Below are 115,343 nucleotides of genomic sequence, written 5' to 3'. Positions count from 1 at the left end.
CCAAGTACTCCATGTTCACGAACTCGCCGCGTTTGCCTTGGCAAAGCTCCATGATGGCGCCTACATAGTCGTTAGGCACGATGACCGAAGCCTTCACATAAGGCTCCTCTACAAATTCCAGCTTGCCCGCTTCCGGATAGTTGGACGGATTATCAATCTCCATGACCGTACCGTTCGTCAGCGTAACGCGGTAAATAACGCTTGGCGCTGTTGTAATAAGCGGAATATTGAACTCGCGTTCTATACGTTCCTGGATGATCTCCATGTGCAGGAGGCCAAGGAAGCCGCAGCGGAAGCCAAAGCCAAGCGCTGTCGAGGTTTCCGGCTCGTAACGAAGCGACGCATCGTTAAGCTCAAGCTTCTCGAGAGCTTCGCGCAGATCGTTGTAGTCCTGCGTCTCGATTGGATACAGACCGCAATATACCATCGGGTTGATCTTGCGGTAACCTGGCAAAGCTTCCGGAGCCGGACGCTTGGCTTCCGTAACCGTATCGCCGACACGCGTATCTTTTACGTTCTTGATGCCGGCAACGACAAAACCTACGTCACCAACCGCAAGCTCGTCCACAATGCCCATCCGAGGCTTAAATGCGCCAACCTCGATAACTTCAAACTCGGCGCCAGTCGCCATAAAGCGAATTTTCTTGCCGGCCTGAATGCTGCCGTCGATAACGCGCACATATACGATAACGCCTTTGTACGGGTCGTAGTGCGAGTCGAAAATAAGCGCTTTAAGCGGTTCATCCGGATTACCGGTTGGAGCCGGGACCTTCTGTACCACTTGCTCCAAAATTTCTTTAATGCCGATCCCTGCTTTTGCCGAAGCCAGAACCGCGTCGCTTGCATCAAGACCGATAACATCCTCGATCTCTTGCTTCACGCGCTCGGGCTCGGCGCTTGGCAGGTCGATTTTATTAATAACCGGGAGAATCTCCAGGTTGTTGTCGAGTGCCAAATATACGTTGGCGAGCGTCTGCGCTTCAATGCCTTGTGCCGCGTCGACAACAAGCAAAGCGCCTTCGCAAGCAGCCATGCTGCGGGATACTTCATACGTGAAATCGACATGCCCCGGCGTATCGATCAAGTTAAGTAAATATTCTTCGCCATCGTCAGCCTTATAGGTAAGGCGGACAGCCTGCAGCTTAATGGTAATGCCGCGTTCCCGCTCCAGATCCATCTGGTCGAGAACCTGCTCCTGCATTTCGCGCGAAGATAACGCTCCGGTAAATTCCAGAATACGGTCAGCGAGCGTCGACTTCCCGTGGTCAATATGTGCAATAATCGAGAAATTCCTAATTTTCTTTTGCCGGTCACGAACGTCAGTCATGCCTAACCCCCACACAATCCAATATAGCTAATCATTCTTTCCATTATATCAGCTATATGGTATACCAGCAATGCGGTTACGGCAAGATGCGCTGCCGCCTATCCGGTAACCGAGCCAAACAAAGAAGCAATAAAGCGAATCCCGCTATTGGAGACGGACTGCAGAAGGCCGGCTGTTCCGTCCGCTACCTTGTTCACCGTTGGTTCCCCCGAGTCCGAAGATATACCGGGAAGCCGCTCATGGCGTCCGTTTTGCTCCGCGATTTTCCGCACTTCCTTCAGCTCCTTCTCGAGCTCGGCGATTTTCCGGTCGGCTTCCGTGGACAATCCGCTGCTCTTCACGGTTGTTGTTTCTTCATCGGAGGCAGCCAGATTATACCGGTTGTCCTCCGAAATAACCGATGAAGAATTGTTTTTCTCGATCGGCCCGTATATACGTTCAATGCCCGAGGAAGACATTTCGATACCGTACAAAACAATAAATACAAGCACTCCTCCAAGCAATATCCATTTGAATGCACCTTTCATCTCTCTTCAGCCCCTTCTTAGTCAGGCGAGGCTGCCGCAGCAGCACTCACCCGTAGCTTGATTATTTCGAAGCAGATACTTTCTCTGCATCCCAGTAAATATCCGCAATAACTTTTGCCAATACATCCGCTGTCCGGTAGCTTTCGGCCAAGGTGTTGTCCACGCCGCCAATCTCGATCAATACGCTGTCCTCGGCAAGCGACTGGTTGTACTCGCCATTGCCTGTTGCGGTGGTCTTGCCCAAGATCCCTCTGGAAAGACCGGGATATTGCTTCTCCAGAACGTCATGAATTTGGGTTGCAAATTCGGCGTTCTTTTTCCAGTCCGGGTTCTTGTGTCCGATTATAAAATAGACCTGCGCGTAGCTTTTGCCCTTAATATCTACGGTTGTTGTTTTGCGTCTTCCCGAATCGCGGTGGATGTCGAAGAAGAATTTCAGCTTTTTATTGCTTGCAATAGCTTCCTGTACGGTTTTTTTCGAGTATTTGTATGAATAGTTCCAATCATAGCCCGGCACCGTTGTCGGGTAATCCTCATCCGAATGCGTGGTGCCAACGCCCAGATCCTCAAGCTTCTCGGCTAGACGTTCGCCTACCAGCGTTATATTTTTGGAAGCCGAGTTGGCATCACCGTTCTTGTCCGCAATCTCCGGATACCAGGATTCCCGGCTATGCGAATGATAGATAAATACCACTTTGTCTTTTCCCGTTGTATGCGTTCCTGCATCATCCGGAGTTGGCGTGGACGTCGGTTTCTCCGTAGGAGTTGGTGTCGAGGCCGGCGGTTCCGGAGTATCTGCTGGTTCGTTGCCCCCGCCTGTATTGTCCGGGCCATGGTCATCGCCATTTGTTGCGCCCGTATCATCGCCGGGTATAGGAATGTTGTCTTCCGGCCACACATTGGGCTGCGTCCCTACCCCTCCGCGTATCAGAAAAGAAGAATCAGCCCCCATGCCCGGAATCTCTCCGGCAATCAAGCTTCTTGGATCTCCCGGATTAACATTTGTCATCAACCGGATGATAAAGCTGCTGATCTGTGTACCAGACAACTCCTCGCCCGATTTCGTGCTCTTAAATTGAGGCATTTCCATCTCTAGCATATCCCCAAAAAAACCGCTTGAAACAGAAGCCGCGAAACCGGACATGGAAGACACCGGTGCGGCGAGCGAATGCTGCTGGGCCATTCCCGCAATACCTATCGCAACAAAAAACAGCATGGAGCTTATCGACAACACCGCGAAGGTTCTTCCCGTTACAAGAAGCCTGCGAATACGTTTGCTTCCGCGTGTCAGATCAAACAACATGATGGTTCTTTTCATTTCGAGTTCTACCTCCCGCTTCTTCGTTGCTCATCTGTTACTAATCTATGAGACAAGAAGGTTTGATAGAACCGAATCGAAATAATAGATTCGGGGAGATTTGATAGATTAAGAGATTCAAGAAAAAAGCCCCCGAGGCTGTTGCAGCCGCAAGGACTCTAGAGAAAACTTTAATGCGTATAGGCAGCAACGTTATCGGAATCAACGGCCTCATGGAGTGAAGCATTTAAGCCGCTTGCGATAATGTTGGCGATATCTTCAATAAACTCGTCAATTTCTTTTGGCGTCACAAGCAGATCATGGCCAACCGGATTAAGCACCTCTTTGACAAGCTGAAGACGTTCCGCTTCGCCCATCTGGTTCATTAGACCAAATATCTGATCATTATTGGCGTTGTTGGCGGCCATATGGCCCCTCATCAGCTCAATCGTATGGTTCACGATCGTGGAGGCATATACAACCGTCGGCACGCCGATTGCTATAACCGGGATACCCAGAATCTCCTTCGTAAGGCCTTTGCGTTTATTGCCGATGCCCGATCCCGGATGAATGCCGATGTCCGCAATCTGAATCGTTGTATTAACGCGGTCCAGTGATTTGGAAGCCAAAGCATCAATCGCAATAATAACGTCGGGATGCGTTTTTTCCGTGATACCCTGCACAATCTCACTGGACTCGATCCCGGTTATCCCGAGTACACCCGGAGCTACTGCGCTAACCGCACGATACCCCGGCGCAACCTGATCCGGCATTAGCTCGAAGAAGTGGCGCGTAACCATTACATTCTCTACGACGAGCGGTCCCAGCGCATCCGGCGTCACATTCCAGTTGCCTAGCCCAACAATAAGCACCTTCGCAGTCTTGCCTATGCCAATCCGCTCCAGGAACGTCTCGAAATGCCTCGCGAAATGCGTAGCTACACGGTCCTGCAGCTCCGTATCCTGCTTGCGAAGGCCGGGAACCTCAATCGTGACGTAGCGGCCCAACACTTTGCCGATTGCACGGGAGCCTTGCTCATTCTGAACGTGCAGATGAGTAATTGTGATACCATCATCTTCGGTTGTTTCCGAATGTATGCCCGGGATCGGGCCTCCCCCTCCACGCTGCTCCGCGATTTCTTTTGCCTCTAGCGCCAGGTCGGTGCGGATGTTATATTGCTGCAAATCAAGTTCGGTCATCTAACCATTCTCCCTTCAAAGCCATACCATTCTCTCCAGCTTATTGTTCGCAAGGGAGACAATTTCATACTTTTTCCCTCATGAGCAAAAATGGCAGGACAGGCTCGCTATTGCTTTTCATGAGAGTGCATGGTAATATATTTTAAGTTGTGTTACCTAGACTTACCGCGTACGCTTTTTGTTTGCTTACGCAAACTTTGTAGGAGGTGAAACTCGATGCCAAACATTAAATCCGCAATTAAACGCGTTAAAACGAGCGAAAAACGCCGCGCTTTGAACGCTTCCCAAAAATCCGCGCTTCGTACGGCTGTTAAATCTGCTGACCAAGCTATCGCTGGCACTGATGTAGAAGTAGCTAAAGCTGCTCTGGTCGCTGCAACGAAAAAATTGGACAAAGCGGTTACTAAAGGCCTGATTCATAAAAATGCGGCTTCCCGCAAAAAATCTCGTCTTGCTAAAAAGCTGAACGCTCTGTCGGCTCAAGCTTAATAAACCGCAAACAAACGAACGGCTTCGCTTATGCGAAGCCGTTTTTGATTTATCATCATTCATTTATCTAGCGCCTTGCCCTTGACCTTGTTGAACCCCAAGCGACAGAAGGAATAACTCTAACCCCAATGTTTTATCGATAGCGCCTGTTTTCATTTTATAATCCAGATCCGCTATATCGCTAAGCAGCGCGCCAAGCCGTGCCACTTTAAACTTCTGGCTTTTCTCGGCGGCAAGCTTAACCGCATACGGATGAAGTCCGATCTGACCCGCCATTTGCTGCGGAGAATACCGGTTCTGCTCGAGTTCCTTGATCTGAAGCATGATTCTTAGCTGCCTTGCGATTAACGCGGCAATCTTGATTGGCTCTTCCCTTCTGACGAGCAAGGCCCGGTACAGCTTCAGCGAACGGTCAACCTGCAGGCTCGCTATGGCATCCACCAGCGCAAATACATCCTCCTCAACGGTAGAGGCCGTCAGCAGCTCCGTCTCCTTGACGCCAATGACCCCGCCTTCACCTGCATGCAGGCATAGCTTGTCCACTTCAATTGCCAGCTGCTGCATATTCGCCCCGGTGCGTACGAGCAGAAGATCCGCCGCTTCGGCCGTCATCGTCCGTTTCTGTTCCTCCGCGCGTTTAACTACCCAGCGTCTAAGCTCGGCTGCATCCAGCTCCTGAAAAGCGATAAGCGCATCGCGGTCCTTCAGTATCTTCACCAGCTTGCGCCGCTCGTCCAGCTTTTCCGCATTAATAATGAACAGCATAACCGTTGTCTCCGACGGGATGTCCAAATAATGCTGCAGCCGGTCCGTCTTATGGTCCAGCTTGCCGCCTTCTTTGCCCCCGGCGGCAAACACAACCGAATCACGGACAATAACCAGCTTGCGCTCCACAAAGAAAGGCAGCGTCTCCGCTTCAAGCGCTGCTTCTTCGATCAGAGTCTCCGACGTATCGAACTTGACTACGCCAAGCTCACGCTCGTCCGGCGAAAACATCGCTTCCGTTAAAGTCTCCGTAAATTGGCCGATCCGGTAGCGGTCTTTGCCGTATATCACATAAGCAGGACGGAACTTCCCTGCTTTAATTTCCTTCAGCGCCTCTTTCGCTTCCATGCTTCACCTCTCCCGTCTCTCCTGCATAATACGGCATTCGCTGAACAGCAACAAAGGGATGGGCTTCTTAGGCCTCATCCCTTTGTCCCTGAACATCTATATAAACATCTGCAGGCAGGTCCATGGTACCGCCCTGTAGATGGTCATACTTTTGGTCAAGGCTCACGTTGACTTTTCATTTGTATATCATACGCAAATGAATGATAAAGTGTGCGAATATCAGCGGTAAAAATGTCTTGAATTAATGAGCCGCCTTCGTCTCGGTTTTTGCTACTAAATCAATGACGTAACGCTCCATGCCGCCCGACTCTAATTGAATCTCATAGGTCAGTTGCTTGCTGTCATCGGACCATGCAAGCGTGGCAATCTGGCCGTTTCTGCGCTTAGAATCGTACACAGCCGTGCCGTTCTCTTCACCCGACTTGTAAACATGAATCTGATACCCAACAGCTTTGGCGATCATGCTGCCATCCGGAGAGGCAGCATCAAGTGGCGCAGGCGCAAATCCGTTAATTCCCTGATCCGGCTCGCTGCCTTGGTTAGGAGCGTTAACGGATGGAACTTCGGCGGTCGAGGACCCTTTGTTGCCGGATGCAGGCTCGTTGCTGCCGCCGGAGCTGTTCCCTTGATTAGCCGTGGTTCCGCCGGCATCCGCATCGGATCCGGAAATCCCCAGGTCTTCTTCCGTCGTCACATGGTAATCATTTGTCGACGAGTCTGCCGCAGATGCAGATGTAGATTGATCCGGATCAATCGATTCCGTGTTAACATGCGCTTTTCCAGTGTCGTTGGCGTAAGGCTGTACCTCTTTAAACTGTCTTTGCACGTCGAGCGAACTAGAAGACGTATCGGCAGCCGCCGTCTCAACCTTATCCGAGTCAAAGCTATGCGAAGACGACGGGAATAAACCCGCATTATAAGACACGAGGAATAATCCGGCTGCTACGCTCGCCGCAATAATTCCCGTTATCGCCCGGAAGCGCAGCTGATGCCGTTCTTTGACGCGGCGCGTCGTTTGCTGCGTTACCGAAGGAACGGCCATCGGAGCAATCTCCACCGCAGCCGCCTCCGGCTGACGGAATGGAACAATCTCTTCAAGCTGAGGCAAAATAGCGTCTACCAGACTGTACTTCGGCATGACATGAGGTAAATTCCCAAGCTCATCGGACAGTTGCTTCAGCCGCTCAAACATTGCTGCACAGTCCGGACAATGTCTCGTATGATTCATCAAGATCTCATATTCATGTTCATCCAAATCGCCGTCTAGCTGACGGTTCATGTATTCGATCACCTCTTGACAAGTCATCCCCGGACACCACCTTTCTGATAATCATGTAGTAAAGTTTGAAGCTGCTGCCTAGCTCGGAATAAGTAGGATTTGACCGTATTTAATGGCAGATCAAGCGAGTCAGCGATTTCGTTATATGAGAAATCCTGCAAATACCGCAGTACAACTACTGCCCGGTGATGCTCCGGCAATTTATCGATTGCCTTGCGGATGTCTTGAACGGCGTAAGCCGACATAACCTCGTCCTCGACATTTTGTTTCTCCCGGAATACCATCTCATGCTCGTCTATCGATACGGTTGGCTTGCTTCTTCTAAACTTATCTATACAAATATTCGTTACAATACGTTGAATCCACGTTTTGAACTGGGCCTTCTCTTCGTAGGAGCCGATTTTCGTATATATGCGGATTAACGCTTCCTGCGCCGCATCCATCGCATCCTGTTCATTATTCAATATATAATAGGCTGTCCGGTAAACATGGGTTTCAATCTCTCGCAACAGAGTTATTAAAGCATCCCGATCTCCTGACTGAGCGGCTCTAATAAGGCCAGGCTCTACCACGAAGGATCCCCCTCTCTTGCAACCTCTCTGACGAGTGGGTTGCATAAATTGTTGCACATCTAAAATGAAAATACTTTAATTTTTTAATTGAAAAAGTAGAAAACTCCAACCTAAAGGATAACAAAAAAATGGAACCCCGTATATAGGTAGTTCCTAGTGAGTTAGGTTGAAAGAAGCATTTTAGCAGGATACCAGATTAGGAATATAGGCACTTTCGTTCAGTCTTTCCTAATTCTTCCTGATCGTTTGTTCATATATTCCAGATAAACCCACTTTATAGCGGATTTCGCCATTCTGATCTGTCCGAAACGCCGTGACGCTTTGCTGCTGCAAGCGCTTCAGCACATCCGGATGAGGATGTCCGTAAGTGTTGGTTGCCCCGACGGATATAGCAGCCTGAAGCGGATTCCAAAAGCGCAGCCATTCTTCCGAGGTTGAATACTTGCTGCCGTGATGCGCAATTTTCAGAACATCGATCTGGCCTAGCGTGGATGCGGATGATGATAAAATAGCCTTTTGATCCCGTATAAGCGATATTATAGCAGATTCGGCAGTGCTGCTAATATCTCCCGACAGCAAAAAGGTAGATTGATAGATTCTCATCCATAACACAACGCTGTCGTCGTTCTGATCCTCTATGACGGGAATTTCTTCCCCCGCAGCCGGAGGCCACAAGACAGTTAATTCCGTATTGGCATCTATCTTCCATTGATTTCCGATTTCTGCACGGTAAAGCGGAATCCCCTTACGCACGGCTGTCCGCAGAATCCCTTCGGCGTCTTCGGCCGGCTTCAGGCTTCCGTTCCAGACGATGGCCCGAACAGGAATGGCATCGAGTACCGCCTGCAAACCTCGGATATGGTCGCTGTCCAGATGAGAAACGACAAGAAGATCAAGAGAATGAACCCCCCGCTTCATTAATAAAGGAACAACGACCTTGCTGCCCACCTCAAACGGATCGCTACGCTGCTTCCATTCCTGGCCGGCTTTCCGGAAGCTTAACGTGCCCCCGCCATCGATCAGAATCCTCTTGCCCTGAGGCGTGCGGACATAAATCGAATCGCCCTGTCCGACATCTAGGACATCAACATCGGCCGTGCGTTTCAACAAGTCCGGAAAATAGGCGTAGAACAATAACGCCGCACCAACTAATAAGGCGAGAGTTAATCCGGCTGGCCGCCTCCTCCAGACCGGCAGCTTCCGTTCCTCCAGCAGCTCCCATATAGGCGCAGCATCCTTTTCCATACCTGCCGCTGTTTCTTGCAGGGGCATTGTCTCATCATTATCTGCCGGAACAGCCGCCGGCGCCGATGGGAGCAATCTGCACAGAAGAGCAAGAGCCAAATACCAAGCGGCAATCCACCATAACGGAGGTGTTGCCCAGATCGTACGGACCGCATCCATTTCCCCAAGCCAGCTGACCAGAAGAAACGTCCAATCGTTTGCGTATACGCTGACAGCTGCCAGCATTTGACCGCCAAGCGGCCACAGCAGGCCAAAGATCAGCGCAACGGCCCCTATCGGCATCACAATAAAACTAATGAACGGTACCAAAATCAGATTGGCCGGAATCGACAGCAAGTGGAACTGATTAAAGTAAAAGACCGTCAGCGGAAAAGATACCGCTTGCGCGACAACCGTCACGACAAGCAGATCAAGCAGCGCCTTCCCTTTGCGCCAATCCGGCATCGCCCGCCTTACCGGCGGAACAAACAGAATAAGCCCTGCGGTAACGGCGAAGGACAATTGGAAGCCTACATCCTGAATAAAGGAAGGATTCCAGATCAGCATCGCTACCGCTGCGGCAGCAAGCAGATGCAGGCCGTCCTTCAGCTTGTCCATCCGGGCGGCAAGCAATGCCAGCATGGTCATCAGCCCTGCCCTTACGACCGAAGGGGACGAACCGGAGAGGAGCACATAAAACGGAACGGCAACAATCAAGGTAACCAGCAGCCGTTCCCGCGTCATACGCAGCAGCCGCAAAACGGCCCCAAGGGCATATACAAATACGGCCACGTGTAGACCCGATATGGCCAATATATGAGTCAGTCCCAGCCGGGAAAACTGCTGGAATTGCTCCGGGTCCAGGTCCTCGCGTATGCCGAGGACCAGCCCCTTCATGTACCCGGACTGATCGGCCGGGTACAATTGATCCATCCGCGCGCCAAGCCAGTCGCGCGCGGCATCCACGCGGCCGAGCACGGCGGCCGCGGTCCAGCCCGGGCCCGGCGCCGCCTGGACGGCGCCGACGCCCTTGACCTTGAGCAGCCAGTGGATATGCTGGCTGCTGTCCAGATAGCGGCGGTAATCAAAGCCGCCGCTATTGGATGCGCCAGCCGGCCGCGCAAGCTCGCCGGCGAGGCGCACGTTGTCGCCGCGGTGCCACGCGGCGGCAACCTGCTGGTGCGGCTGCTCGGCAAGCCGCACCTGAACAAGCAGGCGCTCGCGAATCTTGCGCGGAGCCGCTTCGCCACCCACGCGGACGGCATCGGCCGTCACGCGGAACATCGCGCGGTCGCCGTCGACCTCTACCGCGGACACAATCGTGCCGGTCACTTCCGCTTCATAGGAATCGCCCGGCAAATCCAGCGCGCTCACGTTACGGGCATCGGCCCACATTCGCTCCCCACCCGCAAGCATGCAGCCGATTAGGCAGACAACGGCAAGCCGCCTTGTCGATTGTCCAAGCAGCACTAGCGCAAACAACAGAACCCCGGCTGAGCATATCGCCAAGGCTGCTCCCCCAATGCTAAGATGAGCGGCTATGCTGCTTCCCGCGATCCAGAACACGGCAAACCATACTAAAGGCCGTCTATTCACGTCATTCCCTCCTTTACGCAAAAAAAAGAACCTCCGGACGCATCAAAGCAGATGCATACAGAGGTTCTTCCCCATTCGCTTATTTAGTTAGGATGTGACTTTCATGCTCGCCTGCGGCGGCGGCTCGTAATCCGTCAACGTACGGAATACAATCCCTTTCTGGCTCATGAGCAGGCTTACCTTATCACTGTCCTTCGGATAACCGCGATGGAACACAATTTCCTTCACGCCGCTGTTCGCCAGCATATTGGCGCAGGTCCAGCATGGCTGATCCGTTACGTATACCGTTGATCCTTCCCGGTCGGCACGGTCTGTAAAGAGAAGCAGATTCTGCTCCGCGTGAATCGTGCGGATGCAGCGCTGTTTCTTGACCATATGCTCCTGACCGTTATCGCCAATTCTGGTCTCCCACTCTTCCGTAATCATGCAGCCCGCTTCCGAGCAGTCCTGCACGCCCATCGGAGCTCCGTTATAGGCGGTTCCCAGCAGCTTCTTGCCCTGCACGAGCACCGATCCGACATGACGGCGGGAACAACGCGAGCGTGTCGACACCATGTAGGCAATGTCCATAAAATACGTATCCCAGTCTTTGCGTGAAGCATCCTGTGCTTCTGACATGTCTTCCACTCCTTTTCCTTTTGCCGGACAGCTTCCGTCAGACCCCTCAAGGAGGGTATCCGACGGATCCGCCTCTGTCTAGATGTATTATAGATAGCTTATTTATTAGTTCGATTGACTTGCGCGCAAGGCTTGATCCAGATCGGCCAAAATGTCTTTAATGCCCTCCGTGCCGATCGACAGACGGATCAGCCCGGCAGTTACGCCTGCCGCTTCCTGCTCCGCAGCAGACAGCTGCTGGTGAGTTGTGCTTGCGGGGTGGATGATAAGCGACTTCGAATCGCCGACGTTCGCCAAATGCGAGAACAGCTTCACGGAATTGATAACCTTCTTGCCTGCATCCACGCCGCCTTTAATGCCAAAGGTCAAAATGGCGCCTTGACCATCCGGCAAATATTTCTTAGCCAGCTCATAAGAAGGATGGCTCTCGAGACCCGGATAGCTTACCCATTCCACCGCTTCATGCGACTCCAGGAACTCAGCCACCTTCAGGGCATTCGAGCTATGGCGCTCCATCCGCAGATGCAGGGTTTCGAGACCTTGCAGCAGCAGGAACGAGTTAAACGGCGACAGAGCAGCGCCCATATCACGCAATAATTGTACTCTAGCTTTAATGATATAAGCAATTGGACCAACAGCTTCCGTATAAACAACGCCATGATAGCTAGGATCCGGAGTTGTCAGACCCGGGAATTTGCCGCTTGCTTTCCAGTCGAAATTTCCGCCGTCAACAATAACGCCGCCGATCGACGTACCGTGACCGCCAATGAATTTCGTTGCGGAATGAACCACGATATCCGCGCCATGCTCAATCGGACGAAGCAAATAAGGGCTTGGGAACGTATTATCCACGATAAGCGGAATACCGTTCTCGTGAGCGATAGCCGCTACCGCCTCGATATCAAGGATATCGCCCTTCGGGTTGCCTACCGTTTCCGCATACAGAGCTTTTGTGCGTTCCGTAATGGCTGCCCGGAAATTCTCGGGATTCGACGGGTCTACGAACTTGACTTGAATGCCAAGCTTAGGAAGAGTTGTCGAGAACAGATTGTAAGTACCGCCATACAGGCTGGTTGCGGATACAATCTCGTCTCCCGCTTCCGCGATATTCATTATCGAATACGTAATTGCAGCTTGTCCGGACGCTACTGCCAGTGCAGCAGGGGCTCCTTCCAGCTCGGCGACACGTTTCTCGAATACATCCGTTGTCGGGTTCATCAAGCGGGTATAAATGTTGCCGAATTCCTGAAGAGAGAACAGGTTGGCGGCATGATCCGTATCACGGAAGCCATAAGAGGTCGTCTGGTAAATCGGGACCGCCCGGGAAAAAGTAGTCGGGTCAATCTCCTGGCCGCCATGGACAGCCACGGTGTCGAGCGAACGCTTGTTTTGTTCTTGATTCGTCATGTGCAACAACTCCTTGATATATGGGATGGACATGCTTCAACCACTTCAAAGCAAACGGCTCGGTTTTGGTTGTCCAATGGAATCGAACTTACTGCCCGAATATGGTTATATAGACCTGGGAAAACCTCCCTGCGTCTTGTCCCATTCTCTCATAATCAGGGCATTGCGACAATGCTATCTTTTATTCCGGCAAGCAGCTTGCTGCCTATCCCCTTCACTCTGAGAAGATCGTCGGCGGATGAAAAAAGACCGTTTCGTTCCCGGTCGGCGATAATGGCCTGCGCTTTAGCAGGACCAATCCCTTTCAGCGTATCCAGCTGCTCGGCTGTTGCCCGGTTAATATCAAGCTTGCCTGACGGGATTTCTTCCTTCCCTCCAGCCTCTCCGGCTTTAGCCTCCGCATGAATGCCCCCCGTCTGGGTATTTGGCAACTCCGCTTCGCCGTCCTTCGTTTTTTCGGGCAGATCCGCCTTTTGCCCCCCTACAGTCGGTTCTCCTTCCATTTGCAAAGCCGCGCCGACCTCCCGGTTCAATTGCAACCATTCATCGGGTGCTTTCTCCTTCGGTTGCGCAAAAGCTGCCGCTAACAAGACAACTGCCGCTGCGACAAGAAATAAAGGGATCATAACTCTGTTTCTATTCGAATGCGTTCGACGTCCTTGCAGGAGACGGGCCACTTGCAACACTCCTTCCATCCAAAAAAAGGGGATTTTTAGCATTTTCATGTCATATAAGGCAAGTCTTTAGGAATAGGTTAAAAGAGCAAATCTGTTGGGAGGGCTGAGCATGAATGTCGGATTCATAGGGACGGGCGCGATGGGAAGCCTGCTGATCGAAGCCTTCGTCGCATCTGGAGCACTCGACCCGTGTCAGATCGTAATCAGCAACCGCACCTACGCCAAAGCCCAGGCGCTTGCTGAACGATATCCCGGAATGAGAGCCGAGCGTTCGAATGCAAGCACCGCAAGCGTTAGCGACATTTTGTTTATATGCGTCAAACCGCTTGAATATAAGAAAGTGATTGATGAGCTTCTGCCGGTCCTGCGGCCGGAGCAGCTTCTTATATCCATAACAAGCCCGGTTCTGATCGGGCATCTGGAAGAGCTTTTGCCTTGTAAAATCGCAAAGGTTATTCCAAGCGTCACCAACCTCGTCTGGAGCGGAGCTACCTTATGCATCTACGGCTCCCGTATTACGGAAGAAGACCAGACTCTAATCGAAGATATGCTTGCTTTCATCAGCGAGCCTCTTCCGATCGAAGAGCCTTACACCCGGATCGTATCCGACCTCTCCAGCTGCGGACCTGCCTTTTTCGCTTATCTCGTCGAGCAGTTCATTGATGCGGCCGTATGCGAAACGGGAATCAGCCGCGAAGACGCGGTCAGCGTTGCAAGCAACATGCTGCTTGGTACGGGACTTCTGCTAACGGAAGGCGGGCTATCCCCGGAAGATATCCAGAAGAGAGTAGCCGTTCCGGGAGGAATTACGGCCCAGGCCCTGCAGCTGCTTAATCGTGAGCTTGACGGCACCTTTAACCGGTTGATCCGGACAACGCATAAAAAATTCGACGAAGACGTCGCCAAAATAAATACCGCTTTCTACGGCGAAGAGGTGAACGGACAGTAGCACATTTTGCGCTGCTGGGCCGCTCACCTCTTCTTTTTTTCCTGCTATTTAGTTCGCTACGATGTTAACGAGCTTGCCCTTAACAACGACCACTTTGCGGATCGTTTTGCCTTCTATCAGTTCTTTCACTTTATCCATGTCTTTGGCGAGGCTTTCCATCTCTGCTTCCGCAGTATCAGCGGCAATGGATACGCGCTCGATAATTTTGCCGTTCACTTGAACGACGATTTCAACTTCATCATCCACTGTCAATGCTTCTTCGTACGAAGGCCATTGCTCGTAAGTGATGGAGCCTGTTCCGCCCAGCTTCTCCCACAGCTCTTCCGTGATATGCGGAGCCAGCGGAGACAGCATTTGCAGGAAGTTCTTCATTGCTTCAACCGGCAAAACATCCGTTTTGTAGGCTTCGTTAACGAAAATCATCAACTGGCTGATCGCGGTGTTAAAGCGCAGGTTCTCGAAATCATCAGTCACCTTTTTGATGGAACGGTGCCATGTTTGCTTGAACGCCTTTGTTGTTTCGCCGTCGTTTGTGATTTTCGCGTTTACGCTACCGTCTTCGCCGACGAACAAGCGCCATACGCGGCTCAAGAAGCGGTATGTGCCTTCTACGCCGTTGGTGTTCCATGGCTTTGTCGCTTCCAGAGGTCCCATGAACATTTCGTACATGCGGAGCGTATCCGCGCCGAATTCGTTCACGATATCATCCGGGTTAATGACGTTGCCGCGCGATTTGGACATTTTCTCGTTGTTCGTGCCGAGAATCATACCTTGGTTAACCAGCTTGTGGAAAGGCTCTTTCGTATCCACGACGCCGAGATCGTACAGCACTTTGTGCCAGAAGCGGGCATAAAGCAAGTGAAGCACCGCATGCTCAGCGCCGCCGATGTACAGATCAACCGGCAACCATTCCTTTTGCTTCTCCGGCGAGCAGATTTCGTTCTCGTTCTTCGGATCGATGAAGCGCAGGTAGTACCAGCAGCTTCCCGCCCATTGCGGCATCGTGTTTGTCTCGCGGCGTGCTTTCATGCCTGTTTCCGGATCAATCGTGTTTACCCACTCCGTAACGTTCGCAAGCGGGGATTCGCCCGTACCGGATGGCTTGATCGCATCCACGTCCGGCAATACGAGCGGCAGCTGATCTACGGGAACCGGCTTCATCGTGCCGTCTTCCAGGTGCAGAATCGGAATCGGTTCACCCCAGTAGCGCTGGCGGCTGAACAGCCAGTCGCGCAGACGGTAAGTGACCTTGCCGTGGCCTTTGCCCGAACCTTCCAGATGCTCGATCATCGTTTTGATCGCATCTTCGTTGTTCAGACCGTTCAGGAAATCGGAATTGGCGTGAGGGCCGTCGCCTGCATAAGCCTCTTTCGTTGCGTCGCCGCCTTGAACAACTTCAAGGATTGGCAGATCGAACTGCTTCGCAAACTCCCAGTCGCGGGTATCATGGCCTGGTACCGCCATAATTGCGCCTGTTCCGTAACCGGCAAGCACGTAGTCGGCAATCCAGATTGGCGTCTTCGCGCCATTAACCGGATTGATTGCGTAAGCGCCTGTAAATACGCCTGTTTTATCCTTCGCAAGGTCGGTACGCTCCAGGTCGCTCTTGCGAGCGGCTGCTTCTTTGTACGCATCAACCGCTTGGGCTTGGTCAGCCGTCGTGATAGTTGCAACCAGCTCATGCTCGGGGGCCAGTACGCAGTAAGTTGCGCCAAACAGCGTATCCGGACGCGTTGTGAATACAACAAGCGATGCATCATGGCCGTCAATGTCGAAAGTGACTTCCGCGCCAGTCGATTTGCCGATCCAGTTGCGCTGCATATCTTTAATGCTTTCCGACCAGTCGAGCTCTTCCAGATCCTCGAGCAGGCGCTCAGCATATTCGGTAATTTTCAGCATCCATTGGCGCATCGGCTTGCGGATAACCGGGTGGCCGCCGCGTTCGCTGAGGCCGTCGATCACTTCTTCGTTCGCCAGTACGGTACCCAGCGCGGGACACCAGTTAACCGGTACTTCCGCTACATAAGCAAGGCCTTTATTATACAATTGGATAAAAATCCATTGCGTCCATTTATAGTAATCCGGATCCGTCGTGCTGAATTCGCGGTCCCAGTCATACGAGAACCCGAGCGATTTGATCTGGCGGCGGAAGTTGTTGATGTTCTCCACCGTGATTTCGCGCGGATGGCGCCCCGTTTGCAGAGCGTATTGTTCCGCCGGCAGACCAAACGCGTCCCAGCCCATCGGATGAAGGACGTTGTAGCCGCGCATCCGTTTGTAACGGGATACGATGTCCGTAGCCGTGTAGCCTTCCGGATGACCTACGTGCAGGCCCGCGCCGGATGGATAAGGGAACATATCAAGGGCATAGAATTTTTTCTTGCCCGAATCTTCCGTTGTTGCGAATGTCTTGTTCTCATCCCAATACTTCTGCCATTTCGGCTCTACCGCGAGCGGATTGTAGCCTTGAAATTCCTGACTCATAATCATTTCCTCCTAAAAAGTGTGCGCGAGCGCATCACAAACATAAAAAAACTCCCGTCCCTAGCGTATTATCGCTAGGGACGGGAGATTATTCCCGTGGTACCACCCTAGTTAACGTCCGGCATGCTTTGCCTTCCGTTCACTCATTGCCTTTAACGCAGGCTAATCGTTGCGTAATAACGCAAAGCTCCAAGGCGAGATTCATATCGCTGCAGGTCCGGCTTACACCAACCGCCGGCTCTCTTAGCCTTGCTCCGCGACATTACTGCTCCTCTTCAACGCCATTAAGTATAGAAAAACATGGTTAAACCCGATTATACCGCCAGGGACGCCACATGTCAAGATATGTGGGTATTTGCCAATCTACCCGAGCAAATCGGGATTATAAGTAAGGCATCCGGCAATAATCATGCCAACGCTGCACGAAATAAGCAGAATAAGAATACCTACCGCGATGTTATTTTGCTCAATGGCTTTGAAGATGGTCACATTCACTTTAAGCCCTTTGCCAAGCAGATAAGTAAACAGTTCCGTCAAGTAGTAGAGGATAACTAGCGCTACGATCCCGATCACGCCCCAGAGCAGCATATCGGAAAGCGATACCGAGTTTTCCGCAGCCGCTCGTATTACGATTGCAAGACCGGCCAGTCTGCCCCCAAGCGACAAAGCAGCCGAAGCATTCCCTTTAAAAATAAGGGCAAATTCCTTGTTCTTGGTTGTCAATTCAAACAAGAGCAGCCCTGCTATCATAATCGCAAAACCCGTCAATGAATAAAACAGAAAATCCACATATAAATTAGTGTCCATTCCTAATTAGCTCCTTACTCTGATTTAGTGATGCCAACCGGCAAGAAATAAGATAAATTATCCGTAATCGGGCTGCCGATCCGAATGCCTAATGCGCCCGCTTTTCCTCCGATTAGAAAGCTGCCATACATGTACGAGCCTTCACGCTCTCCCTTTTCCGTCCGGAATTTGGCGGTTGGCAGCTCTACGTATTCCTGATAGACCGGAAGGTAATGAGCGTAGGAGTTATGACTATCCTCTGCCGCTACCTTACCGTCGCCATCGAAAATTTTCACCGTATCCCCTTCGCGTCCAAACGCAGGCTTCATCACGTATTTCGTCCGGCCTTCAAGAAAGCGGTCCGGCTCCAGGTAGGTGGGGAGAAAATGCTCTCCGATCCATTGGTGCTCTTCTTCGGTAAAGAAAGGACTCCCCTCTTCGTACAGTCCCCAAATAATGGCCTGCACGGCCTTCGACTGGAGGAGGAAGGCTGACGGCGGATTAATGACCGCGACCTTTTTCTGCTCGATAAGCTCCAACAGCCATAATCCGATCGGGTTCCCTTCGTCATCTTCATCCTCAATGAGATTCTCTACCGGGAAGGTTTGGCGGTACAGAACATGAATGGGATTGCCCTCTCCGTCATACAACCCTGCATGCCTGATAATTTGCAGCTGATCGAGCGGAACAAAGCTCGACGGGAATGGCAGGAAGCTCCTCAAGTAAGCAGCCGTGTTAGCGTCTTCCACGTTATCTCCATGAGCCGTAAACACGATATAAGGAGCTGTCAGACCGTCTCCGAGGTATTCCAGACTCTCGACAACCGCTTTCTCAATCGCAAGCGCAAGCTGCCTCTCATAGCCCTTATTCGGATTATGGCGGTCAAAGGCTTCGCAGACCAGACCATTCACATGGTGGAGCTCCTTGATGAATGTAGGGGTATCCGAATTGATCTCCATGCATTTGTAGGTCTCCCCGGCACCAACCAAATCCAGTCTTGCGATTATGCTCTCGACCGATAAGCTTCTGATTCGTATGTATGCCAACGTTTCGCGCGGAAAACCAAGCATCAGCAATGTCTCGTCATCCACGGTTCGAAGCAATTGCGCGGTTTTGTAAAAAATATGACCAATCCGGTTCGTCGATTCGCGAATCTTATGAACCTCTTCTTTCGTCATATCGTATAGGTCATAGAGAGAATACTCTTCACCGTACAAATCTGCCCAATAATTTTCAATTCCGGAATAAAAGGCGTTTCTCGCCTTGGCGAATGGGTCCACGGTCAGCCTCCGCTAATGGAGCTGCCTTTGCCAAAGCCGGAGCTCGTTTTGCTTGAAACGCTGGATTTATAAGCAGAATAGGAGCTGCTTTTTTGCAGGGCGGATCGGGATGAATAATAGCTGTTGCCATAATAATAACTCCGGTAGTAAGAGGAACTGGAGTCGTCGCAGCGGTATACGCCGTCTTTGCTTTCCCATTCCCAGTCCCTGCATTGGCTGTCCGTTGGCTGAGCCGTCCGCGGATAAGTCGTCGATTGCCCGCAGCCTGCCAGGGCGGTAGCCATCGCAACGGCAGAGACGCCAAGCATTGCTTTTTGTGTTAAATTCATAGACTGATATCCTCCAAGCTTCATAGTTCCTATAAAGTTATATCATATTTTGATAGAGGCGCAGCAAGAAAAGTTAAAGTTTCCATAAAATGATGGTATGATAATGAAATCATTTTGATTCGGAGTGAAAGCGATGAATAAATTAACTTATTTTGTCGACAACGGTTTTAATCAATATGAGCCGTTGATGGAATATCCTTCCGCTACTGTCGGGATCGATGAAATGTATGCCCGTCAATTATGCACCTACCTGATCGCAAACGGAGTTCAATACGAATTAACCTCAAACGAAATGCAGGAAAACGAAGAAATGCTGATCGTCAAACGAATCGGGCCTAACGAGAATTACGGTGACGAATCGAACTACCGGGGACGCGGCATTTATATCGAATTCAGGAAGCCTAACGAACGGGGACGCAAGCTGGCCGAGATCCGCAGCGCCAACCATTATGAGGTCATCCGTTACCTGCTGAAGGATATCGTAGACATTCCGGATTATGGTCTCATGTTTACGACATCAACCGAAATTGACGAAGACCGGGGCTGCTACGTGATTTATGTCCGCGGCATGAATGAGCCGGAGGATTAAAAAAAGCTGCCTTAATGGCAGCTTTCATCTACAAATTGTTTAATTCGGTCATGAATAGCATCCCTCACGGTACGGAACTGCTCCATGATTTCCGACTCGGTTCCGGTAGCTTTTGCCGGATCGTCAAATCCCCAATGCCACTTGATAACATTTTCATTCGAAATAACCGGACAATGCTCGTCTGCATGCCCGCATAAGGTAATGACGTAATTGGCCTGATTTAATAATTCGACATTAATCACATCGGAGGTATTCGCCGAAATATCCACCCCTGCCTCCTTCATCGCTTGTACTGCTCTCGGATTAAGTCCATGCGCTTCCAAGCCGGCACTGTATACCTCAAATTTGTCCCCGCCCAGTAACTTCATGAACCCGTCAGCCATCTGGCTTCTGCACGAATTGCCCGTACATAGGAAATATACAATAGGTTTTGCTGTCATCCATATCCTCCTGTCACGGCTATGCCATTTGTTTTTTTGCTTCTTGTTTTTTACCGGATTTCAACCTGAAGAAAAAGGCGAAGGCAACACCCGCTGCCAATAGGAAACCCGCAATTGCAAAGCCAACGTACACACTAAACGAATGAATAAGCTCAAGCCAGATATACAGCCCGGCCAACGTAATAAACAAGGTCGGCACGGTTAATACAAAGCCTGCTTTCATATAGGAGCCCCATGAAATCTTCACGTCCTTTTTCGCGAGAACATGAAGCCAAAGCAGGGTCGCCAGCGATCCGATAGGCGTCAGCTTTGGACCAAGATTGCATCCAATCACATTCGCATAGACCAGCGCTTCCCGGATCACGCCTGCCGTAGCTGTCCCTTTAATCGCCAAAGCGTCAATCATAACCGTTGGCATGTTGTTCATTACCGAGGATAAAATCGCTGACAAGAAGCCCATCCCCATCGTAGCGGCAAATAGTCCATGGTCAGAAATAGCTTGTATAACGTCCCCAAGCGCATCCGTAAGGCCCGCGTTTCGCAGCCCATAGACCACGACATACATTCCGATTGAAAAAACAACAACGGTCCAAGGAGCTTCCTTCATCACCTGCTTCGTCTTAATCGCTGGACTGCGGCGGGCGAATAGCAAAAAGACAATAGATACAGCCCCCGTAATAATGGATACCGGCACTTGAATAAATTCGCTGGCCAGATAGGCAACAAGCAGAATCGCCAACAGAATCCAGGACAAGCGGAACAGCTTATGATCTTTAATCGCTTCCCTCGGTTCCTTCACCTCGCGGACATCGTAGTCCGCAGGAATGCTTTTCCGGTAAAATAGATACAGTACGAGAAGGCTTGCTCCAAGCGAGAAGAAGTTCGGAATGATCATCCGGCTGGCGTATTCCACAAAACCCGCTCCGAAATAATCGGCCGAAACGATATTTACCAGATTGCTTATAATTAGAGGCAGTGACGTCGTGTCCGATATAAAACCGCCGGCCATAATAAAAGGCAGAATCATTTTGCTGTCGAACTTAAGCGCCCTAACCATGGCGAGAACAATTGGCGTAAGGATAAGCGCTGCACCGTCATTGGCGAAAAAGGCCGATACTGCCGCGCCAAGCAAAATGACGTAAATAAACATCCTTCTACCGTTTCCTTTGGCAAGACGGGCCATATGCAGGGCCGCCCACTCAAAGAAACCAATCGCGTCAAGAATCAGAGAGTTCAGGATAATCGCGATAAAAGCAATGGTTGCATTCCATACAATGCCTGTTACGGTTCCTACATCCGCAAAGCTGACGACGCCAAAAAGCAACGCCAATACAGCACCGCCTGCGGCTGACCAGCCAATACCAAGTCCTTTCGGCTGCCAGATAACAAACGTTAACGTAATCAAAAAAAGAATAATTGCTATAATTGCCACTTGTCGTTCCCCGCTTTAGTTCATATCGAAGGTTAATAATTGCAAATTGCAACTATTATCCAAAAATAAACTCCTCTATAGAGGAGGCAAACAGCAATGAGGACTTTGACCCATCGCATCATTTAATATTTGAAGGCTTTCTAGCACCTGTCTTTTTTTGTCTTCTGGCACAAACTGAAAAATGCTTAAGATGTAATCCTCCATCGTTTCCGCAACGGCCTTCTGCTGCTCAAGCCCCTTAGCCGTCAAGGTCAAGGTTACGTATCGACGGTCCTTCGGATCCGGTTCACGGCTCAGCAATTCAAGTTCAACCAATTGCTGCACCTGTCTGCTTAACGTACTTGCTTCCACGCATAGCACATCAGCCAGCTCATTTAAAGATAGATTCGGACGCTTATGAAGCTCATACAGAATATGACTTTGGATAACGGAAATTCCGGATCCCTGCGCTCCACCCTTCTGCTGCAGGCCAAATCTTCTAACGACGCTTTGCAATATTTCGCGCACATCCACATACTGCGGCAATTGTTCCATTCCTACATCACCCGCAATAGTTATAACACACAATAGTTGCACTCAGCAATTACTTTTTTGTTTTCTTATCCGTACCTCCGTCCTGTTCATTAACGAAGTGGACAATATCCGCATAAAACAATGCTTTGTCTTCACCTTTCAGCGCATGGTCTGATCGAGCGTATTCTTTCACGCAGACAGCTTCGCTCATCCGCATGTACTTGGCAAGATCCTCTTCCGTAATTAAAGAGCCTTCCAGTTGTCCTCTTGCCACCATAATCGGCAATTTCAATGGCTGGTCCAGCGAGATTTGAACCGACTCCCGTTGTATGCCCCATACTGCGTCTGTCCGTATGTTGGATGTCCGGTTATACGGAATCAGATAATTATGTATATAGTCCTCTGCCCAGCCGTCAGGCATCGACCGGTGTTCAGGCGGATAGTCTCCAACGATAAAGGAGCATACATCGCTTGGGTAGGCAAGGGCATATTGCAGCGCGTAAGATACCCCTCTCGAATAAGCAAACAGATGGAACCTCTTCACCCCGGAACCTCTCGCGACGGATTCCAGATCGGACAGATGGTCTTTCAGATCGTAGCCGGTCTCCGGGGTATCGCTTTTCCCTCTTCCGCGGAACGATAACGAAATACATCTTCTTGGTGCCGCTGCCTCAATAAAATCCAGATATTCTTCCGCGGTTTCCGATAATCCCGGGCAAATTACAATAGGAACTAGTCTTTCATCCGCTTCGTCTCTTGAATCGTAATAATGAATGCTGATCTCGCCATTACGTGCATAATGCTCGCTTACCGCCATACGTCACACCGCCCTCGCCCAATTTAAAATGGCTTCATTATATCACTCAAGTATAAAGGAGATATATACTTTGTTGGATCATATTGCTTTTTGTCGAATTAGCAAGTATGGTAAAAGATGACAGAAATTTCAACTGTAGGTGACGGCAATGAGATCAACCATTCTACTGATTACAGGCATAATTGTGCTGGTTATATGCTCGGTTTATCAGATTCAACACGTCTCTTCTATAAAAGAGCCCAAACAAAATTATTCCGTCATTAAGGATTGGGACTATCAGTGGCTGTACAAGCCTGATGAGTCCTATCAAGCGGCATGGATCGAGGAGGGAGACCCGAATAAATGGCAGCATGCTGAGACAGATCAGCCTATGCAGAATCGCGCCGCCGGTGCCGATGCCCTTCTACTTCGCATCACACTTCCGTCCCTGGATTGGAATACGCCGGGAATATGGATGAAACGGGTTTACGGAACTGCTGTGAGCGTAGCTTATGAACATCAGGACGGCCTCCTCTACAACATGGAAAGATCGTATCCTTATGATGTAAACTATACGCTCCTCCCTCTGACAGATGCGACAAAAGGCAATAACTTGCTGATCCTGCTTCATTTATCCGACGAGAGACAATCGCTGGAGCCTGAATTGGTCATTGGCGATTACAATGAGATGATGCCCGATTATGAGCGTTACGGATTAATTGAGTTGGTCTACGGCGGTTCCTTTATGTTTATCGCCTTGATTATGATGACTTGTCTGTTCTTTCTTAAACGCGAGCAGATTGTGCTGTGGATGTCTTTATGCTTGATCATCCTTTGCCTGGGAGAGATTATACTTGCCTACTCTCCCGCTTTGTACCACCATTATTACGCTTACGGAAGACCTTTTCTGGATTTGTTTGATTTAGCCTTATTCTTGCTTACTCCTGCTCTGGCGGTCTTTTTCGAGCAGACTCTTGGTCCGGGAATTTATGGCATTATAAAAAAATTCAGAATCGTCCTCATTCCGGTTACGGTCATGGTTATTGTGTTATGGGCGCTTGGCAAAACCATTGTTCCTGGCATAAGCCTCAGCCTGCTGCAAGTTGTGCCGCTTACCGTTATTGCAGCTATTCAATTCCTCATTCTGACCGTACATGCGATTGGTTACGCCTGGAGAGGTAACCGGGACGCGATTATGATATCCGTCGGGTACTCCGTCTTCTGCAGCGTATTTATCTCGGAGATTATTATCTATTTCAGGGACGAGACCTATCATCTGATTTATTGGAAGTGGGGACTGCTAGTCTTCCTGCTGTCGCTTATTGCCGTTATGGGCAGGCAATTCTCTCGCAACCATGACCAGCTGGTCAAATATTCTAAGGAGCTTGAGATGTTTAACCGGGAAATTCAGCGCGGGGAGAAAATGGAGCTGATCAGCCATCTTGCAGCATCTATCGCGCATGAGGTACGCAATCCGCTGCAAGTGACGCGTGGATTCATTCAGCTGGTGGGTGAAAAAGCCGTAAACAAGGACAAGCAGTTCCTGCAGCTGGCCGTACAGGAGCTGGACCGCGCGTCCAGCATCATTACCGAGTTCCTGACGTTCGCCAAGCCTCATCTGGAAGACATCAAAACCTTAAATATTTCGGAAGAGCTGAATCAGATTCAGGATATAATCTCACCTCTGGCCGCGATGCAAAGCACTAAGCTTGAAGTGGTCGCGGAGCCTAACCTTTATGTACTTGGCAGCGCCGAGAAATTCAAACAAGCCATTATTAATATGATCAAGAACAGTCTGGAGGCGATATCCAGCTTTGACGGCACCGTATCCATTCAGGCGAACAGAGAAGAAAATGAGGTTATTGTCCGGGTTATCGATAATGGCGAAGGGATTGATCCAGAGAAGCTGGACAAGCTTGGTGAGCCCTATTTCTCTAACAAATCCAAAGGAACTGGCCTTGGTCTGATGGTCACCTTCCGGATCATCGAGGCTATGGGGGGCACGATCCGTTTCAGCAGTACCAAAGGCGTTGGAACAGAAGCCGTCATCCGCCTTCCCGCTGTTTCGAAGGATCCTGCAGAAAATCCTTAAATCCGAGAGCTAGCAGCAAACATTGCCCCGTTTTTCATAAACGGGGCAATTCTGATTTAATCCAGCCAATGGATCATTCCGGCAATAGCCAAGAAGATCAAAGCCAGCACAAAGGACCATGTTGCAACCTTGTTTCTCATTCTTCTGTCCGATGGCTGCTCCGAATTAAAATTCCTTCTCTGCTGCTCGGGCGTTGTCCAGGCTCCCAAAGCCACCCCGGATATCAATATAAATCCACAGCCGATATAAATGAATAGCTGAAACATAAGTCACCTCTTTCTTGCTGTTGATTTCGTTAAGTATTGTATACGGTCCATTTTCAAAAAAGTTTTTCTCAAGCTTCAAAAAAAAGACAGTCCCGCTCAGGACTGTCTTCTCGAACCTTCTATCTGTATATGATCTCCTATCCCCTGCACATCGTCTATATCGAATAACACGGCTCCTGCCGGAATGGCATCTTTCTGCAATTTATATCCCGGCCAGACCGCTACTGCCGTAATGCCTTTCAATTCTCCCAGCAGCCGTTCATCTTCCGCCCGCCTAACGATTACAAGCTTCGGAAATCGCTCCGTCTTAAACCCTTCAACAAGGATAAAAGCCTCTGCCGGCGCTTCTCCGATCAGCTCAAGCAATGCGGAAGGCTTCTCTTTCACAATAGCCGTCCGGTCTGCGGAGGTAATAGCCGACCAGACCGCACCGGAGGAACGGTGCTTGGCGGTATCCGTATGTGCCGGTTCTGTTTCAAAGCTGTGTCCGTCATGCTTTACCGTTGCGACCATAAGCCCTTGGGACACCAAATAATCGATCAGCCGGCACATGAGCGTTGTTTTGCCCGCATTCTTGAAGCCTGTAATCTGATATACGGCTGCTGCCAAAGCTACACCCCCTTTCGTATTTTCGCTTCCTCGTATTGCCCCGGTGTATTGATATTATCAACAAAGCTAAGCTCAATGCCTGCAGTCTGAAACTTCTCCTCCGAAACCCGGACATAGTTAATCCGCTTCAGAAATCCCTTCATGCTATAGTCGCCTTCCTGCAGACAGAGCTCCACCTGTTTCAGGCACTCGGCGCGATAGACGGCATGCAGCGGATGAAGCTGTCCATTAACTTCAGGCACGGCGGCCAAACTTCCGCTTTCCTCCATCTGATGCTGCAAAAAAGCGGCAGCCTTATCCGATACAAAAGGCATATCGCAAGCGGTTACCCATAGCGCGGAATAACAATTGTATTCGAAAGCGGTATGCAGAGCCGCAAGCGGACCTTGACCGGGCGCCGTATCGATCAGGCACGGAAGCTTTAAGCCGGAGAGGAGCTTGGCCTGCTCCTCCGACGCGACCACAGCCGTCACGCTGCCGCATAGCGGCAGCATGTTGTTACGGACATGCTCAATCATAAACTTGCCGCCAATCGGCAGAAGCGCCTTCATTAATCCGCCCATCCGCCTGCCTTGGCCACCGGCTAATATGATGCCGCCTATCATTCCTTCATCAGCCCCTTCTCCCGCTCCTCCCGCAAATACTCGGCAAGCGGCTGAACTTTTACCGCGCTTGTCTTGAAATCCGGCATCTTGCAATTCGGATCCAGCAGAGCGTTGGTTGCCCGGTTCACGTTCTGGGCGTCTCCCCAATGCATCGGGATAAATAACGTATCCTCTCGAATATCAGAAGTAATCTTCGTTCGGACGATAACCGTCCCCCTGCTGGATTGCACGCTAGCCAGCACGCCATCCTCAAGCCGGTATTTCCGCGCTGTCGACGGATGAATCTCCAGTATATTTTCCACCTCGCGGGCTGCCAGGGCGGGGCTTCTTCGCGTTTGCACCCCTGTCAGGTAATGAGACAACACACGGCCGTTTGTCATGTACAACGGATATTCTTCGGTTGGCTGTTCCGCCGGAGATTGACTATCTACGGTCTGGAATACGGCAAGCCCGTCCTGATGGGCAAAGCGCTCTCCGAATAACCGCGGCGTACCCGGATGATCGAGGGAAGGACAAGGCCAATAGATCCCCTCTTCCTTACGGAGCCTCTCGTACGTAATGCCGTAATAATCCGCAATGCCGCCGCGGCTTGCAATCCGGAGCTCATTAAAAATATCCTCCGACTGACGGAAGGTGAAATACTTCTCCTTGCCAAGCCAATAAGCCAGATCGCATAGGATCTTCCAGTCATGACGCGCTTCTCCCGGAGCCGGACGGCCTGCCAAGCGCAGCAGAACCCGTCCCTCCAGGTTCGTCATCGTCCCTTCATTCTCGAGATACGCGGAGACAGGCAGCACGATATCGGCAAGCTTTGCGGTCTCCGAGAGGAACATATCCGCAACAACGAGGAATTCCAACCGTTCCAGCGCTTCTTCCACGAGGATGGCGTTTGGATTCGATACAATCGGATTAGAGCCCATCACGAACAGCCCTTTTATATCCCGGCTATGAACAAGCTCCATCATCTCGTACGCGGATACTCCTTTGCCGGGAAGGTCTTCCGGTTCAATCCCCCATACACCCGCTATATAAGCTCGGTCCTCCGGATTTTCAATCAATCGGTAACCAGGCAGCTGATCCGCCTTCTGCCCATGCTCGCGTCCGCCCTGTCCGTTCCCTTGTCCGGTCACCGCGCCATAGCCGCAGCCTTCCTTGCCGATTTTGCCCGTGGCAAGAACCATGTTAAGAAAATTTCTTACAGCCATATGGCCATCCGCATGCTGTTCTACGCCGCGGGCTGTAAAGACCATTCCCGTACGCGCCTTGCCAAAGCTGATTGCCGCTTTGCGGATCATATCTATGCTTACGCCTGTAATGTCCGCTATTTCTTGGAGATCAAGAGAATCCACATGCTCCTTCACCTCTGCAAAGCCTTTTGTCCTGCTCTTAATAAAGCCCTCGTCAATCAGCTTCTCGTCAAAAATAACCTTCAGCATGCCATTCACCAGCGCCGCATCCATACCGGGCTTCACCTGCAGATGGACATCGGCGATAGAAGCGGTGGCCGATACTCTGGGATCAATGACAATAATGATTGCCCCGTTATCCTTCGCTCTCGTAAAGTAGGGCATCAGCGTCGGTTGGCATTCCGCGATATTGGTTCCCGCCAAAATAATACATTCGGCTAACGGAATGTCCGACAGCTTGTTCGTCAGGCCGCGGTCGATGCCAAAGGTTTTTACGCCCGCCGACGCCGCAGCCGACATGCAAAACCTGCCGTTATAATCGATATATTTGGTCTGCAGGGCAACCCGCGCGAACTTGCCCAGCAAATAGGCAGATTCGTTCGTTAGCGATCCGCCGCCGTACAGACCAACGGTATGAGCGCCATGCTCCGCTTGCAGCCTGATGAACTTGTTGCTGACCGCCTCGAGCGCTTCCTCCCACGTCACCTGCGTCAGCTTGCCGTTTTTGCGCATCATCGGATGAAGAAGCCTTTCTCTGCTGACCGCATGCTGATACGCGTTCATCCCCTTGACGCATAACCGGCCTTCGGAGGCTTTATTCGGGATCGCGGTTACCTGGTAGGTTGGCCGCCGTCCCGAACGGTCCTCCGCAACCTCCATCTTGCATTGCACGCTGCAGAAGGGACATTGCGTGGCCATCACTTGCTTGGCCTGCTCCACCGAAAATGTCATTGTTTCCACATGCCGCTCCATACCATCTCCGCCCTTTCCGCCGCCTGCCACCGGCTGAGTAAATCTTCCTGCTCTCCGCGATCCAGCAGCTTCTCCCTAAGCGGCTGGAGGCCGATTCGCTCAAGCCATTTCCAAGGGCGCTCCCCGTAATAAGCGGATTCCCGGTACCACTGAACGCAAGCTGCTGCCAGCTGCATGGCCAAATCTTCCTCCGCTTCTACCGCAAGCAGCTGCGCTTGCTTGACCGGATGCTCCGAATGGCCTCCGACGTAAACCTCCCAGCCGGCAGGTACGGCAGCAAGCCCAAAATCCCGGACCAGAACGTCCGAAGGCTTCAAATAATGAGCAGACCGCTCGGTTTGCACCGGATAAGGCAGTTGAAGCTCCTGCGTATCCCATGAAAACTCCTTGAGCTCATTGTCTAACAACGGGCTTACTGTCTTTTTGGATTCCTGGACCAATCCCATATAATAAGGAATGGCACCGCGGCAAACGACACAGCCGTCAGCCTTATTCCATCCGAGTTTTTCTCTTGCCTGCGCTGCGTTTGCATACTCCCGCTTCGCAATTTCGGACTTGACTTCCTCATGTCCCAGATCGGTACAGCTGCAGATTGGCACCACCTTTTTGGTTCCGCCTCCCGTACCGGCCAGCACGCTTGCGAGCACCGCACCAACCAGCTGCTTGCAGCCGCCGCACGATCCGGATGCTTTCGTCTTATCGCGGATCTGCTCGACCGTCTGCAAATGATCTTCTTGAATGGCGCATACGATAGCTCCCTTGCTGACACCGTTGCACGAGCAGACGGTCTGGTGATCGGCCATGGCAATAACAGCCTCATCGTTACCGCCGGACGCCCCCTCCGCCTTCTCGAGGAGCACCTCCGCTTCCGTTTTCTTTTTCAAGTAATCAAGCAGCTTCATGCCCTCGGAACTGTCCCCGTACAATACGGCGCCGGCTATTTTTCCGTTTCTGACGGTTACTTTCTTATAGGTGCCCTGAAGACCGTTATATTGCTGCAGCGCCACCTCAACATCGCCTTGAATATCACCGGCCGAGAACACGTCTACCCCGGACACCTTCAGCATGGAATAAGGAATGGAGCCTTTGTAAGGGACGGTATCCGCATCTGTCAGTACCTTGGCCAGCACTTTCCCCTGCTCGTACAGCGGTGCGACCAATCCGTATACCGTCCCGTTATGCTCCGCGCATTCTCCAACCGCATAGATATGAGGCACGTTGGTCCGCATGTAATCATCAACAAGAATAGCCCGGTTCGTAGCAATCCCGCTGTTATTGGCTATCGCGATGTTGGGACTGATCCCGACGGCCAAGACAATAAGATCCGCCGCAAGCTTGGTGCCGTCGCTAAACAATAGACCTTCGGCCCGTTTGCGGCCGATAATTTTCTCCGTCCGTTTCTCCATCCAGAACCGCATGCCTTGCTGCGTAAGCTCCCGCTTCAGCAAATCGGCCGACATCGTGTCCAGCTGCCTGTTCATCAGATAGGAGGCATTATGAACGACATGCACCTCCATGCCCAGGTTAAGCAAACCGCGCGCAGCTTCCAGCCCAAGCAGTCCCCCTCCGATAACCGCCGCTCTCCGGTAAGATTCCGAAGCCTCGATCATCGTCTCGCAATCATTTATATTACGAAAGGCTGTTACCCCGGATTTATGAATACCCGGGATCGAGGGGACAAAAGCCGAAGATCCCGTTGCCAATATAAGTTCATCGTAAGGGACCGTTTTGCCCGATTCCAGATAAACGCTTTTTCCAACCGCATCAACCCGCACTGCCTTCTCGCCCAGCAGCAGCCGGATCCCCCGCTCCTTATACCAAGCAAAATCATTGATTGTAATGTCCGAAATGGAGGTATCTCCCTGAAGCACTTTCGACAGCATAATCCGATTGTAGTTTGGATGCGGCTCATCCCCGATAATCGTGATTTCGAAGGCTCCGGGCGATAACCGGTCTATCTCCTCTACGCATCTTACGCCTGCCATTCCATTGCCGATTACCGCTAGTTTCCTTGTCGTCACAACGTTAATCCTCCGTTTGCCATATGCGTTAGTAATAGAAAAGAAACGATCTCCCCTTTCGCCGCACCTCTTCCGCCCGCCGGAATCACGGCAATGGCGTTTGCTTCCGCGAATGCCGCGATATTGCCCGATTTATCGTTGGGCAGCGGTGAAATCCGCCATACTCCAAGCTCCGTTGTCGCTATGGAGCGTATATATCTTGGATAAGGGCAAGGTTTGCCGACCGAATCCTCCAGCTTCCCTTTGAGCCATTGATTGCGGAAATTTTTCATTCCCTTTAACCATTGAACGGCCGGCTTCACTAACAGCTCAAGACCGGAATAACAAGCGGACGGATTTCCCGATAACCCAAACAGCAAACAGTCCCCTTTCTTAAAAGCAGAAGTTGGCGTTCCCGGTCTCATCAGCACCTTCGTAAATAACGGTTCAAAGCCGGCGCTGGCAGCGGACCGCTCAACATAATCATGGTCTCCGACCGATATCCCGCCTGTCGTAATAACCACATCCGCCTGCTCCGCGGCAAGCCTGATTTCATTAGCCAGTATGGCAGGATGATCAGGAACGGGCTTCCGGCGGGTGACATGAGCGCCAAGCTGCTTCAGAAAGGCATAAACAACAAGACCGTTAGCGTCATAAATCCGGTTTGCGGAAAGCACCGTACCCGGTTCCTGAAGCTCATCGCCAACTGGCAGAACAGCGATCCGAGGCTTTGCATGCACAACCGCTTCAGCCTGCCCGTAAGAAGCCAGCACCGCCATTTCTTTCGCCCCGATCATGGTTCCTTTCACAAGGATCAGCTTGCCAGGCGCAAGATCCTCTCCGGCTTCCGCGATATGTCGGCCAGCCGGATGCGGACGGTTTATCCCAATCCACAGGGGCTTCCCGTCTTCCCCGTTAATGGGGGTAACCACTTCCTGCATAACTACGGTATCGTAACGATGCGGCACTGGCGCACCCGTAAAGATCCTCACTGCATCCCTATCATTAACGGGCCGGTCTCCGGTACGCTCCTGAGCCCATTCCTTGGATGTGCCCGCCTTAACCTCCGCGATCACTCTGAGCATGACTTCACTGCCCGGACCGGCGTCAAGCAAGGTTTGCGAGCGTACGGCATAACCGTCCATAGCAGCCCGACGGAATGGAGGCATCGGAAACGGTGTAAAGAAATCTTCCGCTAGCACTCTGCCCACGCAATCCTCCAAAGGCAGCTTTTCCGTTCGAACGGAGGACACTCCCTCACATAAATGACGAATCGCTTCTTCTACGGATACAACAAGCTGCTGCTTCTGCAAGGTAGTCATTCAGGCTTTCCCTCCCCACCGTACAAAATGAACATAAAAAGCCCGTTCCCTATATAAATAAGGAAGCGGGCTCCGTTGCCAAAGTCGACAGCACATCGTTGTGCTGATCATTTGTTTTGAGCATAATGGAAGTTTAGTGACATGTCAATATAGGTCACACAAAAATATCGATATCTGCTTTATTTTATGGATATTTCAAAATTTGGTGTTAAGTTTATTGACATGCATTTGACAATTCACCTATAATTCGAATTGGGTTCACAATGATGTGACCGTACGATCCGGTGGGTACAATGCTGTACCGCCTTCGGCAAAGAGGCCGCTTCTGTCCACAAGGGCAGTTTGCGGCCTTTTTTTATTTTTGAAATGAATGAATCAGACTCTCGCCCCGGGAACGCGCGTCTGCAAACGGAAAAACAGAAATAAATACATTGGAGGGAATTGGTTATGAGTAACCCTACGTCGTTCTGGAAAAGCGGTCACAAGCCTTCGTTATTTAGCGCATTTATGTATTTCGATATCAGCTTTATGATTTGGGTACTGATTGGACCGCTTAGCGTCGTTATTATTGGAGATTATGATATGACACCGGTTCAAAAAGCTAACCTTGTTGCACTGCCTGTGCTTGGCGGCTCTATTCTCCGCCTGGTATTTGGATTCCTTACCGACTATATCGGACCAAAGAGAACCGGACAGCTTGGCATGCTGCTTACAATGATCCCTCTTGTATGGGGCTGGAAATTTGTTGGCTCCCTGTCGGATCTGCATATCGTTGCTCTCATGCTTGGTGTCGCAGGCGCATCGTTTGCCGCGGCGCTTCCGCTTGCAAGCCGCTGGTATCCTCCGCAATATCAAGGTCTCGCCATGGGAATCGCCGGCGCAGGCAACAGCGGAACGGTCTTCTCCACCTTGTTCGCGAACCGTATCGCCCAGCATTTCGGCAGCTGGGAAGTGGTTTTTGGACTGGCGCTTATTCCAATCGCAATTGCCTTCATCGTCTTTACGATCTTCGCGAAAGACAGCCCGAACCAGCCTGCTCCAAAAAAGACTGTCCCAATACGCAAAAATATTGAAGCAGCGCGACACCTGGCTCTTCTGCATCATGTACAGCGTTACGTTTGGCGGCTTTGTTGGGCTCTCCAACTACTTGACGATCTTCTTCAATACCCAATACGGCTTGTCTGCCGTCAAAGCAGCCGATTTCACTACGCTATGCGTCATTGCGGGCAGCTTCTTCCGTCCGATTGGCGGGTATTTGTCCGATAAGCTTGGCGGCATTAAGGTTCTGATGATTTTGTACACGGGTGCGGCTGTCATGCTCGCTTCTATTTCGAGTCTTCCTCCCCTCTATCTCGTGATTGGTATGTTATTCGTAGGCATGATGTGTCTCGGCGCCGGCAACGGCTCCGTATTCCAGCTTGTACCGCAGCGGTTTGGCGACGAGATTGGACTTGTCACCGGGATCGTTGGCGCAGCGGGCGGCCTTGGCGGATATGCGCTTCCTCTTATTCTGGGCAACCTGTATCAATCTACGGGCTCCTACACGCCAGGCTTCCTCATTTTGTGCGGCATCGCCTTGCTAAGCGTCATTATGCTGGCGATTGCTCAGATGGACTGGAAGAAAACCTGGATCGGGGAAGGCGGCAAAGCACGCAGCGTGTGAGAAACGGCATCCGAATATTTTGTCCGATCCCGCATGAAAAATCTTTCCGTGAGGGTTATAATGGGGGCAGGACTGAATATCGAAGAGGAGAATTACGCATGCGGTTTATCGACAATCACAATATCACGGACCCGACGCTGAATCTGGCGCTCGAGGAATATATTTTACGTTCGCTGCCGGAAGACGAATATTTGCTGTTCTACATTAACGAGCCGTCTATCATTATCGGTAAAAACCAGAATACGGTCGAAGAGATTAACGCCGAATACGTAAATGAAAATGGCATCCATGTGGTGCGCAGGCTGTCGGGAGGCGGCGCGGTCTATCATGATCTCGGGAACCTCAGCTTCAGCTTCATCATGAAGGATGACGGCAAGTCGTTCCACAACTTTAAGAAGTTCACGGAGCCCGTTGTTCGCGCATTGCGCAAGCTTGGCGTAAACGCGGAGCTGTCGGGACGCAACGACCTTCAGGTTGGAGAGCGCAAAATTTCGGGCAATGCCCAATTTGCCACCAAAGGGAAAATGTTCAGCCACGGCACTCTCTTATTTGATTCTGAAATTGAGAATGTCGTCTCCGCGCTAAAGGTTAATGCGGAGAAATACGTCTCGAAAGCAACCAAATCCATTCGGAGCCGCGTCGCCAACATCTCGGAATTTCTAAAAGAACCGATGACCATTCAGGAATTGAGACAGTATTTGCTGGAGTCTATTTTCGAAGGCGAACCGGAAATTCCGGTCTACGAGTTGACCGAAGAGGACTGGGCGAATGTCCGGAAGCTGGCTGATGAGCGTTACCGCAGCTGGGATTGGAATTACGGCCGTTCCCCTGCCTTTAACGTCCGTCAGACAAAGCGCATCGAAGGCGCGGGCACTTACGACATACGCCTGCAGGTGGAAGAAGGCAAAATCGCGGATGCCGCCGTATTTGGCGACTTCTTCGGCAGAGGCGAGACAAGCGAAGTGACTTCGAAGCTGATCGGCACGCGTTACGATGCGGAATCGCTCGGCAAGCTGCTGGATGAGATCGACGTGAACTTCTACTTCGGTCCCATTACGAAGGAGCAGCTGCTGTCGCTCATGCTGTAAACGGCATTAAACCAATAAAAGCTGTCTCAAGAGTCATTACCTGACTTTGGGACAGCTTTTATATTGGAACGATATAGTACCTCTTCCCTCTATGTCCAACAAAGTAGAGTTACATTGGATTCCGTACAGGATAACGGGGGCATGTTGACCAGAAACTCGATCTACGTTGGAGTAGCTACAGTGTAATCATCTCATTTGGACAATAGCGGCTTATTCTGGACCATTATGCTGGAGTGAATCCAACACAGCTTCCGGAAGCTACCCGTTTAAATTGATTTCACCGGAGGAAATCCAACGTACGGCGATGAAGCCACCGGCCCCAAGTTAGACTTGAGGCCGGCGGCTTCGTCACGCTATATTTAGAAACTATTTATTGGGGCTATTTGTCTAACGTTCTATAGATCTTTTTGACTCTCTTTAACTGAGCGTCCGTGAGATGCTGCTCTCTTGCCCGCAGAACCTTCAGGAACTCCTCTTTATTAGAAGCCTTAACGGCAAGAAGCGAGCTTTCCGAATGCTGGGGAACTTCTTTGGACCTGCAGCTCTCGAGATGGCGGAGCAGGAAAGGAAAGATAGCCTTATTATTTGCGTCGCTTACTGCCGCTAATCTCGAAAGCGCAAGAACGGCCTTATCCACGGTTATAACCGAACCTGTTGCCATCGCATCGACGATTTGATCAACATGCTCCATAAGCGGTTCTGATGCAGTGTCTGCAATGACGGACAATGCCGTCATCCCACCCCAAACCAGCCGATTATCCCGGCTAGTCAGCAGTTCGATGAACCGTAATGCGTATTGGCTTATCAGCTCCGGCCTAAGCTCGCCAACCTCATACGCAACCTTGATGCAATCATGCCGGATCTTTTTATCCTTGCTGGACAGATTCCCGATGATTTCTTGAATGCCTGCAAGATTTTCTTCGCTTGCCAGCCTTTGCGCAAGTTCAATATTAGGCTCCTCGTCATTACGGCCTAGCTGGGAAGCCAACGAATTCACAACGGACATGATATCCCTCTTTTGCACAATAGATAACCTACTCGCCTAGCACAAACTGCAGCCCCGACCAGAATACGCGGATCGCAAAATAAATAAAGAGAAGAGCCGAGAAAAGCGAAATGATCCTCACGAACTTTGCGCCTAGCGCTTTGCCTGCCCGCCCGCTGAAGTAAGCCATGCCAAGCGACCATAATAAGCCGGCAGTGAAAAAACCTGCGATAAACACGGCAATGGTATAACGGCTGTCGCCATGAACCTCTGCCACAATCGGCCCCGCCGAAGCAACAAACCACAGCATAACCGTAGGCGACGACAAGGCCGCTCCCAGTCCGAACAGAAAATCCGCGAGCCTCCGCTTGGGCTGTTGCCTTCCGTCCCCTTCCCTCGCCTTCCAATCAATCATTCTTGGACGGAGCGATTCTTTCGCCATTTTATAAGCGAGAAGAAGGAGCACTGCTGTTCCCGCAATCCATAATATCCAGCGGACGACGGTAATCTCGAGTATAAAGCTGAACCCGATCAGCGCGAGCGCAAGATAGGTCAAGTCTCCGAAGCATGAACCAAAACCGATCATAAAAGACGGCTTAAAGCCGCGTTCGACCCCGGTTTTAATAATGGCAACGTTCACCATGCCTAAATCCAAACATAAAGATAAAGAAAATAAAAAGCCTTGTATAAATGCTAACCCTAAGACCATCTAAACGTTCACTCATCCTGCTTCAAAGATTTAACCCTGTACCAATATTCGTATTGCGTCTCAAAACCAAATTTGTCATATAGCCGGTTGGCCGGTTGGTTCGCCTGAACGACTAATAAATAGGCTTTTTCTGCCCCGCTCTCTTTCCCCCAACGGAAAATGCGCAGCAAAAGCTGATAGCCGAGTCCTCTATTGCGGAACCTCTCGGATGTGACAATATCGTACAAGCCGATATAGCCATGCTCGATTACGCCAATTCCGCATGCCGCCGGAACACCATCCGCATACAATGTTACAAAGCATTGGCGGAGCGGCGAGCCGGTCAGCATCTTGACCGCCGCTTTCCGCTGTTTGTCCGTGAGCGGCATCAGCTGCGAAAATTCATCCAACCAATGTTCACTCAGCCGTTCGTCAATCCGGCATGCGAAGTCTGCCGGCTGCGGAAGGTCCTTCAGTTCCGCCGTCTTTACATAAACGGGCTCTACCACCCGGTAGCCCCGCTCCTCCAATAGGGAATCCAGCTGGCTTGGTCTTGCAAACGGCGTAATTTTAAAAACCGTATCCAAACCGCGCTCCGCATACAGCTTCTCGCAGTGAAGGATTTTTCCCATCACTTGGCCATTACTCTCATACAGCGGCATCACGCAATTCGAACGCTTCGTATAACCGTCCGCGAACCGGAGCAGCCAACCGTCATAAACGACCGTCTGCAGAGACGGCCATGCGTTAAGACTTAACTCCTCTATCGTCTGATGCAGCGAGTTAATCTGCATGTCCCGCATCCTCCTTTTTATAGAAGATGAAACCGTTCCAGCTGCGCATGTTGATTTTCCCGCAAGAGAATCTCTCTTTGCTTTGGTCCAAGCAGGTCAAAATGCGGATATTTATCCCGTCTATGTATATATCTCGGATTGAGACCGTTATCCCTGCACCAACGCGCAAGCTTGTCCAGATCGGAGCAGCCTACCTTGGTTACGGTCTTCATGCCCGGAAAACGCGAATCCACCCAATAATGCGTCAGGTAGGCAATTTCCCCGCGGGAAACCGCTTCCTTCCACGCCGTCATCTCAGACCTGGAAATCCCGAATGCCATCGCGTTCTAAGCTCCTTTACTCACGAGTAAATATGCTTCACTCTTCCAACCTGACCGTCTGCCAGACGCACCTTGATGCCATGCGGGTGAGTGGGCGAATTCGTAAGCAGATCCTTTACAATGCCGCGGGTCAGTTTCCCCGTCCGCTGATCCTGTTTCAGAACAATATCTACCTCAAGCCCCGGCTTCACCGAAGCACGCTCTGTACCGTTATTCATTGTTGATCATTCCTTTGTTTGCATGTATGCTTAATAGCTTATGACGCCCAGCATAGCATATGTAGATGAAAGATGCACTTCCAAGGCACAACTGTTATACTAAACGATAAATGAGTTCGATGAAATGAGGAAAATATACAAAATGTCAACTGAATTTATTTCCATGGGTATTATCCCGGAGCTTACCGATGTCCTGCAATCAAACGGGATTACGAGCCCTACTCCGGTGCAAAAGAAAGCAATCCCCGTCCTCCTGTCCGGACAAGACGTCATCGCTCAGGCTCAAACGGGTACGGGTAAAACAATCGCCTTCACCCTGCCGATTCTGCAGCGCATAGATATCGATAAAGAGCAGGTTCAAGCGCTGATTCTGACCCCGACGCGCGAGCTGGCTATTCAGATTACCAGCGAGCTGAAAAAGCTTGCGGCGGCGGTTGGCGCCAAAGTACTTGCCGCATACGGCGGACAAGACGTAGACGCGCAAATCCGCAAGCTTAACAACTCGCCTCATATTGTTGTGGCTACGCCCGGCCGCTTGATCGACCATATGAGACGCGAAACGATCAACCTCGGCAAGCTGAAGATGCTTGTACTGGACGAAGCGGATCAAATGCTTCACATGGGCTTCCTGCCCGAAGTGCAAAATATCGTTGACCAGACGCCTCGCGCCCGTCAAACGATGCTCTTCTCGGCTACCATGCCGGATCAGATCAAACGTCTCGCCGAGAATTATATGAAGACTCCGGTCGACATTAAAATCCAAAGCGCAAATGTCACTTTGGACAATATCAAGCAGCTCGTTATTGAGACGACTGACCGCGGACGCCAGAAAGCGTTAATTTCCATGATCGAAACCCAGCGCCCTTACCTGGCCGTTATTTTCTGCCGGACGAAGGTTCGCGCAAAAAAACTAAACAAGGATCTTCAAGATCTCGGCTTTGAATCGGACGAGCTGCATGGCGATCTTACGCAAGCCAAACGCGAGCAGGTCATGAAACGTTTCCGCGATGCGAAGCTTCAAATTCTTGTCGCAACGGATGTTGCCGCGCGCGGCCTTGACGTTGAAGGCGTTACACATGTCTTTAACTTCGATGTTCCAACGGATTCCGAGATTTACATTCACCGGATCGGACGTACCGGCCGTGCCGGACAACGCGGCACGGCAATTACAATTGCATCGCCTTATGACCGCGCGGCGGTTGCCCATATCGAGCGCAGCATCAATGCTATACTTGAGCGCCGTACTATTGAAGCAGATGGAACAATCGTGAAGAATACCGCGCCTCGTTCCAGCAGCGAAGGCAAGAGCTATGACAAAAAACCGGATCGCGGTGGCCGCGGTCGCGGCGGTCGCGACTCCAAACCGGCGCAAGGCGGACGCGGAGGCAGAGGCGAACGCAATGAGCGCGGCGCAGGTGCAGGCCGTTCACAAGCTGGTGGACGCGGCAAGCCGGAACGTGCTGCTGTCAGCAGCAACGCCGAAGGCAATCCGTGGGAAGTTACGGGTACTGAACGCGGCGGCAGAGGCGGCGAGCGCGAATCCGGACGCGGCGGCAGAGATGCTCGCGGCGGCAACCGTAACGGCAGAGGCGAACGGACTCAAGGCGGTTCAGCACGCGGCAATACGCGCGGCGCAGCAACCGGCGGAGGCAGAGGCGAACGGTCCCAAGACGGAGCAGCACGCGGCAATACGCGCGGCGCAGCAACCGGCGGCGGAAGATGGGAAGGCCGTCCAAGCAGCGGCAAAGATTCCCGCAGCTCAGGCGGCAGCGCGCCACGCGGCGGCAGAGATTCGCGAGGCGGCGGCAACAGCGGTAACAGAGGCGGCTCGCGAGGCGGTTCATCCCGCGGTCCTGGCTCGGGCGGCCGTAACAGATAAGTATAAAGGAGTTGCAGTACATTGAAGAACGTGCAGCTGCCGGAGGCTTATATCCGGCAAATGCAGGCTCTTCTCGGAAGGGAAGAAGCCGAGCGGTTTCTTGATAGCTATAGCGAAGCCCGTGCGTACGGGCTCCGGTTTAATCCATTGAAATGTCGACAACCAATCGGGGACAATGCGGCTGCTGCTCTCAAGCAGCCGTTTCATTTGGAGCCCGTACCTTGGTGTAACACCGGCTACTACTATGAAGAAGCGGCAAGACCCGGCAAGCATCCTTATCATACAGCCGGTCTTTATTATATCCAGGAGCCTTCCGCTATGTCTGCGGCTGAGCTGCTAGGCGCAGAGCCCGGCGAGACGATTCTTGATTTCGCAGCCGCTCCGGGCGGCAAAACCACGCAAATCGCCGGCAGCATGAATGGCGAAGGCCTGCTGATCGCCAATGAGATCCATCCTGCCAGAGCGAAAATTTTAAGCGAAAACGTTGAACGTCTCGGCATCCGCAACGCGGTCGTTACAAATGCTGCGCCGCATGAGCTGTCGAGGCGCTTTCCAGCCTTTTTCGACCGGATCATGCTGGATTCTCCTTGCTCGGGAGAGGGCATGTTCCGCAAGGATGAAGATGCGGTAGCGGAATGGTCGGAAGCTCATGTCACCTATTGTGCCGAGCGCTCCTCCGAGATTCTGGAGCATGCCGCGATTATGCTGAAGCCGGGCGGCGTACTCGTCTATTCGACTTGCACGTTTAACCGTGCCGAGAATGAGGATACCATCGAGCGGTTTGTTGCCGGGCATCCCTCCTTCCAGGTTGAACAAATCGAGCGCTTATGGCCGCATCAGGTCCGCGGCGAAGGACATTTTGTCGCCCGGCTGCGTAAGGCTTCCGAAAGCGAGCAGCTTGCGGCGGAAGATGATTTGCCGAAAAGCAAAAACAAGCGGCGCGACAAACGCACTGCGGGACGGTCCAAACCGCTGACAGCCGAGATGGACTTGTTCCACAGCTTTGCCGAACAAGCCTTGCCCGGCTTTGCGCTTGGCCCGGGCGAGCCGCTCCGCTTCGGCGACGCCCTCTACTGGCTGCCTCATCAAACAAGCGGCAGCTTTGGCTCCGCTGATCTTGACGGACTTAAGGTCGCGCGGCCCGGCCTGCATCTCGGCGATATCCGCAAGAACCGGCTGGAGCCGGCGCATGCGCTTGCTCTCGCCGTTCAAGCGGAGGACGCATCGTGGGCGCAAAGCTATCCGCCGGATGCGCCCGAGCTTGCCGCTTACCTTCGCGGCGAGACGCTGCCAGCGGAAGGCGATATCAGCGGCTGGGGCCTTGTTGCCGTTGACGGCCTTCCGCTTGGCTGGGCCAAATCAAGCGGCGGCCAGTTAAAGAACCATCTGCCGAAGGGACTTCGGCGTTTCAATTAATGCCGAGGCGAATGTAGGGGATGCTGCAAGAACCCGCTGCCAGCAAGCTTTTTCCTTCTGGGTGACTACCCAAATCCGGATGTATCGTGACAGTAGTCCATTCCAATCAGGGCCTTTCACAATACTATACTGTATACCGAACAGAGGGCGAATGTACTCGAGTGACAGCAGCCTTCCAGCGGAGTACAATCACAAGGAGGAATTAGCATGTCTGGCGTATATGGAGGCGGCGTCAATACGGTAGGTTTCATCCTTGTCCTTTTCATACTTCTGGTAATCATCATAAGAACAGTTTGCCACTAAGGACTTGGTACTAAACCCATTTAAAGAAGGGGCAGCACCCGAGGTCTTCATGACCAAGGGGCTGCCCCTTTTTAATGTTCAATCTTTCCGCCTCAGCTCCAGGCGAATTCCCGCAGGGCATATGCTACGCCATCTTCGGCGTTGGAACGTCCTACGACATCCGCTGCGTCTTTTACCCCGTCAGGGGAGTTGCCCATCGCAATTCCGCAGCCGGCAAATTCAAGCATGGAAATGTCGTTATAATAATTGCCGATCGCGAGAATCCGGCTCCGGTCAATGCCGCGGCTGCTCGCAAATTGCCGCAGTGCTCTGCCTTTGCTTGCTTCCGGATGATGCACGTCGATAAAGAAATCGCCGCTGCGAATGGTATGCAGGGAAGGCGGCCATTTCTCCCACTCCTCCTGCACCCGGTCCATCACTTCCTTGCTGCCGAATACCGTGAACTTGACAAGTCCCTCCGGCAGGCTAGCTCCTTGACCCAGAACGGAAGGCGACGCATGGAACTTGCTATACATATCGGATACCTCTGGCGTTAACGATTCGACCATCATTTCAAAAGCTGTATTAACATCGTAATGCACCTGATTCTTCCGGCAATAATCTACGAATGGCTCCAACTGCTGCGGCGCGATCCCGTATTCATGGATGATTCTTCTCGTATCCGAGTCAATCGTCGCTCCGCCGTTATGCGTGATAATCGTACCGGTCAAGCCTAACTCCTCCAGCACTGGAAAGACGCTGAAAGGCGCGCGTCCCGTGCAAAGCACAATGCTCGCTCCCCGGTCCGCCGCTTCCCGCACGGCTTCACGAGTCTTGCTTGTCAGTTGATGATCATCCGTCAATAATGTGCCATCTACATCAAGCGCAATCAAATCATACTGTAATGCCATACGCTTCTCCCCATCCTGTTCTCTATTTTTTATTCTGTAGCCCGGTGAGCGCGCAGAAGCGCAAGTTCCTCATCGGTTAATTCGCGGTAAGTTCCTTCCTCCAGATCGGCATCCAGCTCAAGCGGCCCCATCGATATCCTCTTCAGGAATACAACCTTTTTCCCTACCGCTTCGAACATCCGCTTCACCTGATGGAACTTCCCTTCCATTATCGTAAGCGATATGACCGAAGTTACGCCACCCTCGCCGCTGTCTTTTTTCAATATCTTTAAATCCGAAGGCATCGTGACATATCCGTCATCCAGCGTAACTCCCGCCTTGAATTGCTCCTGATCCTCTTCGCCGACATCGCCTTGCACAACCGCTTCGTAGGTCTTGGGAACATGCTTGCGCGGCGACAACAGCTCATGCGCAAGCTGTCCGTCATTGGTCAGCAGAAGAAGACCCACCGTATCTTTGTCCAATCTTCCGACAGGAAACGGATCCATTAATTGATCCTCCTGCTCAAGCAAATCGATAACCGTCCGTTCGCGGCGGTCTTCGGTAGCGGAGATGACGCCAGGAGGCTTGTTCATCATCAAGTAGATAACCTCCCGGTACAGCACCAGCTCCCCGTCAAACGCAACCTCATCCAGTTCCGGATCTACGAGCTGCCCGCTGTCTTTAACGACCTTCCCGGCTACCGTTACTTTTCCCTGCTTCACAAGTTTCTTGATCTCGCTGCGGGTACCATACCCGGTATGAGACAGCAGCTTGTCTATCCGCATCTTTTTGCCCATTTTTACATCCACCTCCAGCCAGCCGGCAGCTCGTTCTTGAGCATGCCGTCTCCCGTATATTTTCCCCACCCGACCGGATATCCGTCCGTGCATACAAGCACGTATCCCTTCAGCGGCTGGGCAGGTGCTCCTTCTATCTTTATATGGTCAGCCTCAACAAACAGCGTCTCGCCTTTTAAATAACGGATAATGTCCGGATCATCCGATGCAAAATCGAGCGATCGTACGGCATCCGATTGCCGAAGCCCCATAGCAAGCGCTTGTGAAGGCTCGAATCGATTACGTCCCGCTTCGCCGACGTACCAGCCCGCGCGCACGACATGCAAACCGTCTAATGAAGGCATTCCTTCCGGTTGAAGATAGACACGCGAGCCAAAGCTATGAACAGACCCCGTACCGGCAAATCCGCCAGACAGCTCTTTCTCCGCAAAAGAAAGCCATGACGCCGCTGCGTCAACAACCCCCGATTGGCCTTTGCCGGAATGCCGTGCCGAACCGCCAGCACGCTCAAGCTTGACGTTGTCCTTTGCTTCGCGGACGCCTTTCTTCTCGGCTGCTCGCAAAGCGGCACCCGCATTGCCTTTCACTTTCTTCCTTTTTCCGTTATCTTCTTCCACCAGAACCGCAGGTTCGTCAAACTGACGTTTCTCTGCGGGAGCCGGACCTTTGCGGGTCAGCACCGCAGCATAATGTCCCTCGCCTTCAATATGGTGAGGCCACAGCCGGACCGTTCCCGCCAGCGACTCCGATTGCCCGGGCGCAAGCCCCTCGCCTGCTTCCCCTGCCCATTCCGGATGCCCCGGCTTCCAGCCGTATCGATGTCGAACCGGCCTAACCTCAAACTCCGGATATTCGGCAAGCAGCTCGGCGATTTGAGCTTCATTTTCTTCCGGAGAGAATGTACAGGTCGAATAGACCAGTACCCCTCCCGGCGCTAGCATAGCTGCCGCATCGCGCAAAATATGCCTCTGCATCACCGAGCAGCGTTCAATGGAATGCTTCTCCCATTCCGCAATCATCGATTCATCCTTACGGAACATGCCTTCTCCCGAGCATGGCGCATCGACCAGAATCCGGTCGAACCATCCTCGGAACACCGGTGCAAGAGCCGACGGCTCTTCGTTCAGCACGACAGCGTTGCGGACGCCGGCCAGCTCGATGTTTTTGGCAAGCGCCTTAGTTCGTTCCCTGGCATTATCATTGCTTACCAGAACGCCGCTGCCTTGCAGCTTGGCCGCAATCTGAGTCGATTTGCCGCCCGGCGCCGCGCATAGATCAAGCACGCGATGTCCGGGGTGGACATCGAGCAGCTCAACCGGAGCCATCGCGCTTGGCTCCTGAATATAGTAAAGACCGGCATGATAATGCGGATGCTTGCCTGGTCTTGCCCCTTCTTCATAATAGAAGCCCTCTGGCGCCCACGGGATCGGACGAACCGCTTCCCCCATCGGGGAAATCGATTTCCACTCCCCGGCGTCAAGCTTCAAACGGTTAATCCGGATGCCGTAAACACGCGGATCTTCGTAGGAAGACATAAACCGGTCAAACTCTTCTCCAAGCAGTGATTTCATCTTTGTTGTAAAAGCAATCGGCAAATAGCCGGACATCTGGTCATCCCCTTGCAAGCAGCTAAAATACGTTAGAAATATAACATCGAGTATACTCTAATGCACCTATAATTAGAAGAGCTGAGCATTTGTGATCAATATGTGAAATTAATCACAACCCCTTGTCAATTTGATAAAAGTGGCATATGATAAGACCAACAAGAGATTGTGAATTAATTCACACAAGATGAAACGGCTTCGCTATTATCCAACCGCAAGCTCTCATCACCAACTACATTAAGTCCAGAAGGAAGCCGGCAGAAGGCAGCAGCATGCATGCATAAGTAACATGCTCCCCAGTAAGGTCCGCTTCCTTTATTCGCACAAAAGTATGTGAATAATTTCACAGGAAAATTTGAGGAGGAATTTTATATGAAAATCGCTGTTATTGGATGCACGCATGCAGGTACCGCCGCTGTTACGCAAATGGCTAAGCTTTATCCGGAAGCGCAAATTACGGTTTATGAGCGCAATGACAACGTATCGTTCCTCTCGTGCGGCATTGCCCTTCATGTCGGCGGAGTTGTTCAGGATGTGAAGAAGCTGTTCTACGCATCGCCGCAGCAGCTTACGGACATGGGTGTTCAGATGAAGATGCGCCATGATGTGCTGGAAGTCCACACGGAAGCCAATACGATCCTGGCTCGCAATCTCGAGACCAATGAAGAGAAGCTCGAAAGCTACGACAAGCTGGTTGTAACAACCGGTTCGTGGCCGATTATTCCTAAGCTGAAAGGGATGGAGCTTGAGAACATCGTCTTGTGTAAAAACTACAATCACGCTCAAGCGATCATCGAAAAGGCGAAGCATGCCAATCGCATTACCGTAATTGGCGCAGGCTATATCGGAATCGAGCTTGTTGAAGCTTTCGAGCAGCTTGGCAAGCAAGTCACGCTTATCGATAATATGGACCGAATCCTGTACAAATATTTGGACCGCGAGTTTACGGATGCCATTGAACAAGAGCTTGGTAACCGAGGTATCGAACTTAAGCTCGCACAGACCGTAACCGGCTTCCGCGGCGAAAAAGGCAAGGTGAACACAGTCGTAACAACTGCGGGTGAATACGACACGGACCTCGTTGTCCTCTGTATCGGCTTCCGCCCGAATACGGATCTGCTGAAAGGCCAGATCGACATGCTGCCGAACGGTGCCATTGTCGTGGATGAGTATATGCGCACCAGCAATCCGGATGTGATGGCCGCGGGCGACAGCTGCGCCGTCTTTTATAACCCGACCCACAAGCATGCGTACATCCCTCTCGCAACCAACGCCGTCCGGATGGGAACGCTGGTTGCCCGCAACCTTGTCGCTCCAACGGTCCGTTATATGGGGACGCAAGGCACATCGGGGATTAAGATCTACGAGCAAAATATCGCTTCGACCGGCTTAACCGAACTGGCGGCCCTTGATGCGGGGATGGATGTAAAAACCGTCACCTTGGAAGACAATGACCGTCCTGAATTTATGCCGACGTACGAGAAAGTACTGCTCAAGGTCGTCTACGAAGCAGATACCGGCCGGATTGTAGGCGCCCAGGTCATGTCGAAGGATGATCTGACGCAAGCGATCAATACCATGTCGGTCTGCATCCAGAACGGCATGACAATGAATGAGCTCACCTTCGTCGACTTCTTCTTCCAGCCTCATTACAACAAGCCTTGGAATCTGCTCAATCAGGCCGGCTTGCAGGCGATGTAATTAAAAAAGCGGAAGCTCTCCGAACAGAGCTTCCGCTTTTTACATTATTCCTCTACGAACTGAATGCCGTCAGGCGACAAGACAGCCACACGCGCCAACGAATCTACCCGGTAGCCCGCTTCCTTCAGCTTGTCCGCTCCGCTTTGGAAAGACTTCTCTATTACAATGCCGATACCCGCTACGCTTGCACCGGCCGCTTCTACGATTCTTGCCATACCAAAGGCTGCTTCTCCGTAAGCAAGGAAGTCGTCAATGATAAGCACCCGCTCCTCCTGCGACAAAAACTTGCGGGAGATCGCTACCTCGCTCTTCACCTGCTTCGTGAAGGAATATACCTCCTCGACGTAGAGATCGTCGCGAAGCGTAAGCGACTTTTGCTTGCGCGCGAAAACAAGGGGCACCTTTAGCGCCAGTGCGGTCATAACTGCAGGGGCAATCCCCGAGGATTCCAGCGTCAACACCTTGGTAATGCCTTCACCTTCATACGCCGCGGCAAAAAACTGTCCGATTTCAAACATCAATTGCGGATCTACTTGATGATTAAGAAAGGAATCCACCTTCAGTACGGTCTCGCTTAGAACAATGCCTTCGTTGCGAATCTTATCCTGCAATGCTTTCATTTCTCTTGTAATCCTCCTGCACGGTTTCTTCTCTTTTATATTGAGACTAACCGGAAACGGGCAATCGCGCAAGTTTTTCTAGTGTGCGGCTGCCGGCGCAACTGGTGCTTCTTTGGTAGAACGAAGCAGATACGCCGCAAGCATAATAACCGCGAACCCCATAAGAAAGGCAAGCAGAATGCCCGTATTGCTCCAATACATATCCCAGTTGCTTGTCGAGATGACGCTCTTCATGCCGCGAAGCACATACGTCATCGGCAGGCATTGCCCAACGGACTGAATCCACTGCGGAGCAAGCTCCATCGGGAACGTGCCGCCGCTGCTCGCCAGCTGTGTAACGACAAGCGCAATGCCAACCAGCTTGCCCAGCGTTCCGAAGATCGCTACAAGCATCAGAATCAGGGTCGTGAACATGCAAGCCGTTACGAGCGTAAACAGGAAGAACTTCGGCACGCTTTGCACGTCAAGTCCAATCGCATACAGCACGATAAGGTCAAGCACGATGGTCTGCATCAGGGCTACCAGATAAAAGACGCCGATTCTGCCCCAGAACTTTTGCCATCCGGAACGAACCTGCCCCTCTTGGAAATGGATAATGTTAGAGGCCATTAAAGAACCAACCAGGAGGCCTAATGCCAGAAAATAAGGGGCAGAGCCCGTTGCGTACGTCTTAACCGTGTTCAGCTCTTTTTGTTCGAGCTGTACCGGCTGAGCGTACATATTAAGCTCCTCATCGCTCGCTTTAATGCCTGCTGTTGACTGTGCGGCATCCGACAGCTTGTCCGTCAGCTGCTGCGAGCCATCCACAAGGCGGATAACCCCGCCAAGCAGCTCCTGCGAACCGTTGTTCAATTGCTGTGCGCCTCCGGCAAGCTGATTAATCCCACTCTGCAATTTGCCGAAACCTTTGCTATAGGTATCCAGCCCGTCCTTCAGCTGGGCGCTGCCCGTAACAAGCTTGCCGCTGCCCTCATAAGCCTGGGCAAGGCCGTCAGCCAATGCCGACTGTCCTGCAGCCAGCTTAACACCGGATTGCCGGGCTGCTTCCGCCGGCTGCTTTAACCCTTCAACCGATTTGCTGGCGCCGTCGGCAGCTTGAGCAAGCTTCTCGCTTCCGCTTGCAATCGCCGCGAAGGAAGCGTCATCCTTCAGTTCGGGATGCTGCTCAACATAAGCCTTGATCTGTGACTGAAGGCTTTCGGCCGAACCGTCCACTGCGGAAGCAGCCTTAGATGCGGACTCCGCAGCCTCATTCCATGCTGCCGTATTTTTCTGCAGCGCATTTGCCCCGTCAGCAAGCTGGTCGCCGGAAGACTTCAGCTTAGCAAGGTTATCGGTTAGAGAAGCTGTCCCTGCGGACAGGCCGGCAGCTCCGCTAGTTAATTCCCCAATCCCTTGCTCAAGCGGCTTCGTGCCGTTGCTCAGCTTGCCTGCACCGCTAGCCAATGACGCTATAGCGTCATTCAGCTTGCTTACGCCATATTTATTTGTATGATACAAGTAATAACCATTGTATTATACAAGTTTATTTCCGGAATGCAAATACTTATTTCGGTGACATACATTACTTACCATGGACTTGCTTGCATTATGCAAACTCGAAAGGTAAGCTAACATTAAGAAACTAAGACAGGAATGGGAAGCAACAATATGGACAGGAACGATAAGTCGCCATTCAGTATGATCGAAAGCCAAATCTCCATCTTCATCCGCCGTGCCGAGGCAGCCCGGCTCTCCAGCATTATGGGCAAAGAGATGGACCGCTCTTCTTACCTGATTCTGCAGCATTTGGAAAAAGCGGGACCAACCGGAATCAAGACGCTTTCCACCACCTTCCAGCTGGATATCTCTACGGTAAGCCGGCAGATTGCCGCCTTGGAAGCCAAAGGACTGATCTCGAGGTTAACCGATCCGAATGACGCTCGGATCAGCCTGCTTCAGCTGACCGAGGACGCACCTTCCTTGCTCGCGGAGGTTCGCGAGTCGAGAGAGGCATTTTTCAAGGATCTTCTTAACGATTGGAGCGAGGAAGAAATCCGGACCTTCGGCAATCTTCTGCTTAAGTTTAACGAGACGGCCGAGCACCGAATCCGGTCAAGGGCATAATGAAAGAGGAGGCTGTCCCGTAAATGGACAACCTCCTCTTTTTCCCCTTTATAGACCAAGCATGAACTGAATCGTCCGGTCCGACACTTCCGGAATATGCTCGTGACCGTAGTCCGGATAAATATCGGCCGACTTCGGCGCGGTAATGTTGTTGTACGCCGCGAATTGCGTGGAAGGAGGGCAAATCGTATCCGCTAGCCCTACGGTCATCAGCACTTCCCCTTTGATCCGGTTGGCTAAATGCTGCAGGTCGATGTAGCCAAGCTTCTCGAAAATTTGCTCTTCCCGCTCATGCCGCGGGTCAAAATGACGGAAGAAGGTTCTGAGCTCGGCATACGCGTCCTTCGCCAAATCCATCTCCCACACCCGTTTATAATCGCACAGGAACGGATAGACGGGCGCAAGCCTGGAAATACGCGGTTCCAGCGATGCGCAGGCTATCGTTAACGCGCCGCCTTGCGATCCTCCTATTGCCCCTACCCGGTCGCGATCAACCTCCGGTCGATCCATGGCAATCCCCGCAAGCTGCGCGGTATCCAGGAAAATATGGCGCATCAGCAGATGGTCAGGGTGGTCGTTCAGACCCCGGATTATATGTCCGTTATGGGTAGTGCCCTTCACTCCGCCCGTATCCTCCGACAGCCCGCCTTGTCCGCGGCAATCCATCGAGAAAACGGAATAGCCCAGTGCCGCATACGTAAGCTTGTCGGACCAGTCTCCTGCATTCCCGGTATACCCATGAAATTGAATAATGGCGGGATGCGGCTCCGGGACATTTTTCGGACGGACGTATTTAGCATGGATTCTCGCGCCGCGCACACCCGTGAAATACAGGTCGAAGCAGTCTGCAAACGGTACCTGAAAGCTGCTCGGCACAAGCTCGATTTGCGGATCAACCGCACGCATTTCGTCCAGCGCACGCTCCCAATAAGCGTCGAAGTCTTCCGGACGAGGATTGCGTCCTTTATAGCTGTACAGCTGTTCAAGCGGCATATCAATTAGCGGCATAGATCATATCCCTTTCTTTTAGCCCTGACTGCTTCAGGACTTCATTCGTTAAGAAAGCTGAAGTCGGGACGCTCCATGAGCTTCAGATTGTTGGCGATCAACTCGCTGCGCTGCTGCACGCAAGCATAGGAACGAAGCGGATCTGCAGGCGTATGCACAACGTAATCGATGAGCTTCTGAACGGTAGTAACCGCTACATGACAGCGCGTATCCGAGGAAGCATAATAAATGTACACCTCGCCGTTGTCTCTTGCGATTAGCCCGTTCGTAAAGACGACATTCGAAACATCTCCAACCCGCTCTTCCCCATCCGGTGCAATCAAGTGGCCTCCAGGCGCATAAATCACCTTGCTAGGATCATTCAAATCCGTCATAAACGCGTAGATCACATAACGCAGTCCTGCTGCCGTATTCCGAACCCCATGGGCAATATGCAGCCACCCTATATCTGTCTTGATCGGGGCCGCACCTTGTCCGTTCTTCACTTCCTTGATGGTATGGTATTTTTTCTCATCCACTATCGTTTCCAACTCAATAGTCGCATGCTCGATGCTAGTTGACAAGCCCCAACCGATACCTCCGCCGGATCCGGCGTCAATAAACCCATCTTGCGGCCTTGTGTAGAAAGCATACTTGCCACTCACGAATTCGGGATGAAGCACAACGTTGCGCTGTTGGGGAGAAGGGGTCCGAAGATCATCCAGCCGTTCCCATACCTTCAGATCCCTCGTTCTTGCAATGCCCGCGCTTGCGACGGCACTGGAAGTGTCTCCTTGCTTCGCTTCGGGATCCTTCCGTTCCGTGCAGAATACGCCGTAGATCCATCCGTCCTCATGCTTAGTCAGCCGCATGTCGTATACGTTCACATCCGGAATATCCGTCTCCGGCATCACAATCGGATAATCCCAGAACCGGAATCCGTCAATTCCGTTAGCGCTCTCCGCAACCGCAAAGAATGATTTGCGGTCATGCCCTTCAACCCGGACAACCAAATAAAACATTCCGTTTAGTTCAATTGCCCCGGGATTCAATGCTGCATTCACGCCAATCCTCTCCATGAGATGGGGATTTGACTCCGGATTAAGATCATACCTCCAATAAACCGGCGCATGAGCTGCCGTAACAACCGGGTATGTATATCGGTCGTAAATTCCGTTGCCGCCATCAGCAGGTGTGTTTGGCCGATTTAGAAGCTCCCGGTGCTCCGCATGCAGCCGTTTTAATTTTTCTAAAAAAATTGTTTTATTCATCTTGTATAAGCCCCTTTCCCCTAATTTGATCGTACGGTCAGCTTCTCCAGTCTCTCCAGCACTTCCAGGCCCATCCGGCCATTATGATACGGGCATTTCCACGGATCGATCTTCATCTCCGCAATGCCAGGCTCTCCCGCCCTGTTTACTTTCCAGAACCATTCTCCGTTTGTTTTGTCTACAATGTATCGATCTATAAAATTCCATGTGCGGTAAGCAGCCTGCAGAAAATGCTTCTTGCCCGTATGCTGATAGGCATTCAGAAATCCTACGACCGCCTCCGCCTGCGGCCACCAGATTTTATCGGTGTCCGTCCAGCCCTGCGGATCCGCCTCGTTAACTACCGCGCCGTCCTCATCCACTCCTTCTTCATAGACGGCTTGTGCCATAGCAATCGCTATCGTCTCTGTACGGCTGATCACTTCCTCATCGGCCAGCACCTCTGCCGCCTCCATAAGCAGCCAGCTGCCCTCAATGTCATGTCCGTAAGAGATTTCATCCGACTTGGAATTCCACCGTTCATCAAAGAACAGCTTGAAATGACCGGACTGCAAATCCACGATATGATCCAGCATCGTGCCAATAAGCTCCTTCTGCTTTTCCTTAAGCTGCTCAGACGGCCATACCCGGTACAAATTCGTATAAGCTTCAAGCACATGCAGATGCGTATTCATGGACTTTTTTTCATTCAAATCCGTATTGCTGAGGCTCAGATCCTCGGTAGCCTCCCAATTGCTGCCAAGCGCTTCAATGTATCCTTTGTGCTTGGAATCATAGCTATATCGTTCGATCAGCCCGAATAGCCGAACCGCTTCTTGCAGCACCTTCTCATCGGGACATGCACGCACGAATTCCGATAGCGCATAAATAACGAAAGCTTGCCCATAGATCTGTTTTTTCGTTTGGATCTGCTCTCCCTTATCATTCAGCAGCCAATAGTATCCTCCGTTAACCCTGTCTTGGAAGTTCGAAATTAGATAATGATAGGCTCGTTCGGCCATCCTCAAGTAGCCGGGTTCCCTGTACTTCCGGTAAGCAGAGGCATAGGTCCATAAAAGCCTGGCATTCAGGACAAGCGACTTGTCTGCCGTCTCATTGACTTGAAGATCGTTAGTCATCTGGCCAACAAAGCCGCCATCCCGCTCATCTAGCGAATGCTTCATCCAAAAGGAAAGAATGTTATCCTTCAACTCGCTCTCCATTTCCATCTGCCAGCGTCTTAAATCAAGCTGTTCCAATATAGTCAACTCTCCCTTTTCCTAAAGATAAATCCCATTAACTAAAATTAAGTTATCGATTAGGTTACAGAAAATATTGTATAAGGGAACTTCATCTCCGTCAATAAAAAAACATGAAGCGAGTTTCCCCACTTCATGTTTCGAGTTTATTAGATATATGGAATTAAATTGGTCTTACTGACTCCCGGTATATCATCTTCCCTCTAATAAGCATTCTGCCGTTGCCGGATGAATTAGTCTTGATTTTACTTAACAGCTTGTACACCGCTGCTTTAGCCATTTCTTTCCGGTCCACTTCCACCGTCGTCAGCGCCGGTTCCGCAAGCGAAGCATATATATCGTTGTCAAAGCCAACGACCGAGCAGTCTTCCGGCACCCGAATCCCCCGTTTGCGCAGCGTAGTGATCAGCATATAAGCTACCTGGTCGCAATTGCAGACAAAAGCGGTTGGTATCGTCTCCGGAATTTCGACTTCCAATAAATTGCCCCTCTCATCCCGGTCATTAAGGATATATTCCTGCCGCAGCGGTATACGGTGCTCAAGCAGAGATTTGTAATAGCCTAGAAAACGGTCTTGTATACTACTGGTGGCATGCACATTGCCGACAAACGCAAAATCACGGTGGCCGCTTGCGATCAAATAATTGGTCATCTCGTACATGCCGTAGAAATTATCCGTAATGACGTAATCCAGTTCCGTCCGGTCCGTATAAAAATCCAGAAACACGAGAGGGATCCCGGTTTCGTTAAACGCCGAAATGTAAGCATTATTGATCTGGCCTAATATAATAAAACCGTCTGCCTTCCGGTCGTGATAAATCCTTGGCAGAACTAACTGCTCCTCATCTTCCTCGCTCAACATATGAAGGATGCCGGAATAATGCTCTTCTTCCAGTGCACCAGACAGAAACTGATAAAATTGAAGGTAAAAAGACTGCGTTACGCTGGCATACCGCTCCGCGATTACCACGCCAATATTGTACGACAAGCCTTCCTTCATCGCCTTTGCCGCCGTATTGAGCCGGTAGCCCATTTCCTGGGCAATCTCCTTGATCTTCTGCTTGAGCTCGTCGCTAACCCCTTCTTTGTCGCTTAACGCTTTTGAGACGGTTACGCTGCTGACGCCCAACCTGTTAGCGATATCCCTCATGGTTACATGATTTTGCTGCATGTTATGCCCTCCGGCCGTTAACTCTTTTGTTTATCGTTAACCTTACAACGTTAAGATAGGATGTATGCAAGGTTTTGTCAAATCGCAGCGCAGAAAAAATCCCGCGTCCTGCCTATATAAGCAGTTCGCGGGATTAACGATTGTGATCCTTAGCTAGTATGGTTGCCTTTCTTCGCACGAAGGATCGCCGCTTCAATATCAACCGACAGCTGCTTGAGACCATACAAATCCTCCTGCTCAAACAGCTCGTTGAATTTCATCTGGAACTGCGCCGCTTCTCTTACACGGTGATAGAAATACAAATCCTGAATGGAGCTAAGCACGGTGGAGACAACGTTGGAGCGCTCCTCGAAATCGCGCTGCGCATCCAGAATTTCATGGCGGATGCTCGACATCTCCGTATCCAGCAGAAAAGCCGCTTCGGCTGCTTTCTTCAACCGCTCGCGAACCTCATCCGGCAAGCTTTCCTTATATTTATAATTCAGCGAATGCTCAATCGTAGCCCAGAAATTCATCGCAAGCGTGCGAATCTGAATCTCGGCGAGCACGAATTTTTGGCCAAGCGCTGTTTGTACCGGATATTCCACAATCATATGGTAGCTGCGGTAGCCGCTGTCTTTGTAATTCGTAATGTAGTCCTTCTCGTAGACAAGCTTCAAATCCTTCCGGGTGCGGATAAATCCGGCAACACGGTGAATATCGTCTACGAACTGGCACATGATCCGGATACCCGCGATATCCTCGATGCCTTTTTCCAGCTGATCGGCGGGCACGCTGAGCCGTCTTGCTTTCTCCAGTATGCTTGATACTTTTTTAACACGACCGGTAACGAACTCGATCGGAGCATACGCCTCACGCATCTTAAGCTCGACCCGCATCGTCTTTAACTTCACTTTCAATTCTTCAACTGCTTGCTCATAAGGCTGTAAAAAAAGATTCCAATCTCTTCCATCCATCCGGCCGCCTCCTGTTCCTATCGATGATCTGCGCCCACTGCCTCCGATACGTTACGGTAGCCGTCTTTACGCAATCGTTCTTTTAAGCCGTTCGTCAGTTCGCGGAGTACTCCTGGACCTTTATAGATCAAAGCGGTGTAGATTTCGACGAGCGAGGCTCCGGCGCGGATTTTATCGTATGCGTCATCCGCCGTAAAAATTCCGCCCGATCCGATTATCGGAAGCTTGCCTTCCGTCAGCCGGTATACTGACCTAATAACCTCGGTCGAGCGCTCGCGCAGCGGCGCTCCGCTAAGTCCACCCGTTTCCTTGGCATTAGGATGCTTTAGCCCTTCCCTTGTAATCGTCGTATTTGATGCAATTATGCCCGCTACACCGCTGTCTTTAATCGTCGAGACGGTAAGCTCAAGCTGCTCGTCCGTCATATCAGGAGCAATCTTCACCAGAACCGGCTTTGCTTTACTACCTAATTTCGACGCCTGAAGCCCGATCTCCTCCAACACTTCGCCAAGAAGCGTGCGCAGCTCATCGCCATGCTGCAGCGCGCGCAGATCCGGCGTGTTCGGGGAACTGATGTTGACGACAAAGAAATCGCCATACGGATATAACACTTGTATGCAGGAACGGTAATCTTCGTGAGCCCGTTCATTAGGTGTTGCTTTATTTTTACCGACGTTAACGGCAATCGGGATCCGGTTAATCTTGCGCTGCGACAACTCACGGGCCATCGCCTCCGCGCCTTCGTTATTAAAGCCCATCCGGTTAATAAGAGCTTCGTCGGAAGGTAGACGGAAGAGCCTCGGCAGTTCGTTTCCCGGCTGTCCTTTTGGCGTTACCGTTCCTACTTCCGCAAATCCGAAGCCAATGCTGGAGAAGCCGTCTGCGGCTACGCCGTTCTTGTCCAGCCCTGCAGCAAGTCCAACCGGATGAGGGAAATGAATGCCGAATAGATCTACCGCAAGCTCAGGCGAATCGGCCACTCCGTACATGGCATGCAGCATGTTATTCATGCCCGGAACGCGTCCGGCTGTATGCAGGCCGTCAATGACGAGATGATGAGCCTTTTCGGGATCCATTTGGAAAAATACCGGTTTAAGAATAGAAGAATAAAGCAAGATTACACACTCCGTTTCAAGTTTCTGTCCTACCTGACAGTTTATCTTTTTTATAAGAAAAAGAAAAGGGCGGCGCTCGCCGGCAAGTCCTTCCGGATATTGCAGCAGAACAAGAAACCGTTTACAATGTGGGTATATAGTATTCATTTTTCCACGGAAAGGTTGATTGACGATGAGCACAGCCAAACGGAAAGCTCCCGCTATGAAACAGAAGCCAAAAGAAGAGGTAAACATCAAGGCGCTTGCCTGGATCGGTTCGATCGTGGTTGTTATTATCGCCGCCGTTGCCGTCCTCCTCATCCTCAATCAATAGCAATACGTATTCGCGCAAAAAAACTCCATGCTCTCAGCGGAAGCTGAAGTAGCATGGAGTTTTATTATGACAGCTTACATATTAAACGGATCGTCGGCAATCTTGATCGAATCTGTAGGGCAGCCGTCGCAAGCATCTTGCAGATCGTCGTACAGATCTTCAGGAATTTCTGTATTACCATGGTTGCCGTCGTTTCCGAAGATGACTTCAGCAATACCCTCGTCGTCGTAATCATAAATATCTGGTGCCGTAGCGCCGCAAGCTCCACATGCGATACAGGTGTCTTTCTCTACCCATGTAAATTTAGCCATTGGTATTCCCTCCCACAAAAAAATAGACATAAAAATGCTTCTGCAAACGTCGTGATGTATCTACCGCTCGCTATAATTATTGTGAACCTTCACTCATCAATATATAACAAACCGTCCACCTTGGCAACAAGCTATGCCTATGCAATTGTTACAATTCATCCTTTTGGAGAGAAGTTCCGCGCAATCGCTTATTGCGGATTAGCACGGACGGATCATCCCCCAGCATACCCGCCGTAAGCACGGCATTCTCGCCAAATTTGTCCCTCAGCACATCCATGGTTTTAGTCAAAGCTTCCTTGCGCGGCTGCTCTTTATAATCGAACAAATCAAGCTGAACGGCAGTCTCTTCCTCCGCCGTCAGATTTTGCAGAGTAACCCCCAGGAGGCGGGCTGGCTCGCTTCCTTTCCAATGCTCATCAAACAGCCTGCAGGCTTCATGATAGATCATATCCGTGGAATGCGTCGGGGCGCGAAGCGTGCTGGAACGCGTTATGGTAGCCATATCCGGCTTCCGGATCGTAATCTGGACCGTTGATGCCATCAGCTTCTGCCGCCGCAGCCTGCGGGCCGTCTGGTCGGCCAGATTCAGCAGTATCCGGTGGGCATCTTCCCTGTCCGTCACATCATAAGGCAGCGTGGTGGTGTGCCCGATCGATTTGCTTTGTTCGCGGTCCGCGCGCACCTCGGAATGATCAATGCCGTGAGCGGCAGACTTCATCCACGAGCCGTATATTCCGAACTGGCGAATAAGCAGTTCCTCGTCTGCAGCCGCGAGCTGACCGATTGTTCGGATACGCAGCCGTTCCAGCTTATCCGCCGTTTTCTTCCCGAGACCGTGCAGCACATCGCATGGTTTATCCCACAATATAGTCGGAACATCCCGCAGCCGCAATACGGTCAATCCGTTAGGCTTCTTCATATCGGAAGCCATCTTGGCCAGCAGTTTATTAGGCGCGACGCCTATGGAACAAGGCAGCGTCCACTCTTCCGCGATCCGCTTTTGCAGCGCTTCAGCGATTTCAAGAGGCGAACCGAAAATTTTGGAACCTGTGATATCCATATAACATTCGTCGATCGAGATCGGCTCCACTAGCGGCGTATACTCTCTTGCGATCTTCATAAACCCGCGCGAATATTTGCGGTACAGTTCAAAATCGGGCTGAATAATGATTAGATTGGGACACATCCGCATCGCCTGCCTAACGGTCATGCCCGTCTTTATTCCTTTGCTTCGAGCGGCATAAGAGCAGGTGACGATTATCCCTTTGCGGAGCTCTACGCTTCCGGCAACGGCCGTCGGCTTTCCTTTATATTTCTCTGGTTCCTCCGCTTCGTGAACGGAGCAGTAGAATGCATTCATATCCAAATGAAGAATGACGCGCCCTTTGGCCGGATAGTCCTTGTGTACGTCAGCCATAGCCTGTATTCACCTTCCTACTCCTCCCAGCATACCGCCCAGCAGGAAGGTGCGTCAAATCATATGGAAGCGTTAAAAAAATTCCGTGCTCCTCTCTACATTCTAATCAACAAGTGTTATAATAGTTAATTATATTTTGTGTAGGCGATCAGTTCAGTGAAGAAGGAGGCGTCCCGGCTATGACAACATCGATAACAATATTTGATACTACGCTGCGCGACGGTACGCAAGGCGAAGGGATCAGCCTGTCAGCGGATGATAAGCTCAAAATTGCTCAAAAACTTGACGCTCTCGGCGTGCATTATATTGAAGGCGGGAATCCTGGAAGCAACGGCAAGGATATCGAGTTTTTCCAACGGGTTAAGAGTTTGAGGCTGCAATCGAAAATTACGGCATTCGGAAGCACTCGCCGTAAATTCAGCCAGGCTGATCAAGATGCTTCCCTCGTGCGCATTGCGGAGTCCGGTGTACCGGCGGCTACGCTCGTAGGCAAATCGTGGGATTTCCACGTGCATACGGCTTTGCAGACTACGCTGGAAGAGAATTTATCCATGGTTTACGATTCCATCGCTTTCTTGAAGCAAAGAGGCATGGAGGCATTGTTTGATTCCGAGCATTTCTTCGACGGCTACAAAAACAATCCGGAGTACGCTGTAGCGGTATTGCGCAAAGCCCAGGAAGCCGGTGCGGACTGGCTGGTGCTCTGCGATACGAACGGCGGCACTTTGCCGGGTGAAATTCACGAAATCGTCAGCCGCATCCGTCAGGAACTGACGGCGCCAATCGGCATACATACCCACAATGACTGCGAGCTGGCCGTGGCTAACTCCCTGGCAGCCATTCAGGCCGGTGCGCGTCAGGTGCAAGGTACAATTAACGGTTACGGCGAACGCTGCGGCAACGCAAATCTTTGCTCGATCATTCCGAATCTTCAGCTCAAGATGGGTTACGACGTTCTCCCTGAAGAGAAGCTTCGGACACTAACAGGCACTGCCCGTTACGTGAGCGAGATTGCGAACGTAAATATGCCGGTCGGACAAGCTTATGTCGGCAATGCCGCATTTGCCCACAAAGGCGGCATTCACGTGTCGGCTATCATGAAGGACTCCAAAACGTACGAGCATATCCAGCCTGAGCTTGTAGGCAACAAGCAGCGCATTCTGGTATCCGAGCTTGCCGGCCAATCGAATATCATTTCGAAGGCGCAGTCGCTTGGACTGGATGTGAATGCCAACAACGAGCAGACCAAAGCGATCATGGATCATATCAAGGAGCTTGAACACCAAGGCTATCAATACGAAGCCGCAGACGCTTCCCTTGAGCTTCTTCTCCGCCAAGCCTTTGGCGAAACGGTTGAAGTCTTCAAGGTTGAGTCGTTCAAGATTCTGGTTGAGAGCGGCGCGAAAGGTCAAATGAACTCGGAAGCCATCGTCAAGCTGAACGTAGACGGTCAACAGGTTTACACGGCAGCGGAAGGCAACGGTCCGGTTAACGCGCTAGACAATGCCCTGCGCAAAGCTTTGGTGCAGTTCTATCCGAAGATCGAAGAAATTCATCTCTCCGACTATAAAGTTCGTGTATTTGACGAAAAGGATGCAACAGCCGCTAAGGTTCGCGTTCTCATCGAATCCTCGAATGTGGACAGCACATGGAGCACCGTAGGCGTATCCAGCAACGTTATCGAAGCAAGCTGGGAAGCGCTTGTCGACAGTATCCGTTATGCTCTGCTTAACATGGAGAAGTCAACAACGGCAAGCTTTGAGAATAGCGAACGCATTGGTGTAATAAACCACTAAAAAATAGGAAACGCCCGGCAGCTGGTCTGCCGGGCGTTTTTAAATTTAATTTCAGCTGTACTGCTCAATCAGCCTTTCCCATTCGTCAATCGTGATGACGCCGTTAATCCTCTCGCGGATGACGCCCGAGGAATCGATCAGGAACGTTGTGGGGAACGTATCTACCTTGTACGTATTGGTGACATCCCCTTTCCGGTCCATCAGAACCGGAAACGTAAACTCGTGATCGTCCACAAACTGCCTTGCCGCTCTTTCCTTATCAAACTTTGTGGCATTTACGCCATAAAAAGCGATTTTATCCCCGTATTTCTCATACAGCTTCTGCAGATCCGGGGCTTCCAGCTCGCATGGACCACACCAGGAGGCCCAAAAATTCACAAAGGTCAGCTTGTCCTGCTTGCCGCCGATCGCGTAATTCTTCTCATCTAGCCCCGGCAGTTCAAAGGTTACCGCCTCGGACCCGGCTTTTGGTTTGAAATCGGATGCCGCTGCCGTAACGCTTGATTCATCCTTGGATACATATTGATACACCGCTAAACCAGCTAATACAAATGCGGCGATAAACAGCATCGTAGCGCGCTTCATGGTGTCCCTTCTTTCTTCGTCATTTCTATATTATGCCTATCGTAACACGGCGAGGAATGGAAGCTCAAGCCGGGGGGCACATTAGCCATAAAATCGTCAATGTCACCTAGATCGGAGGACTCTTTTTCATGGCCGAACACAAATGGCTGCAGTATCTCGCTTTTGCTTCCGTCCCACTCGTTCTGGTGCTCGGCAACTCCATGCTTGTCCCGATTTTGCCTGACCTTGCCAAACAAATGAAGCTTTCCGAGCTTCAGTCCAGCCTTGTTATCACTTTATTCTCGGTAAGCGCCGCCGTTTTCATACCAGCGATTGGCTATTTGTCAGACCGTTACCGTCGTAAAGCAATCATCATTCCTGCATTAGCGGTATATGGGGCTGCAGGTATACTAGCGGGCTTTGCCGCGATTTGGGGCTCTTATTGGCTCTTGATCAGCTCGCGGGCTTTACAGGGCCTTGCAGCGGCTGGAACCGCGCCGATTGCAATGGCGCTGGTTGGCGATATGTACAAGGATGGTCAGGAAAGCGAAGCGTTAGGCATAGTTGAAGCCTCCAACGGCGCTGGCAAAGTGGTTAGTCCCATTCTTGGCTCACTGCTGGCACTAATTATCTGGTACGCGCCGTTTTTTGCTTTTCCCGTATTTTGCGCGGCATCGCTGCTTGCCGTTTGGTTTTTTATCAAAGAACCGGATTCCAAATCCGAGCCCTTGAAGCTCAAGCAATATTTAGCCGACATGAAAAAAATATTCCGCGAAAAAGGCCGCTGGCTGATCACTGCTTACTGCACAGGAGCATTAGGTCTATTCCTGTTATTTGGGGTCTTGTTTTATTTGTCCGATCTGCTGGAGAAGCCTCCCTACTCCATCGACGGCGTTCTGAAAGGCTGCATTTTAGCTATACCGCTGCTTGGTCTTGTCATTACGGCCTATTTGACTGGTCATTCCATCAAGAAGGACGGCAAAAAAATGCGCCGATGCATTCTCATCGGACTATCCCTTATGAGTGCGGCCCTGGTCGGCTGTTTGTTCAGCTACTGGCTCATTTACGTATTTATTGGATTTATTACAATAAGCAGCGTAGGCACGGGATTGCTTCTTCCTTGTCTAAACACATGGATTACAGGCTCTGTCGACAGTTCTCACCGAGGGATTGTAACTTCCTTTTATAATAGCTTAAGGTTTTTGGGTGTTGCCGCGGGTCCCCCGCTGTTCAGTTGGCTTGCCGACCGGTCGGTTACCGCTCTTTTTATCCTTTTGGCGGTATTGGCTATTGTTGCCTTACTATTCGCAATCCGGCTTCTGCATCCGGAGAAAACGGCAAATCCGGCTAGCTAAACCATTCCTGAGCCTTGTATAATGAGCTGTACCCTTCAGGAAAGGAACATAGGCCAACATGATATCCATTTCGATTACTCATCAAGCATACGGACAGCTGCTAAGCATCTGCCGGGAAGAGATGCCCAGAGAAGCTTGCGGGATTCTTGCAGGAACGACTGGTACGCCAGACTGTCCCGCGGTGGTTACTCAGGCTTATGCTATAACAAATGTACACGAGGATCCTGTTCATTCATTCCGTTTCCACCCTGATGAATGGGTATCCGCGTATTACGACATACAAAAAAACCGACAGTCGCTTGTCGGTTTTTTCCACTCCCATCCAACTTCATCGGCTGTCCCTTCCAAACGCGATTGGCTTGGCTTGCCGGTCTCCGATGATCTAATCTCTTATTGGATTGTCTCTATGCCGGGCAGCCCCGCTGAGATTGTCCAGCCTTTCCGTTTGGATGAACAATCCTTCCGCCCGCTTGCTCTAATGCTTACTTAAATAAGCGTACAAATCCCCTAAAGTCGTAATGTTCCGATCCAAAATCCGAACAAGAAACTGCTGCCACAGCTTTGCCGTCATCAAGGAATCCTGCAGGGCATGGTGACGCTCGGTAATCGGAATGCCACAGTCCTCCAGAAGATCGTCAAGCGCATAGGATGCCCGCTTCGGCTCCAGCCATTTGGCTACCAGCATGGTATCCAATACCCGGTGATTCAAGCTGACCTTCGATGTCCGCCATAACGCTGCGTTCAAAAACTGCTTGTCATGTCCAGCGGCATGCGCAATCAGCAGCCTTCTCCCGATAAACTCCATAAAGTCATGAAGAACCTGCATCAGATCAGGCGCATCTTGAACCATTTCGTTTGTTATTCCGGTCAACTCTATGATCTGCCTTGGAATTCGGCGTTTCGGATTAACCAGACTGTAGAACTGCCTGGATTCGTCAAGCTCAAGACCCTTCATATGGACTGCGCCAAATGATATAATCTCATCGCCATTAGAAGGATAAAAGCCGGTTGTCTCCAAATCAAAAACAACAATGTCGAGCTCCTTCAAAGGCGTATCCAGCATGGACTGTTTGCGCTGCTCCTTGTTGATGGAACGGATAAACGCCATCTGCTGAGCATTTTGAGAGCCCAGCATCGAGGCAAGGGCAGGCGTAAAGCCTCCCATTTTGTATAGGTTCCACATCCGCCCGACGCCTTTTGGTTCCTTCATTCCTTTCATCACCGCCTTACATGAGCCTTCCCGTTGTCCGTTTAAACACCTTGCGTTGGAGCTTCTTACCGGCTCTCAGCGCGGTCTTCAGCTCTTCGGTCATTTCTCTCGACAAGCTGCGGCTGGAGAGCTTTCCATTATTAGCGTATAGTCCATCCTCATTCTGTTCCGTCGTCATTAACCGAAGCCGGAGAAAGAGAAGGAATGCCTGTTCGTATGCCGCAGCCTCCTCCGATGGCAATTGATCGTGAAGGGTAAGCGTTCGGATTCGCGACAGCGTTGACGTGTCTCGGATACCCGCTTGAACAGCCATTAGCCGAATCGCGTTTACAAGGGGAATATAGGCCCCGTACTTGATGTCCAGACTGCCTGCATCCGTTCCGTATTGTTCCTTGAGCAAATGACCGAATAATCCGAGCAGCACTTTATGGCGCATCGTATTATCAAGCATTCGCCTCGTAATATTCGGATGCTCTGTTACATTATTGAAATAATGATCTCTCAGTTCAAAGGCAAGACGATGATCGCCATAGACCGATCGTCCGTCTGCCAATATTAACAAGTACCGAACGGCTTCCCAGGCCGGTTCCTCAAACCAGCCATTCAGCTTGACCTTCCATTCGGTTAACGACATGCACCACTCCGGATTGTTGCTTAACACATTGCCTTCGCATAACGGATAACCGGACTGATGCAATATCGAGACGATGATTGAGGTTAATTGCTGAAAATAAGCCCTGGTGTCCTCCGAATCGCCCGCAGGATCCTCAAACACAATACCGCTGTCCTGATCACTCGACAGCGTCTGTTCCTGACGTCCTCCGCTGCCGAACAATAGATATGCGTAAGGCACGGGGGGAGAACCGCTCCCGAGCCGTGCCATTTCCGCTTCCGCTAGTATGATTGAGCGGCTTATGAGTGTATCATGCAGCTCATTTAATTGTTCGTTGAATTGTTCGACCGGACTCATCTGGAGGATACCTTTCATATGCTCGTGTACTTGATCCCGCAAACTGCGCAGTACATTCACGTTATCGGCCTTGCCGATTTGCTTCAGAAGCTGCACACGTACCGGATCGCCCATCCGCCGCCTCTCCCCTCAGGTCAGTCCAACAAACCTTGCCTTAACCTTGGATGCCTTGACCTTTTTTAAATTGCTCAGGATAACCATAAGCGCCATGCTCACTCAGGTCAAGACCGATAATTTCTTGCTCTTCCGTAACGCGGAAGCCGATTGTTACTTTAATGAGGAAAAGAACCAGGAATGATGCACCCAAGACAAACGCGCCGCATACCAGAACCGACAGCGCTTGAACGCCCAATTGGTGCCAGCTGCCTGTGTCGATCAGGCCGCCTTGGCCAACGCCAACTTTTTTCGCCAATTCGTCTGTTGCGAAGATACCGTTAGCCAATGTACCCCAGATACCTGCAGCGCCGTGCACGGACATGGCATAGATCGGGTCGTCCACCTTGATTTTCTCGAAGAATTTCGCACTGTAGAATACGAGTACGCCTGCAACCAGACCGATAACAACAGCAGCCCAAGGCTCTACGAATGCGCAAGAAGCTGTAATCGCAACAAGACCAGCAAGAGTACCGTTCAGCATCGTTGTAATGTCGCCTTTGCCGTTAACAGCCCACGAAATCAGCATGGCCGCAACTGCGCCGGCGCCTGCACCAAGCATGGTAGTAAAGCCTACATAACCAAAGAAGCCGTCACCGATTGCAAGAGTAGAACCAGCGTTGAAGCCGAACCAGCCAACCCACAGCAGCAATACAGACAATGCCGTAAATACTTGGTTGTGACCGAAAATTTCGTTAGCAGAGCCGTCTTTGTTGTATTTGCCGATACGCGGTTTCAGCAGGATAGTTGCCGCGAGTGCCGCAAGAGCGCCGGACAAGTGAACAACAGTCGAACCCGCGAAGTCTTGCGCGCCGTCTTTTGCAAGCCAGCCGCCGCCCCAGATCCAGTGAGCCACGATAGGATAGATAACACCGGTAAAGACAATGGTAAAGATAAAGTACGAAGACAATTTAGCGCGTTCTGCGAAGCCGCCCCAAGCGATGGACAGCGATACAATCGCGAAAGCCAGTTGGAACAGGAAGAACAATGTAGTAGGAAGACCATTTTCTACACTAATAATAGAAGGATCAAACAGAAAATCGCCGAATCCGATAAATCCGCTAACCGAGCTTTCACTAGCTCCAAATGCGAAGCCATAACCAACTGCCCAGTAAATCAATGCCGCAAGACCTGCCGTGAAAATCGTTTTACCGGCTACGTGGCCTGCGTTTTTCATTCGTGTGGAGCCTGTTTCCAAGAGGATAAAACCGCCTTGCATGAGCAATACGAGCACGAAAGCAACCATTACCCACAGGGAGTTAATTCCCATGTTAAGCGTTCCTGCCGTTGGGTCATCGGCAAACGCCATTGCCGGGAACACCAAACATAATGCAGCTAAAGTTAACACCATTTTCTTAATCAATACGACCACTCCCTTAATGTGATGTTTACTAACATGTTAGGAAAGACTTAATGTCATTATAGTCAGGAACACCTAATTTGACAATATATATTCTTCTAAATTAGAAAAAAAATCTAACGTTCGTGTCTCAAAACGAACGGAATGTTAAGTTTTTTCACAAATCAGCTAGGGAATTGGTTCTAGAGCCTATACATTCTTCGCATTTTGAATCTACGACTTTGGAATCAGAATCTACGAATCTTCATTAAAGTGGCGAAATTTGTACATTCATGTAACACGTTTGACTGTACGGTTAGTTTCCGATTATGATTAGAGGACAGTATTATAGAAAGAAGGTGGAGAGATTGGGGATACGAAGCTTTATCGTATAGGCGAACTCTCGAAATTAGCGGGTGTCAGCCCTCGGACAATTGATTATTACACCTCAATGGGCCTATTAGAACCATCGGAACGTTCCGCCAAAAATTATCGCTTGTATCATGATGAAACTTTAGTCCGTCTTAAACGTATCGAACAAATGAAGAACGAAAAATATACGCTAGACGAAATCAAGGAAGCTTTGGACGGCTGGAGCAAGGTTACGCCCGAGGAGCAAGTGTCTCAGAAGCTGACAGATCTTCAGTATCACTTATCCCAGCTGGAGCGCGAAGTAAAAGAGCTGGAGCCGGTGATCAAGCAGCTTAAGCCGAGACAAGCAAACCGGCTGTACACCCGCTTAATGCCGCAAACCGCGGCTTGCATCGAGGCGTTAATGCTTCTTATTAACAAAGGGCCATTTATGTAAGGATATGTCCCATCGATGTAATCCTTGACCACTCTGATGGAGGTATGATCACATGTTTTTTCACCCTATGGACTTCCTTATCCTGATTGCCTTCGGTTTATCCATTTGGGCACAGTTTCGGGTAAAAGGAACGTTCAACCGCTGGGCCGGCGTACAAACAACGTACGGATTGACCGGTTACCAGGCTGCAAGACGAATGCTGGATGCTAACGGCTTGCATGACGTACCTATTGAACCCGTACGCGGCACCTTGTCGGACCACTACGATCCGATTCACCGCGTAGTCAGATTATCCGAGCCGGTCTATTATGAAAGCTCGATTTCCGCTGTTGCGGTTGCCTGCCACGAGGTTGGCCATGCAATCCAACACAAAGTACATTACCCAATGCTGGTGCTTCGCCACCGGATTTTCCCGGTCGTTAATATTGCATCCGGTATTGCACCGTTCCTGCTTATCGCAGGTTTCCTGTTCCACGCAATGAACCTTGTAGGACTAGGCATCATCTTCTTCTCCGTAGCCGTTGCCTTTCAGGTTATCACGTTGCCGGTCGAGTTCAACGCAAGTAACCGGGCGCGCGATTTGATGGTTGCGGAAGGCTTCATTACAAATGAAGAAGAACGCGGCGTAGCCAAAGTACTTAATGCAGCTGCACTCACTTACGTGGCAGCAGCGCTGATCTCCTTGCTGGAGCTGGTTAAGTACATTATGATCTTCACATCATCGAACAATGATGATTAACCAAGACGACTAACCAACATAATGACAATAAAAGGGCTGTCCCATCGTCACTATGACGATGGGACAGCCCTTTTTCTGCCGCTTACTTCTCTTTGTTTCCCTGCTTGCCTTCAAGCTCATTAAAGTATCTCAACAGGAAACCATGAAATACTTTCGCCACTAGCGGCATCTTCTCGTTCGAGCGGTGAATAATGCCGATATTCCTCGTTACATTAGGAGTTCTCACTCGAACCTTGGCCGATTGCAGCACTCCCGCATGATACAAGGCCATCTCCGGCAGCAGACTTACCCCCATACCGGCTGCAACCAACCCCCGGATGGTCTCGGTCTCTTCCCCCTCAAAGCCGATTTTCGGGGTGAAGCCGGCCTCCTGACAGGCTTCCCATACAATCGGCCTCAGCGAGTACCCTTCACTGAACATAACAAACGTATCTTCCTTCAGCTGGATAAGGTCGATCTCCTGCTCCCCGGCAAGCGGATGGCTAGGAGGCAGGATGGCAAATAACTCTTCAGTAAGCAGAACTTCGCCGCAAACCTGCTCATGCTCATCCGGAAAAGGCGAGATAAAAGCAAGATCAATCTCGCCTTTTACCATATCGCGAATCAAGGAAGGGTACATGCCCTGACGGAATCGAAATTTGACATTAGGATGAAGCTTGCGAAATGCCGCTACAACCTGCGGAACAACCGAAACACCAAGACTATGTGGGAAACCAAGACGGATTTCCCCTTTCTCCGGGTCCATGAACTCGTGAATTTCCACCACTGCTCTCTCCAGATCGTCAAGGATCACTTCCGCGCGTTTAAGAAACAGCTGCCCTACAGGCGTCAGCTGTAGGTTGCGCCCTTTCTGCAGAAACAGCTTCACGCCAAGCTCCTCTTCAAGCTGATGGATTTGACGGCTGACCGCAGATTGCGCAACATGCAGCTCTTCAGCCGCTTGCGTCACATGTTCTTTTTTGGCAACCTTCACGAAATAATAAAGCTGTCGTAGTTCCATAATGTCTCCAATCTCTCCCGTACATCCTGATTCTAATACACGCGCCGTCTCTTCGTCATTGCGCGGTCCAATAAGCCGTAAAGCAAAAATCCTGCAACTCCGCCCCCAACATGCCCAAGCAGGCTCACGCTAGGCACAATAACCGAGAAGACTAGACCAAAGCCAAGAATCGTGTAAACCGTTTTTCTTGAGCCCTGGTCCAGCCATGCCTTGCGGAAGATGGCAATATAGAGAAATGCTCCAAAAACCCCGTATATCGCTCCTGAAGCCCCGGTGGACAAATAAATAGTCCGGTCATCCCCAAACAGACCATGTACCACGCCGGTTAACAAATTCGCGATAATTCCGCAGAGCAGATAAAACACGGCATATTTGACTGGCTTCAATAACCGCTCCAGCGGCGGAGCAAATACAAGGATCGAAAACATATTAAAGAAAATATGCTGAAAGCTTGAATGCATAAACATCGAGGTAATAATCCGCCATGGCTCCTTGAGACCATACGGATTGTCCGGCATATAACTGACAAACCCGCCTGACTGCACTAAATGATAATTGTCATTAATATCCCCTGTCACGGCGATTACAATAAAATAAATGAGATTAAGCGCTATGATCACGGAAGTTACCGGAAAGGCGCGCAAATAACCTCGAAAGCTTTCGTATCTTAAAAAAATCATTACGTATCACTCCTTCCAACCATTGGACAACGCCGATTCATAAAGCTTATAATATAACCTGTTACAAACCCTAAACGTGAGAAGGAGGACATATCCATTATGTCACAAGAACGTGCTAACGTTGCCGCATTTAAAGGCAATCCTATTACATTAATCGGACCGGAAGTAAAAGTTGGAGATCAAGCTCCGGATTTCACAATCAACAAATCGCTTGTTGACTCCGTATCCTTAAAAGATTTCGCAGGTAAAGTAAAATTGATCAGCGTTGTACCTTCGATCGATACAGGCGTGTGCGATGCGCAAACCCGCCGTTTCAACGAAGAAGCAGCTTCGCTCGGCGACAACGTAATCGTACTGACAGTAAGCGTTGATACTCCTTTCGCGCAATCCCGCTGGTGCGGCGCGGCAGGCGTAGACAAAGTCGTGATGCTGTCGGACTTCAAATCGCATGACTTCGGTCAAGCTTACGGCGTATACATAAAAGAATTCGGACTTGATATGCGCTCCATCTTCGTTATCGACGCAAACGATAAAGTACAATACGTCGAATATCTGTCCGAAATGACAGAACATCCTAACTACGAGCAAGCGATCAACGCGGTTAAAGCGCTCGTATAATTTACGCGTAAATAAAGCGAGTGAAGGCTTACCTTCCTCGCTTTTTTATTTATTATGTGGTTCTTTCTTATGCCTTAAATGCAGCGAGCTTCTTGTCCAGCGTCCGGTAAATATCAAGAATAACCCGGTAATTGGAGCCAAGATCGCCAAGCGAGCCTTTGGAAGCGGAATAAATATCAACTGCCGAGGTAACGGGATTCACGCTGATAACGGTAACCGTTATATCCATTGTACGTCCCGTCATCGTACGTTTCTCCATGACAATCTCCCCAACTGACTTCACTTCGTGGAGCAGCTTGTAACCCTGCATCTTCTTCAGGGTGGACACAACTTCCTCCCACGCCTTTTCCTTCGAAAGCTTGTAGATATGTGATTTGAGCAGTGGGTCTTTAGCTTTATCGCCCGTCGCTTCGTGACTGCGAAGCAGTCCGATTAGAGTGCGCTTCAACAACGATGATCTCCCCCTCTAGCATCTATGTACATCCATATAATTGTAGCATGTTTATATGCATGAAAAAAGTCCATAAAACATGTTCAACATACAAAAGCAGTTCCTTGATCATCCCAAGAGGATAACCAAGGAACTGCCGGTCACTATAATGGCAAGAAAAAACCCGCGAATGCCGTCCGACTTACATGCTTCTGAACCCGCTCTCGCAGGTGGGTGTCCGCAGAAACGTTTTTGAGATCCCCTTTAGAGGGCCTGTCAGCCGCGTTCCAATATTGGTCTCCCTAGAAACAGCCATTGGTTCAAAACAACGAAAAGCCGAAACGAACATCGCAGGATGTATTGCTATTATAGACTTAAATCCGGCAAAAGTAAACTTCGCATTGCTTGCAATTACTGGTTCCGGTCTCTCTCCGAATCCGTAAGCTGCGCAAGCTCGTTTTCCTGCTCTTCCGCTGCCTTCTTTTTTTCGTTCTCCATTTGATCCTGAAGCTTGCGGTAGATCAAGTGGAAATTCCAGAATGAAAGATAAGCAATCACACTACCCATGAAGAAAGGAATGAGGAACGTATATTGCGTGCTGAAGTACATTACCGCTGCGGCCATAATCGCCGTCGAGAACGAACGGATCGGACGTCCGATCGTGATCAGAATCGCGTTTTTCAGCAATTGAAACGTTTTCATATGATAGTGCACAAGCATCGAGAAGAAGTTAAATAAGGAAACAACGAGAAGCAGGCAGATCGCCAGGTACAAATAGGAGAACAAATTGAATTTATCCTGGTAAACAACAAAATCAATAATCATGATGCCAAGTATAAGCGAATAGAAAATGCCGCCAATCATACTTTGCAAGTAGTTCTCTTTGTAGCCACGGAAGAACGTTTTAAACATTGGTACATCGACTTCACCCATTACCCACTTGCGTGCAATCGTAAACATGGCTGCCGTAGCCGGGAACAAGGTGAACGGCGCAATAACCGCCATCATAATTAATGTAGCATACACCTGACTTGTAATCGCAGAATCAGATGTATTCGCCGGGGCTGCAAGAAGTCCGCTCCAAGCGATAAATACAAACGGAATCGAACATACCAGCCATAAGATGTTAATGACCGCCAGACGCATTATCCATTCGGAAATCCGATACAAACCGCCAACAAGGCCTTTTGGTTCCATTTGATTCGCCCCTACCCTAATAGAATGATAATTATGAAAAAAAGGGAAAGCCCGGATGCCCGTTAGGCATCACGGACTTCCCCTGATCTACATACCTTAGTTGTTTACGAAGTCTTCAGACGAATATTTCGGACGGCGCGGTTCGCTGCTGCGGCTTTCACCGCTGCGTCCGCGTCCACCGCCATTGTTATTGTTACTGTTGTCGCGGTTGCGGTTTTCATAGCTGCCGCGGGATCCGCCGCCGCCATTGCCGCGTCTGTCATCACGGCCGCGGTATCCGCCGCCACCGCTGCCTTGACCGCCACCGCCACGGTTGCCGCCGCCAAACGAACCGCCAGAGAAACGGCGTCCATTCGAGCGGATATCCGGCTTGCGTTTTTTAGCGCGAAGCGGTTCTTCAGGCGTCAGTTCAACACTCACGTCTTTCTTCTCGCCAGTAAGCAGCTTCAGAGCCGCTGCCATCAAATGCACGGAATCATATTGCTCGAGCAATTGGATTGCGATGCCCTTGTACTCGGTGAAGTCTTCAGTCTGAACAATTTCAAGCACGCGCTCAGCCGTAAGGCGTTGCTTGCCTTCGATCGCTTCCGCCAGGCTAGGCAGAGGCTTCTTGCTGATGCGTTGGCGCGTAACCTTCTCGATAAAGTGAAGATGATCCACTTCGCGAGGAGTTACGAACGAGTATGCGGAGCCTTCTTTACCGGCACGACCTGTACGGCCGATACGGTGAACGTAGCTCTCAGGGTCTTGCGGAAGGTCGAAGTTGATAACGTGCGTTACGCCCGATACGTCGAGACCACGCGCCGCAACGTCGGTTGCCACGAGAACATCGATGCTGCCGTCGCGGAATTTACGCATAACGTTATCGCGCTGGTTCTGCGACAAGTCTCCGTGAAGGCCGTCAGCCGTATATCCGCGTTTTTGCAGACCTTCGCTCAGCTCGTCAACGCGACGCTTCGTACGACCAAAGATGATTGCCAATTCAGGCGATTCCATGTCAAGCAGGCGGCAAAGCGCTTCGAATTTCTGACGCTCATGCACTTCGAAATAATTTTGTTGAATCGTTGGCGCCGTAACTTGCTTCGAAATAACCGCCACATGCTCCGGATTTTTCAGGAATTGCTGTGCCAGCTTCTGAATGTTCGGAGGCATTGTTGCCGAGAACAGCAAAGTTTGGCGCTCTTCCGGCACTTGCTTCAGGATGGATTGGATATCCTCCATGAAGCCCATGTCCAGCATTTCGTCCGCTTCGTCAAGAACAACGGTTTGTACATCTTCAAGCTTAATGGTCTTGCGGTTAATATGGTCGAGCAAACGGCCCGGTGTACCGATAATAATTTGCGGCTTCTTCTTCAGCGCGCGGATCTGGCGACCGATTTCTTGTCCGCCATAGATCGGCAGTGAACGAAGACCTTTGTATTTAGTCAGCTTCCCGATCTCGTCTGCTACTTGGATAGCAAGCTCACGGGTTGGCGTCATAATCAATGCAACGATACGTTCTTCGTTAATCGAAATCTTGTTAATAAGCGGGATTCCGAATGCAGCCGTTTTGCCTGTACCCGTCTGTGCTTGACCAATCATATCGCTCCCTGCCATAGCAATAGGGATCGACTTGTCTTGGATTGGGGTGGACTCCTCAAATCCAAGCTCCGTAATTGCCTGCAACACTTTCGGTTCCAGGCCAAATTCAGCAAATGTTTTCAAACTTTTCTCATACTCCTTTTATCTGCAGCCTACTAAAAAATATCCAAATCATTATAGCACATAACATCTTACGAATACCAGCAATGGGCAAAAAGCCATACTACCATAGATTAACAACCGCTGATTTTCAGCGAATTCAATTATGGAGATTACCAAAAATGAACAAATGGATTTTTAAACCTGCGGTCACCGCAGTAGTTATGACCATAGGTGCTTTGCTAATTGCCGGCGCGTTCAATTTGTTCCTGATTCCCCATCAATTGCTGAGCGGCGGCTTGTCCGGCGTTGCAATGATGATCGGCTACATTACGGGTGGAAATATAGGCTGGCTGTATTTGGTGCTTAATGTTCCCGTACTCGTCTGGGGCTGGTTTATCGTGGGACGGCGGTTTATTGTATGGAGCATGTACACCGTCCTGGCCTCCACTTTATTTCTCCAGCTCATTCCGGTTACGGCTATAGCCAAAGATTTAGTCTTGGCTTCCGTATTTGGCGGTATTATCCTTGGCGTCGGAACAGGCATGACTTTGCGATACGGCGGATCTTCCGGCGGTTTTGACATCATCGCATCCATTATAACACGCAAAAGGGATTTGCCGGTCGGTTCCATTATTTTCACCCTGAACGGTCTTGTCATTGCGGCCCTCGTCCTCTACACGCAGGATTGGAATCTCGCGCTTTATTCCCTGCTGTCCATTTATATTGCGGGGAAAGTGGTCGACATCATCCATGTCCGGCACATTAAAGTAACAGCCTTTATTATTACGACCAAAACCGAGGAAATGTTGACGAAGCTGCTAAACCACCCTCGCGGCATAACGATTATCAAGACCAGAGGCGCCTATACATCCGCCGAACAAGATATGCTGATGACCGTCCGAACGCGGTACGAACTTGCCGAGCTGCGAAAAACGATTGCCTCCATCGATAACCGCGCCTTCGTTAATATCGTGGAGACCGTTGGAGTTATAGGCGACTTCAGGCGGTCGAAAGATTAGCCCAGGTATACTAGACAAACATGGAATCATATACATATCCCTATGTTTTTGAAATTCATCCTGTTATAATGTGGTTATCCCGTTAATTTTGTTTTCTTGCCATATGATTTGCCCTGAACCTATGATGAAAGGGTGATGCTCAGGTGGATATGGAAACAGTCACATTGTCACAGATTGTGGAAAAGCTGGCGCCCGAGCTAAGTTCTTTCCTCACGAAGCGCGAGCTTGCGATTAACATCGTGCTGCGGGATGGATTAGCCGTTCTGGAACCGGAAGATGCAAGGGAAATAGTACAGCACAGCATTTGCGAGCATCAAATACAAGCTTTACTGCAATGACAAAATGGGGTATAAAATCTAGAAAGTTTAGCCTGTCGGCCTCGTGCCGGCAGGCTTTTTTGTTCGCAGCGGGACTTGAAACAATTGCCTGCTTAGAAAGAGGCCAGACCGAAAAAAATAATGCCACGATTCCTTCTTCTGCTTTATAATTTGGATGAAAACGCTAACGGGGAGAGGGCATAATTATGGACATTATCTTTTCTACGCTGATGCTTTTGTACCATCTTGTTACGGGAACCGGAGAAGAAAATGCCGCCTCGAAACAGCTCGCTGCCTCTCTTTTTAACGCAGCCGCAGGAAAAACGATTATCCAGGCCGCACCAGCAATGACCGGCGCAACGCCAGAAGCGATTAAAGACGGCATAAAGGCCGATCCTCAGCCGGATGCCCCAACTGTCAAAGGCGTATATGTAACGGCTCACAGCGCCGGTGGATCGCGTCTGAACTCGCTTCTCAAGCTTATGGACGACACGGAGCTTAACAGCATGGTCATCGACATTAAGGATGATAACGGATACATAACCTATCCGACACAAACGCCCGGGCTGCTGAAGCTTGGCACCACGCAGAAATACATCTCAAATATTCAGACCCTGATGTCCAAGCTGGAGGCCCATAAGGTCTATCCGATTGCCCGGATTGTCGTATTTAAAGATACGGTTCTGGCGAAAAAGCATCCCGAGTTCTCCTACCGCCATGCGGACGGTTCCTTATGGGCTAACGGTAAAGGAGACAGCTTCGTTAATCCGTATATGACCGAAGTATGGGACTATAACGTCGCGGTTGCCAAAGAAGCCGTCAAGTTAGGCTTCAAAGAAATCCAATTCGACTACGTGCGTTTCCCGGAAGGCTTCGAGAAAAAGGCGGATTCGCTTACTTTCACCAAAACCGATCAGAGTCGGGTTGACGCCGTAGCCGGCTTCGTGAAATATGCCCGCGAGCAGCTCGAACCGCTTGGCGTTCGAGTCTCCGTCGATATATTCGGCTATGCCGCCTCCGTGCCTGCAGCTGAAGGCATCGGCCAAGATTTTGTAAAGATATCAAGCGACGTCCACGTTATCTCGCCCATGATCTATCCAAGCCATTACGGCGCAGGCTGGTTCGATCAGCAGGACCCGGACAAGAGTCCGTACGCCACCATTGCCGGGGCGATGAAGGATACGCATAAAAAGCTCGATCCGATCGGGGAAAAGAAGCCGATCATTCGTCCTTGGATTCAGGACTTCACCGCCAGCTGGCTGGGCAAAGGCCATTACATCAAGTATGGCCCGGTCGAGGTGGAAGCCCAGATCAAAGCCCTTCATGATGCAGGAGTTGACGAGTATCTGTTATGGAACGCGGGTAATAACTATTCTGAAGGCGTGAAGTATTGACGCTCCGACACTCCGGTTATTTCGGTCGTGCGTTCCTTGCGGTTTGTTTCTTGATCAACTTAAAAATGGTTGAAACAAACGCGCAAAAGTCACACACGACTCGAAATAACCTCCGCTAACCTTAAAACCAATTCAATAAAAAAATGGCTTCTTCGATCCATAATGGATCGAAGAAGCCGTTTTTATATTCCTAAAAAGTTACTCAGCAATCGCTTTTGCTTTTTTCTTGCGGTTGAACAATTCGTATACCATCGGTACGAAGATCAGCGTCAGCAGCGTCGAGCTGATCAGACCGCCGATTACGGTGATCGCCATCCCTTTGGAAATCAGACCGCCTGATTCGAAACCAAGTGCCAACGGCAAGAGCGCGCCTACCGTAGCAATTGCAGTCATCAGAATTGGGCGCAGACGAGTTCCTGCTGCTTCCAGCAAGGCTTCGCGAACCGACAATCCCTCTTTTTGTTTATGAATAACCCGGTCGACGAGAACAATCGCGTTCGTTACGACGATACCAATAAGCATCAGCATACCGATCATTGCGGTAACACTGATCGTTTCTCCTGCGATATACAAGCCAACCAGTGCCCCGATAACGGTGAATGGCAGCGAGAACAGGATTGCAAATGGCGTAAGCGCACCGCCAAACGTGATTACGAGAACGAGGTAAACTACAGCGATTGCAGCAAGCATTGCAAGTCCAAGCTGCATAAACGATTCTTGCATATCCTCCGTTACGCCGCCGATTTTGATATCAACGCCGGCAGGCAGTTTCATTTCATCAATCATTTTTTGCAGGTCGCTCGATACGGCCGCAACATTGGACGAGACTACATCTGCCGTTACTTCAGCATTAATACGGTCGTCAAGGCGGGTAATCGTATTCGGCGACTTGCCTTCTTCGATCGTAACCACATCCTTCAGTGCTACCTCAGCACCTGTAACAGGCGACTTAATGGTTACATTCTCAAGATCGGATTTATCTTTGTACGTCTTCGCATCAACCTTAACGTACACGTTCACATCTGCATTATCTTTTTTAATTGTAGTCAGCACCGGATTATCTCGAACCGGGCTAAGCGCCATAGCAACCTGACCAGCAGACAGTCCATATTGGCTCAGCTTCGATTGATCCGCTACAAGACGGTATTGATCATAACGTTCGGCAAGGCTGGAATCGACTTTCTCCAAATCCTTATTGCCTTTCAGCTTCGCCATCAAGTCGTTTACGACTGGATCGAGCGAATCCATATCTGGACCATAGACAACCATGGAGATGGTTGAGCCGCCTACACTGCCGCCACCGCCGAAGTCTTGCTCTTTCCATTCCCCTTTGCCGCCCAGCGTTTGAAGAAGCGGAACTACTTTTTCCTTCTCGTCAGCAAAGTTTTTCATGCCTTCATCGTAAGTCAAGTTGAACAAAGCTTGCTTCGAAGCAGCGGGGCTAAACGGATTAGAACCGCCAACCGCGTATTGCACGATATCGATGCCTTCGCGCTTCATCAATTCCTCTTCAGCCTTCAGAGCCATCGCTTCAACCTGCTCTTTAGTCTCGCCTGGAGCAGGGTTATAAGTCACAATCATGGATTTCTGCTCATCGCCCGGCAGGAAACTCATACCAATAAGCGGTGTAAGACAAATACTGCCTACAAGCAGAACAATCGCAATAATCGATGTAATCCACTTATGATTCAGGGACCAAGTTAACGCGCCTTTGTACCAGTTAGCCAGACGTCCATGCTTGTCATGATCGACAGCTTTGCCGGCTTTGATGCCTTTCTTAAACATCATGTGAGCAAGCATCGGTACAACGGTAATCGCAACAAGCAAGGAAGCAAGCAAAGCGAATACAACCGTCAAAGCAAACGGTGTAAAGATTTCGCCAACCATGCCCGATACGAACGCCATCGGCAGGAATACGGCAATCGTGACGAGAGTAGAAGACATAATCGGAACGAACATCTCGCTTGTAGCTGCCAGAATGAGTTCTTTCCCTTTCAGTACCTCGCCCTTAAGCGCCATTCGCCGGTACACGTTCTCTATAACGACAATCGAGTCGTCAATAACCCGTCCTATCGCTATCGTCATCGCGCCAAGCGTCATAATATTAAGCGTAATATCCATCTGGCTGAGCAAGAGCAGCGCAATCAGAATCGACAACGGAATCGACACGACAGCAATAATCGTGGAACGGATGTCGCGCAGGAAGATCATGATAATAAGTACCGCGAACAAAGCACCAATAACCGCTTTAGTAATCATCGTTTCTACCGATTTCTCAATCGGCTTGCCTTGATCCAGAGTAGTGACAATGGTCAGACCGTCGTTGTTTTCCTGGATCTTCTTGATTGCGTCTTTCACATTGTTAACAACATCTACCGTATTGGCATCAGCTGATTTTACAATGTTAATCCCGATCGAATCTTTTCCGTTCGTACGGGATACGGATTCAGCCTTGCCTTCCACTGTCACTTTCGCCACATCGCTAAGCTTAACGTTCGGCATAAGAACAAGGTTTTTCAAATCTTCTTCCGTAGTCACATTACCATCTACGACAACGGCTTTCTCGGAGTCGCCGAATTCAAAGATGCCGAGTGGAGCTTTCATTGCAGAAGCTTGAATGATGCCTTTAACTGCATCTTCCGTCAAGCCATACTGAGCAAGCTTCGCCTGATCAAATTCGAGTTGCCCCTCTTTCACGTTCTGACCGGAAACCTGCACATCGGCTACACCGCTCACACCTTGCAGCTCCGGCAAAATAGTTCCTTCCACCAATGCGGAGAGCTGTTCCAGACTTTGACTGTCGTCAGCGATGCTGAGCGAGATTACCGGAAAAGCGTTAAGGCTGATACGGGATACGCTCGGATCTTGCGTTCCTTCCGGCAGCTTAATGTCGGCGAGCAGGCTTTTAACCTCGGTTTCCGCCTTTTCCATATTCGTACCGTATTTATATTGAATAATGATCGATGAAGCATTTTCGTAGGAAGTGGAACTTACGCTGTCTACTCCCTCCATATTCCGTGTCCGCTGCTCGATTGGCTTGGTTACTTTCTCCATTACCTCTTCAGGCGCAGCGCCGGGAAGAACCGTTGAGACGCTCACAATCGGAATTGTGATATCCGGCAGCGTCTCCATCTTCATGTTCAGGCCGGAGTACAGGCCCGCGAACAGAACGATAACCGTCATGATCCATAAAGCAAATTTGTTATTCAACGAAAACTTGATAATGCTTTTCAAACCTTCCCACTCCTTCTCTATTATCTGCTCTTACACTTTGAACCGGTATCCGACGCCCCATATCGTCTCGATATATTGCGGGTTCGACGGATCATGTTCGATTTTTTCACGCAGCCTCCGAATGTGAACCGTTACCGTAGCTGCGTCGCCGTTTGAGTCAAGACCCCATATCCGCTCAAACAGCTCCTCCTTCTCAAAAACCCGGTTAGGATGGGAGGCGAGGAGCAGCAGCAGATCGTATTCCTTGGAGGTCAGCATGGCCTCCCGGTCATGAATCGTAACCCTTCTGGAAGTTACATCGATTAAAAGACCCCGGATCCCGATCTGTTCATGGCTCTCGCCACGCTCGGCAGTCAACCGCTCATATCTGGCTAAATGCGCCTTTACCCTTGCCACCAGCTCGCTTGGACTAAACGGCTTCGTCATGTAATCATCCGCGCCAAGACCCAGTCCTCTTATCTTATCGATATCTTCCTTCTTCGCCGTTACCAACAGCACCGGCACATTCTTCGTCTGCCTGATCTGGCGGCAGATTTCGAACCCGTCCAGCTTCGGCAGCATGACATCCAGAATGATCAGATCATAGGAGCCGCCTAATGCCTTCTGCAGCCCGATATCCCCGCGTCCTTCAATCTCGACGGCAAAACCGTGGCTCTCCAGGTAATCCCGCTCCAGCTCGGCAATGGCCTTCTCATCTTCAATGATTAGTATGCTCTTCATGCTCTATCACCACCGTTCTAACCGGCTCCGCTCTGGGCAGAAGGAAGCAGAATCTTGCTCCGCCGCCTGCTACATTTTCCGCCCAGACCGTACCGCCATGCCCTTCGATAATTTGTTTGACGATTGCAAGACCTAGCCCGCTTCCACCCGTCTCGGAGTTCCTGGACTGTTCCGCCCGGTAAAACCGGTCGAAAATATACGGAAGATCTTCCTTTTCGATCCCGGGTCCCGTATCCTCGACTGCAACGAGCACATCGCTTCCTTTCTCCCGAACCGAGACCGTCACCCTCTTGTCCGCGGATTCCGGAAGCTGGCCCATATACTTCTCGCTATTGTTCAAAATATTCGTCAGCACCCGGCCAAGCTTGTCCGGATCGGCCGCAATAAGCAGCTGCACGCCAGGAGGTGCCTCGAAGCTGAGCTGCACGCCCGACTTTTCAAGATCAAACCGCTGCTCCTCCAGATAATGCTCTAAATATTTGACCGAATCGATCGTTTTATAATCAAAGGCTACCTTGTGCAAATCCAGCTTGGAAAACAAAAATAATTCGTCAATCAATTGATCCATGTCGTTAGCCTTGTGATAAATGGTCTCCATATAGCGCTGGCGCTTCTCATCCGTGTTGGCGATGCCGTCCATAATGCCTTCCACGTAGCCTTTAATCGCGGAGATAGGCGTCTTCAAATCATGCGAGATATGGGACAACAGCTGCTTCCGGTTTTCCTCGTACTGCAAGCTTTGATCGATGGACTGCTTGAGTTGAATCCTCATCGCCTCGAAGGCGGCAGCGAGCTGGCCGACTTCCCCTTTGCTCTTGACAACCACCTTTTGCGATAAATCGCCGTCTTTGATCTGCAGGGCAGCCGTCTTCAGCGCATGAACCGGCCGAATGATGCTGCGGGAAACATAATAGGTCAGAATCAGGCTCGACAAGCCGATAAACGCGATAAAGATCAATGTCCCAATAGGCCTCCAAAGCGGCGGTACCACATCATATCGGCGAAGCAGCAGCATCTGACCGTTATGTCCGTCCGGATAGCGAAAAGCGATTTCGTTGATTTGAAACTTGAATGCTCTGAAAGATACCGTATCCGGCGATTCGTCAAACAAACCTTGCCAATCCTCATGCGGGGATAGTTCCTTCAAAAATACCGGAACCTCCGTTACGATTCCGTCCTTCGCCATAATTAGACCCGCCCATTGATCAGCCAGCCTTCGCTGAAGCTTATCCGTATAAGCAGGGGACGAAAGCTTGTCGGTATCATTCTCGAGAACGTATTTCAATTCACCGTAAATAAGGGACTGGTTCGTCTTCTCCTCCTTCTCCACGCGGAAGTATTCCCTCAAATCCTGCATGCCTCCGGCATAAAGCACAAACACGACAAATCCCAAGATCAGGACCATCGGCAGAAAAACCATGGCCAAATACGACATGTACAGCTTCACTCGAATGGACAATCGTACTCACCCTGACTGCGGAAGTTTTGAATCTATCGTTTATCATAACCGTGAATTCTAAACGAACTCGAAAGCATTTCTTACAAAGTTCTTACAAATGGCCCGTCACCGCAGGCAGCGTTACGATAAAGACAGAGCCATGGCCAAGCTCGCTTTCCACAACAACGGAGCCATGATGCATCTCCACGATTTTTTTCACCAGCGACAGCCCAAGCCCGCTTCCCCCAACCTTGCGGCTTCTTGCCTTGTCTGATTTGAAAAAGCGATCAAAAATAAGCTCATGCTGATCGGCGGCAATGCCAATTCCGTTATCCTTGATCCGGAATTCCACCTGGTTCCCTTTTTGCCTTAATGTAACATCGATCTGACCGTCTTCCGGCGTAAACTTGATGCTGTTGCTGATTAGATTAATCCAGACCTGACTAAGCAGATCTTCATCGGCTTCCACGTAAACATCGTCCAGATCCGCATTAAGTTCAATGGATTTCCCCGTCCATTGCGGTTCACATGAAAGAATAAGCGTTCCGAGCTGTCGGTCCAGCCGGTAACGCTTGGGTTCGAAGGGATGCTTCTCCGAATCAAGCGAAGCAAGCCGGAGCAGATTCTCGCTAAGCTTGGACAGCCTGGAGCTTTCACCTTCGATAATACGTAAATATTTCATCCTGGTGTCAGAATCAATCGACTGATTCTGCAGCGCACGCGCAAAACCGCTGATGGAGGTAAGCGGTGTCTGGATTTCATGCGATACGTCAGAAATGAACTCCTGCCGAAGCTCCTCCAGCTTCTCGAGACCGTCCGCCATCAGGTTAATCTCGTCAAGAATCTCCATGTATCTACGATCCATCTTGCCAAAGTTTAGACGCACCTTGAAATCGCCTTGCGCAATCCGTCTAAGCGTGTCTCTCATCGAATTCGTAAATTCCTTCTGTCTTTTGTGAAAAAACAAAAAGCCAATCAACTGGATTACAAGCCCCATTAAAAAGAAACCGCCCAGCAGATTCAACAATTGAGCAACATAATGATGAGGAGTCCAATCGATATGGTTATATAACCAATGGCTAAAAAAATAAACGGCAGTCCAGCATGCCGTAACAAATGAAAGCATGAGGCTGAATTGGCCAATCTTTACGATAACTTTAAGTACAAGCTTCAGCTTATCTCTCATATTTTACACTTGTACCTCCAGACGGTAGCCTAACCCTCTGATTGTACTGATCCGGAACGTATGCTGCGACTCCGGGAATCTTTCCCGCAGCCGATTGATATGAACATCAAGCGTCCGTTCGTTACCCTCGAAGTCATATCCCCATATTTCTTCAATCAGCTGTCCTCGCGAGAACGATTGCCCCGGATAGCTGGCCAGCTTGAACAGCAGCTCGAATTCCTTGAGCGGAAGCGTCATGCTCTGTCCATTGACCTGAACGACATAGGTCTTCCGATCAAGAATAAGATCCCCCGCTTGAACCGTCTGCGAAGACGCGATCCGGTAACGCTTAAGCAGCGCCTTCACCCGCGCGATCAACTCCAGCGGCTCAAACGGCTTAACCAGATAATCATCGGCGCCAAGCTCAAAGCCCTTCAGCTTCTGGGCCGTTTCCCCTTTGGCCGTCAGCATAAGCCGCGGCAGATCATAATGATCGCGAATCTCGGCGCATAACTCCCAACCGTCCATGTTGGGCATCATCACATCCATGATGACGAGATCCGCTTTGGCAGAATCCAATATCGTCAACGCCTCTACCCCGTCACTGGCTTCCAGCACCTCAAATCCTTCAACCTTCAAGTAATGGCTGATTAACTCCCGAATATGCAAATCGTCGTCAACGACCAGTATACAAGCCATGCTCATTCTCCCTTTCTTTATGAGATTTTCTCTAGACGTAATTGCTGGTTGGCAAATTCACGATACAGCTCATGGGATTGCAGCAGCTGCTCATGCGTGCCTCTTCCCGTAATCGTTCCCTTCTCGACAAATAAAATCTGATCGGCATCTACTACCGTTGACAAACGATGCGCAATAACCAGCGTTGTACGTCCAACCATCAGATTGTCGAGAGCCCTCTGCACGACAATCTCCGATTTGCTGTCCAAGCTTGAAGTGGCCTCATCCAACATCAGAATTTGAGGATCGCGCAGGATTGCCCTTGCGATTGCAATCCGCTGGCGCTGCCCGCCGGACAGCTTAATGCCTCGCTCGCCAACCTGCGTCTCATACCGGCCCGGAAGCTCATCAATAAAGACGTCCGCATACGCCATTTTCGTAGCCAGCTTCATTTCATCATCGGTTATTGTCCTGCCCGTGCCATAAGTCAGATTATCCCGGATCGTCCCGGCAATAATCGGACTTTCCTGCGATACATAGCCAATCTTGCTGCGCCAATCATGCAGGGAAAGAGCAAAGATATCTTCCTGCCCAATACGGACCGTTCCTTGCTGCGGTTGATAAAACCGTTCAAGAAGCGAGAACAGGGTTGTTTTCCCGCCGCCGCTTGGGCCAACAATCGCCGTCACCGTACCCGGCTGAAGCGTAAAATCAATATGACGGAGAACATCATCCTGCTCGCCATAAGCAAACGTGACATCATCGACCACAATTGGCTGCCTTGCATCAAGCAAGGGGCGTCCTTGGCGCAAAGGCTCTTCATCCGAATGCAGGGTAGAGATAATACGCTCCGTCGCCCCGATTGCCTTCTGCATTTGCGTGAAAAATTGCGAAATCTGGTTAATCGGGAACACGATCTGGATCAAATATAGAATAAAAGCGACCAAATCGCCGGCCGACAGCTCCCCTGACGATACGCGCATTCCGCCGTAAGCGATAATCAGAACAAGCATCCCCATCATGACCAGGCCGATAATCGGGAAAATAACCGCCTGCAGCTTCCCTTCCCGAATGCCGAGACCAAGCAGTTTCACAATGGAACGCTTGCCGTTGTTATATTCATAGTCTTCTGCATTTGATGCTTTTACTAATCGGATTTCCGACAACGCTTGATCAAGCACCGTCGTAAAGGCCGCCGTCTCATCCTGAAGCTCTCTTGAAATTTTCGTCATCTTCCGGCCTACAGGAATAAATATCAGCATCGCAACCGGCACGGCGGTCAGCATTAGCAGCGTCATTTTCCAATCCAGGAACAGAAGGATCGATACCGCGCCAATGATAGAAATCAATCCGTTAAAAAATCCGGTCAAATGCTCCGTAATCAATCCTTTGACGATCCCAGTATCATTGATTACCCGGCTTACCGTATCCCCTGTCCGGTGCTTATCGAAATAAGGCACGGTTAATACCAGCAGCTTCTTCCATAACCGGTCGCGCAGGCTTGCAACAACGTTTTGACCGACGCGGTTCAGCAAATAGATGGATACCCCGGAAGCCGCGGCCTGCCCAAGAAAAGCCAAGCATAGCCCAATAATCTGCATAGTACTTATATCGGTAATGGAAAAGCTGTCCACTACATTTTTCGTTAATAACGGTACCGCCAGCCCAACAACGGTAGATATGACGCTTAATCCTATCGCAATGCCGAGCAGCCATTTCGAAGGTTTGGTGTCCATCATCAGCTTCAGAAACGGACGCCAATTCCCTCCGCCTTTGCGCCTCTTCTCTTCTTGTCTCATTGGTTTCATTCCTCTCCTGCCAACATTCTAGTCATTCTGAAGAATACTACGTCATTGTAAACCCAATTTAAACGAAAAAGCGCCAGAGCAGCAATTGCTCTGGCGGGTTGCATTCTTGTTATATAAGCTTGTCTTATTGGGAAAGGCGAAGAGCCAGGTTGTACATTTCCATATTAAACGGCTTCTTGGTGTGAACGACTTTATCAATATCCGTCGTCACCAGCTCGCCGCGGACAATACCGCAGGCTTTGCCGGACTCGCCTTCCATCAGCTGATGAACGGCAAAGTCGCCCAGACGGCTTGCCAGAATCCGGTCCATGGCCGTTGGCGTGCCGCCGCGTTGAATGTGACCAAGAACCGTTACGCGAGGCTCCAGTCCGCAGCCCTTCGTAATTTCTCTCGCCACGTCTTCACCGCGTCCCGCGCCTTCGGCAACAACAACGATACTATGGCGTTTGCCTTTGGCAAAGTTGCTCTTCATGCGCTCGGACACTTCAGCCATGTCGATTGGCACTTCAGGAACGATAATCGTTTCCGCGCCGCTCGCAAGACCCGCATACAAAGCGATATCTCCGCAGTGGCGTCCCATAACTTCCACGACCGACGAACGTTCATGCGAAGACATGGTGTCACGGATTTTGTTGATTGCGTCGACTACAATGCTGACAGCCGTATCGAAGCCGATCGTAAAGTCCGTAAACGGAATATCATTGTCGATCGTGCCAGGCAGACCCATTGTCTTAATGCCAAGCTTGCTCAATTTGTTAGCGCCTTGATAAGAACCGTCGCCGCCAATAACAACTAGACCATCGATACCGCGCTCACGCAGTACTTCAGCGCCGCGCTGTTGACCTTCAAGCGTCGTAAACTCTTTACAACGCGCCGTTTGAAGTATGGTGCCGCCGCGTTGAATAATATCGCCTACGCTGCGGAGATCCATTTTGAAAAGGTCATCATTGATCAGACCTTGATAGCCGCGTTGAACGCCATATACATCGAGACCATTATACAGAGCGCTCCGGACAACGGCGCGAACCGCCGCGTTCATGCCTTGAGAGTCGCCTCCGCTCGTTAATACAGCAATAGATTTTACAGATGACATAATCATTCCTCCAAGTAATAGTATCTAAACCTGTTGTCTTCGAATCCAAATGCTGTTGACCCAAAAAAACAGGCGGGTAAGCGGGCTGTTCTTCATCAGCTTGCGGGATGCGGCCAGCACATCCGATTGGGTTCGGACCTTGGGATCGGATAGGTAGAGGGCTAACAGCCCTTCGATAATAAGCCGGTGAAAGCCGGCTGCCGGGAGCTTTTTCACATCATCCCTAGCCCTATTGACAATCGTGACAATCCGTTCGACAAGCTGCTGCTGACTGTCATAATAATGACAGAAATTCAAATCGCCGCCGGCACGGTCTTCTTCCTGATCGATCAAATAATCGAGCATAATATGAAGGCCGCACACATGCGGAAAATATATATTTTTAATTGCTTCCGCGTCTTCCGGACGTAACGTCTTGTCGCTCGCCGCAGTAAACAGCATAAACATGCCAAGCGTCGAGCCCGTCGCGGCTGCAAATTCATTCCAATATAATCCGGGATACCTGTCTGCATACGGCTCCCACCAAGTGAGCAGACTCTCCTCGCGCAGGTCCTTGCGGATGTGCTTATACACCTGAAGATCGGTATACAGGCCAACAAGCTCCGTAACGTACGGCTGTGCCGCAGCATACGAAGGCAGCATTGAAACACAGTGTTGACATAAATTTACCAAATGATGCAAATAACCGCCGTCGTTCCGCTCCTGCCGCAAAGCGTAGTAATCCTTCACCACTGCTGACGGGTCGACCGCATCCAGCATGGATTGATGGAGCAAACGGAAATCATCCGGGTCCAGCGAAGTACTGCGGTCGCATAGATTGTCCAGATAATCGCTGATCGTCTGCAGCGCCACAATTAGCGGGATAAGAACATACCGCTCGTCCAAATTCATAGAGGCGTAAATCGCTCCGCCCTGGCAATGAAACTTCTTGCTGTCCATGCTTTGAAGGGCCTGCAGCCGAAGCTCGGGATCCGGGATCTGCTCGGCCAGCCTGCGCAGCTTGCGCAGCTCGATATTCACTTCAGGCAATATGTATTTATAGACGCGGTGCATGAGCTTTAACGGGCGTTCGGGTACCCGATTGCCGGACAAAGTCATTACTCTCACAACGCACCCCCTTCTAAGACAGCCTTACGTATGCCGGCGGGAATCCAGCTCCTGATTCGTGCGGTACCAGATATGCAAGTCATTAATCCGGCTTGCGTATTCGGCAATCTCCGCATTCAAACGGCAAGACTCTTCGAAATTTTCTTCCTCGTACAATTGATTTTGCATACGGTTAATAACTCTTTCAAATTCCATAACCCGATCCGGTATTGTTCCCCTAATGAGCTCCCACCGTTCCACGATGTCCGACTGCTCTGCGGAGGAATAATGTCCCCAGTCCGCTTCAAGCACCGGCAATGCGATCAAGAGCCGCTCATTCCACTCAAATCGATACAACAACATGCGTGAACCTCCAGACAATAATGTACCATTTCGACAAGCAATAATCCAGCCTATCATGTATACTGTTAAACAATGTTGTTTGATAAGCACATGCTTACGAAGCAAGAATTATCGCGAAGAACGCGCGCTAATTCTTTTCAGGAGGAAAACATATGGATCACTCAGACAGCGCGGCGCCTTCCGCAGCTACGGTCAAACGGGATACGCTTTCGCTCAGAGCCTTCAGCTTTGCCATGTACTCCACGCAGGCTCTGCTCATTTCTTACATCCCCTTATATTTTATGGATCAGGGGTTCTCGGCGCATCAGATTGGCATTATTTATTCAACAGGTCCTTTTATCTCTATCTTTGCGAATCTGCTGCTAGGCATGGCAAGCGACAGGTTCCGGACCATCAAGAAGCTGCTTACTATTCTGTTGTTTGGTCAGCTGGTTATGATCTCTCTCTTGTTCCCGGTACATCACTTTGCCCTGATCTGTCTCGTAATGACGGCCTTTTATTTCTTCCAGACACCAATGAACCCGCTTAGCGACAGCCTGATTCTGCTCGCCAGCCAGCATATCAAGACACCGTATGCGCTAATCCGCATATTTGGCTCGCTTGGTTTTGCCATATCAGCCTACCTGTTTGGTTTGATCCTGAAAGGCATTGGCACGGAATGGACCTTGCCAATCGGTTTGGGTACGATAACCATCACGATCATTTTGTCGTTCTTCCTCAAGGATTACCATGGCAGTACCCGCAAAATCGATTTTTCAGGGTTCTTCAAATTGCTTCGCAAGCCCGAAATCTTATTTTTCTTCTTCATTATATTGCTTGTCTCGATCAGCCACCGGATGAACGAAAGCTTCCTGGCCGTTGCCCTTCGGGAGATGGGCGCTTCGGATTCCCAGGTCGGACTGGCCTGGCTGTTCTCCGCGATCAGCGAAATTCCGGTATTGTTCCTGATGGGGAAATACGGACATAAATTCAAAGAGCTGCCGCTGCTCGTATTTGCCTGCCTGATGTATATGCTCCGGTTCTGGCTCGCTTCCGTGTTTGACGATCCCCGTTTTGTGCTTAGTACGCAGCTTATGCACAGCGTCAGCTTCGGCATCTATTTTTCAACGGCGCTCCGTTACTTGTCGCAGCTTATCCCGGATGAATACCGTTCCTCCGGCCAAGCCGTGTACGCGGTTGTATGGTCAGGGCTCGCCGGACTTATCAGCGGTACGGTCGGAGGTTATTTCTTCGAGCATTTTGGACGGAGCAGCTTTTATCAGTTGGGAGCCTTGCTTGCTCTGATCTCGGCGATCCTGTTTTTCTGCCAGCATGTATTTGGACGAAATAACTCTTAAACAAACAAAAAAGAGAGATCCTCTCAAACGAGAAGGATCTCTCTTGCTCTCTTGCGTGCTTATAAGGGGTTGATCTTATAATTTAATGACGTTGGACGCCTGTGCACCGCGATTGCCTTGTGTAATTTCGAATTCTACCGACTGACCTTCTTCCAGCGCCTTGAAGCCGTCGCCTTGAATAGAGGAATAATGGACAAACACGTCTTCGCCATTTTCTACCGAGATAAAACCGTAGCCTTTCTCAGCGTTAAACCATTTAACTGTTCCCTTCAACTTTCACTACCTCCTAAAATAACCGCCGCTTGAAACGACGAGTAACATCATTATATCTGCCTAATTTGGAAAAATCAACAAATTGTAATTCGAAGGAATTGACTGGAGCCCGGAATAAAAGGAAGCCCCGATGTAAGCAGCTCCGGCTCCCCGCCATTTGCCCTAACGGCAGCCAGCAGTTCTTCCATCCGTTCGTACGGCTTCCAGCCCAAGGAATACAGCGGATAAACTCTTACCTCACCGCCCGGTTTGCATACCCGCATCAATTCCAACAGGGATTGCTTGTGGAATTCAAAGCCAAATTGTTCGGCATATAGAAAAAGGAAATGACTGCATAATACCAGCGAAAAAGCATGGTCTTCAAACGGAAGCTCCGGCAAGGATCCGGCTGCATAACGGCTGCGCCCTTCGGCTGATTGCAAATGCAAGCGAAACCTCTCAAGCGATTGTATACGCCCTTCGCGATGCTGCTCCAGGCTGCCGTAATAGCTCCAATCGAAATGCTCCCTCAGCTTATCAAGCTTTGCCGTAGAGGTCTCGATCTCGGCTGCCGCTTCCTCAAGCCACGCGCCTGTGTCCTGCGCATAACGGGGATCCGCTGCGGTCGCATCATATCCGCGGCTTCCTGCATCCGCGGTGAACGAGGATCCGCCACCGGCGACATCCAGCACTTTACCTTTCGCAAGCTCACTCTCCGTTAACTCAAACATTCTCGCATACTCATCAAAACCCCGGCATGTCATAGCCACGCCAACCTGCTCGTAAACCTGCTTACTCATCTCAAACACGCTCCTCATCTCGGCTCTTCTCGTCTCATTATTCCGCCTGCTTGCAGAATAGCCTAATTCTACCATCCGTTATTATTGATTTCCACCCCTAAATTTGGCTATGATGAACAGTATATCTAGGTTAGGAAAGGTGGACTTACAACTATGTTTAAAAAACATGAGATTTTTAAAACCGATAAATACAATATGCTTACCGTGGAGGTTCAAGGAAAAACCTTGATCGTTCGCGAAATCTCCGATCAATGGGGCGAAGAAACCCATACCTTCGTCAGCCGTCCCGAAATGATGCATTGGGCGGAAAACCGGTTTAAGCCGGAGCAATTCGCCGGACGCGAAGAAGAACGGGAAAATATTCTGAAAGCGCTGAAAGAGGTATAACCCGGCAGGAAATATTAACCTGTACGGCGAACACATATCGTTACAACACGGTGCATAGACAATAGACTAGCGCATGCTTTCGAAGCAGAATTGCTTCGCAATTCTTAAGTTTATGCTTTCGAAGCAGAATTGCTTCGCAATTCTTAAGTTTATGCTTTCGAAGCAGAATTGCTTCGCAATTCTTAAGTCTATGCTTTCGAAGCAGAATTGCTTCGCAATTCTTTTAGGAGGAACAAATGGGCTCCGTAAACGCAATTTTTATCATTTCCGCCTTCGTGCTTGGCGGCCTAGTTATTCTTAAGCGCGATTCCATGGCACCGCACCTTCGCAGATGGATGGCAATCGCATCTATCGTTTTAATCGCATTCGCCTTTTTCCTCATCGTGTACAGCTTCTTTACACTGGGAACTTAGGACATGATTGGAAGCATCACCGGACATACTAGGACAAACTGTGTTCCTGAGGTGATCTTCCGCGAATGAAATGGCTGCCTGTCGTATTAGCGTTATGCCTTGCTCCCGGTTCGGCTTCCGCCGACGCCGGCAAGCAGGCTGCGTCATATCACCAATCATCTATATCCGTACCGAGGAGGAGTTCGATGAATCACGTACCTAAGCGTTCCGAAACCGCAGTAGAAGCCCGTTGGAAACTGGAGGATCTGTTTGCCGACCAGGCTGCCTGGGACAAAGAGTTCGCCGAAGCGAAAGCTTTGATCAAGAAAGTTGGAGCTTTCGAAGGCAAGCTAAGCGATCCTGCGCAATTAAAAGCCTGCTTCGAGCTGGAAGATGAGCTCTCCCTGCATGTTGAACGGCTTTATGTATATTCCAATATGAAGCATCACGAGGATACGGCTGAACCAACTTATCAGGCTCTATCCGACAAAGCCAAAAAAATCAGCGTGGAAACCGGAGAAGCCCTCTCCTTTATTACGCCGGAAGTATTGTCGCTGTCCGATGCCGCGCTTGACGCCCTGATTGAGAACAAGGATCTTGCGGTATTCAAGCATACGCTGGAAGAAATGCGCCGCCAGAAAGCGCATGTCCTGTCCAAAGCGGAAGAAGCTCTGATGGCGCAGGTCGGCAACGTAAGCTCCGCTCCAGGCTCGATCTACAGCATTTTGAACAATGCGGATCTGAAATTCCCTAAAGTGAAAAATGAAGCCGGAGAAGAAGTCGAACTGACTCAAGGCCGTTACATTCAGTTCCTGGAAAGCAAAAACCGCGAAGTGCGCGCTAACGCCTTCCGCACGATGTACGATACATACGGCAAATTAAAAAATACCCTCGCAACGACGCTGAATGCGAACGTAACGAAAAACATTTTCTACGCGCGGGCACGCAAATACCCTTCCGCTCTTGGCATGTCGCTGTATGGCGATAACATTCCGGAGAGCGTATATACGAACCTGATCGATACGATCCATAAGCATATGCCGCTTATGTACCGTTACATGAATCTCCGCAAAAAGCTGCTTGGCGTTGACGAGCTTCATATGTACGATCTGTTCGCCCCGCTTGTCGACGAGTTCGATATGGAAATCAAGTACGACGACGCGAAAAAGATCGTAAAAGAAAGCTTGAAGCCGCTTGGCGAGGATTATTTGTCCGTACTGCAGGACGGCTTCGATAACGGCTGGATCGACGTATACGAGAACGAAGGCAAACGCAGCGGCGCTTACAGCTGGGGAGCTTTCGGCACGCATCCGTACGTGCTGCTGAACCATAAGGATAACCTGAACAGCATGTTCACCTTGACGCACGAAATGGGCCACGCGCTCCACTCGTACTACTCGGATACGAACCAGAACTACCGCGATGCGCAGTATACGATCTTCCTTGCGGAAGTTGCGTCCACGCTGAACGAAGCTCTGCTTATGGATTATCTGCTGAACAAGTCTACGGATCCGAAAGAAAAAATGTTCCTGCTGACGTACTACGCAGATCAGTTCCGCACAACGGTATTCCGTCAAACGATGTTTGCCGAGTTCGAGAAAATCATTCATGAGAAAACCGAGCAAGGCGAGTCCCTGACTCCGCAGGATTTGAGCAAAATCTACTACGACCTGAACGTGCTCTATTATGGAAAAGACATGGTTGTAGACAAAGATATCGAGATGGAATGGGCGCGTATTCCGCATTTCTACAACAGCTTCTACGTTTACAAATACGCAACCGGCTTCTCCGCGGCCACAAGCTTCTCGAAGCAAATTCTTGAAGAAGGCGCTCCGGCTGTTGACCGGTACCTTGGCTTCCTGAAGAGCGGCGGAAGCGACTTCTCGATTAACATCCTGAAGAAAGCCGGCGTTGATATGTCTTCCCCAGAGCCAATCGAGCAAGCCATGAGCGTGTTTGAGAGCTTGATTGAGCAGATGGAGGAGTTAACGAAGTAAACGGCTCGGAGGAGTTAACGAAGTAAACGGCTCGGAGGAGTTGACGAAGTAAACGGATCGGTTGGTGATTACTTGGAGGAAGGGGCAGTTCCGAGGACGGGAAAGGATCTCCTTCGGCCGCTGTTGGAATCGGGAATTTTGAATGACACCTAAAGGTGTATTCCCGAGTTCCAAAGGCGGGCGCTTCGCTCCTCAGGAGTTCCTTTCCCTCTCTCTCCACCCTTTCCACGCAATGGTACACCAAAAGCTCCTTTACTTCGTGTAGAGGGGCGAGGAGAAGACGAGAGACACAAAAAGACAGATGAAAGACAGACTCGGTGATTTCGAGTCTGTCTTTTTTGTTGGTACAGGCGCGTAACTTTCCAGTTATTTCCTGCGTCTATTTAGATATAGAAAGGGTGATAAAATGCTTAAAAAATGGAGAAAAGGATATTTAAGCATGCTTGGCATAGCGATATTGCTTGTTGGACTAGCTGGTTGCAAATCCGAGCCCGATTCTAGCGTTCCGCACGTTGTTTCAAACGATGGTATTGCGTACAAGGAAACTCCGTTAAAAGAGGAGGATATCGTTAAAACCCTAAAAGCGAACGAAGTCGAGTTGACGGCAGATGCTTCTGATTCCTATTTCAAATTAAATAAAGTGAAGCCTTCTATCTATGCGCTCCCGGGCAAAGAGAGAATTATGGTGTACGTTTATGGCAATGCCAAAGATACGAAAAAGGCAAGACTCGATTTTGCTGAGCAAACAAAGGTAATGAACGTAAATTCTCCGCTATTTTATAACGTGAAAAACGTCCTTATCCTGTACCAGCCTAATGTTAGCGGCGAACGCCCACAAGAGAGAACCGCCTACAATTCCGGTATTGAAAGCTCCATCGAACAGCTGTTAGGCGATGAAATTTATGTCCGACATTTTAAATATTATAATGTTGCTAAATTGAAGAGCTTCATAAATCGTTTTGAGAACCACCAGGCCGATCAATTAAAAATAACATCATTGACAATTGAAGGCGATCCGATCTATATCTATCTGATCACTGACGGCACCAAGCTGCAATATATACACGATAACAGCGAGGATGCTTTTGGAGGGGGCGATACAGGCGACTCCAAAACGGAATGCGCGAATATCGAACAGGAGAAAACCGAAGAAGGAAATATTAGCTACTTTGCAACCGGATGTCAAATTGGCGATAAAAGATATATTATGACTATCCCTGAGGATTTCATAAAAAAAGACAGCGGGATCTAATCCCGCTGTCTTTCTTCATTTAGTCCTGTAAAATAGCGACTGGACGAGACCAGCCTCCGCTTGCTTTTTCCACTTTGATCGGGAAGCAGCATACTTTGAAGCCGTAAGGCTGCGGGATTTGGTCCAGGTTGGCCAGTTTCTCGATTTGGCAGTATTCCCTGTCCTTGCCGACAAAATGAGCGGCCCACAAGACGCCTTCCCTCGGATTCTGTTTGAACGATTCTGCTTGCAGGTTGAGCGGGATGTCCCATCCCCATCCGTCGGTACCCACTACTTTAATGCCTTGATCAAGCAGCCAGACCGTAGCTTCGGCCGATACCCCCGCATGCAGGAATGCATAATGCTCGTGGTATAAACGTTTGTCCGCATCGCTCCGGATCAGGACGATATCAAATGGTTTTAACGTGTAGCCAATCCGGTCCAACTCGGCTTTCAAATCTTCCGTAGTAATCTCGTAGCCTGGTGGCTTGGCGCTGAAATCGAGCAATACGCCATCGGAAAAGAACCATTCGAGCGGAAGCTCGTCAATCGTTCTGGCTGGCTTCCCTTCCGAAGTTGGCCAATAGTGCCATGGTGCATCTATATGAGTACCCGCATGCGTATTCAGGGTTACCGTTTCCGTCGCCCACGCTTTGCCTTCCGGAAAATCCTCCTGCTTAAGCCCAAGTATGGCAGCTGCTTGCCGCGCGCCTGCTTCATGGCTCGAATATTCAATTTTTGCCGGCAAAGGCTCTCTGATAGATGGACTGATAGGTACGCTTAAATCGATTATTTTCATCACGTATTTCTCCTTGTCTCCCGATTCAAGCCCCATTATACCATAATCCGCCAACCCCCTAGTCAGAGATTAAGTTAATAATCCTTGCGATAGGGGGAGTTGAATCTATACTTCGCCCCAGTAGATCTCGGTCTCATAATCGAAGGAGATTAGACCATTTTTCTCGTTAGCGTCAAATAGCTTCTTCAGCTCGGACACTAAAAGCTCATGGTTGGGATGGCCGGGCAGCGGCATGTAAGAGGAAGACGACATCCGTCCGCTTAATTGCTCAAAGTCCAGCAGGCTTAATAACGGGAAGGTTGCCTTATGGAGTGTTCCGTCTTTGAAGAACGGCGTAAGGGCGTCTTGAGAAATATTTTTGTGGCCCACTTTCTCGTAATCAATGCCGTAAGTCCTAAGCAGCCGGTCATAACCTTCCAGGAATGGTGTGCCAGTCGTTAAACGGGAATTCCAGATCAGTACGGCTTTGCCGCCGGGCTTTAGGATCCGGTTGAATTCCGCTTGTGCTGCGGTACGGTCAAACCAGTGAAAGGACTGGGCGCAAACGATAAAATCAACGGAATGGTCCGCAAGACCGGTCTCTTCGGCTGAACCCGATGCCGCCTGGAATTTGGGATATCCGCTTAATTGCTCCACGGCCGCTTGCCGCATATCCGGATTAGGCTCAACGGCGGTTACCTTGCTTCCTTGCTCCAAAAGCAGCCTGGTGAATATGCCCGTTCCCGCCCCTACATCCGCAATGGAGGATTCCGGACGGAACCCGATTGTCCCGTACAAATATTGAATGACCTCGTCCGAATAGCTCGGACGGTATTTGACATACTGATCAACCCGGTCGGAAAAACGCTCCTTGCTGTTCATCGATTCGTCATCTCCTAATCCATTCATTATTATTTAAAGCCACTCCAGAAATTCGAGGCGGTTACCAAAAGGGTCGTTTAGATAGAATCGTCGCACCCCTTCTTCAGATCGCGCTTGATCATCCGTAACTTGAATTCCTTCTTGAATTAAATACTCCCTAAGCGCATTTAAGTTCTGCACCTGAAAGGCAGGATGAGCTTTTTTGGCGGGGACAAAATCGTTTTGAACCCCGATATGCACCTGATGCGCTCCGCATTGAAACCATACTCCGCCGCGTTTAATCAGTTTTTGAGGCTTTGCTATCTCTCTCCAGCCAAGCAAGTTAGCGTAAAAGCTCCGCGCTTCCTGCTCACAGCCTTCCGGAGCAGCTAACTGAACATGATCAATTCCAGTGAATAAGAAAGCCATTCTTTCACTCTCACCGCCTATTGTTTCACTATACGAAACACAGTTTCAATATATAATTCCATTTTATAGGAAAGCGATTCGGAAATCCAGTAGGTTCAAGCATAAAGGAGTAAAAAAGACCCCTGCAAAAGATTAGCTGTCTTCAAGCTAATCTTTTGCAGGGGATTGTTTTAAAAGAGGGCGCCGATGGCCCAGCCAAGCAAGCCGGCGAAGACCGACGACAGGAGGTTTACCCTGTCGTTGTTCAGCGCGGCCAAGCCGCGCACCCGCTCTGCCGCCGTCCTGCAATGGACGGCGCGCTCGGTCTCGCTGCCGCATACCCGGCAGCGGTACATGGCCTGGCCGGTGGCGCCGAGCAGCGAGTCGGCGAAGCATCCGGCCAGGCCGGCGGCAGCTGCGGCGATGACTACCGCCGCCGCGCCGCCAGGGGCGCTGCCCGCGGCGGCGTCAGCCTGCTGCGGGAGCGCCAGCAGCGCAGCACTGACGCCGCCGATGAAGGCGGCGCCAGCCAGCGCTGCAAGCGTGCCAAGCGGCGTAATGGCGCCGCTCGTGCCCGGCTTTACCCGCTTGCCGGTCGTGATCGACCGCGGCGCGGTACGGCTCAGGGCCCCGATTTCCGTGGCCCAAGTATCCGCATTTACGGCGGCCATTACGCCGATATACGCAAACAGCCAGGCCGTGTCCGGCCAGAGCGCATTTCCCGCGCATAAGAACAGCCCGATGCCGCCATTGGCCCAGACCTGTCCGGCATCGCGCCTTCCGGTCTTCTCGTAATTTGCTTCCGCGGCGGCTTTGGCCCGGTGGCGTTTCTTCCACTTTGACCATATAGTCGAAGATACAAAGAAAGCAATCAGGCACCCGAACCAGACCGGCTCGCCTAACGTCACGAAGCCCGTACCCATGATCATGGCTGACCATGCTCCCGAGCCTGATAATGAGCGCGTCCGATAAGCTGCAGCAGCAATCAGACCGCTCCCGACTAGACCCGCAAGCAGCCTCAGCCACCACTCGTCTACCCAACCAACCATAATCCCCGCTCCTTAGCCTTACAGATCTCCGTAACTTTCACCGTAAAAACCTGCTTATCCAGCCAGTTTAAACCCCTGTCAGTCTGCTATCAGCCCAACAGGGGTCCACTACTTGCTATTTTACACCCCAACCTGCTGCAACGCTTTTTGCCAGCGGTCGGGATAGTTCGTGCAAATCATCAGCTCCGGATCTAAAGCGATCAGCTTGCGGATGGAGCGTTCATCATTAGGGGTCCAGGCCATCACTTGGATGCCTGCCTGCTTCAGCAGTTCCAGACGGGAGGCGTTCAGCCGGCCGTGTTCGATCGACAGGAACTGGGCACCCAGCTGCTGCAGCTCAACGGGCAGCGAATTGCGCCAGCCGTCAAGGATAAGTCCGGTACGGATGCTGCCGCCAGTCAGCTTATGAGTGTTAAACAGGGTCCCGGCATGGAACGACGTGATAACAACCTCGTCTTCCATCCCGTAATCCTTGATAAGCTGAACCACATAATCTTCAAGCTTCGGATAACGGACCCCGTCCGTCTTGAGCTCGATATTCAGACGGATACGTCCGCGGGCCTTATCGAGCACCTGACTTAGCGCGGGAACGCCCTCTCCCTTGTACAGCGGCGAAAACCAGCTTCCGGCATCCAAAGCCTGCAGCTCCGCAGCCGTCAGACTTTTCACTTCGCCTCGTCCGTTTGTTGTCCGCTTCAGCTTGTAATCATGGATCACTACGGGTACATTGTCCTTCGACAGCTGTACATCAAGCTCGATCCACTCAATATCCGGCTCATCAATGGCTAATTGAATAGCTGCAATCGTATTCTCCGGAGCGCGTCCGGACCAGCCCCGATGCGCAACGCATGCATTTCTCATTAGGCGCTGACCATCCTTTCGCTTGCCTTATTTCGCTGCAATCGTGCCGTCGCTGCGCACCTTCACGCCAAACGACAACGCTGTTAAATGATCCAGCAGCGTCTTAGCTTTGTCACCGTCAACCGGTTTCGGCTGGGCAAGATTGTTGTTCATCGGATCAAACTTCAGATCGCAGTCGCCCGACTTGGAGCAAACCGCGTTCAGTACGCCTGTATCTGCCGTAGCCCCTTTTGGATACGCGCTAAAAATAAAATTGCCCAAGCTGTAGGCAATCCACTTGCCTTTGTACTGCTCGAATCCTTGCAGCACATGCGGATGGCTGCCAACAACAAGATCCGCGCCCGAATCAATATATTCCCTCGCGAAATCCCGCTGGTATTGCTCCGGCGTTTCCGCCTTTTCAATACCCCAATGAACCATGACAACGACGAGATCAGCCTTTTCTTTCGCTTTCTTGATCGCAGCTTTGGTTCTTGTCGTATCATAGGTTTCGGCTACGCCTGCGCGGTTTTTGTCTGCTTTCCAATCGCCTGTCGGCACAACCCGGCTGACGCCGATATAGGCAACCTTAATGCCGTTTGCTTCCTTTATGACCGGGGCAAAAGCCTCCGTGTCGTTCTTACCGGCGCCCACATGATTAATGCCGGCCTTGTTCAAATGAGTCATCGTGTCAAGCAAGCCCTCAATGCCTTGATCCAGCGTATGGTTGTTGGCTAACGTCACGATGTCGATTCCCGAATCCTTCAGTGCCGGCAGCGCGCCCGCATCGCCTTTAAACACAAATTGCTTGTCTTCGGCAGGCACTCCGCGGTTTGTAACCGGATATTCGAGGTTCGCAGCCGTCAGATCCGGCTCGCTTAGATGAAATAAGGCTTCCTTGTACGGATAGTCGTCACCGTATTGCTTCATCATATCGCCGACGCTTTCCGCAAGTAAAATATCTCCTACAAATGCCAGACTAACCGTATCTCCAGAAGCACCTCCGCTTGAGGAGCTGCCTCCTGACGGCATTGTGCTTGGGTCACTTTGTCCGTTTGAACTCTCTTCTTTCGTTCCGCCGTTATCCGCTCCGCTAGCATTTCCGTTGTTAGCTGCGGACGTTTCTACGGGTGCAACGCTTGCCTCAGGGGTTGCTTCAGCAGTAGAATTGCCGGCAGCGGATGAGTGAGTTGGGTCTGGGGAATGGTCAGCTGCTGCTGATTCTTCCGTCTGCGGCTTGTTATTCTTATGGAATAAGCCACCGTCCTCGGCAGAGGCCCAAACCGCGATTAGAACAACAATTAGGCCAATAATCATCAAATTCACGGTTAACAGAAGGCGAAATCTTTTTTTGCGTCTTCGTTTTTCATGCTGATGTGCTTCAGAACGGGATGCGTACATGGATCGGCTCCTTCCAGCCAGAATATCCCTTCCATTATAGCAAGGTTAGTTCTAGATTGCGAAGGTTTCATAGAGTCGATAGAATTTCGAGAGCCGCTTCTTTCCCCGATCTGATGCAGTCAGGTAATCCTACTCCGCCAAAGGCTGCGCCTGTTACATATACGCCCGGAAGCTCTTCCGCCAGACGATCGCGAAGCGCTGCCGTATTCTCCAGATGCCCTACAGGATATTGCGGCATCGACCGCGGCAGACGTGTTATTTCCGTAAAAACCGGCACGGCATCAATACCCAATACTTTCTGAATATCTTCAAGCACGGCTTTTTTCAACTCGTCATCCGGAAGCATAGCCACCTCTTCATCGCCTGCCCGGCCGACATAACATCGGAGCAGCACTTTATCTTCAGGACTGGTATGCAGCCATTTGTTTGACGTCCAGGTACAAGCTGTAATGCGAAGTCCCTCCGAACGCGGCACAAGGAAGCCCGACCCGTCAAAGGCTCTGTCAAACGTCGATTTCTCAAACGCCATAACCACATTTGCGACGGATACATAGTTGATTGCCCGCAGCTCGGTTACGTCTACTAGCGGCTCTAGCAGATCTGCCGCATGGAAAGCCGGCACGGTGACGAGCACATGATCGGCAGGCACTACCTCGCCCGACTCTAAAACAACCTCGTAATTAGAAGCCGCATCCTCGCCATTAAGAGGATTGATCGCCACAACGGCATCACCCAAACGCCGCTCTACGCTTTGCAGAGCTTGATCAAGGGCATGCACCATCGTAGACAAACCTTCTTTAAAGCTCAAGAACACACTGTTTTTTAGTTCTTCCGGCAAATAATCCGGCGCTTGATGCGGCGCTTTGTTCTTTTGCTGCATCTGCGTTCCGCGAATCAGGCTGCCATATTGGCGTTCCGCCTCCGCAAACTGCGGGAATGTCGCCTGAATGCTCAGCTTGCTGAGATCCCCTGCGTAGATACCGGCCAGAAGCGGCTCCGAAATATGCTTCACAATCTCGGCGCCAATTCTGCGGGAGAGAAAATCGCCAAGCGATTCGTCGCCTTCCGGCGCCGCTCTTGGCATCTCCAAATCCAGAAGCGATCGAGCCTTGCCTTCATCCGATAACAGAGTCGTCTGCATAAACGTATCCAGATTGGTCGGTATGCCAAGCACCATGCCCTTCGGCATTGGATGAAGCTTGCCGCCCTTCATAATATAAGAGGTTTTGCCGTTTTCGTTTTGAGCGGTCAGTTCATTCTCGATGCCGAGCTCTTTCGCTAGTTCGATAATAGGCAGCTTCCGCGACAGGAAAGAATCAGGCCCCTTCTCTATGACGAAACCGTCACGCTGCAGCGTATTAATTTTTCCGCCAAGAACAGGCGCGCCGTCAACAATAGTCAGCTTCACCTGTTTACCTTGCCGCTCCGCTTCCCGCTGCAAATAAAAAGCGGAGCTCAGTCCGCTGATCCCCCCGCCGATTACGACAATTCGATCAACCATTCCGATTCTCCGCATGTTCTTCATCCTTTCGCTATTCCAAAGAACCGGCATTCATAACCGATTCTGCTAACGTTTCCATATATAGAGGGTCTTTATTCAACATTGTAATCCGTTCAAGCGTTATTCCCAGCTCGGCTGCAAACTGCTTTGCCTCAAGATCCAGATCGTACAGGACCTCCAGGTGATCGGATACAAATCCGACCGGAGCAACCAAGACGGCTTTAATTCCTTCATCCGTTAGTACCTTCAGCGTATCCAAAATGTCCGGTCCAAGCCAAGGCTCTCTTGTGCGGCCTGCGCTTTGCCAAGTGAACTGCCAATCCTGCGCATCCACGTTCGCCAGCTTCGCAACCGCATCCGAGGTAGCAAGCAGCTGATGCTCATACGGATCGCCCATCTCGCGGATTTTTTCCGGGAGGCTATGCGCGCTGAACAATACTTTAACCGGCGCTGCATTGCCGGACGATTCCGACAGACGCTGCAAGCCGTCCGTTACGCGTTCGTTCAAGGCTTGAAGCAGCTTCGGGTGAAGATGGTATTCTTTGACGAACGACATCTTAATGCCTAGCTCGGCTGCTTTTTCTTGCGCGCGCTTGTTATAAGAACCTACGCTCATGATCGAATAATGCGGCGCAAGTACAATCCCTACTGCTTCTTTGATACCGTCGCGTGCCATTTGTTCCACGCCGTCTTCGATATAAGGAACAGCATGCTTCAATCCCTGGTAGCAAACGTAACGGCCCGGTGCGAGCTGCTCCAGCTTATCCTGCAAGCCTGCCACTTGTCCGTTTGTATTCTCGCGCAGCGGGAATACGCCGCCAACGATTGCCTCATAGCGGTCGGTTAGCTCTTTCAACTGCTCCGGCGTTGGCGCGTGGCCCCGGCGGATATGGGTGTAATAAGCTTCAACATCATCCAGGCTTTGCGGTGTGCCATAGGACATCACCAGGACGCCAATCTTGTTATTCATCTCAGACATGGCTCGTTTCCTTCCCCTCTCGCGCTGCGATAGCTTTCTCCGAATAGGAGTGAATGAATGCCGTTAACTCTGTTAATTTCTCCAGCGATGCTTCAGGGAACAGACCGTGGCCAAGGTTAAATACAAAGCCGGGCTGCTGAATTCCCTGGTCAATGATCTCTGCCGCATACGATTCGATAACGCTCATCGGCGCAGTCAGAATGACCGGATCCAGATTGCCCTGTACCGCATATTTGCCGTCCAGACGACGGCGGCCTTCCGGAATCGATACGCGCCAATCAAGGCCGATAACATCAGCCTTCAAGTTGCGCAGCTCCGGCAAAAGCTCCCCTGAGCTGACGCCCGGGAAGTAGATTTTCGGCTGCGGAAGATCCGAGAGCTCGGCAAAAATCCGCTCAATCGTCGGCAGAACAAACTTGCTGAAATCGGCAGGCGTAAGCGCCCCTACCCAGCTGTCGAACAACTGGAATGCCTTGCCGCCGCTTGCCATATGGGCCCGAAGATAAGCGATAACCATGTCGCCCAGCTTGTCCATGAGGCTGAACCAGACCTTCGGCTCGCCATACATAAGCGCTTTGGTCCGCAAATAGTTTTTAGAAGGTTTGCCCTCGATCAAATAGCTTGCGATTGTAAACGGAGCGCCAGCGAATGTAATCAACGGCACTTCCAGCTCTTTGTCCAGGATGCGGATCGTCTCGAGCACATGGCCCAGATCGCCTTCTACGTCAATAGGCGTTAACCGTTCCACATCTGCTGCCGTGCGAATCGGATTGTGAATAACCGGTCCTATGTTGGCAACGATGTCGAAATCAATCCCGATCGAAGCGACCGGGTTCATAATATCAGAATATAAAATAGCCGCATCTACGCCTAGCTTGCGTACCGGCATCATCGTAACTTCTGCCGCTAGCTCTGGCTGCTTGCAAATTTCAAGTAGAGAATATTTCTCTTTAATCTTGCGATATTCAGGATCATATCGTCCTGCCTGACGCATGTACCAGACCGGTACAGTGTCTACAAGTTCCTTCCGGCATGCCCGAATGAAACGGTCGTTATAGCTCATATTGCCGTTCCTCTTTTCTTTAATTTTTCACTAATTTCCATTATGCCCGTTTTCGTTACCCCTAACAACCGTTCTCGCCTTGCTTCCTATGACAATAGTATGACAATCAAACTACCCCTGCATGAAGAACCGATGAATATTAACCGTCAAAAAAGAAGACAGCAGCGAGGTTCTCCCTATCGCTCAGGGGCTCCTTCACTGCTGTGTTTATCCTTTTATTCGGCTGTCGCCGGCAAGATCGGGTCCTTCAACAATGACTTGTAGGAAGGGTCAAAATACGCGGTAAAAGACAGCTCCGTCGTATTCATTCCGCTGTCGGTTTGCTGCAGGGTAAAGTCGTTAATGACAATAAGACGCTTTTGCTGCTGAAGCTGCGCCATCCAGCTTTTCACCTGTGCGTATGTACCAAGCAGCGAGACATGAACATTAACTTCCTTCACGGTTGGATATAACGGATCGGCACTGCCGGATAAAGCATTAAGCTTATTCTCGTCGGGAAGATCAACGGTCGCGCTGTTTATTTTTGCTCCGGTCTGAAGACTTAAGCTTTTGAGCGTAACAACAAGCTGCTCCGAGTTATCCCAAAGAGGAAGCGCGGCTTGAATATCCTGCTCCGCCAGGCCGCTCCCCTCCCCTTGTTTATTCACGCTGGCCTGAAGGGCATTATATTGCAATTCGGATTGTTCCGCGAGCTTCTTCCGGTCCGACAGCTTGCTGCTTGAAGGCTGAAGCAATACGGCGTACAAGAGGAGCAGGACAAGGAAGAGCAGCATCATGACGATAAGGCCAAGCGAGCGGTTTTTGGTATTATCCATTATTGCCCGTCCCTCCCGCGCTGGCCTGTTTAGTATCTGAAGTTGTCGCTGTTTTCCAGGTAATCTCGTAGCTTCCTACCCACAGCCCGTTATTATCGGCAAAAGACTGCAGATGAACCTTCTGGGCAAACGGCATTGCCCGAAGATTCGTCAGGTACATAGACAGCGCTGATAAATCATTGCTTTTGAAAGTAAGGGAAAGCGTTCCGGGCTTGTTATATTCAATCGTTGCAAGCCGGGAGCCGTAGGGCAGATGATTCGTTAACTCATCCAGAACGGCAACGGCATCCTGCCTGTTGGCATTAATAAACTTCACAACAGCCTGCGGATCCGCATCCGCTTGCGCCTCCGTATTTTGCGTCGACAATTGCTGCTGAAGTAAAGCTGTTTTATCTTTAATCACTTGCACGGTATGCTCGTAATCCGAGATTTGAAGCTTGTTGTTCGTGTTTAATGCAAGAATAGCTCCGAGGCACAACAGCCATAGAATGCCCGCAACCAGCAGCTTGACCGGTATTGGCTTGGTCTTTCTAGCCTTCTCCGGCATTAGATTAATGCCTGGAGTCGTTTTCTCGCGAATGGCAAGACCAAACGGAATCATATATTCATCAAGCTTCCTGCGAACCCGCTTGCGAAGCGGCGATTCCAGCTCGACGGTCTCGACTCTCATATCCGGTTGTGCCTGCTGCAGTTCGGCTGCCAGCTGGGTACGCCCGGCCAGCTCACCGGCAATAATAGCTTGATTTATTCGCGACTTGCCTTCATGAATACTATATTGATAGAAGCTGAGAAGCCTGGAAATCTCGGCATTAATGCTTGAAATCAGTTCGGGAGTGAACGTTCCGTCTATGGAACCGCTGTAATCATATTCATTGATAACCCGCATAAAGACCGGATGACCTTCGTGGAACATATACACTTCTACATTCGCCTTATCCAGATGAATAAGCATCGTATTGTCAAGCGAGTCTATGTACCTTGCTTGAATCGCCCTCGCAAAAGCCGTCGAGGCCAGCTCGGCGTATTTCACCTTCAGCCCCGTGCTCTCGAGCAGCTCGATGCATTGCTTTAGCCATCTTTGCGGCGAGGCATATACGAGTACATTGGTAGACTGCTCCTCCGAGCCGGCAGCGATATAATCATAGACCGGATCTTCAAACGGAAGATGCAGCGCCGTCTCGACTTCGAGATTAATCAGCTGGTCCAGTTCTTTTGTATTAACGGTCCCGATCTGAAGCTTCCGGATAATGATTTGCGATGTCGGAATGGACAACGTAATCGAAGTGCCGTTAAGCCTTTCTTTTTTCACCCAATCCTTCAGACTGGAGCGAAGCTCTTCCATGTTCGTGAATTGATCCTCAAGAATGACTCCATCGGCAAAAGGCAGGAAGCCGGTCTTCTCGATTTCCCAACCCTTTTTCCTTTTCCTTACTCTCGCGTAGCGTACTCCGCCATGATCGAGCGTTAGACCAACGCGCTTGCTGCTGTCGAGCATTCTTTCTCACATCCCACTACATTAGAATTGAACGGTACAAATCAATCATCGCATCGCCATAAGCAAAGGACAGTAAAGCGCCAAGCAGTAAAAACGGGCCAAACGGAATAGGCTGCTTTCTCTTCACAACCTTAAACAGCATCAACAATCCGCCTACCGTACTTCCGAAGAAGCAGGACAGTATAAATGCGGGAATCAAATTCGGCAGCCCAAGTATCCAGCCTAGCAGGAAGAGCAGCTTGACATCGCCAAGCCCCATGCCGCCTCTTGTAAGAATAACAACAGCCAGCAGAACCCCGCCGCCGGCAAGCGCTCCTCCAATATGAAGCCAGATGGAGCCTACCGGGAACAAACATCTAAGCGCAATAAATAAAGGAGCAAAGAAAAGCAAAATACGATTAGGCAAAAGCATATATTTCAAATCGGAGACGGTAAGGATCACCGACATGCTGACAAGGAGCAGTCCAATTACCGTATTCCAGCTGTTTCCGAAGGTAAGATATATCCATGCAAACAAAAAGCCGGTCGCCAATTCCCCTAGCGGGTATACAGGAGAAATCCGTTTGCCGCACTGGCGGCAGCGTCCACGGGACAAGAGGTAGCTCGCAACGGGCATCAAATCACGCGGCTTAAGGCGCATCCCGCATTTCGGACATTGCGATGGCGGCGATACAACAGAAAGCTTGAGCGGAATCCTTAGCCCAACAACGTTAAAAAAGGATCCTACTATTAAGCCTAAAATGAACAAGTAGATGACGAGAAATAGGGTCATAGGCGGGTTCGCTTTCGGTTTATTAAAGATTATTGGGGAGGATTGAACCTCCCCAATATTATTAATAGAATCTATTGAGCTAAAATTTGAGCTTTAGTAAATGGAACGTCATCCGTAGTACCTGATCCAGTAGATAGTGTAATATAAGTTCCAGAAGCATTGTTACTTACATCAATAATTGTAGTTTCTGGATCTAGTGCGTTCTTGGTGCTTGGCAAATAAAGTGGAGCATCTAAGTATCCTCCAGTTTGTAAAGTGCTGAGTTTAATATCTGTAGTTCCCAAATCACCATTATTTGTATCTGTAGCCCATAGACGTGCAGCATCATAGATTTGACGGGCAGTAGCCAAGTCAGATTTAGTCTTCGTGTTTCCAATAATGTTACCGATCAAAGGAACCGCAATCACAGCAATCACAGCAAGAATAACGATTACAGCCAAGAGCTCGATCAGAGTAAAGCCTTTTTCTTCTTTTTTCAGACGTTTCATCATTTTTTTCAACATGTTGGTTTCCTCCTAAAATATTTGGCTTTTTGTCTCTTCTATGTTGTCTTGCTTGTAAACCCCATGGTATTACTGGACACTGGAATACAAGGTGAACATCGGTAAAATAATCGCCATAACGATCAGCCCGACTACCCCTGCAAGGAAAACGATAAGCAGCGGTTCGATCAAGGACTTCAGACGGTCGACCGTGTTGTCGACATCCATCTCGTAAAAGTCCGCGATTTTGGCCAGCATCTGATCAAGCGAACCGGTCTCTTCCCCAACCGCAATCATCTGCGTCACAAGCGGAGGGAATACCCATGCCTTCTTAAAAGGCTCCGACAAGGAATTCCCCTGACGCAACGACTCTCCTGATTTCCTTATGTATCCGCCGATCACTTTATTGCCTACCACCTCCTCCACAATAGTCAGAGATTGAAGCACCGGCACGGAACTTGCATACAGCGAGGAGAGCGTTCTCGACATTTGAGCAATTGCGCCTTTTTGGGCCAGCTTGCCGAAGATCGGCACCCTCAGCTTGGCATAATCCAGCACATATCGGCCCCGCTCCGTACGTTTGTATATCTGATAGGCCACAATAAGGACAACTAGCGATATGACCCAGTAATACCATTGATGGGACATGCTTTTGCTCAAAGCCAATACAATCTTCGTTATAGCTGGAAGCTCGGTATCAAACGATTCAAACATCGTGACGAACTGCGGCACAACGCCTTGCAGCAAATAAATAACGGAAGCTATGGACATCAGTCCTACAACCGCCGGATAGGTCATTGCTGATTTGATTTTCTCTTTGGTCGTATGGGCTTTTTCGAAGAATAGTGCTAACCGGTCAAGCGTGCCTTCCAAATCCCCCGTCTCTTCACCGGCACGGATCATGCTGACAAATAACGGCGGGAAAATCCGCTTGTGCTCTTGAACCGCCTGCGAGAACGGAATACCTCTTAGAAGAGCCGAGCTTACATCGACCAACGCTTTCTTAAGCGGTTTGCTTTCGGTCTGCGCGGCAAGGATGTTTGTCGCTTCTACAATCGTTACCCCTGCCCGGATTAGCGTTGAGAATTGACGGCAAAAAATGATAAAATGAATGCTTTTTACCGGATTGCCAATGTAAATCTCGGTAGATAGTACACTCTTGCGTATCTCTTCTACGGACAGTACCGTCAACCCGCGCTTGCGCAGCTCCTCTACCGCCGACGACTTGTCCATGGAGTTCAGCCTGCCTTGCAGCTGCTTGCCTCCGGTTGTCTTCACATGATAGGCAAATTGCGGCATTAGAGACCTCCTTCCGCCATATACGGCTTAGCCGCAGATGGATGAATGATGCCGGAGTGAAGCAGTTCCTTCACGGACATTTCCAGCGTGTGCATGCCTTGGGCACGGCTTGTCTGCATGATGCTTTTAATCTGATGCACCTTATCCGTCCGGATCAGGTTGGAGACTGCAGGCGTATTAACCAGAATCTCTGTTGTACATGCTCTGCCTGCTCCTCCCCGCTTCGGAAGCAGCCTCTGCGAAACCACGGTAACGAGTACGGCAGCAAGCTGAGTCCTTATCTGTCCTTGCTGATGGGCCGGGAACGCGTCAATGATCCGGTCAATCGTCTGCGGAGCATCGGAAGTATGTAAGGTTGCCAGCACTAGATGCCCGGTCTCCGCTGCCGTAATAGCCGCCGAAATCGTCTCGAGATCACGCATCTCGCCAACCAGAATGACGTCGGGATCTTGCCGAAGCGCTGCGCGAAGGCCACTCGAGAAGCTGCTTGTATCCTGGCCAACTTCTCTTTGATCAATGATGGAAGAATGACTTGCATGTATAAATTCAATAGGATCTTCTAGGGTTACGATATGTCTCGCCTGCGTCCGGTTAATATGATCAATCAAGGCGGCAAGCGTCGAGGATTTTCCGCTTCCCGTTGGTCCCGTCACCAAGATAAGCCCTTGATGTTTCTCAGATAGTGATGCCAAAGACGGTGGCAGCTGGAGGTGTTCAAAGGTCGGGATTTGAGTCGGGATCGTTCTGGCGGCAAGGCTAATGTATCCTTTTTGCTTGTATACATTGATCCGGAATCGGCAGTACCCAGGCAATGCGAGGGAAAAGTCTACCTCTCCCTTCAAGCGGAGCTTATCCGTCTGCTCGCTTAACAATAGACTTAAGGCCATTGCTTCTGCAGCTTGTGCAGTAATGACGGAATCACCAATCTTATGGAGTTCTCCATTAATCCGGAATACGGGAACATTGCCAACCGACAGATGCAAATCCGATGCCCGGAGCTCATAGGCTTGCTTTAGCCAATTCAGAATAAGTTCGTTAAACACGGCTGTCCTCCTAAAAGAATGACCACATAAATGGATTGCAAAAAAAAGCTAATGTGGTGATTCTTGCTTCGTAAGCATTAACTTAATTGGCCACGGTTTCGCGGAGAACTTCCTGCAGCGTCGTAATGCCGCGTGTAACTTTTTCCAATCCGTCGTCCATCAGCTGGATCATCCCCTGCTTGGCTGCTGCCTCGCGAAGCTCGCTTAACGAACCGTTTAAAGTAATAAGCTCGCGAATCTCGTTATTAATATGTAAAACCTCGTGAATAGCCACCCTGCCGCGATAACCCGTGCTGCCGCAGTTCCCGCAGCCTCTGCCTCGGTAAACGGTCTGCGACTGAATCCCCCGGCTTCTTAAGAACAATCTTTCCTGATCGGTAGCCTCTTGTGCTTCCCTGCAATCGTTGCATATCCGGCGGACAAGACGTTGTGCGACAACTCCGATAAGCGATGAAGCGATTAGGTAAGGCTCAACCCCCATATCCCGGAAACGCGTAATCGAGCTGACGGAATCATTCGTATGCAAGGTGGACAATACCAAGTGACCGGTCAGGGAGGCGCGGATAGCAATCTCCGCGGTTTCCGTGTCCCGGATCTCGCCGACCATGACGACGTTGGGATCCTGACGAAGGATCGAGCGTAGACCGGTCGCAAAAGTTAATCCGATTGCCGGATTAACCTGCACCTGGTTAATGCCATCGAGCTGATACTCAACCGGATCCTCGACGGTAATGATGTTGGTATCCTCTTCATTTAAGTGGCTGAGCGCGGAATACAAGGTAGTTGTTTTGCCGCTGCCCGTTGGACCTGTAATGAGCAGAATGCCGTATGGCCGCTCAATCATTTCCTTAAACACTTGGACGTTATGGTTGTTGAAGCCAAGCTGGTCAACCGCTTTAACTCCCGTGCTTAGGTCAAGCAGACGGAGAACGATCTTCTCGCCATGAATAGTAGGTAATGAAGCGACGCGGATATCCACCGTCTTGAATTCGAACTGCATCTTCATCCGGCCATCCTGCGGAAGCCTCCGCTCGGCGATATTTAATTTGGACATGATTTTGAGTCTTGCCGTAATAAAGCCCTGCATCTGCTTAGGCAAAGCCCGTTCCGTGCGCAGCACTCCGTCAATCCGGTAACGTATCGTTACGCTTGTCTCACCCGGGTCAACGTGTATGTCAGAGGCTCTAAGCTGTACCGCCTGCTGTATCATCTGGTTCACAAGCCGTACGACGGGGGAATCTTCATCGGTAATTTCAGTCTCGCGGATCTCCTCCTGTGTCGGAAGATCAATCATCATTTGACTCATGGAGTCCTGCAGACCGTAATGTCTTGCGATAGCCCGCTGCAATTCGTCTTTGCTGGAAATAGCCGGTTCGATTCGGAAGCCTGTGCTCATGCGCAGCTCTTCAATCGCGAAATAATCGAGAGGATCTGCCATTGCCACCATCAGCTTGCCGCCGTCCTTCTGAAGCGGTATCGCCTGGTAGCGTTTGGCCATGCTTTCGGGGATGATCTGGGTGATTTCCGGATCAATCTGATATTTATACAAGCTAACATGCGGGATTCCAAGCTGGAATTCCAACACTTCAATGAGTTGCTGCTCCGTTATGTATCCTTGCGCAATAAGCAAGTCGCCTAGCTTCTGTTTGGATTTGCTCTGCTCTAGCAGCGCCTTCTGCAGCTGTTCCTCGGATATTATGGCGCTCTCGACCAATAAATCTCCTAGTCTCTTCTTAATAGCCACCATCTCTTAACAGCCCCATTCTCTTATATCTTCACGTTTGCAAATTAATGCGATATAAAATCAGTCGAAACTAGGTCCTTTATACCCAGAATTCTAGACCACGGAACCATTTTTGGCAATATTTATTATATTAATTGTTGCATCTATCGACCCTCTGACTTAAACTGATTATAGCGCATTATTACTAGATTTCAAGAAGTTTTTTAGGCACATGGAACTAAGTAAAGAGAATGTAAAAATAGGAGGATAGGACTATGAAACTAGTTGATTTTCAGAAAAGAATTTCCATTACCTTAGCCGTTACTCTCCTGGCATCGCTTTTTGCTTTTATAGGCTTCCCGGTGAAACAGGCTGAAGCTGCGGATACGTTCGACCTGGGGCTTGTTGCGCTGAAATCGGTCGAGAAAAGCAAATACGTGAGGGTAACGTCAAACAACTCTACTCCCGTTGCCGACTCGGATAAGGCGTGGACAGAAGAGCTTTTCGTATTGGCTAAGTCAGGCAGCTATTACACTTTGAAATCGAATAATACGGGGAAATATCTAACGGTAGGCAGCAACAACAGCTCGCTGACCGCAAGCAGCGATACCAATACGAACGATAACCAGAAATTTTCGATTACAACTAACTCCGACGGAACCGTTTCTTTCTACTCTTTAGGCAAGAGCAGATATATGAGCACAACTTCATCAAATAATAATCTGCGTCTAAGCAGCGTTACTACAATTCAAAACTCTCAGAAATTTAAGCTCTCCTCCTTCCGCGATTCCATTCGGATTCTGGAAGTAACCGAATCAGGAACATCGGATCTCTCCTCCATACTCGGCAGCAGTTCCCCCGTTCCGTTTACCGTCGATACATACAGCATGAAGGAATTTGTTGCATCCCGCGATGATTTGGACGGTAAATACGATGCGGTATACATAGGAAAAGGCACCTTGGTTGACAAAAACAACAACGCAAAGACGCCATACAGCATGTCCCTGCTTAGCGCGCAATCCCAAGGCAGTTCAACGCAAAGCAATAACCACAACACAAGCAGTATTCAGAACGATATCACGCAGCTGAAGGCTACCGAGATTACGATTGATTTCATTAATAAAGGTCTACCGGTTATCTTTTACAACGATTCTTCCACGAAAAATGGCATCGAGTATCAGGCGGATTTAAGCTCTAGCTCCAAAGCATTGCTGAAGAAGAACTTCCTTTCCTATAAAGACGGAAGCACGGCAAACGCTATCTTCGTGGATTCATCCAACATCTCTTCCGCGGCGAACTTTATGAGCAAGACCAATCTGCTGGAGAAAGCCAATATTCGCCCACAGCTAACCGTCACAAGCAAGCCAACCGAGTATACGGCTAATCAGGCGAATAAATACATTGCAGGAAACACGGTCAGCTTCAATTACACGATTGATAACGTAGGCGATATTAGCCAGAAAAATATCGAACTTAATTTGTACATCAGTACGGATAGTTCCCTTCCTTTTGGCGCTGAACAGGTGGTAGCTGCCAAACAGGTAGATAGTGCATCAGGAACCATCTCTTACACGCTGCCTAAGGGTTATTCCGGCATTCAATATTGGCGGCTTGAAGCGGTGGATTTCAATACCAAGCTGAAGGATTATGCTTCGGGGGTTTACCGTTTCCAGGATCAGAAGATTAATATCAAGGTTCTTCAAGTTATGCCTAACGACAGCAATGCCAGTACATTAAACAGTACGAACAACATGAGTTCATCGTATCTCGTTCCGACATCCGGCAATACCAAAGACGCTTATAGCATCAGCATTGACGTCATGAATATGAACACGTTCAACAGCACGGGCTATAAAACCTTAAACGGCAAATACGATATGCTGATCTTTGGCTTTGGCGATATCTACAACAACAACGCCCCAATTAACGACGATGCCGCGGCAGCCGTAATCGCCTTCAAAAACACAGGGCAAAGCGTCATGTTTACCCATGATACGATTTATAACAGCAGCAATTCGAACAGCAGCAACTGGCTGAATAAATTCCAGGCTATTACCGGTCAGATTGCTCCACGAACGGACCTTGGTCTCGGGGCACCGGAGTCCTCCACTACAACCGAAAAAGTGAATGACGGCTTGTTAACGCAGTTCCCTTTCCTGTTAAGTAATACGACGAATGTAGCCACTACCCATAACCAGTATTACACGCTTGATTTGGAAGATGCGACCGTTATCCCTTGGTATAACATGAGCGGCGGCAAACGGACTTCCGGCGACAGCTGGAACTCCTACTACACTTATTCCAAAGGGAATGTAACGTACTCCGGTTCCGGGCATACAAACTCCAAATTTCCGGACTGGGAGCAGCAGTTGTTTGTCAATACCATGTACCGGGCGTATATCGGCTCTAACCATGCTCCTCAACTCACGGTTAACTCGCCGATAGAGTACAATTCGGCAAGCAATAATTTTATTCCGTCCTATCAAAATATTTTGCTGAACTATCAGGTCGATGACTTTGACCTTGCGGACCGTGAGTTGAAAACAACCGTAAACTTTATTTACGGCGGTCAATCTCACGAGATTTTCAAAGACAAAACCATGCTCTCCGGCGGTACAATTAACCAACAGATTGCTAACCCGCTTCCAAACGGCGGTGACTTGAAGGTCGAGATTATCGCAAAGGATAAGAGCGGTGCTCAAGTTAGTCAAACGATTAATGTAAAGGTCGTAAAGGTAGAATCCAATATCGATTTAAGCCGTACGGTATCCAGCAATGTAACGGATAATCGGGTACAGACGAATACAACGGCTACTTTCACTTATACCGTTACGCCAAAGGCGATTCCGTCAAGCGATGCCTTGTCCGCTGACAAGATGAAGATTACGAACATTGCATTCAGCGAAACCTTGCCTGCAAAGCTGGAAGTAACCAGTCTCCCGTCAGGCTGGACGAAAACCGGTACGGCAGCAACCGGGTATACCGTTTCGGGAACTCTCGCTACCATTACGTACACCTTAAACGGCAACAGTTATATCGCTTCGCCGGTGTCCTTCCAGATCGGAGTGAAGCCAACGGCTGACGGCTTATACCCGCTTCAAAACGCGGCACTAACCTTTAACGATATTGGCCAGCAGTCCGCTAGAACCTTGACATTCCCTAGTTACGTTCTAGAGGCGGTTACGAGATTAACCTCGCTTAGCTTAACCAATTCTACACTGCTTGTTGGAGACAGCCGGAGAATGATTCCAACCTATGCGCCGCTTAATGCAACTTATAGCTCAACGTATATTTGGGAATCGGATCGCCCGGACCTCGTAACCGTGGACAGCTCGGGCATCATGAAAGGTATAGCGGCGGGAACAGCACATATTACCGCTAGAGCAACGGACGGCAGCGGATTAACCGCAACGGCAGCGGTAACCGCCATTGTACCTGGTCTTAACATTGTCGGTCAGGACCGCGTCGCATCAGGCGATTCCATTAACCTGTCGGCCAACCTATATACCGCGGATTATGAAAAGATTACAAGCTACCAATGGAGTATTAAAGACGGCTCGAGTTACATTAGTTTAAACGGAACAACAAACAGCACTGTTTCTGTTACGGGCAAAAGCGTAGGTAATGCTACCGTCCGCCTTTCGGTTGGAACCGATCAGAATCGCACGTATACAAAAGAAATGAGCATTACCGTGTTTAAAAAGGTAACTTCCATTACTCTGACTGGCACAACTATGATCGTTGGCTCCACCTATCAGCTTAATCCTGTCATAAGTCCAACGGACGCAACGGATAAATCGGTTGCTTGGCTGCCAAGCAGCAATTCCAGCGTAGCAACCGTCAACAGCTCCGGTCTTGTTACAGCTGTTAGCGTTGGGGAAGCTGCCATTACGGCTCAGGCGCAGGACGGCAGCGGAGTGACGGGAATCGCGGTTATTAAGGTTATTGATCCGATCCCTGTCATTTCCGGACCAAGCACAATTGAGCTTGGAACAGACGGGACCTTGTCTGTAAACCTGCCAACAGCATCTGGCGATGAGATTACTTCTTATGAATGGACAGTCCCAGACAATACAGGAGGCCAGGCCGACTTGAAAGGCTCCACCACAAGCAAATCGTTGACCTTTACCGGTAAAAAAGCAGGTAAAGTGAAAATCAAGGTTACGGTTCATACGAAGAACGGAAAGGTCTACTCTGCCGAACAGGAAGTCACCGTCAAACCGGTAACTCTCCGGCTCGACACGACTTATCGGATCCAGGTAGGCAAATCCAAGGATTTATTTACTGCCCTTGCTTCCAGTCCAGCCGCAGGCAAAACCAACATTAAAGGAAATCTGCAATGGACTTCCAGCAATCCATCGATTGCATCGGTAGACAGCAGCGGCCGCGTTACCGGCGTTAAAACCGGCACCGTAAAGGTTACGGTCTCTTATACGAATGATCCGTCCATCAAAGCCGAAACAACGATCATCGTGGAACGAAGCACCTCCAGCGGCGAGAAATATTAATACAGCAACAGCAAAGGCCCCGCTCCTATACAGGAGCGGGGCCTTTGCTTTGTATGATGTCCTATGTACCGTTAGAGGCTGCGAGCTGCTTTTTCCCAACAATAACGCTTAGCTTTTTGACACGGGGCAAGCCTTCGTATTGGTTCTCGAAGAAATCGTAGTTATAGTTAATGATGAATCGCGAATCTTCCTTGGCAAGAGTGCTTTGTTGCTCAAATATAATATCCGAACCTCCATCAGTGGCTTTGCCAAGCACCGCATTAATCGTTAAATCGCCCTTCGAGAAGAAACCTCCCCGCAGCCAGAAGATTGAACCGACCCCATACAACTCCGCATCTTCATCGGTATAAAAGAAAGCATCGAGAATATTGGGATTAGATTGGTCTTTCGGGTCATACGTGCCGTATGTATTGTTGAAGGAATCAACCTTATTAACCAATACCGGTCCTTTCGAGATCATGATCAACTGTTTGCGTTCCCCTTTGTCGGTTTTAATTCCTTTGATTTGCGCGTCTTCAATGGTTGTACTTCCGAGCGTAAATATAGTTGAATCGACTTGAACGCTGTCGCTGATAAAGACATTGCCGGTCACCAGAATATTGGCTTTAACCACCAGAGGATCGCTGGAATAATTCGAAATCGTCAGATTCCCGTTTACGATCAGCCATTTATGGTTGTCCTTCTTGGCCGTATCCGTATAGATCAAGCTTTTGTAATCCAAGCCATCCAGCTTCAAGTCTCCATTAAATAGAACCGTGTTTGATAGGGAATTGAATTGAACAAAATAGGCTTCATAGTCCGCTAAGGCTTTATTGTAAGTATCCATCGCTGCCGTATCATCCAAATCCGTAGGCAGAGTTGGCTTTTCGGGAGGACCTGAGGTCACCGTTATGCCGCTGCCATTCTTCAAAACAGCCGCCAGGTTATTGAACCGGCCCGTTTCTCCGCTATGCGCCAATGCATAATCGACAGCCGCTTTAATACTATTGCGGTCGGTGATATTTGTTGCTTCCTGCGCTTTATCAATAAAGGATTCCGCTACGTTAATCGAAATAAATTTTTTCTGGTCGCGCAGCTGGATTTTGTTATCATCCACTCCAAGAATCTGCTGTAGCGTCAGATTTGTTCTGGAGTACGGCTGATATTTCCCCGTAATTTTGTCCAACACTTTAATGGAGTCCATATTTTGAATATAGATATTGCCATCAAAAAACGGATATTTCGTATCCTTTGTTTTATCTGGGTCATTGTTATAAACGTA

At 50.3% G+C, this 115,343-nt stretch carries 106 protein-coding genes, 1 other RNA gene, 1 pseudogene and 1 other annotated feature (2 of these 109 only partly in view); of the genes and pseudogenes, 27 read left to right on the top strand and 81 right to left on the bottom strand.

Going from position 1 to position 115,343, the window contains the following annotated elements:
• The 4 genes from lepA to gpr form a co-directional block, all read right to left on the bottom strand.
• Positions 1-1,327, bottom strand: partial view of a translation elongation factor 4 gene (gene lepA, locus PJDR2_RS11230; protein WP_015843803.1) — the 5' portion only. The gene continues 491 nt to the left of window position 1, outside the view; 1,327 of the gene's 1,818 nt are visible here — the first part of the coding sequence; the start codon lies at positions 1,325-1,327; its stop codon lies off the left edge, out of view.
• A gap of 98 nt (positions 1,328-1,425) precedes the next feature.
• Positions 1,426-1,854 (bottom strand): hypothetical protein, encoded by a 429-nt coding sequence (locus tag PJDR2_RS11225; RefSeq protein ID WP_015843802.1) that lies wholly within the window; start codon positions 1,852-1,854, stop codon positions 1,426-1,428.
• Positions 1,855-1,915: 61 nt separating this feature from the next.
• On the bottom strand, positions 1,916-3,172 hold the full coding sequence (gene spoIIP, locus PJDR2_RS11220) for a stage II sporulation protein P (protein WP_015843801.1): 1,257 nt from the start codon (positions 3,170-3,172) through the stop codon (positions 1,916-1,918).
• 170 nt (positions 3,173-3,342) lie between these two features.
• On the bottom strand, positions 3,343-4,350 hold the full coding sequence (gene gpr, locus PJDR2_RS11215; RefSeq protein ID WP_015843800.1) for a GPR endopeptidase: 1,008 nt from the start codon (positions 4,348-4,350) through the stop codon (positions 3,343-3,345).
• Positions 4,351-4,566: 216 nt separating this feature from the next.
• On the opposite strand from gpr, the gene rpsT reads away from it, so the two are divergent.
• The gene (gene rpsT / locus PJDR2_RS11210; protein WP_015843799.1) at positions 4,567-4,839 is read left to right on the top strand and encodes a 30S ribosomal protein S20; all 273 of its coding nucleotides are present in this window, start codon (positions 4,567-4,569) and stop codon (positions 4,837-4,839) included.
• 63 nt (positions 4,840-4,902) lie between these two features.
• Here the strand turns inward: rpsT and holA are convergent, their stop codons facing one another.
• The 7 genes from holA to PJDR2_RS31895 form a co-directional block, all read right to left on the bottom strand.
• Positions 4,903-5,952, bottom strand: coding sequence for a DNA polymerase III subunit delta (gene holA / locus PJDR2_RS11205; RefSeq protein WP_015843798.1), 1,050 nt, complete (start codon positions 5,950-5,952; stop codon positions 4,903-4,905).
• A gap of 241 nt (positions 5,953-6,193) precedes the next feature.
• Positions 6,194-7,258, bottom strand: coding sequence for an anti-sigma factor family protein (locus tag PJDR2_RS11200; RefSeq protein ID WP_015843797.1), 1,065 nt, complete (start codon positions 7,256-7,258; stop codon positions 6,194-6,196).
• A complete protein-coding gene (locus tag PJDR2_RS11195; protein ID WP_015843796.1) occupies positions 7,255-7,803 on the bottom strand; it encodes an RNA polymerase sigma factor in 549 nt (182 codons plus the stop codon). The genes PJDR2_RS11200 and PJDR2_RS11195 overlap by 4 nt, the downstream gene beginning before the upstream one ends.
• A 228-nt stretch (positions 7,804-8,031) precedes the next feature.
• Positions 8,032-10,623 (bottom strand): ComEC/Rec2 family competence protein, encoded by a 2,592-nt coding sequence (locus PJDR2_RS11190; protein WP_015843795.1) that lies wholly within the window; start codon positions 10,621-10,623, stop codon positions 8,032-8,034.
• An 87-nt stretch (positions 10,624-10,710) separates the two neighbouring features.
• Positions 10,711-11,241 carry a deoxycytidylate deaminase gene (locus PJDR2_RS11185; RefSeq protein ID WP_015843794.1) on the bottom strand — a complete coding sequence of 177 codons (531 nt, stop codon included), beginning with the start codon at positions 11,239-11,241 and terminating at the stop codon, positions 10,711-10,713.
• 105 nt (positions 11,242-11,346) lie between these two features.
• Positions 11,347-12,648, bottom strand: coding sequence for a homocysteine synthase (locus tag PJDR2_RS11180; protein ID WP_015843793.1), 1,302 nt, complete (start codon positions 12,646-12,648; stop codon positions 11,347-11,349).
• A gap of 155 nt (positions 12,649-12,803) precedes the next feature.
• Positions 12,804-13,274, bottom strand: coding sequence for a ComEA family DNA-binding protein (locus PJDR2_RS31895; protein ID WP_265525129.1), 471 nt, complete (start codon positions 13,272-13,274; stop codon positions 12,804-12,806).
• A gap of 160 nt (positions 13,275-13,434) precedes the next feature.
• On the opposite strand from PJDR2_RS31895, the gene comER reads away from it, so the two are divergent.
• Complete coding sequence (gene comER, locus PJDR2_RS11170) at positions 13,435-14,274, top strand: late competence protein ComER (protein ID WP_015843791.1); 840 nt, start codon at positions 13,435-13,437, stop codon at positions 14,272-14,274.
• 48 nt (positions 14,275-14,322) lie between these two features.
• Here the strand turns inward: comER and leuS are convergent, their stop codons facing one another.
• From leuS to PJDR2_RS11150, 4 genes are all read right to left on the bottom strand, one after another.
• Positions 14,323-16,758, bottom strand: a complete 2,436-nt coding sequence (gene leuS, locus PJDR2_RS11165; protein WP_015843790.1) for a leucine--tRNA ligase — start codon at positions 16,756-16,758, stop codon at positions 14,323-14,325.
• A gap of 73 nt (positions 16,759-16,831) precedes the next feature.
• Positions 16,832-17,046 (bottom strand) — a binding site (T-box leader).
• Positions 17,047-17,121: 75 nt separating this feature from the next.
• Entirely contained in the window at positions 17,122-17,565 is a 444-nt protein-coding gene (locus PJDR2_RS11160) for a DUF350 domain-containing protein (protein WP_015843789.1), read from the bottom strand.
• 14 nt (positions 17,566-17,579) lie between these two features.
• Positions 17,580-18,824, bottom strand: a complete 1,245-nt coding sequence (locus PJDR2_RS11155; RefSeq protein WP_015843788.1) for a glutathionylspermidine synthase family protein — start codon at positions 18,822-18,824, stop codon at positions 17,580-17,582.
• A gap of 2 nt (positions 18,825-18,826) precedes the next feature.
• Positions 18,827-19,153 carry a hypothetical protein gene (locus PJDR2_RS11150; RefSeq protein ID WP_015843787.1) on the bottom strand — a complete coding sequence of 109 codons (327 nt, stop codon included), beginning with the start codon at positions 19,151-19,153 and terminating at the stop codon, positions 18,827-18,829.
• Between the two features lie 133 nt (positions 19,154-19,286).
• On the opposite strand from PJDR2_RS11150, the gene PJDR2_RS11145 reads away from it, so the two are divergent.
• A complete protein-coding gene (locus PJDR2_RS11145; protein ID WP_015843786.1) occupies positions 19,287-19,742 on the top strand; it encodes a hypothetical protein in 456 nt (151 codons plus the stop codon).
• A gap of 11 nt (positions 19,743-19,753) precedes the next feature.
• On the opposite strand, the gene arsC is transcribed toward PJDR2_RS11145, so the two are convergent.
• The 4 genes from arsC to PJDR2_RS31890 form a co-directional block, all read right to left on the bottom strand.
• Positions 19,754-20,182 carry an arsenate reductase (thioredoxin) gene (arsC, locus tag PJDR2_RS11140; RefSeq protein WP_015843785.1) on the bottom strand — a complete coding sequence of 143 codons (429 nt, stop codon included), beginning with the start codon at positions 20,180-20,182 and terminating at the stop codon, positions 19,754-19,756.
• Positions 20,183-20,201: 19 nt separating this feature from the next.
• Positions 20,202-21,614, bottom strand: coding sequence for an arsenic transporter (locus PJDR2_RS11135; protein ID WP_015843784.1), 1,413 nt, complete (start codon positions 21,612-21,614; stop codon positions 20,202-20,204).
• A gap of 75 nt (positions 21,615-21,689) precedes the next feature.
• A complete protein-coding gene (locus tag PJDR2_RS11130) occupies positions 21,690-22,148 on the bottom strand; it encodes a MarR family winged helix-turn-helix transcriptional regulator (protein ID WP_041613413.1) in 459 nt (152 codons plus the stop codon).
• A gap of 49 nt (positions 22,149-22,197) precedes the next feature.
• Positions 22,198-22,944, bottom strand: a complete 747-nt coding sequence (locus PJDR2_RS31890) for an alpha/beta fold hydrolase (RefSeq protein WP_015843782.1) — start codon at positions 22,942-22,944, stop codon at positions 22,198-22,200.
• A 148-nt stretch (positions 22,945-23,092) separates the two neighbouring features.
• Here PJDR2_RS31890 and PJDR2_RS11120 point away from each other — a divergent pair, with 148 nt between their 5' ends.
• The gene (locus PJDR2_RS11120) at positions 23,093-25,015 is read left to right on the top strand and encodes a sensor histidine kinase (protein WP_015843781.1); all 1,923 of its coding nucleotides are present in this window, start codon (positions 23,093-23,095) and stop codon (positions 25,013-25,015) included.
• Positions 25,016-25,071: 56 nt separating this feature from the next.
• Here PJDR2_RS11120 and PJDR2_RS11115 read toward each other — a convergent pair whose 3' ends face one another.
• The 6 genes from PJDR2_RS11115 to glp all read right to left on the bottom strand — a co-directional run bounded on the left by PJDR2_RS11115 (position 25,072) and on the right by glp (position 31,976).
• On the bottom strand, positions 25,072-25,281 hold the full coding sequence (locus PJDR2_RS11115; protein ID WP_015843780.1) for a DUF5316 family protein: 210 nt from the start codon (positions 25,279-25,281) through the stop codon (positions 25,072-25,074).
• Between the two features lie 96 nt (positions 25,282-25,377).
• Positions 25,378-25,890, bottom strand: coding sequence for a molybdopterin-guanine dinucleotide biosynthesis protein B (gene mobB, locus PJDR2_RS11110; RefSeq protein ID WP_015843779.1), 513 nt, complete (start codon positions 25,888-25,890; stop codon positions 25,378-25,380).
• Between the two features lie 2 nt (positions 25,891-25,892).
• Positions 25,893-26,495, bottom strand: a complete 603-nt coding sequence (mobA, locus tag PJDR2_RS11105; protein WP_015843778.1) for a molybdenum cofactor guanylyltransferase — start codon at positions 26,493-26,495, stop codon at positions 25,893-25,895.
• A complete protein-coding gene (gene nasC / locus PJDR2_RS11100) occupies positions 26,492-28,633 on the bottom strand; it encodes an assimilatory nitrate reductase catalytic subunit NasC (RefSeq protein ID WP_265525179.1) in 2,142 nt (713 codons plus the stop codon). The genes mobA and nasC overlap by 4 nt, the downstream gene beginning before the upstream one ends.
• The gene (gene nirB / locus PJDR2_RS11095; RefSeq protein WP_015843776.1) at positions 28,630-30,675 is read right to left on the bottom strand and encodes a nitrite reductase large subunit NirB; all 2,046 of its coding nucleotides are present in this window, start codon (positions 30,673-30,675) and stop codon (positions 28,630-28,632) included. Before nirB ends, nasC begins: the two co-directional genes overlap by 4 nt.
• Positions 30,672-31,976 (bottom strand): gephyrin-like molybdotransferase Glp, encoded by a 1,305-nt coding sequence (gene glp / locus PJDR2_RS11090; protein ID WP_015843775.1) that lies wholly within the window; start codon positions 31,974-31,976, stop codon positions 30,672-30,674. The genes nirB and glp overlap by 4 nt, the downstream gene beginning before the upstream one ends.
• Before the next feature lie 447 nt (positions 31,977-32,423).
• On the opposite strand from glp, the pseudogene PJDR2_RS11085 reads away from it, so the two are divergent.
• Positions 32,424-33,639: pseudogene (locus PJDR2_RS11085) on the top strand (nitrate/nitrite transporter).
• A gap of 98 nt (positions 33,640-33,737) precedes the next feature.
• Complete coding sequence (locus PJDR2_RS11080; protein ID WP_015843774.1) at positions 33,738-34,727, top strand: lipoate--protein ligase; 990 nt, start codon at positions 33,738-33,740, stop codon at positions 34,725-34,727.
• A gap of 379 nt (positions 34,728-35,106) precedes the next feature.
• On the opposite strand, the gene PJDR2_RS11075 is transcribed toward PJDR2_RS11080, so the two are convergent.
• The 5 genes from PJDR2_RS11075 to PJDR2_RS11055 are packed head-to-tail and all read right to left on the bottom strand — an operon-like array spanning position 35,107 to position 37,732.
• Positions 35,107-35,733, bottom strand: coding sequence for a hypothetical protein (locus PJDR2_RS11075; protein WP_041613412.1), 627 nt, complete (start codon positions 35,731-35,733; stop codon positions 35,107-35,109).
• Between the two features lie 28 nt (positions 35,734-35,761).
• A complete protein-coding gene (locus tag PJDR2_RS11070; protein WP_015843772.1) occupies positions 35,762-36,421 on the bottom strand; it encodes a LysE family translocator in 660 nt (219 codons plus the stop codon).
• A gap of 8 nt (positions 36,422-36,429) precedes the next feature.
• Complete coding sequence (locus PJDR2_RS11065; protein WP_015843771.1) at positions 36,430-37,194, bottom strand: GNAT family N-acetyltransferase; 765 nt, start codon at positions 37,192-37,194, stop codon at positions 36,430-36,432.
• Positions 37,195-37,211: 17 nt separating this feature from the next.
• Positions 37,212-37,514 (bottom strand): hypothetical protein, encoded by a 303-nt coding sequence (locus PJDR2_RS11060; RefSeq protein WP_015843770.1) that lies wholly within the window; start codon positions 37,512-37,514, stop codon positions 37,212-37,214.
• A 20-nt stretch (positions 37,515-37,534) separates the two neighbouring features.
• A complete protein-coding gene (locus tag PJDR2_RS11055) occupies positions 37,535-37,732 on the bottom strand; it encodes a YwbE family protein (protein WP_015843769.1) in 198 nt (65 codons plus the stop codon).
• 142 nt (positions 37,733-37,874) lie between these two features.
• Here PJDR2_RS11055 and PJDR2_RS11050 point away from each other — a divergent pair, with 142 nt between their 5' ends.
• The 3 genes from PJDR2_RS11050 (at position 37,875) to PJDR2_RS33485 (ending at position 41,330) form a co-directional block, all read left to right on the top strand.
• The gene (locus PJDR2_RS11050; protein WP_015843768.1) at positions 37,875-39,611 is read left to right on the top strand and encodes a DEAD/DEAH box helicase; all 1,737 of its coding nucleotides are present in this window, start codon (positions 37,875-37,877) and stop codon (positions 39,609-39,611) included.
• Positions 39,612-39,632: 21 nt separating this feature from the next.
• A complete protein-coding gene (locus tag PJDR2_RS11045; protein WP_015843767.1) occupies positions 39,633-41,027 on the top strand; it encodes an RsmF rRNA methyltransferase first C-terminal domain-containing protein in 1,395 nt (464 codons plus the stop codon).
• Positions 41,028-41,234: 207 nt separating this feature from the next.
• Positions 41,235-41,330, top strand: a complete 96-nt coding sequence (locus PJDR2_RS33485; protein WP_015843766.1) for a hypothetical protein — start codon at positions 41,235-41,237, stop codon at positions 41,328-41,330.
• A 92-nt stretch (positions 41,331-41,422) separates the two neighbouring features.
• Here PJDR2_RS33485 and PJDR2_RS11035 read toward each other — a convergent pair whose 3' ends face one another.
• The 3 genes from PJDR2_RS11035 to PJDR2_RS11025 are packed head-to-tail and all read right to left on the bottom strand — an operon-like array spanning position 41,423 to position 44,606.
• Positions 41,423-42,220, bottom strand: coding sequence for a Cof-type HAD-IIB family hydrolase (locus PJDR2_RS11035; protein WP_015843765.1), 798 nt, complete (start codon positions 42,218-42,220; stop codon positions 41,423-41,425).
• A 29-nt stretch (positions 42,221-42,249) separates the two neighbouring features.
• Positions 42,250-42,999 carry a pseudouridine synthase gene (locus tag PJDR2_RS11030; RefSeq protein WP_015843764.1) on the bottom strand — a complete coding sequence of 250 codons (750 nt, stop codon included), beginning with the start codon at positions 42,997-42,999 and terminating at the stop codon, positions 42,250-42,252.
• 2 nt (positions 43,000-43,001) lie between these two features.
• Positions 43,002-44,606: an RsmB/NOP family class I SAM-dependent RNA methyltransferase gene (locus tag PJDR2_RS11025; RefSeq protein WP_015843763.1), complete on the bottom strand. Its 1,605-nt coding sequence runs from the start codon at positions 44,604-44,606 to the stop codon at positions 43,002-43,004.
• Between the two features lie 372 nt (positions 44,607-44,978).
• Here PJDR2_RS11025 and PJDR2_RS11020 point away from each other — a divergent pair, with 372 nt between their 5' ends.
• Positions 44,979-46,307 carry an FAD-dependent oxidoreductase gene (locus PJDR2_RS11020; RefSeq protein ID WP_015843762.1) on the top strand — a complete coding sequence of 443 codons (1,329 nt, stop codon included), beginning with the start codon at positions 44,979-44,981 and terminating at the stop codon, positions 46,305-46,307.
• 44 nt (positions 46,308-46,351) lie between these two features.
• On the opposite strand, the gene PJDR2_RS11015 is transcribed toward PJDR2_RS11020, so the two are convergent.
• Together PJDR2_RS11015 and PJDR2_RS11010 are read right to left on the bottom strand one after the other, a co-directional pair.
• Positions 46,352-46,927, bottom strand: a complete 576-nt coding sequence (locus tag PJDR2_RS11015) for a xanthine phosphoribosyltransferase (protein WP_015843761.1) — start codon at positions 46,925-46,927, stop codon at positions 46,352-46,354.
• A 78-nt stretch (positions 46,928-47,005) separates the two neighbouring features.
• The gene (locus PJDR2_RS11010; protein WP_015843760.1) at positions 47,006-48,427 is read right to left on the bottom strand and encodes a YhgE/Pip domain-containing protein; all 1,422 of its coding nucleotides are present in this window, start codon (positions 48,425-48,427) and stop codon (positions 47,006-47,008) included.
• A 150-nt stretch (positions 48,428-48,577) separates the two neighbouring features.
• Here PJDR2_RS11010 and PJDR2_RS11005 point away from each other — a divergent pair, with 150 nt between their 5' ends.
• Positions 48,578-49,033 carry a MarR family winged helix-turn-helix transcriptional regulator gene (locus PJDR2_RS11005; RefSeq protein ID WP_015843759.1) on the top strand — a complete coding sequence of 152 codons (456 nt, stop codon included), beginning with the start codon at positions 48,578-48,580 and terminating at the stop codon, positions 49,031-49,033.
• A 48-nt stretch (positions 49,034-49,081) separates the two neighbouring features.
• On the opposite strand, the gene PJDR2_RS11000 is transcribed toward PJDR2_RS11005, so the two are convergent.
• From PJDR2_RS11000 to PJDR2_RS10975, 6 genes are all read right to left on the bottom strand, one after another.
• Positions 49,082-50,041, bottom strand: a complete 960-nt coding sequence (locus PJDR2_RS11000; RefSeq protein ID WP_015843758.1) for an acetylxylan esterase — start codon at positions 50,039-50,041, stop codon at positions 49,082-49,084.
• A 41-nt stretch (positions 50,042-50,082) separates the two neighbouring features.
• The gene (locus PJDR2_RS10995) at positions 50,083-51,291 is read right to left on the bottom strand and encodes a glycosidase (protein WP_015843757.1); all 1,209 of its coding nucleotides are present in this window, start codon (positions 51,289-51,291) and stop codon (positions 50,083-50,085) included.
• A gap of 20 nt (positions 51,292-51,311) precedes the next feature.
• The gene (locus tag PJDR2_RS10990) at positions 51,312-52,538 is read right to left on the bottom strand and encodes an AGE family epimerase/isomerase (RefSeq protein ID WP_015843756.1); all 1,227 of its coding nucleotides are present in this window, start codon (positions 52,536-52,538) and stop codon (positions 51,312-51,314) included.
• A gap of 154 nt (positions 52,539-52,692) precedes the next feature.
• On the bottom strand, positions 52,693-53,700 hold the full coding sequence (locus PJDR2_RS10985) for a substrate-binding domain-containing protein (protein WP_015843755.1): 1,008 nt from the start codon (positions 53,698-53,700) through the stop codon (positions 52,693-52,695).
• Between the two features lie 149 nt (positions 53,701-53,849).
• Positions 53,850-54,656 (bottom strand): GTP pyrophosphokinase, encoded by an 807-nt coding sequence (locus PJDR2_RS10980; protein WP_015843754.1) that lies wholly within the window; start codon positions 54,654-54,656, stop codon positions 53,850-53,852.
• 17 nt (positions 54,657-54,673) lie between these two features.
• Entirely contained in the window at positions 54,674-55,771 is a 1,098-nt protein-coding gene (locus PJDR2_RS10975) for a quinone-dependent dihydroorotate dehydrogenase (RefSeq protein ID WP_015843753.1), read from the bottom strand.
• 172 nt (positions 55,772-55,943) lie between these two features.
• Between PJDR2_RS10975 and PJDR2_RS33135 the strand changes: the two genes are divergently transcribed.
• Positions 55,944-56,084, top strand: coding sequence for a hypothetical protein (locus PJDR2_RS33135; RefSeq protein WP_190276189.1), 141 nt, complete (start codon positions 55,944-55,946; stop codon positions 56,082-56,084).
• A gap of 74 nt (positions 56,085-56,158) precedes the next feature.
• On the opposite strand, the gene PJDR2_RS10970 is transcribed toward PJDR2_RS33135, so the two are convergent.
• Together PJDR2_RS10970 and PJDR2_RS10965 are read right to left on the bottom strand one after the other, a co-directional pair.
• The gene (locus PJDR2_RS10970) at positions 56,159-56,395 is read right to left on the bottom strand and encodes a ferredoxin (RefSeq protein ID WP_015843751.1); all 237 of its coding nucleotides are present in this window, start codon (positions 56,393-56,395) and stop codon (positions 56,159-56,161) included.
• A gap of 148 nt (positions 56,396-56,543) precedes the next feature.
• Complete coding sequence (locus PJDR2_RS10965) at positions 56,544-57,812, bottom strand: DNA polymerase IV (protein WP_015843750.1); 1,269 nt, start codon at positions 57,810-57,812, stop codon at positions 56,544-56,546.
• A gap of 179 nt (positions 57,813-57,991) precedes the next feature.
• Here PJDR2_RS10965 and cimA point away from each other — a divergent pair, with 179 nt between their 5' ends.
• Complete coding sequence (cimA, locus tag PJDR2_RS10960; RefSeq protein ID WP_015843749.1) at positions 57,992-59,608, top strand: citramalate synthase; 1,617 nt, start codon at positions 57,992-57,994, stop codon at positions 59,606-59,608.
• A gap of 51 nt (positions 59,609-59,659) precedes the next feature.
• Here cimA and PJDR2_RS10955 read toward each other — a convergent pair whose 3' ends face one another.
• Complete coding sequence (locus PJDR2_RS10955; protein WP_015843748.1) at positions 59,660-60,193, bottom strand: TlpA family protein disulfide reductase; 534 nt, start codon at positions 60,191-60,193, stop codon at positions 59,660-59,662.
• Between the two features lie 128 nt (positions 60,194-60,321).
• On the opposite strand from PJDR2_RS10955, the gene PJDR2_RS10950 reads away from it, so the two are divergent.
• Positions 60,322-61,527 (top strand): MFS transporter, encoded by a 1,206-nt coding sequence (locus tag PJDR2_RS10950; protein WP_015843747.1) that lies wholly within the window; start codon positions 60,322-60,324, stop codon positions 61,525-61,527.
• Between the two features lie 58 nt (positions 61,528-61,585).
• On the top strand, positions 61,586-62,017 hold the full coding sequence (locus PJDR2_RS31885) for a M67 family metallopeptidase (RefSeq protein WP_015843746.1): 432 nt from the start codon (positions 61,586-61,588) through the stop codon (positions 62,015-62,017).
• On the opposite strand, the gene PJDR2_RS10940 is transcribed toward PJDR2_RS31885, so the two are convergent.
• Genes PJDR2_RS10940 through PJDR2_RS10930 form a run of 3 tightly spaced genes read right to left on the bottom strand, consistent with a single transcriptional unit; the run spans position 62,003 to position 65,223 of the window.
• On the bottom strand, positions 62,003-62,737 hold the full coding sequence (locus PJDR2_RS10940) for a 3'-5' exonuclease (RefSeq protein WP_015843745.1): 735 nt from the start codon (positions 62,735-62,737) through the stop codon (positions 62,003-62,005). The genes PJDR2_RS31885 and PJDR2_RS10940 overlap by 15 nt on opposite strands.
• A 16-nt stretch (positions 62,738-62,753) precedes the next feature.
• Entirely contained in the window at positions 62,754-63,821 is a 1,068-nt protein-coding gene (locus PJDR2_RS10935; RefSeq protein WP_015843744.1) for a DUF294 nucleotidyltransferase-like domain-containing protein, read from the bottom strand.
• A gap of 40 nt (positions 63,822-63,861) precedes the next feature.
• On the bottom strand, positions 63,862-65,223 hold the full coding sequence (locus tag PJDR2_RS10930; RefSeq protein ID WP_015843743.1) for an ammonium transporter: 1,362 nt from the start codon (positions 65,221-65,223) through the stop codon (positions 63,862-63,864).
• Between the two features lie 343 nt (positions 65,224-65,566).
• On the opposite strand from PJDR2_RS10930, the gene PJDR2_RS10925 reads away from it, so the two are divergent.
• Together PJDR2_RS10925 and PJDR2_RS10920 are read left to right on the top strand one after the other, a co-directional pair.
• The gene (locus tag PJDR2_RS10925) at positions 65,567-66,007 is read left to right on the top strand and encodes a MerR family transcriptional regulator (RefSeq protein WP_015843742.1); all 441 of its coding nucleotides are present in this window, start codon (positions 65,567-65,569) and stop codon (positions 66,005-66,007) included.
• Between the two features lie 52 nt (positions 66,008-66,059).
• Entirely contained in the window at positions 66,060-66,746 is a 687-nt protein-coding gene (locus PJDR2_RS10920; RefSeq protein WP_015843741.1) for a zinc metallopeptidase, read from the top strand.
• Positions 66,747-66,828: 82 nt separating this feature from the next.
• On the opposite strand, the gene PJDR2_RS10915 is transcribed toward PJDR2_RS10920, so the two are convergent.
• A complete protein-coding gene (locus PJDR2_RS10915; protein WP_015843740.1) occupies positions 66,829-67,746 on the bottom strand; it encodes a LysR family transcriptional regulator in 918 nt (305 codons plus the stop codon).
• Positions 67,747-67,778: 32 nt separating this feature from the next.
• Complete coding sequence (locus PJDR2_RS10910) at positions 67,779-68,426, bottom strand: rhomboid family intramembrane serine protease (protein WP_015843739.1); 648 nt, start codon at positions 68,424-68,426, stop codon at positions 67,779-67,781.
• Between the two features lie 99 nt (positions 68,427-68,525).
• Between PJDR2_RS10910 and tpx the strand changes: the two genes are divergently transcribed.
• Complete coding sequence (tpx, locus tag PJDR2_RS10905; RefSeq protein WP_015843738.1) at positions 68,526-69,044, top strand: thiol peroxidase; 519 nt, start codon at positions 68,526-68,528, stop codon at positions 69,042-69,044.
• 67 nt (positions 69,045-69,111) lie between these two features.
• Here the strand turns inward: tpx and PJDR2_RS10900 are convergent, their stop codons facing one another.
• From PJDR2_RS10900 to PJDR2_RS10890, 4 genes are all read right to left on the bottom strand, one after another.
• On the bottom strand, positions 69,112-69,495 hold the full coding sequence (locus PJDR2_RS10900; RefSeq protein ID WP_015843737.1) for a DUF1499 domain-containing protein: 384 nt from the start codon (positions 69,493-69,495) through the stop codon (positions 69,112-69,114).
• A gap of 156 nt (positions 69,496-69,651) precedes the next feature.
• Positions 69,652-69,834: non-coding RNA, 6S RNA (gene ssrS, locus PJDR2_RS32435), on the bottom strand.
• Between the two features lie 51 nt (positions 69,835-69,885).
• Positions 69,886-70,671, bottom strand: coding sequence for a YesL family protein (locus PJDR2_RS10895; RefSeq protein WP_015843736.1), 786 nt, complete (start codon positions 70,669-70,671; stop codon positions 69,886-69,888).
• 96 nt (positions 70,672-70,767) lie between these two features.
• Positions 70,768-72,375: a DEAD/DEAH box helicase gene (locus PJDR2_RS10890; protein ID WP_015843735.1), complete on the bottom strand. Its 1,608-nt coding sequence runs from the start codon at positions 72,373-72,375 to the stop codon at positions 70,768-70,770.
• 158 nt (positions 72,376-72,533) lie between these two features.
• Between PJDR2_RS10890 and PJDR2_RS10885 the strand changes: the two genes are divergently transcribed.
• The 3 genes from PJDR2_RS10885 (at position 72,534) to PJDR2_RS10875 (ending at position 75,084) form a co-directional block, all read left to right on the top strand.
• Positions 72,534-73,373 (top strand): YitT family protein, encoded by an 840-nt coding sequence (locus PJDR2_RS10885; RefSeq protein WP_015843734.1) that lies wholly within the window; start codon positions 72,534-72,536, stop codon positions 73,371-73,373.
• 149 nt (positions 73,374-73,522) lie between these two features.
• Complete coding sequence (locus PJDR2_RS10880; RefSeq protein ID WP_015843733.1) at positions 73,523-73,711, top strand: hypothetical protein; 189 nt, start codon at positions 73,523-73,525, stop codon at positions 73,709-73,711.
• 185 nt (positions 73,712-73,896) lie between these two features.
• Entirely contained in the window at positions 73,897-75,084 is a 1,188-nt protein-coding gene (locus PJDR2_RS10875; RefSeq protein ID WP_015843732.1) for a putative glycoside hydrolase, read from the top strand.
• 198 nt (positions 75,085-75,282) lie between these two features.
• Here PJDR2_RS10875 and PJDR2_RS10870 read toward each other — a convergent pair whose 3' ends face one another.
• The 9 genes from PJDR2_RS10870 to PJDR2_RS10830 form a co-directional block, all read right to left on the bottom strand.
• Positions 75,283-78,318, bottom strand: a complete 3,036-nt coding sequence (locus tag PJDR2_RS10870) for an efflux RND transporter permease subunit (RefSeq protein ID WP_015843731.1) — start codon at positions 78,316-78,318, stop codon at positions 75,283-75,285.
• A 30-nt stretch (positions 78,319-78,348) separates the two neighbouring features.
• A complete protein-coding gene (locus PJDR2_RS10865; protein WP_015843730.1) occupies positions 78,349-79,038 on the bottom strand; it encodes a response regulator transcription factor in 690 nt (229 codons plus the stop codon).
• On the bottom strand, positions 79,016-80,497 hold the full coding sequence (locus PJDR2_RS10860) for a sensor histidine kinase (protein ID WP_049790042.1): 1,482 nt from the start codon (positions 80,495-80,497) through the stop codon (positions 79,016-79,018). The genes PJDR2_RS10865 and PJDR2_RS10860 overlap by 23 nt, the downstream gene beginning before the upstream one ends.
• Positions 80,498-80,588: 91 nt before the next feature.
• A complete protein-coding gene (locus PJDR2_RS10855) occupies positions 80,589-81,662 on the bottom strand; it encodes a sensor histidine kinase (RefSeq protein WP_015843728.1) in 1,074 nt (357 codons plus the stop codon).
• 3 nt (positions 81,663-81,665) lie between these two features.
• The gene (locus PJDR2_RS10850) at positions 81,666-82,340 is read right to left on the bottom strand and encodes a response regulator transcription factor (RefSeq protein ID WP_015843727.1); all 675 of its coding nucleotides are present in this window, start codon (positions 82,338-82,340) and stop codon (positions 81,666-81,668) included.
• A gap of 17 nt (positions 82,341-82,357) precedes the next feature.
• The gene (locus PJDR2_RS10845; RefSeq protein WP_015843726.1) at positions 82,358-84,118 is read right to left on the bottom strand and encodes an ABC transporter ATP-binding protein; all 1,761 of its coding nucleotides are present in this window, start codon (positions 84,116-84,118) and stop codon (positions 82,358-82,360) included.
• Positions 84,119-84,251: 133 nt separating this feature from the next.
• Positions 84,252-85,220 carry a 6-phosphofructokinase gene (gene pfkA / locus PJDR2_RS10840; protein ID WP_015843725.1) on the bottom strand — a complete coding sequence of 323 codons (969 nt, stop codon included), beginning with the start codon at positions 85,218-85,220 and terminating at the stop codon, positions 84,252-84,254.
• Positions 85,221-85,244: 24 nt separating this feature from the next.
• Positions 85,245-86,318 (bottom strand): tetraprenyl-beta-curcumene synthase family protein, encoded by a 1,074-nt coding sequence (locus PJDR2_RS10835; protein ID WP_041613409.1) that lies wholly within the window; start codon positions 86,316-86,318, stop codon positions 85,245-85,247.
• Between the two features lie 33 nt (positions 86,319-86,351).
• Positions 86,352-86,669 carry a hypothetical protein gene (locus PJDR2_RS10830; protein WP_015843723.1) on the bottom strand — a complete coding sequence of 106 codons (318 nt, stop codon included), beginning with the start codon at positions 86,667-86,669 and terminating at the stop codon, positions 86,352-86,354.
• Positions 86,670-86,821: 152 nt separating this feature from the next.
• On the opposite strand from PJDR2_RS10830, the gene PJDR2_RS10825 reads away from it, so the two are divergent.
• Entirely contained in the window at positions 86,822-88,006 is a 1,185-nt protein-coding gene (locus tag PJDR2_RS10825) for an MFS transporter (protein WP_015843722.1), read from the top strand.
• A 75-nt stretch (positions 88,007-88,081) separates the two neighbouring features.
• Here PJDR2_RS10825 and PJDR2_RS10820 read toward each other — a convergent pair whose 3' ends face one another.
• A complete protein-coding gene (locus PJDR2_RS10820) occupies positions 88,082-88,279 on the bottom strand; it encodes a cold-shock protein (protein WP_015843721.1) in 198 nt (65 codons plus the stop codon).
• 74 nt (positions 88,280-88,353) lie between these two features.
• Positions 88,354-89,058 carry a class I SAM-dependent methyltransferase gene (locus PJDR2_RS10815; RefSeq protein WP_015843720.1) on the bottom strand — a complete coding sequence of 235 codons (705 nt, stop codon included), beginning with the start codon at positions 89,056-89,058 and terminating at the stop codon, positions 88,354-88,356.
• Between the two features lie 153 nt (positions 89,059-89,211).
• Here PJDR2_RS10815 and PJDR2_RS10810 point away from each other — a divergent pair, with 153 nt between their 5' ends.
• The 4 genes from PJDR2_RS10810 (at position 89,212) to PJDR2_RS31880 (ending at position 93,086) form a co-directional block, all read left to right on the top strand.
• On the top strand, positions 89,212-89,445 hold the full coding sequence (locus tag PJDR2_RS10810) for a hypothetical protein (RefSeq protein WP_015843719.1): 234 nt from the start codon (positions 89,212-89,214) through the stop codon (positions 89,443-89,445).
• Between the two features lie 236 nt (positions 89,446-89,681).
• Positions 89,682-89,858 (top strand): hypothetical protein, encoded by a 177-nt coding sequence (locus PJDR2_RS33130; protein WP_015843718.1) that lies wholly within the window; start codon positions 89,682-89,684, stop codon positions 89,856-89,858.
• Positions 89,859-90,043: 185 nt separating this feature from the next.
• A complete protein-coding gene (gene pepF, locus PJDR2_RS10800; RefSeq protein WP_015843717.1) occupies positions 90,044-91,834 on the top strand; it encodes an oligoendopeptidase F in 1,791 nt (596 codons plus the stop codon).
• Between the two features lie 406 nt (positions 91,835-92,240).
• Positions 92,241-93,086, top strand: coding sequence for a DUF4362 domain-containing protein (locus PJDR2_RS31880; protein ID WP_049790041.1), 846 nt, complete (start codon positions 92,241-92,243; stop codon positions 93,084-93,086).
• A gap of 19 nt (positions 93,087-93,105) precedes the next feature.
• On the opposite strand, the gene PJDR2_RS10790 is transcribed toward PJDR2_RS31880, so the two are convergent.
• From PJDR2_RS10790 to PJDR2_RS10715, 16 genes are all read right to left on the bottom strand, one after another.
• Positions 93,106-93,864, bottom strand: coding sequence for a cyclase family protein (locus PJDR2_RS10790; protein ID WP_015843715.1), 759 nt, complete (start codon positions 93,862-93,864; stop codon positions 93,106-93,108).
• A gap of 105 nt (positions 93,865-93,969) precedes the next feature.
• The gene (locus PJDR2_RS10785) at positions 93,970-94,725 is read right to left on the bottom strand and encodes a class I SAM-dependent methyltransferase (RefSeq protein WP_015843714.1); all 756 of its coding nucleotides are present in this window, start codon (positions 94,723-94,725) and stop codon (positions 93,970-93,972) included.
• A gap of 33 nt (positions 94,726-94,758) precedes the next feature.
• A complete protein-coding gene (locus PJDR2_RS10780; RefSeq protein ID WP_015843713.1) occupies positions 94,759-95,133 on the bottom strand; it encodes a VOC family protein in 375 nt (124 codons plus the stop codon).
• A gap of 170 nt (positions 95,134-95,303) precedes the next feature.
• Positions 95,304-96,161 carry a DUF92 domain-containing protein gene (locus PJDR2_RS10775; protein WP_015843712.1) on the bottom strand — a complete coding sequence of 286 codons (858 nt, stop codon included), beginning with the start codon at positions 96,159-96,161 and terminating at the stop codon, positions 95,304-95,306.
• 120 nt (positions 96,162-96,281) lie between these two features.
• On the bottom strand, positions 96,282-97,022 hold the full coding sequence (locus PJDR2_RS10770; RefSeq protein WP_015843711.1) for a glycerophosphodiester phosphodiesterase: 741 nt from the start codon (positions 97,020-97,022) through the stop codon (positions 96,282-96,284).
• 27 nt (positions 97,023-97,049) lie between these two features.
• Positions 97,050-98,402 carry a CapA family protein gene (locus PJDR2_RS10765; RefSeq protein ID WP_015843710.1) on the bottom strand — a complete coding sequence of 451 codons (1,353 nt, stop codon included), beginning with the start codon at positions 98,400-98,402 and terminating at the stop codon, positions 97,050-97,052.
• A gap of 67 nt (positions 98,403-98,469) precedes the next feature.
• Positions 98,470-99,918, bottom strand: coding sequence for a protoporphyrinogen oxidase (gene hemG / locus PJDR2_RS10760; RefSeq protein WP_265525128.1), 1,449 nt, complete (start codon positions 99,916-99,918; stop codon positions 98,470-98,472).
• Positions 99,919-99,934: 16 nt separating this feature from the next.
• Positions 99,935-100,873, bottom strand: coding sequence for a ferrochelatase (gene hemH, locus PJDR2_RS10755; RefSeq protein ID WP_041614204.1), 939 nt, complete (start codon positions 100,871-100,873; stop codon positions 99,935-99,937).
• 1 nt (position 100,874) lies between these two features.
• The gene (gene hemE / locus PJDR2_RS10750) at positions 100,875-101,945 is read right to left on the bottom strand and encodes a uroporphyrinogen decarboxylase (protein WP_015843707.1); all 1,071 of its coding nucleotides are present in this window, start codon (positions 101,943-101,945) and stop codon (positions 100,875-100,877) included.
• 215 nt (positions 101,946-102,160) lie between these two features.
• Complete coding sequence (locus tag PJDR2_RS10745; RefSeq protein WP_015843706.1) at positions 102,161-102,760, bottom strand: GspMb/PilO family protein; 600 nt, start codon at positions 102,758-102,760, stop codon at positions 102,161-102,163.
• Positions 102,753-104,255, bottom strand: a complete 1,503-nt coding sequence (pilM, locus tag PJDR2_RS10740; protein WP_015843705.1) for a pilus assembly protein PilM — start codon at positions 104,253-104,255, stop codon at positions 102,753-102,755. The genes PJDR2_RS10745 and pilM overlap by 8 nt, the downstream gene beginning before the upstream one ends.
• 16 nt (positions 104,256-104,271) lie before the next feature.
• Positions 104,272-105,027 carry a prepilin peptidase gene (locus tag PJDR2_RS10735; RefSeq protein ID WP_015843704.1) on the bottom strand — a complete coding sequence of 252 codons (756 nt, stop codon included), beginning with the start codon at positions 105,025-105,027 and terminating at the stop codon, positions 104,272-104,274.
• A gap of 71 nt (positions 105,028-105,098) precedes the next feature.
• Positions 105,099-105,530: a type II secretion system protein gene (locus tag PJDR2_RS10730; RefSeq protein WP_015843703.1), complete on the bottom strand. Its 432-nt coding sequence runs from the start codon at positions 105,528-105,530 to the stop codon at positions 105,099-105,101.
• 69 nt (positions 105,531-105,599) lie between these two features.
• On the bottom strand, positions 105,600-106,808 hold the full coding sequence (locus PJDR2_RS10725; protein WP_015843702.1) for a type II secretion system F family protein: 1,209 nt from the start codon (positions 106,806-106,808) through the stop codon (positions 105,600-105,602).
• Entirely contained in the window at positions 106,808-107,851 is a 1,044-nt protein-coding gene (locus PJDR2_RS10720; RefSeq protein ID WP_015843701.1) for a type IV pilus twitching motility protein PilT, read from the bottom strand. Before PJDR2_RS10720 ends, PJDR2_RS10725 begins: the two co-directional genes overlap by 1 nt.
• Before the next feature lie 82 nt (positions 107,852-107,933).
• Positions 107,934-109,598 (bottom strand): GspE/PulE family protein, encoded by a 1,665-nt coding sequence (locus tag PJDR2_RS10715; protein ID WP_015843700.1) that lies wholly within the window; start codon positions 109,596-109,598, stop codon positions 107,934-107,936.
• Positions 109,599-109,849: 251 nt separating this feature from the next.
• Here PJDR2_RS10715 and PJDR2_RS10710 point away from each other — a divergent pair, with 251 nt between their 5' ends.
• Complete coding sequence (locus tag PJDR2_RS10710; protein WP_015843699.1) at positions 109,850-114,082, top strand: DUF5057 domain-containing protein; 4,233 nt, start codon at positions 109,850-109,852, stop codon at positions 114,080-114,082.
• Positions 114,083-114,143: 61 nt separating this feature from the next.
• Here the strand turns inward: PJDR2_RS10710 and PJDR2_RS10705 are convergent, their stop codons facing one another.
• Positions 114,144-115,343: the 3' portion of a hypothetical protein gene (locus PJDR2_RS10705; RefSeq protein WP_015843698.1), read on the bottom strand. 558 nt of this gene lie beyond the right edge of the window; only the last 1,200 of its 1,758 coding nucleotides appear in the window; the start codon falls outside the window, past its right edge; its stop codon occupies positions 114,144-114,146.

It is taken from the genome of Paenibacillus sp. JDR-2 (assembly GCF_000023585.1).
GTDB lineage: Bacteria > Bacillota > Bacilli > Paenibacillales > Paenibacillaceae > Pristimantibacillus.
The sequence above is the reverse complement of the archived record's forward strand: the minus strand, read 5'-3'. Positions and strand labels throughout refer to the sequence as shown.

What these genes read in the sequence shown, in the direction of transcription:
- glp (WP_015843775.1), bottom strand. Translation starts at nt 31,976, where the DNA reads ATGACTACCTTGCAGAAGCAGCAGCTTGTTGTATCCGTAGAAGAAGCG.
- PJDR2_RS33135 (WP_190276189.1), top strand. Translation starts at nt 55,944, where the DNA reads ATGAGCACAGCCAAACGGAAAGCTCCCGCTATGAAACAGAAGCCAAAA.
- PJDR2_RS10855 (WP_015843728.1), bottom strand. Translation starts at nt 81,662, where the DNA reads ATGAGAGATAAGCTGAAGCTTGTACTTAAAGTTATCGTAAAGATTGGC.
- PJDR2_RS11200 (WP_015843797.1), bottom strand. Translation starts at nt 7,258, where the DNA reads ATGACTTGTCAAGAGGTGATCGAATACATGAACCGTCAGCTAGACGGC.
- PJDR2_RS31890 (WP_015843782.1), bottom strand. Translation starts at nt 22,944, where the DNA reads ATGGCGGTAAGCGAGCATTATGCACGTAATGGCGAGATCAGCATTCAT.
- PJDR2_RS10745 (WP_015843706.1), bottom strand. Translation starts at nt 102,760, where the DNA reads ATGGATAATACCAAAAACCGCTCGCTTGGCCTTATCGTCATGATGCTG.
- holA (WP_015843798.1), bottom strand. Translation starts at nt 5,952, where the DNA reads ATGGAAGCGAAAGAGGCGCTGAAGGAAATTAAAGCAGGGAAGTTCCGT.
- PJDR2_RS10885 (WP_015843734.1), top strand. Translation starts at nt 72,534, where the DNA reads ATGAACAAATGGATTTTTAAACCTGCGGTCACCGCAGTAGTTATGACC.
- leuS (WP_015843790.1), bottom strand. Translation starts at nt 16,758, where the DNA reads ATGAGTCAGGAATTTCAAGGCTACAATCCGCTCGCGGTAGAGCCGAAA.
- PJDR2_RS10915 (WP_015843740.1), bottom strand. Translation starts at nt 67,746, where the DNA reads ATGGAACTACGACAGCTTTATTATTTCGTGAAGGTTGCCAAAAAAGAA.
- PJDR2_RS11120 (WP_015843781.1), top strand. Translation starts at nt 23,093, where the DNA reads ATGAGATCAACCATTCTACTGATTACAGGCATAATTGTGCTGGTTATA.
- PJDR2_RS10730 (WP_015843703.1), bottom strand. Translation starts at nt 105,530, where the DNA reads ATGTTGAAAAAAATGATGAAACGTCTGAAAAAAGAAGAAAAAGGCTTT.
- PJDR2_RS11070 (WP_015843772.1), bottom strand. Translation starts at nt 36,421, where the DNA reads ATGGTCTTAGGGTTAGCATTTATACAAGGCTTTTTATTTTCTTTATCT.
- comER (WP_015843791.1), top strand. Translation starts at nt 13,435, where the DNA reads ATGAATGTCGGATTCATAGGGACGGGCGCGATGGGAAGCCTGCTGATC.
- PJDR2_RS11050 (WP_015843768.1), top strand. Translation starts at nt 37,875, where the DNA reads ATGTCAACTGAATTTATTTCCATGGGTATTATCCCGGAGCTTACCGAT.
- PJDR2_RS10865 (WP_015843730.1), bottom strand. Translation starts at nt 79,038, where the DNA reads ATGAAGAGCATACTAATCATTGAAGATGAGAAGGCCATTGCCGAGCTG.
- PJDR2_RS10955 (WP_015843748.1), bottom strand. Translation starts at nt 60,193, where the DNA reads ATGAAGCGCGCTACGATGCTGTTTATCGCCGCATTTGTATTAGCTGGT.
- PJDR2_RS10880 (WP_015843733.1), top strand. Translation starts at nt 73,523, where the DNA reads ATGGAAACAGTCACATTGTCACAGATTGTGGAAAAGCTGGCGCCCGAG.
- PJDR2_RS11055 (WP_015843769.1), bottom strand. Translation starts at nt 37,732, where the DNA reads ATGAATAACGGTACAGAGCGTGCTTCGGTGAAGCCGGGGCTTGAGGTA.
- gpr (WP_015843800.1), bottom strand. Translation starts at nt 4,350, where the DNA reads ATGACCGAACTTGATTTGCAGCAATATAACATCCGCACCGACCTGGCG.
- PJDR2_RS11180 (WP_015843793.1), bottom strand. Translation starts at nt 12,648, where the DNA reads ATGACGAATCAAGAACAAAACAAGCGTTCGCTCGACACCGTGGCTGTC.
- PJDR2_RS10940 (WP_015843745.1), bottom strand. Translation starts at nt 62,737, where the DNA reads ATGAAGGAACCAAAAGGCGTCGGGCGGATGTGGAACCTATACAAAATG.
- PJDR2_RS10835 (WP_041613409.1), bottom strand. Translation starts at nt 86,318, where the DNA reads ATGACTTTGTCCGGCAATCGGGTACCCGAACGCCCGTTAAAGCTCATG.
- rpsT (WP_015843799.1), top strand. Translation starts at nt 4,567, where the DNA reads ATGCCAAACATTAAATCCGCAATTAAACGCGTTAAAACGAGCGAAAAA.
- PJDR2_RS33130 (WP_015843718.1), top strand. Translation starts at nt 89,682, where the DNA reads ATGGGCTCCGTAAACGCAATTTTTATCATTTCCGCCTTCGTGCTTGGC.
- PJDR2_RS11150 (WP_015843787.1), bottom strand. Translation starts at nt 19,153, where the DNA reads ATGAATTTAACACAAAAAGCAATGCTTGGCGTCTCTGCCGTTGCGATG.
- PJDR2_RS11145 (WP_015843786.1), top strand. Translation starts at nt 19,287, where the DNA reads ATGAATAAATTAACTTATTTTGTCGACAACGGTTTTAATCAATATGAG.
- PJDR2_RS10845 (WP_015843726.1), bottom strand. Translation starts at nt 84,118, where the DNA reads ATGAGACAAGAAGAGAAGAGGCGCAAAGGCGGAGGGAATTGGCGTCCG.
- PJDR2_RS10715 (WP_015843700.1), bottom strand. Translation starts at nt 109,598, where the DNA reads ATGGTGGCTATTAAGAAGAGACTAGGAGATTTATTGGTCGAGAGCGCC.
- nasC (WP_265525179.1), bottom strand. Translation starts at nt 28,633, where the DNA reads ATGACATTTTCGGTGGAGCAGGCCAAGCAAGTGATGGCCACGCAATGT.
- PJDR2_RS10810 (WP_015843719.1), top strand. Translation starts at nt 89,212, where the DNA reads ATGTTTAAAAAACATGAGATTTTTAAAACCGATAAATACAATATGCTT.
- PJDR2_RS11035 (WP_015843765.1), bottom strand. Translation starts at nt 42,220, where the DNA reads ATGGCATTACAGTATGATTTGATTGCGCTTGATGTAGATGGCACATTA.
- PJDR2_RS11130 (WP_041613413.1), bottom strand. Translation starts at nt 22,148, where the DNA reads ATGGAACAATTGCCGCAGTATGTGGATGTGCGCGAAATATTGCAAAGC.
- pilM (WP_015843705.1), bottom strand. Translation starts at nt 104,255, where the DNA reads ATGCTCGACAGCAGCAAGCGCGTTGGTCTAACGCTCGATCATGGCGGA.
- hemH (WP_041614204.1), bottom strand. Translation starts at nt 100,873, where the DNA reads ATGAATAACAAGATTGGCGTCCTGGTGATGTCCTATGGCACACCGCAA.
- PJDR2_RS11160 (WP_015843789.1), bottom strand. Translation starts at nt 17,565, where the DNA reads ATGGACACTAATTTATATGTGGATTTTCTGTTTTATTCATTGACGGGT.
- pfkA (WP_015843725.1), bottom strand. Translation starts at nt 85,220, where the DNA reads ATGTCATCTGTAAAATCTATTGCTGTATTAACGAGCGGAGGCGACTCT.
- PJDR2_RS11065 (WP_015843771.1), bottom strand. Translation starts at nt 37,194, where the DNA reads ATGCAGATTAACTCGCTGCATCAGACGATAGAGGAGTTAAGTCTTAAC.
- PJDR2_RS11080 (WP_015843774.1), top strand. Translation starts at nt 33,738, where the DNA reads ATGCGGTTTATCGACAATCACAATATCACGGACCCGACGCTGAATCTG.
- spoIIP (WP_015843801.1), bottom strand. Translation starts at nt 3,172, where the DNA reads ATGAAAAGAACCATCATGTTGTTTGATCTGACACGCGGAAGCAAACGT.
- PJDR2_RS11060 (WP_015843770.1), bottom strand. Translation starts at nt 37,514, where the DNA reads ATGGCATTCGGGATTTCCAGGTCTGAGATGACGGCGTGGAAGGAAGCG.
- PJDR2_RS10770 (WP_015843711.1), bottom strand. Translation starts at nt 97,022, where the DNA reads ATGAGAAATGCATGCGTTGCGCATCGGGGCTGGTCCGGACGCGCTCCG.
- PJDR2_RS11115 (WP_015843780.1), bottom strand. Translation starts at nt 25,281, where the DNA reads ATGTTTCAGCTATTCATTTATATCGGCTGTGGATTTATATTGATATCC.
- PJDR2_RS11020 (WP_015843762.1), top strand. Translation starts at nt 44,979, where the DNA reads ATGAAAATCGCTGTTATTGGATGCACGCATGCAGGTACCGCCGCTGTT.
- PJDR2_RS33485 (WP_015843766.1), top strand. Translation starts at nt 41,235, where the DNA reads ATGTCTGGCGTATATGGAGGCGGCGTCAATACGGTAGGTTTCATCCTT.
- PJDR2_RS10825 (WP_015843722.1), top strand. Translation starts at nt 86,822, where the DNA reads ATGGATCACTCAGACAGCGCGGCGCCTTCCGCAGCTACGGTCAAACGG.
- PJDR2_RS10725 (WP_015843702.1), bottom strand. Translation starts at nt 106,808, where the DNA reads ATGCCGCAATTTGCCTATCATGTGAAGACAACCGGAGGCAAGCAGCTG.
- pepF (WP_015843717.1), top strand. Translation starts at nt 90,044, where the DNA reads ATGAATCACGTACCTAAGCGTTCCGAAACCGCAGTAGAAGCCCGTTGG.
- PJDR2_RS31880 (WP_049790041.1), top strand. Translation starts at nt 92,241, where the DNA reads ATGCTTAAAAAATGGAGAAAAGGATATTTAAGCATGCTTGGCATAGCG.
- PJDR2_RS31895 (WP_265525129.1), bottom strand. Translation starts at nt 13,274, where the DNA reads ATGATCCCTTTATTTCTTGTCGCAGCGGCAGTTGTCTTGTTAGCGGCA.
- PJDR2_RS10920 (WP_015843741.1), top strand. Translation starts at nt 66,060, where the DNA reads ATGTTTTTTCACCCTATGGACTTCCTTATCCTGATTGCCTTCGGTTTA.
- hemE (WP_015843707.1), bottom strand. Translation starts at nt 101,945, where the DNA reads ATGAGCTATAACGACCGTTTCATTCGGGCATGCCGGAAGGAACTTGTA.
- PJDR2_RS10830 (WP_015843723.1), bottom strand. Translation starts at nt 86,669, where the DNA reads ATGTTGTTGTATCGATTTGAGTGGAATGAGCGGCTCTTGATCGCATTG.
- cimA (WP_015843749.1), top strand. Translation starts at nt 57,992, where the DNA reads ATGACAACATCGATAACAATATTTGATACTACGCTGCGCGACGGTACG.
- PJDR2_RS10710 (WP_015843699.1), top strand. Translation starts at nt 109,850, where the DNA reads ATGAAACTAGTTGATTTTCAGAAAAGAATTTCCATTACCTTAGCCGTT.
- PJDR2_RS10970 (WP_015843751.1), bottom strand. Translation starts at nt 56,395, where the DNA reads ATGGCTAAATTTACATGGGTAGAGAAAGACACCTGTATCGCATGTGGA.
- PJDR2_RS31885 (WP_015843746.1), top strand. Translation starts at nt 61,586, where the DNA reads ATGATATCCATTTCGATTACTCATCAAGCATACGGACAGCTGCTAAGC.
- PJDR2_RS10790 (WP_015843715.1), bottom strand. Translation starts at nt 93,864, where the DNA reads ATGAAAATAATCGATTTAAGCGTACCTATCAGTCCATCTATCAGAGAG.
- PJDR2_RS11225 (WP_015843802.1), bottom strand. Translation starts at nt 1,854, where the DNA reads ATGAAAGGTGCATTCAAATGGATATTGCTTGGAGGAGTGCTTGTATTT.
- PJDR2_RS10985 (WP_015843755.1), bottom strand. Translation starts at nt 53,700, where the DNA reads ATGCAGCAAAATCATGTAACCATGAGGGATATCGCTAACAGGTTGGGC.
- PJDR2_RS11015 (WP_015843761.1), bottom strand. Translation starts at nt 46,927, where the DNA reads ATGAAAGCATTGCAGGATAAGATTCGCAACGAAGGCATTGTTCTAAGC.
- PJDR2_RS10935 (WP_015843744.1), bottom strand. Translation starts at nt 63,821, where the DNA reads ATGGGCGATCCGGTACGTGTGCAGCTTCTGAAGCAAATCGGCAAGGCC.
- PJDR2_RS10780 (WP_015843713.1), bottom strand. Translation starts at nt 95,133, where the DNA reads ATGGCTTTCTTATTCACTGGAATTGATCATGTTCAGTTAGCTGCTCCG.
- mobA (WP_015843778.1), bottom strand. Translation starts at nt 26,495, where the DNA reads ATGATAGGCGGCATCATATTAGCCGGTGGCCAAGGCAGGCGGATGGGC.
- PJDR2_RS11025 (WP_015843763.1), bottom strand. Translation starts at nt 44,606, where the DNA reads ATGTCCGGCTATTTGCCGATTGCTTTTACAACAAAGATGAAATCACTG.
- PJDR2_RS10775 (WP_015843712.1), bottom strand. Translation starts at nt 96,161, where the DNA reads ATGGTTGGTTGGGTAGACGAGTGGTGGCTGAGGCTGCTTGCGGGTCTA.
- PJDR2_RS10995 (WP_015843757.1), bottom strand. Translation starts at nt 51,291, where the DNA reads ATGAATAAAACAATTTTTTTAGAAAAATTAAAACGGCTGCATGCGGAG.
- PJDR2_RS11000 (WP_015843758.1), bottom strand. Translation starts at nt 50,041, where the DNA reads ATGCCGCTAATTGATATGCCGCTTGAACAGCTGTACAGCTATAAAGGA.
- PJDR2_RS10950 (WP_015843747.1), top strand. Translation starts at nt 60,322, where the DNA reads ATGGCCGAACACAAATGGCTGCAGTATCTCGCTTTTGCTTCCGTCCCA.
- PJDR2_RS10850 (WP_015843727.1), bottom strand. Translation starts at nt 82,340, where the DNA reads ATGGCTTGTATACTGGTCGTTGACGACGATTTGCATATTCGGGAGTTA.
- PJDR2_RS10980 (WP_015843754.1), bottom strand. Translation starts at nt 54,656, where the DNA reads ATGGATGGAAGAGATTGGAATCTTTTTTTACAGCCTTATGAGCAAGCA.
- PJDR2_RS10815 (WP_015843720.1), bottom strand. Translation starts at nt 89,058, where the DNA reads ATGAGTAAGCAGGTTTACGAGCAGGTTGGCGTGGCTATGACATGCCGG.
- PJDR2_RS10965 (WP_015843750.1), bottom strand. Translation starts at nt 57,812, where the DNA reads ATGGCTGACGTACACAAGGACTATCCGGCCAAAGGGCGCGTCATTCTT.
- PJDR2_RS10895 (WP_015843736.1), bottom strand. Translation starts at nt 70,671, where the DNA reads ATGGAACCAAAAGGCCTTGTTGGCGGTTTGTATCGGATTTCCGAATGG.
- hemG (WP_265525128.1), bottom strand. Translation starts at nt 99,918, where the DNA reads ATGCGGAGAATCGGAATGGTTGATCGAATTGTCGTAATCGGCGGGGGG.
- arsC (WP_015843785.1), bottom strand. Translation starts at nt 20,182, where the DNA reads ATGACAGCAAAACCTATTGTATATTTCCTATGTACGGGCAATTCGTGC.
- PJDR2_RS10735 (WP_015843704.1), bottom strand. Translation starts at nt 105,027, where the DNA reads ATGACCCTATTTCTCGTCATCTACTTGTTCATTTTAGGCTTAATAGTA.
- PJDR2_RS11185 (WP_015843794.1), bottom strand. Translation starts at nt 11,241, where the DNA reads ATGTCAGAAGCACAGGATGCTTCACGCAAAGACTGGGATACGTATTTT.
- tpx (WP_015843738.1), top strand. Translation starts at nt 68,526, where the DNA reads ATGTCACAAGAACGTGCTAACGTTGCCGCATTTAAAGGCAATCCTATT.
- PJDR2_RS10875 (WP_015843732.1), top strand. Translation starts at nt 73,897, where the DNA reads ATGGACATTATCTTTTCTACGCTGATGCTTTTGTACCATCTTGTTACG.
- PJDR2_RS11075 (WP_041613412.1), bottom strand. Translation starts at nt 35,733, where the DNA reads ATGTCCGTTGTGAATTCGTTGGCTTCCCAGCTAGGCCGTAATGACGAG.
- PJDR2_RS10785 (WP_015843714.1), bottom strand. Translation starts at nt 94,725, where the DNA reads ATGAACAGCAAGGAGCGTTTTTCCGACCGGGTTGATCAGTATGTCAAA.
- PJDR2_RS11030 (WP_015843764.1), bottom strand. Translation starts at nt 42,999, where the DNA reads ATGGGCAAAAAGATGCGGATAGACAAGCTGCTGTCTCATACCGGGTAT.
- PJDR2_RS10765 (WP_015843710.1), bottom strand. Translation starts at nt 98,402, where the DNA reads ATGTACGCATCCCGTTCTGAAGCACATCAGCATGAAAAACGAAGACGC.
- PJDR2_RS11005 (WP_015843759.1), top strand. Translation starts at nt 48,578, where the DNA reads ATGGACAGGAACGATAAGTCGCCATTCAGTATGATCGAAAGCCAAATC.
- PJDR2_RS10910 (WP_015843739.1), bottom strand. Translation starts at nt 68,426, where the DNA reads ATGATTTTTTTAAGATACGAAAGCTTTCGAGGTTATTTGCGCGCCTTT.